Annotated in this window: 104 protein-coding genes, 1 rRNA gene and 1 other RNA gene; 69 read left to right on the top strand and 37 right to left on the bottom strand. The window is 72.3% G+C overall.

All coding sequences use genetic code 11. The annotated features are described in order from the left end of the window. Positions 1-91 precede the first annotated feature (91 nt). Genes ABZ215_RS09375 through ABZ215_RS09365 form a run of 3 tightly spaced genes read right to left on the bottom strand, consistent with a single transcriptional unit; the run spans position 92 to position 3938 of the window. Positions 92-922 (bottom strand): alpha/beta hydrolase, encoded by an 831-nt coding sequence (locus tag ABZ215_RS09375; protein ID WP_354948987.1) that lies wholly within the window; start codon positions 920-922, stop codon positions 92-94. Further along, positions 919-2274, bottom strand: a complete 1356-nt coding sequence (locus tag ABZ215_RS09370) for a hypothetical protein (protein ID WP_020419787.1) — start codon at positions 2272-2274, stop codon at positions 919-921. Before ABZ215_RS09370 ends, ABZ215_RS09375 begins: the two co-directional genes overlap by 4 nt. Positions 2275-2321: 47 nt before the next feature. After that, positions 2322-3938 (bottom strand): DEAD/DEAH box helicase, encoded by a 1617-nt coding sequence (locus ABZ215_RS09365; protein WP_354948985.1) that lies wholly within the window; start codon positions 3936-3938, stop codon positions 2322-2324. A 338-nt stretch (positions 3939-4276) separates the two neighbouring features. Between ABZ215_RS09365 and ABZ215_RS09360 the strand changes: the two genes are divergently transcribed. The 3 genes from ABZ215_RS09360 (at position 4277) to ABZ215_RS09350 (ending at position 5720) form a co-directional block, all read left to right on the top strand. Next, positions 4277-4924, top strand: a complete 648-nt coding sequence (locus ABZ215_RS09360; protein WP_354948983.1) for a ferritin-like fold-containing protein — start codon at positions 4277-4279, stop codon at positions 4922-4924. A 43-nt stretch (positions 4925-4967) separates the two neighbouring features. Continuing rightward, on the top strand, positions 4968-5198 hold the full coding sequence (locus ABZ215_RS09355; protein WP_017986956.1) for a DUF3107 domain-containing protein: 231 nt from the start codon (positions 4968-4970) through the stop codon (positions 5196-5198). 237 nt (positions 5199-5435) lie between these two features. Further along, positions 5436-5720, top strand: coding sequence for a hypothetical protein (locus tag ABZ215_RS09350; protein WP_354948981.1), 285 nt, complete (start codon positions 5436-5438; stop codon positions 5718-5720). A 4-nt stretch (positions 5721-5724) separates the two neighbouring features. Here the strand turns inward: ABZ215_RS09350 and ABZ215_RS09345 are convergent, their stop codons facing one another. Both ABZ215_RS09345 and ABZ215_RS09340 read right to left on the bottom strand, forming a co-directional pair. Continuing rightward, the gene (locus tag ABZ215_RS09345) at positions 5725-6042 is read right to left on the bottom strand and encodes a DUF4873 domain-containing protein (RefSeq protein WP_020419785.1); all 318 of its coding nucleotides are present in this window, start codon (positions 6040-6042) and stop codon (positions 5725-5727) included. Then, positions 6032-6799 (bottom strand): TetR/AcrR family transcriptional regulator, encoded by a 768-nt coding sequence (locus tag ABZ215_RS09340; RefSeq protein WP_027936129.1) that lies wholly within the window; start codon positions 6797-6799, stop codon positions 6032-6034. Before ABZ215_RS09340 ends, ABZ215_RS09345 begins: the two co-directional genes overlap by 11 nt. Before the next feature lie 50 nt (positions 6800-6849). On the opposite strand from ABZ215_RS09340, the gene ABZ215_RS09335 reads away from it, so the two are divergent. Both ABZ215_RS09335 and ABZ215_RS09330 read left to right on the top strand, forming a co-directional pair. Beyond that, on the top strand, positions 6850-7755 hold the full coding sequence (locus ABZ215_RS09335) for a diiron oxygenase (protein WP_237337692.1): 906 nt from the start codon (positions 6850-6852) through the stop codon (positions 7753-7755). Continuing rightward, on the top strand, positions 7752-8645 hold the full coding sequence (locus ABZ215_RS09330; protein ID WP_354948979.1) for an alpha/beta fold hydrolase: 894 nt from the start codon (positions 7752-7754) through the stop codon (positions 8643-8645). Before ABZ215_RS09335 ends, ABZ215_RS09330 begins: the two co-directional genes overlap by 4 nt. A 274-nt stretch (positions 8646-8919) precedes the next feature. On the opposite strand, the gene ABZ215_RS09325 is transcribed toward ABZ215_RS09330, so the two are convergent. Beyond that, entirely contained in the window at positions 8920-9558 is a 639-nt protein-coding gene (locus ABZ215_RS09325) for a TetR/AcrR family transcriptional regulator (protein ID WP_027932365.1), read from the bottom strand. A gap of 84 nt (positions 9559-9642) precedes the next feature. Between ABZ215_RS09325 and ABZ215_RS09320 the strand changes: the two genes are divergently transcribed. From ABZ215_RS09320 to moeZ, 3 genes are all read left to right on the top strand, one after another. Next, complete coding sequence (locus ABZ215_RS09320) at positions 9643-10653, top strand: alpha/beta fold hydrolase (protein WP_354948977.1); 1011 nt, start codon at positions 9643-9645, stop codon at positions 10651-10653. Positions 10654-10735: 82 nt separating this feature from the next. Further along, complete coding sequence (locus tag ABZ215_RS09315) at positions 10736-11854, top strand: DUF3152 domain-containing protein (protein WP_157358642.1); 1119 nt, start codon at positions 10736-10738, stop codon at positions 11852-11854. A 100-nt stretch (positions 11855-11954) separates the two neighbouring features. Further along, positions 11955-13133 carry an adenylyltransferase/sulfurtransferase MoeZ gene (moeZ, locus tag ABZ215_RS09310; protein WP_017986964.1) on the top strand — a complete coding sequence of 393 codons (1179 nt, stop codon included), beginning with the start codon at positions 11955-11957 and terminating at the stop codon, positions 13131-13133. A gap of 51 nt (positions 13134-13184) precedes the next feature. On the opposite strand, the gene ABZ215_RS09305 is transcribed toward moeZ, so the two are convergent. Continuing rightward, positions 13185-13415 (bottom strand): hypothetical protein, encoded by a 231-nt coding sequence (locus tag ABZ215_RS09305; RefSeq protein ID WP_354948975.1) that lies wholly within the window; start codon positions 13413-13415, stop codon positions 13185-13187. Between the two features lie 402 nt (positions 13416-13817). Here ABZ215_RS09305 and ABZ215_RS09300 point away from each other — a divergent pair, with 402 nt between their 5' ends. The 10 genes from ABZ215_RS09300 to fabG all read left to right on the top strand — a co-directional run bounded on the left by ABZ215_RS09300 (position 13818) and on the right by fabG (position 25423). Next, positions 13818-14060, top strand: a complete 243-nt coding sequence (locus ABZ215_RS09300) for a hypothetical protein (protein WP_354948973.1) — start codon at positions 13818-13820, stop codon at positions 14058-14060. A gap of 39 nt (positions 14061-14099) precedes the next feature. Next, positions 14100-14903 carry a TIGR02569 family protein gene (locus ABZ215_RS09295; RefSeq protein WP_255346857.1) on the top strand — a complete coding sequence of 268 codons (804 nt, stop codon included), beginning with the start codon at positions 14100-14102 and terminating at the stop codon, positions 14901-14903. A gap of 195 nt (positions 14904-15098) precedes the next feature. Further along, positions 15099-17111, top strand: a complete 2013-nt coding sequence (locus ABZ215_RS09290) for a molybdopterin-dependent oxidoreductase (RefSeq protein WP_354948993.1) — start codon at positions 15099-15101, stop codon at positions 17109-17111. Beyond that, positions 17108-18550 (top strand): FAD-dependent oxidoreductase, encoded by a 1443-nt coding sequence (locus tag ABZ215_RS09285; RefSeq protein ID WP_354948971.1) that lies wholly within the window; start codon positions 17108-17110, stop codon positions 18548-18550. Before ABZ215_RS09290 ends, ABZ215_RS09285 begins: the two co-directional genes overlap by 4 nt. Positions 18551-18558: 8 nt before the next feature. Further along, positions 18559-19932 carry a nitrate/nitrite transporter gene (locus ABZ215_RS09280; RefSeq protein ID WP_237337688.1) on the top strand — a complete coding sequence of 458 codons (1374 nt, stop codon included), beginning with the start codon at positions 18559-18561 and terminating at the stop codon, positions 19930-19932. Positions 19933-19959: 27 nt separating this feature from the next. Beyond that, positions 19960-22503: a nitrite reductase large subunit NirB gene (gene nirB / locus ABZ215_RS09275; protein ID WP_354948969.1), complete on the top strand. Its 2544-nt coding sequence runs from the start codon at positions 19960-19962 to the stop codon at positions 22501-22503. Further along, the gene (gene nirD, locus ABZ215_RS09270) at positions 22500-22850 is read left to right on the top strand and encodes a nitrite reductase small subunit NirD (protein WP_354948967.1); all 351 of its coding nucleotides are present in this window, start codon (positions 22500-22502) and stop codon (positions 22848-22850) included. The genes nirB and nirD overlap by 4 nt, the downstream gene beginning before the upstream one ends. Further along, entirely contained in the window at positions 22847-23959 is a 1113-nt protein-coding gene (locus tag ABZ215_RS09265; protein ID WP_354948965.1) for a uroporphyrinogen-III synthase, read from the top strand. The genes nirD and ABZ215_RS09265 overlap by 4 nt, the downstream gene beginning before the upstream one ends. After that, positions 23956-24639 carry a sirohydrochlorin chelatase gene (locus ABZ215_RS09260; RefSeq protein WP_354948963.1) on the top strand — a complete coding sequence of 228 codons (684 nt, stop codon included), beginning with the start codon at positions 23956-23958 and terminating at the stop codon, positions 24637-24639. Before ABZ215_RS09265 ends, ABZ215_RS09260 begins: the two co-directional genes overlap by 4 nt. Before the next feature lie 43 nt (positions 24640-24682). Then, positions 24683-25423: a 3-oxoacyl-ACP reductase FabG gene (gene fabG / locus ABZ215_RS09255; protein WP_237337684.1), complete on the top strand. Its 741-nt coding sequence runs from the start codon at positions 24683-24685 to the stop codon at positions 25421-25423. Between the two features lie 240 nt (positions 25424-25663). Here the strand turns inward: fabG and ABZ215_RS09250 are convergent, their stop codons facing one another. Then, positions 25664-26785 (bottom strand): crosslink repair DNA glycosylase YcaQ family protein, encoded by a 1122-nt coding sequence (locus tag ABZ215_RS09250; RefSeq protein WP_354948961.1) that lies wholly within the window; start codon positions 26783-26785, stop codon positions 25664-25666. Continuing rightward, entirely contained in the window at positions 26785-27177 is a 393-nt protein-coding gene (locus ABZ215_RS09245; RefSeq protein ID WP_354712485.1) for a DUF3224 domain-containing protein, read from the bottom strand. The genes ABZ215_RS09250 and ABZ215_RS09245 overlap by 1 nt, the downstream gene beginning before the upstream one ends. A 62-nt stretch (positions 27178-27239) precedes the next feature. Here ABZ215_RS09245 and ABZ215_RS09240 point away from each other — a divergent pair, with 62 nt between their 5' ends. The 3 genes from ABZ215_RS09240 to ABZ215_RS09230 all read left to right on the top strand — a co-directional run bounded on the left by ABZ215_RS09240 (position 27240) and on the right by ABZ215_RS09230 (position 30195). Continuing rightward, positions 27240-28205, top strand: coding sequence for a WYL domain-containing protein (locus ABZ215_RS09240; protein WP_020419766.1), 966 nt, complete (start codon positions 27240-27242; stop codon positions 28203-28205). After that, on the top strand, positions 28198-29004 hold the full coding sequence (locus ABZ215_RS09235) for a uroporphyrinogen-III synthase (protein ID WP_020419765.1): 807 nt from the start codon (positions 28198-28200) through the stop codon (positions 29002-29004). Before ABZ215_RS09240 ends, ABZ215_RS09235 begins: the two co-directional genes overlap by 8 nt. 72 nt (positions 29005-29076) lie before the next feature. Beyond that, positions 29077-30195 carry a lipase gene (locus ABZ215_RS09230; protein WP_354948959.1) on the top strand — a complete coding sequence of 373 codons (1119 nt, stop codon included), beginning with the start codon at positions 29077-29079 and terminating at the stop codon, positions 30193-30195. On the opposite strand, the gene ABZ215_RS09225 is transcribed toward ABZ215_RS09230, so the two are convergent. Then, positions 30177-30464 carry an MGMT family protein gene (locus tag ABZ215_RS09225; RefSeq protein WP_020419763.1) on the bottom strand — a complete coding sequence of 96 codons (288 nt, stop codon included), beginning with the start codon at positions 30462-30464 and terminating at the stop codon, positions 30177-30179. The genes ABZ215_RS09230 and ABZ215_RS09225 overlap by 19 nt on opposite strands. 59 nt (positions 30465-30523) lie before the next feature. Between ABZ215_RS09225 and ABZ215_RS09220 the strand changes: the two genes are divergently transcribed. The 4 genes from ABZ215_RS09220 to ABZ215_RS09205 all read left to right on the top strand — a co-directional run bounded on the left by ABZ215_RS09220 (position 30524) and on the right by ABZ215_RS09205 (position 39092). Further along, positions 30524-33733, top strand: a complete 3210-nt coding sequence (locus ABZ215_RS09220; RefSeq protein ID WP_354948957.1) for an ATP-dependent DNA helicase — start codon at positions 30524-30526, stop codon at positions 33731-33733. A gap of 562 nt (positions 33734-34295) precedes the next feature. Continuing rightward, the gene (locus tag ABZ215_RS09215; protein WP_354948954.1) at positions 34296-37514 is read left to right on the top strand and encodes a UvrD-helicase domain-containing protein; all 3219 of its coding nucleotides are present in this window, start codon (positions 34296-34298) and stop codon (positions 37512-37514) included. A gap of 11 nt (positions 37515-37525) precedes the next feature. Then, on the top strand, positions 37526-38596 hold the full coding sequence (locus ABZ215_RS09210; RefSeq protein ID WP_354712482.1) for a potassium channel family protein: 1071 nt from the start codon (positions 37526-37528) through the stop codon (positions 38594-38596). Positions 38597-38648: 52 nt separating this feature from the next. Continuing rightward, positions 38649-39092 carry a hypothetical protein gene (locus ABZ215_RS09205; protein ID WP_354948952.1) on the top strand — a complete coding sequence of 148 codons (444 nt, stop codon included), beginning with the start codon at positions 38649-38651 and terminating at the stop codon, positions 39090-39092. A 316-nt stretch (positions 39093-39408) separates the two neighbouring features. On the opposite strand, the gene ABZ215_RS09200 is transcribed toward ABZ215_RS09205, so the two are convergent. Further along, positions 39409-40284 (bottom strand): neutral zinc metallopeptidase, encoded by an 876-nt coding sequence (locus ABZ215_RS09200; protein ID WP_020419757.1) that lies wholly within the window; start codon positions 40282-40284, stop codon positions 39409-39411. Positions 40285-40526: 242 nt separating this feature from the next. Here ABZ215_RS09200 and ABZ215_RS09195 point away from each other — a divergent pair, with 242 nt between their 5' ends. From ABZ215_RS09195 to ABZ215_RS09175, 5 genes are read left to right on the top strand one after another with little or no spacing between them, the layout of a single operon-like run. Then, positions 40527-41534 carry a hypothetical protein gene (locus ABZ215_RS09195; protein ID WP_354948950.1) on the top strand — a complete coding sequence of 336 codons (1008 nt, stop codon included), beginning with the start codon at positions 40527-40529 and terminating at the stop codon, positions 41532-41534. Next, a complete protein-coding gene (locus ABZ215_RS09190) occupies positions 41531-42160 on the top strand; it encodes a DUF4129 domain-containing protein (RefSeq protein ID WP_354948948.1) in 630 nt (209 codons plus the stop codon). The genes ABZ215_RS09195 and ABZ215_RS09190 overlap by 4 nt, the downstream gene beginning before the upstream one ends. Next, the gene (locus tag ABZ215_RS09185; protein ID WP_354948946.1) at positions 42157-43275 is read left to right on the top strand and encodes a DUF4350 domain-containing protein; all 1119 of its coding nucleotides are present in this window, start codon (positions 42157-42159) and stop codon (positions 43273-43275) included. Before ABZ215_RS09190 ends, ABZ215_RS09185 begins: the two co-directional genes overlap by 4 nt. Then, positions 43272-44240 carry a MoxR family ATPase gene (locus tag ABZ215_RS09180; RefSeq protein ID WP_027936125.1) on the top strand — a complete coding sequence of 323 codons (969 nt, stop codon included), beginning with the start codon at positions 43272-43274 and terminating at the stop codon, positions 44238-44240. Before ABZ215_RS09185 ends, ABZ215_RS09180 begins: the two co-directional genes overlap by 4 nt. Before the next feature lies 1 nt (position 44241). Beyond that, the gene (locus ABZ215_RS09175; protein WP_354948944.1) at positions 44242-45537 is read left to right on the top strand and encodes a DUF58 domain-containing protein; all 1296 of its coding nucleotides are present in this window, start codon (positions 44242-44244) and stop codon (positions 45535-45537) included. Between the two features lie 264 nt (positions 45538-45801). Here the strand turns inward: ABZ215_RS09175 and ABZ215_RS09170 are convergent, their stop codons facing one another. The 3 genes from ABZ215_RS09170 to ABZ215_RS09160 are packed head-to-tail and all read right to left on the bottom strand — an operon-like array spanning position 45802 to position 47340. After that, positions 45802-46101, bottom strand: coding sequence for a hypothetical protein (locus ABZ215_RS09170; RefSeq protein WP_228684924.1), 300 nt, complete (start codon positions 46099-46101; stop codon positions 45802-45804). Continuing rightward, a complete protein-coding gene (locus tag ABZ215_RS09165; protein WP_157360654.1) occupies positions 46076-46288 on the bottom strand; it encodes a ribbon-helix-helix protein, CopG family in 213 nt (70 codons plus the stop codon). The genes ABZ215_RS09170 and ABZ215_RS09165 overlap by 26 nt, the downstream gene beginning before the upstream one ends. A gap of 47 nt (positions 46289-46335) precedes the next feature. Continuing rightward, positions 46336-47340, bottom strand: a complete 1005-nt coding sequence (locus ABZ215_RS09160; protein WP_237337674.1) for a stage II sporulation protein M — start codon at positions 47338-47340, stop codon at positions 46336-46338. Positions 47341-47362: 22 nt separating this feature from the next. On the opposite strand from ABZ215_RS09160, the gene ABZ215_RS09155 reads away from it, so the two are divergent. Further along, a complete protein-coding gene (locus ABZ215_RS09155; protein WP_354948942.1) occupies positions 47363-48379 on the top strand; it encodes an RDD family protein in 1017 nt (338 codons plus the stop codon). Positions 48380-48567: 188 nt separating this feature from the next. Here the strand turns inward: ABZ215_RS09155 and ABZ215_RS09150 are convergent, their stop codons facing one another. Next, positions 48568-49278: an SDR family oxidoreductase gene (locus tag ABZ215_RS09150; protein WP_354948940.1), complete on the bottom strand. Its 711-nt coding sequence runs from the start codon at positions 49276-49278 to the stop codon at positions 48568-48570. Between the two features lie 74 nt (positions 49279-49352). Between ABZ215_RS09150 and ABZ215_RS09145 the strand changes: the two genes are divergently transcribed. The 6 genes from ABZ215_RS09145 (at position 49353) to ABZ215_RS09120 (ending at position 55783) form a co-directional block, all read left to right on the top strand. Next, positions 49353-49922 (top strand): TetR/AcrR family transcriptional regulator, encoded by a 570-nt coding sequence (locus ABZ215_RS09145; RefSeq protein ID WP_020419747.1) that lies wholly within the window; start codon positions 49353-49355, stop codon positions 49920-49922. 9 nt (positions 49923-49931) lie between these two features. Next, positions 49932-51203, top strand: coding sequence for a DUF2207 domain-containing protein (locus ABZ215_RS09140; protein ID WP_354948938.1), 1272 nt, complete (start codon positions 49932-49934; stop codon positions 51201-51203). Positions 51204-51222: 19 nt separating this feature from the next. Then, a complete protein-coding gene (locus ABZ215_RS09135) occupies positions 51223-52500 on the top strand; it encodes a pitrilysin family protein (protein WP_354948936.1) in 1278 nt (425 codons plus the stop codon). Then, positions 52497-53879, top strand: a complete 1383-nt coding sequence (locus ABZ215_RS09130) for a pitrilysin family protein (protein ID WP_354948934.1) — start codon at positions 52497-52499, stop codon at positions 53877-53879. The genes ABZ215_RS09135 and ABZ215_RS09130 overlap by 4 nt, the downstream gene beginning before the upstream one ends. Beyond that, positions 53876-54883 carry an NAD(+) diphosphatase gene (gene nudC / locus ABZ215_RS09125; RefSeq protein ID WP_354948932.1) on the top strand — a complete coding sequence of 336 codons (1008 nt, stop codon included), beginning with the start codon at positions 53876-53878 and terminating at the stop codon, positions 54881-54883. Before ABZ215_RS09130 ends, nudC begins: the two co-directional genes overlap by 4 nt. Before the next feature lie 147 nt (positions 54884-55030). After that, positions 55031-55783 carry a maleylpyruvate isomerase family mycothiol-dependent enzyme gene (locus tag ABZ215_RS09120; RefSeq protein ID WP_020419742.1) on the top strand — a complete coding sequence of 251 codons (753 nt, stop codon included), beginning with the start codon at positions 55031-55033 and terminating at the stop codon, positions 55781-55783. Here the strand turns inward: ABZ215_RS09120 and ABZ215_RS09115 are convergent. The 3 genes from ABZ215_RS09115 to ABZ215_RS09105 form a co-directional block, all read right to left on the bottom strand. Continuing rightward, the gene (locus tag ABZ215_RS09115; RefSeq protein WP_354711456.1) at positions 55742-56362 is read right to left on the bottom strand and encodes a hypothetical protein; all 621 of its coding nucleotides are present in this window, start codon (positions 56360-56362) and stop codon (positions 55742-55744) included. The genes ABZ215_RS09120 and ABZ215_RS09115 overlap by 42 nt on opposite strands. A gap of 70 nt (positions 56363-56432) precedes the next feature. Beyond that, the gene (locus ABZ215_RS09110; RefSeq protein ID WP_237337668.1) at positions 56433-57806 is read right to left on the bottom strand and encodes a gluconate:H+ symporter; all 1374 of its coding nucleotides are present in this window, start codon (positions 57804-57806) and stop codon (positions 56433-56435) included. Next, positions 57803-58300: a gluconokinase gene (locus ABZ215_RS09105; protein WP_020419739.1), complete on the bottom strand. Its 498-nt coding sequence runs from the start codon at positions 58298-58300 to the stop codon at positions 57803-57805. The genes ABZ215_RS09110 and ABZ215_RS09105 overlap by 4 nt, the downstream gene beginning before the upstream one ends. A gap of 133 nt (positions 58301-58433) precedes the next feature. Between ABZ215_RS09105 and ABZ215_RS09100 the strand changes: the two genes are divergently transcribed. After that, positions 58434-59102, top strand: coding sequence for an FCD domain-containing protein (locus ABZ215_RS09100; protein ID WP_020419738.1), 669 nt, complete (start codon positions 58434-58436; stop codon positions 59100-59102). Positions 59103-59138: 36 nt separating this feature from the next. Then, the gene (locus tag ABZ215_RS09095; protein ID WP_020419737.1) at positions 59139-60074 is read left to right on the top strand and encodes a cobalamin biosynthesis protein; all 936 of its coding nucleotides are present in this window, start codon (positions 59139-59141) and stop codon (positions 60072-60074) included. Here the strand turns inward: ABZ215_RS09095 and ABZ215_RS09090 are convergent. The 3 genes from ABZ215_RS09090 to ABZ215_RS09080 all read right to left on the bottom strand — a co-directional run bounded on the left by ABZ215_RS09090 (position 60022) and on the right by ABZ215_RS09080 (position 62608). After that, positions 60022-60885: an SURF1 family protein gene (locus ABZ215_RS09090; protein WP_354948930.1), complete on the bottom strand. Its 864-nt coding sequence runs from the start codon at positions 60883-60885 to the stop codon at positions 60022-60024. The genes ABZ215_RS09095 and ABZ215_RS09090 overlap by 53 nt on opposite strands. A gap of 276 nt (positions 60886-61161) precedes the next feature. Continuing rightward, positions 61162-62025: a fructosamine kinase family protein gene (locus ABZ215_RS09085; protein WP_354948928.1), complete on the bottom strand. Its 864-nt coding sequence runs from the start codon at positions 62023-62025 to the stop codon at positions 61162-61164. Between the two features lie 67 nt (positions 62026-62092). Beyond that, positions 62093-62608 carry a low molecular weight protein-tyrosine-phosphatase gene (locus ABZ215_RS09080; protein WP_354948926.1) on the bottom strand — a complete coding sequence of 172 codons (516 nt, stop codon included), beginning with the start codon at positions 62606-62608 and terminating at the stop codon, positions 62093-62095. Here ABZ215_RS09080 and ABZ215_RS09075 point away from each other — a divergent pair. The 3 genes from ABZ215_RS09075 to ABZ215_RS09065 are packed head-to-tail and all read left to right on the top strand — an operon-like array spanning position 62607 to position 65242. Further along, positions 62607-63413, top strand: a complete 807-nt coding sequence (locus ABZ215_RS09075; protein WP_020419733.1) for a Nif3-like dinuclear metal center hexameric protein — start codon at positions 62607-62609, stop codon at positions 63411-63413. The genes ABZ215_RS09080 and ABZ215_RS09075 overlap by 2 nt on opposite strands. Before the next feature lie 15 nt (positions 63414-63428). After that, on the top strand, positions 63429-64166 hold the full coding sequence (locus tag ABZ215_RS09070; RefSeq protein ID WP_020419732.1) for a C4-type zinc ribbon domain-containing protein: 738 nt from the start codon (positions 63429-63431) through the stop codon (positions 64164-64166). 2 nt (positions 64167-64168) lie between these two features. Further along, positions 64169-65242: a bifunctional RNase H/acid phosphatase gene (locus ABZ215_RS09065; protein WP_237337699.1), complete on the top strand. Its 1074-nt coding sequence runs from the start codon at positions 64169-64171 to the stop codon at positions 65240-65242. A 3-nt stretch (positions 65243-65245) separates the two neighbouring features. Here the strand turns inward: ABZ215_RS09065 and ABZ215_RS09060 are convergent, their stop codons facing one another. Beyond that, positions 65246-66106, bottom strand: coding sequence for an AraC family transcriptional regulator (locus ABZ215_RS09060; protein WP_237337647.1), 861 nt, complete (start codon positions 66104-66106; stop codon positions 65246-65248). 156 nt (positions 66107-66262) lie between these two features. Between ABZ215_RS09060 and ABZ215_RS09055 the strand changes: the two genes are divergently transcribed. Continuing rightward, the gene (locus tag ABZ215_RS09055) at positions 66263-67333 is read left to right on the top strand and encodes an aldo/keto reductase (protein WP_354948924.1); all 1071 of its coding nucleotides are present in this window, start codon (positions 66263-66265) and stop codon (positions 67331-67333) included. A 29-nt stretch (positions 67334-67362) separates the two neighbouring features. Here ABZ215_RS09055 and ABZ215_RS09050 read toward each other — a convergent pair whose 3' ends face one another. The 3 genes from ABZ215_RS09050 to sfnG all read right to left on the bottom strand — a co-directional run bounded on the left by ABZ215_RS09050 (position 67363) and on the right by sfnG (position 70964). After that, complete coding sequence (locus ABZ215_RS09050) at positions 67363-68532, bottom strand: SLC13 family permease (protein WP_354948991.1); 1170 nt, start codon at positions 68530-68532, stop codon at positions 67363-67365. Positions 68533-68670: 138 nt separating this feature from the next. Next, positions 68671-69846 carry an acyl-CoA dehydrogenase family protein gene (locus ABZ215_RS09045; protein ID WP_354948922.1) on the bottom strand — a complete coding sequence of 392 codons (1176 nt, stop codon included), beginning with the start codon at positions 69844-69846 and terminating at the stop codon, positions 68671-68673. Beyond that, positions 69843-70964 (bottom strand): dimethylsulfone monooxygenase SfnG, encoded by a 1122-nt coding sequence (gene sfnG, locus ABZ215_RS09040; RefSeq protein ID WP_354948920.1) that lies wholly within the window; start codon positions 70962-70964, stop codon positions 69843-69845. Before sfnG ends, ABZ215_RS09045 begins: the two co-directional genes overlap by 4 nt. A gap of 131 nt (positions 70965-71095) precedes the next feature. On the opposite strand from sfnG, the gene rnpB reads away from it, so the two are divergent. The 10 genes from rnpB (at position 71096) to ABZ215_RS08990 (ending at position 82021) form a co-directional block, all read left to right on the top strand. Then, an RNA gene (rnpB, locus tag ABZ215_RS09035) (RNase P RNA component class A) lies at positions 71096-71480 on the top strand. A gap of 41 nt (positions 71481-71521) precedes the next feature. Next, a complete protein-coding gene (locus tag ABZ215_RS09030) occupies positions 71522-72394 on the top strand; it encodes a hypothetical protein (protein ID WP_354948918.1) in 873 nt (290 codons plus the stop codon). 922 nt (positions 72395-73316) lie between these two features. Continuing rightward, on the top strand, positions 73317-73583 hold the full coding sequence (locus ABZ215_RS09025; RefSeq protein ID WP_017987022.1) for a hypothetical protein: 267 nt from the start codon (positions 73317-73319) through the stop codon (positions 73581-73583). Between the two features lie 18 nt (positions 73584-73601). Then, positions 73602-74057: a hypothetical protein gene (locus tag ABZ215_RS09020; protein WP_020419723.1), complete on the top strand. Its 456-nt coding sequence runs from the start codon at positions 73602-73604 to the stop codon at positions 74055-74057. Between the two features lie 10 nt (positions 74058-74067). Next, positions 74068-77007 carry an ATP-binding protein gene (locus ABZ215_RS09015; RefSeq protein WP_354948916.1) on the top strand — a complete coding sequence of 980 codons (2940 nt, stop codon included), beginning with the start codon at positions 74068-74070 and terminating at the stop codon, positions 77005-77007. Then, positions 77004-79064, top strand: a complete 2061-nt coding sequence (locus ABZ215_RS09010) for a magnesium transporter (RefSeq protein ID WP_354948914.1) — start codon at positions 77004-77006, stop codon at positions 79062-79064. The genes ABZ215_RS09015 and ABZ215_RS09010 overlap by 4 nt, the downstream gene beginning before the upstream one ends. Before the next feature lie 5 nt (positions 79065-79069). Further along, positions 79070-79666: a hypothetical protein gene (locus ABZ215_RS09005; RefSeq protein ID WP_354948912.1), complete on the top strand. Its 597-nt coding sequence runs from the start codon at positions 79070-79072 to the stop codon at positions 79664-79666. A 3-nt stretch (positions 79667-79669) separates the two neighbouring features. Then, positions 79670-80668 (top strand): C40 family peptidase, encoded by a 999-nt coding sequence (locus ABZ215_RS09000; RefSeq protein ID WP_237337642.1) that lies wholly within the window; start codon positions 79670-79672, stop codon positions 80666-80668. Positions 80669-80681: 13 nt separating this feature from the next. After that, positions 80682-81773 (top strand): hypothetical protein, encoded by a 1092-nt coding sequence (locus ABZ215_RS08995; RefSeq protein ID WP_354948910.1) that lies wholly within the window; start codon positions 80682-80684, stop codon positions 81771-81773. A 50-nt stretch (positions 81774-81823) separates the two neighbouring features. After that, positions 81824-82021: a hypothetical protein gene (locus tag ABZ215_RS08990; protein ID WP_017987029.1), complete on the top strand. Its 198-nt coding sequence runs from the start codon at positions 81824-81826 to the stop codon at positions 82019-82021. Positions 82022-82072: 51 nt separating this feature from the next. Here ABZ215_RS08990 and ABZ215_RS08985 read toward each other — a convergent pair whose 3' ends face one another. Both ABZ215_RS08985 and ABZ215_RS08980 read right to left on the bottom strand, forming a co-directional pair. Then, positions 82073-82465, bottom strand: a complete 393-nt coding sequence (locus ABZ215_RS08985) for an SCO5389 family protein (protein WP_017987030.1) — start codon at positions 82463-82465, stop codon at positions 82073-82075. 21 nt (positions 82466-82486) lie between these two features. Beyond that, positions 82487-83449: an ATP-binding protein gene (locus tag ABZ215_RS08980; RefSeq protein WP_354948908.1), complete on the bottom strand. Its 963-nt coding sequence runs from the start codon at positions 83447-83449 to the stop codon at positions 82487-82489. 125 nt (positions 83450-83574) lie between these two features. On the opposite strand from ABZ215_RS08980, the gene ABZ215_RS08975 reads away from it, so the two are divergent. The 3 genes from ABZ215_RS08975 to ABZ215_RS08965 are packed head-to-tail and all read left to right on the top strand — an operon-like array spanning position 83575 to position 86116. Further along, positions 83575-84978 (top strand): RNB domain-containing ribonuclease, encoded by a 1404-nt coding sequence (locus ABZ215_RS08975; RefSeq protein ID WP_354948906.1) that lies wholly within the window; start codon positions 83575-83577, stop codon positions 84976-84978. Next, positions 84975-85349 carry a DUF4326 domain-containing protein gene (locus ABZ215_RS08970; protein WP_020419715.1) on the top strand — a complete coding sequence of 125 codons (375 nt, stop codon included), beginning with the start codon at positions 84975-84977 and terminating at the stop codon, positions 85347-85349. The genes ABZ215_RS08975 and ABZ215_RS08970 overlap by 4 nt, the downstream gene beginning before the upstream one ends. After that, entirely contained in the window at positions 85346-86116 is a 771-nt protein-coding gene (locus ABZ215_RS08965) for a helical backbone metal receptor (RefSeq protein ID WP_354948904.1), read from the top strand. The genes ABZ215_RS08970 and ABZ215_RS08965 overlap by 4 nt, the downstream gene beginning before the upstream one ends. Here the strand turns inward: ABZ215_RS08965 and ABZ215_RS08960 are convergent. Together ABZ215_RS08960 and ABZ215_RS08955 are read right to left on the bottom strand one after the other, a co-directional pair. Further along, positions 86103-86831, bottom strand: a complete 729-nt coding sequence (locus ABZ215_RS08960; protein WP_123683775.1) for a cache domain-containing protein — start codon at positions 86829-86831, stop codon at positions 86103-86105. The genes ABZ215_RS08965 and ABZ215_RS08960 overlap by 14 nt on opposite strands. 34 nt (positions 86832-86865) lie before the next feature. Beyond that, complete coding sequence (locus ABZ215_RS08955) at positions 86866-87609, bottom strand: FCD domain-containing protein (RefSeq protein ID WP_027932302.1); 744 nt, start codon at positions 87607-87609, stop codon at positions 86866-86868. Between the two features lie 132 nt (positions 87610-87741). On the opposite strand from ABZ215_RS08955, the gene ABZ215_RS08950 reads away from it, so the two are divergent. From ABZ215_RS08950 to ABZ215_RS08925, 6 genes are all read left to right on the top strand, one after another. Beyond that, positions 87742-89163, top strand: coding sequence for a gamma-aminobutyraldehyde dehydrogenase (locus ABZ215_RS08950; RefSeq protein ID WP_354948902.1), 1422 nt, complete (start codon positions 87742-87744; stop codon positions 89161-89163). Positions 89164-89168: 5 nt separating this feature from the next. Continuing rightward, entirely contained in the window at positions 89169-90239 is a 1071-nt protein-coding gene (locus ABZ215_RS08945) for an ABC transporter ATP-binding protein (RefSeq protein WP_354948899.1), read from the top strand. A gap of 245 nt (positions 90240-90484) precedes the next feature. After that, positions 90485-91696 (top strand): ABC transporter substrate-binding protein, encoded by a 1212-nt coding sequence (locus ABZ215_RS08940; RefSeq protein WP_020419709.1) that lies wholly within the window; start codon positions 90485-90487, stop codon positions 91694-91696. Between the two features lies 1 nt (position 91697). Then, positions 91698-92555: an ABC transporter permease gene (locus tag ABZ215_RS08935; RefSeq protein WP_027932298.1), complete on the top strand. Its 858-nt coding sequence runs from the start codon at positions 91698-91700 to the stop codon at positions 92553-92555. Positions 92556-92565: 10 nt separating this feature from the next. Further along, complete coding sequence (locus ABZ215_RS08930; RefSeq protein WP_017987041.1) at positions 92566-93372, top strand: ABC transporter permease; 807 nt, start codon at positions 92566-92568, stop codon at positions 93370-93372. Positions 93373-93425: 53 nt separating this feature from the next. Then, positions 93426-94379, top strand: a complete 954-nt coding sequence (locus tag ABZ215_RS08925) for an undecaprenyl-diphosphate phosphatase (protein WP_354948896.1) — start codon at positions 93426-93428, stop codon at positions 94377-94379. A gap of 36 nt (positions 94380-94415) precedes the next feature. Here the strand turns inward: ABZ215_RS08925 and panB are convergent, their stop codons facing one another. The 3 genes from panB to ABZ215_RS08910 all read right to left on the bottom strand — a co-directional run bounded on the left by panB (position 94416) and on the right by ABZ215_RS08910 (position 97555). Beyond that, complete coding sequence (panB, locus tag ABZ215_RS08920; RefSeq protein WP_017987043.1) at positions 94416-95276, bottom strand: 3-methyl-2-oxobutanoate hydroxymethyltransferase; 861 nt, start codon at positions 95274-95276, stop codon at positions 94416-94418. A gap of 110 nt (positions 95277-95386) precedes the next feature. Beyond that, the gene (locus tag ABZ215_RS08915) at positions 95387-96094 is read right to left on the bottom strand and encodes a helix-turn-helix domain-containing protein (protein ID WP_354948894.1); all 708 of its coding nucleotides are present in this window, start codon (positions 96092-96094) and stop codon (positions 95387-95389) included. A gap of 753 nt (positions 96095-96847) precedes the next feature. Beyond that, the gene (locus tag ABZ215_RS08910) at positions 96848-97555 is read right to left on the bottom strand and encodes an Asp/Glu racemase (RefSeq protein ID WP_354948892.1); all 708 of its coding nucleotides are present in this window, start codon (positions 97553-97555) and stop codon (positions 96848-96850) included. Positions 97556-97626: 71 nt separating this feature from the next. On the opposite strand from ABZ215_RS08910, the gene ABZ215_RS08905 reads away from it, so the two are divergent. Together ABZ215_RS08905 and ABZ215_RS08900 are read left to right on the top strand one after the other, a co-directional pair. Then, complete coding sequence (locus ABZ215_RS08905; protein WP_354948890.1) at positions 97627-98034, top strand: SRPBCC family protein; 408 nt, start codon at positions 97627-97629, stop codon at positions 98032-98034. Between the two features lie 9 nt (positions 98035-98043). Continuing rightward, positions 98044-98577: a methylated-DNA--[protein]-cysteine S-methyltransferase gene (locus tag ABZ215_RS08900; RefSeq protein WP_020419702.1), complete on the top strand. Its 534-nt coding sequence runs from the start codon at positions 98044-98046 to the stop codon at positions 98575-98577. 361 nt (positions 98578-98938) lie between these two features. Here the strand turns inward: ABZ215_RS08900 and ABZ215_RS08895 are convergent, their stop codons facing one another. The 3 genes from ABZ215_RS08895 to secA2 form a co-directional block, all read right to left on the bottom strand. Beyond that, positions 98939-99490 carry a DinB family protein gene (locus ABZ215_RS08895; RefSeq protein WP_354948887.1) on the bottom strand — a complete coding sequence of 184 codons (552 nt, stop codon included), beginning with the start codon at positions 99488-99490 and terminating at the stop codon, positions 98939-98941. 65 nt (positions 99491-99555) lie between these two features. After that, positions 99556-101265 (bottom strand): NAD+ synthase, encoded by a 1710-nt coding sequence (locus tag ABZ215_RS08890; RefSeq protein WP_354948885.1) that lies wholly within the window; start codon positions 101263-101265, stop codon positions 99556-99558. Between the two features lie 33 nt (positions 101266-101298). After that, positions 101299-103617 carry an accessory Sec system translocase SecA2 gene (gene secA2 / locus ABZ215_RS08885; RefSeq protein ID WP_027936118.1) on the bottom strand — a complete coding sequence of 773 codons (2319 nt, stop codon included), beginning with the start codon at positions 103615-103617 and terminating at the stop codon, positions 101299-101301. 156 nt (positions 103618-103773) lie between these two features. Here secA2 and ABZ215_RS08880 point away from each other — a divergent pair, with 156 nt between their 5' ends. Beyond that, positions 103774-105324 carry an alpha/beta hydrolase gene (locus ABZ215_RS08880; protein WP_354948989.1) on the top strand — a complete coding sequence of 517 codons (1551 nt, stop codon included), beginning with the start codon at positions 103774-103776 and terminating at the stop codon, positions 105322-105324. A gap of 22 nt (positions 105325-105346) precedes the next feature. After that, positions 105347-106900 carry an alpha/beta hydrolase gene (locus ABZ215_RS08875; protein ID WP_354948882.1) on the top strand — a complete coding sequence of 518 codons (1554 nt, stop codon included), beginning with the start codon at positions 105347-105349 and terminating at the stop codon, positions 106898-106900. Here ABZ215_RS08875 and ABZ215_RS08870 read toward each other — a convergent pair. Next, the gene (locus tag ABZ215_RS08870; RefSeq protein ID WP_020419696.1) at positions 106897-107589 is read right to left on the bottom strand and encodes an LppX_LprAFG lipoprotein; all 693 of its coding nucleotides are present in this window, start codon (positions 107587-107589) and stop codon (positions 106897-106899) included. The genes ABZ215_RS08875 and ABZ215_RS08870 overlap by 4 nt on opposite strands. A 16-nt stretch (positions 107590-107605) precedes the next feature. After that, positions 107606-108556 (bottom strand): helix-turn-helix domain-containing protein, encoded by a 951-nt coding sequence (locus ABZ215_RS08865; protein ID WP_354948880.1) that lies wholly within the window; start codon positions 108554-108556, stop codon positions 107606-107608. On the opposite strand from ABZ215_RS08865, the gene ABZ215_RS08860 reads away from it, so the two are divergent. The 3 genes from ABZ215_RS08860 to ABZ215_RS08850 all read left to right on the top strand — a co-directional run. After that, entirely contained in the window at positions 108555-109907 is a 1353-nt protein-coding gene (locus ABZ215_RS08860) for an MFS transporter (RefSeq protein WP_354948878.1), read from the top strand. The genes ABZ215_RS08865 and ABZ215_RS08860 overlap by 2 nt on opposite strands. Positions 109908-109916: 9 nt before the next feature. Then, positions 109917-111260: a type I glutamate--ammonia ligase gene (gene glnA, locus ABZ215_RS08855; protein ID WP_017987056.1), complete on the top strand. Its 1344-nt coding sequence runs from the start codon at positions 109917-109919 to the stop codon at positions 111258-111260. A 375-nt stretch (positions 111261-111635) separates the two neighbouring features. Continuing rightward, positions 111636-111707: ribosomal RNA gene (locus ABZ215_RS08850) — 16S ribosomal RNA — on the top strand; the annotation flags it as partial.

The raw sequence follows: 111707 nt of genomic DNA, 5'->3' as shown, positions 1-111707 counted from the left end.
CCACCCGCTACGACAAGTTGGCCACGCTCTACCGCGCCGCCATCCTCATCCACGACGTCATCACCTGGACAAAGACATTGTCAGACACGGCCTAGGCCACCCACTCCCGCCACTTGGTCAGCAGCACCTTCAACAACACAACCGGGTTTTCGGTGTTCGGTGAGTGTGCCGCGCCGGGGATGAGTTCGAAGGGCGCTCCCAGGCGGGCCGCCATTTCGCGCTGTGCCGGGACGCTCCAGGCGTCGTCGCGTTCGCCGGCTATCACCTGCGTTGGCACGCCCGTCGCAGCGAGTTCGGGCACCCGGTCCGGCTCCGTGCGCAGGCCACGCGCCATTCCGAGCAGCCCGGCCGGGTTCGAGGCCAGGAAACGCAGTCGCAGGAAGTCCTTCAGGTCCTCGGGCATCGCGGTCCACAACGGCGACCGCGCGCTCACCTGCTCCCGCACCCGGTACACCTCGTCCAAACCGGACTGCCGCAACACCGGCTCGCCCGCGCCCAACGCCTGCCGCCGGGCGCCTTCCGGCAACTCGCCGGGTCCGCTGTCCAGCAACGTCAACCCCGCGACCGGCGCGCCCGCCAGCACCGCCGCCCGCGCCACCAGCCCACCGTAGGAGTGGCCGAGCAGCACCACCGGCCCGTCGATGTCCGAGATCAGCCCGGCCACCACGGAGCCCAGCGCGGCAGGCAGGTAAGCCTCCTCGTCGGGCGGGCCCGGCGACTCGAACTGGCCCGGCAGGTCGATCGCGATCGCGCGGAAACCGCCGTCCGCCAAGCCGTCCAGCAGCGGCGCGAAGTCCTCTTTGGACCCGGTGTACCCGGGAACCAGCACCGCGGTCACCTTCGCCGGAGCGGGCGTGCGCAGCGCGGCCAGGCCCCGCAGGCGCACCTTCTCCGCCCCGTGCGGGGTCAGCTGTGCCGTCACGACAACGCGACCAGCGTGTTCCCACGCTGTTCGAGCAGCACCGGCCCCAGCGCGGCCAGGCGCACCGGCCCGGTGTAGCCGTGCCGGTCCACCGCGATCGTGCGGATCGTCGACCCGTCCGACTCGTTCAGCACCGCCAGCCCGCCCTGGATCGGCACGACCAGCTGGTGCGCGAAGGTGATCCCGGGGCCCAGTGCGCTGTTCAACGTCCACAGTGGAGTCAGGTTGTCCCGGGACAGCGCCATCATCTTCGACCCGGTGAACCAGTACACGTTCGCCGACGTCGTCGACGTGACCGGCGCCAGCCCGGCCGGGTCCTGCGCCAGGTCCGACGCGGGCAGGTCCAGCGGGTAGGCCGCGGTCTGCTCGCCGTCGGCGTCGTAGAGCACCAGCAGCCTCTGGTCCGGCAACGCGACCGCCGTGTGATCACCCGACATCGCGACCATCTTCGCGTTGTGCCCGGCCACGATGGCGCTGAACGACACCTGCGGCTCGTCCGACTCCTTGGGCACGGACTTCATCACCGTCAGCCGGTCGCCGGGGTCGCCGGGGCACCGCTCGATCACGCCGAGCCGGCCCGACGCCATCGCGACCGAGCCGTAGGTGCAGCCCGTGCGCGGCTGCTTGTTCGGGTTCACCAGGGCGGGGACCTTGCCGTACTCGTTGGTCTCGACGAGGTCGTCCCGCCAGGTCACGAGCAGTTCGGGCCCGGTCGCGGTGACCTGGCTGCCGTCGGTCACCAGCCGCGTGCCCAACGGCGCGCTGCCGGTGCGCTGCGCCTTGCGCAGGCCCGTGTCGATGCCGAGCCCGATCACTTCGGAACAGCCGGACTCGCCGTTCACGCCGTCCTTGCGGTACACCGCCAGCACCCGGCCCCAGGCCTCGGCGGCGGTGCACAGCGTCAGGTCGCGGGCGTAGCGCCAGCGCACCTCGCCGGTCAGCGGGTCGCGCCCGGCGATCTCGCCGCCGTTCGCGGTGGCCACGGCCGTGCCCTCGGCGATCGGGACCGGGGCCGAGTCGCTGGGCGCCTGCCACAGCTCGCGCAGCGTCGCCGGCACGGTCGCCGGCGCGGGCGGCAGGGGAGCGCCCGGCGCGGACGTCTCCTGGATCGTCGCCCGGCTCGCGCTGCCTGCCCAGATCACGACACCGGTGACGACCACGACGACGACGATCAGGACCGCGACCACCCGGTCACGAGGCCGGTTCCACGGGGACGGCCGCTCGCGTCGCGGCCGTTCCGGAGCCGGCGCCGGGGCGGGAGCGCCGGCCAGCACGTCCTCCGCGCCGATCGGCCCGGCGACCTCGCCCCCGTCGGGACGGCGGTGCCGTCCACCCGCCTCGGGCTCGCTCACGTTCCTGCTCCCGGTGTTCGCCGGCGCCCCCGCGGCGCCGGTCGGCCTCAGTCTGCCGAACCCGGTGTATCAGACGTGTTCGCCGTCGCGCTGGCCGAGCCCGAACGGCGACGGCGGCGGCGACGGGCGGGACGCTCCGCGGCCTCGCCGCCTTCACGCTCGGTCGGGCCCTTCTCCGCGGGGCCCGAGGTGTCGCCGACCGCTTTGCCACCGCGGGTGCGGCGGCGCGGACGGCGCTCCTCACCCGACGGCTCGCCGGTGGCCTCGGGCTGCTCGCCCTCGGCCTTCGCGGCACCGCGGGTGCGGCGACGGTTGCGGGTGGTCGCGCCGCCGCTCCGGCGACGGCCGCCCATCTGCTCCTCCGGCTCGGCGGCCAGGCCGGCGCGGGTGCGCTTGGACAGCGGCAGCCGCCCGGTGGCGTCCTCCGGGATGTCCAGGTCGCTGAACAGGTGCTTCGACGTCGAGTACGTCTCGACCGGCTCGGCCATGTCGAGCTTGAGCGCGTCGTTGATGGCCTGCCAGCGGTGCATGTCGTCCCAGTCGACCAGCGTGATCGCGACGCCGGTCTTGCCCGCGCGGCCGGTGCGGCCGATGCGGTGCACGTACGTGCTCTCGTCCTCGGGCGTCTGGTAGTTGATCACGTGTGTCACGTCGGTGACGTCGATGCCGCGGGCCGCCACGTCGGTGGCGACCAGCACGTCGACCTTGCCGGAGCGGAACGCGCGCAGCGCCTGCTCGCGAGCGCCCTGGCCGAGGTCGCCGTGCACCGCCGCGGCGGCGAACCCGCGCTCGGCGAGGTCGTCGGCCACCTTCTGCGCGGTGCGCTTGGTGCGGGTGAAGATCATCGTCAGGCCGCGGTCCTTGGCCTGCAGCACGCGGGCGATCAGCTCGGGCTTGTCGAGCGAGTGCGCCCGGTAGGCGAACTGGGTGGTGCGCTCGTGCACCGCGCTGGAGTCGTTCTCCTCGGCCCGCACGTGCGTCGGGCGGTTGAGGAAGGTGCGGGCCAGCTTGATGATCGGATCCGGCATCGTGGCCGAGAACAGCATGGTCTGCCGCTGGTCGGGCACCATGCCGAGGATGCGCTCGATGTCGGGCAGGAAGCCCAGGTCGAGCATCTCGTCGGCCTCGTCCAGCACCAGCGCGCGGACCTTGCCGAGGACCAGCGCCTTCTGCTCGGCCAGGTCCAGCAGGCGGCCCGGGGTGCCGACGACCACGTCGACGCCCTTGCGCAGGGCGCTGATCTGCTGCTCGTACGGGCGGCCGCCGTAGATCGCCAGCGTGCGCACGTTCAGGTGCTTGCCCGCGTCGGTGAGGTCGCGGGTGACCTGCAGGCACAGCTCGCGGGTCGGGACGACCACCAGGGCCTGCGGGGTGCCGTCGCCGGGGGAGACCACGCGCTGCAGCAGCGGGACGCCGAAGCCCAGCGTCTTGCCCATGCCGGTGCGGGCCTGGCCGATCAGGTCGTCGCCGGCCAGCGCGAGCGGCAGCGTGAGGGCCTGGATGGCGAAGGTGTGCTCGATGCCGGCCTCGGCGAGCGCGCGCACGATCTCGGGGCGGACGCCCAGCTCGGCGAAGGTGGGGGTGGCCGGTTCGATGTGGTCGGCCTGCAGCGGGTGGGAGGTGTCGGTGTCCGGGACGCCCGTCTCGCTGTGCTCGAGGGCCACCGGGTCGATCTCGTTGTTGTCGGGAATGTTCGCGGTCAGTGTGATCGCCTCTCTCTACCAGCGCGCACGGCCTGGTCGAGATTCGGCACTCAACCGGCGGGAAGGTCCACCGGGAATGCCTGGACGGCGTGCACGCGCATTACCTGCCGCTCACAGTGGCGCCCGGGGTCTGCTCGTCCTCCGGCGAGTCGAGGCGGGTGTGCCTCGGGTGGGGCGCGCTACTGCGGATGCGGTAGCTTTCCCGTCCAATTGTAACCGGTATGGCCCCGGCCTCGGCATTTCGGCCCGGTGTGTCCACGTTAGATTCGTCTCCCCGCGACGGCGGTACGCTCACGGCCGTGACACGAGAGATCAGCGAAGGCGTCGTCGACCTGCTCGGGGTCATCGCCTACGGCGAATTGTCCGCGTTCGACCGGATGGCGGAGGACGCGCGGAAGGCGCCCACCCTGTCCGGGCGCGCCGCGCTGTCGGCGATGGCGGCCGCCGAGATCGGGCACTACGAGATGCTGGCGAAGTTCCTCGCCGAGCACGGCAGGCGCGTCGAGGACGCGATGGCGCCGTTCGTGGCCCGGTTCGACGCCTGGCACGCGTCCACCGCGCCCAAGTCGTGGCTGGAATCGCTGGTCAAGGCCTACGTCGGGGACGGGCTGGCGGCGGACCTCTACCGCGAGGTGGGCAGCTGGCTGGACCCGGAGACCAAGGACCTCGTCGTCACGGTGCTCGCCGACACCGGGCACTCGGCGTTCGCCGAGCGGGAGGTCGCCGCCGGCATCGAGGCCGACCCCAAGACGCGGGACAAGCTGGCGTTGTGGGGACGGCGGCTGCTCGGCGAGGCGCTGACCCAGGCGCAGTACGTGGTGGCCGAGCGGGACCCGCTGGCCGAGCTGATCGTGTCCGGCTCGGGCGACCTGTCGGGAATCGCCGGGCTCTTCCGGCGGTTGCAGCAGGGGCACACCAAACGGATGCAGGCGCTCGGGCTGGGCTAGCCTGGGCGGTGGAGTACGTGGCAGAACCAGTCGGAGGTAGCAGGTGGAGGTCAAGATCGGCATCAAGGACACCCCGCGTGAGCTGGTGGTGTCCAGTGGCCAGTCCGCCGAGGAGGTCGAGAAGCTGGTCGCCGACGCGCTGAAGACCGAGGACGGCCTGTTCAGCCTCACCGACGAGAAGGGCCGCAAGTTCCTGGTCCCGTCGGACCGGATCGCCTACGTGGAGATCGCGCCCTCGGACGTGCGCCGGGTCGGGTTCGCGGTCGGTTCGTAAGTCTTCTCGCGGAGGGGGCGTTCACCACGAGGTGGTGGACGCCCCTTTCGTCGTTTCGTAGAGCGCGCGTTGATCCCGGTCGGCGAGCTGCTCGCAGGTTACGCGCCGCGTACCGGCAAGGCCGTCGAGCTTATTACTCCAGTGATGTTGCGGCTGCGCGCCCCGAGGAATGGCGGGAGCCGATCTGATGATCGGCTGGGCGCAGGTCGTGCGATGGCGTCCTGACCAGCTGCGGCCATGTGTGAGGCGCGAGTCCTCGCCGATGCGGAACTCGCCGACCGGGTGGGCGAGGTGCTGCGGCAGGCCGAGGACATCGACAGCGACTCGCACAACGGCTTCGACCGGATCAAGACCGAGCGCGCGGGCCCGGACACGGGGATCGAAATCCGGTTCAGCGACGCTTACGGCGGTGAGCTGGTCTTCGGTTCCGCCAAGCGAACCCTGCTCGGCGCGACCACCGGCTGCCACCTCTACGCCGCGGCCAAGGAGCGCGGCGCCCCGCGCCCCTCGACCACTCCGTGACGCGTCAGTCGGCCAGTTCGGCGAGCGTTTTCGGCACCGTGAACGGCGGCGTGCTCGTCCCCAGGATGCGGTAGCGGCCCCACGGGTCGGGGTCCGACAGCTCGCCCGTCGCGGAGCCGTCCGGCGTGCGGATCTCGCCCTTCTTCTTCCGGCCGCCGCACAGCTCGTCCAGCCGGGCGCTCGGCGCGATGCGGCCGTACCAGCGGTAGTAGCCGTCGATGGGCTGGAAGTGGCCCCTCAGCTCCACCTCGACCGGCACCTCGGCGCCGTCCACCACCACCGTCGCGGGACCGGTGTAGCCGTCTTCGTCGTCAGCCGACATCCGTCTCCTCCTTCGGGCGCACCCGTCCGAGCTGGACGATCTTGTTCTCCTCCAGCGGCTTGTTCGGGTCGATCGTGACCCCGTGCTGGCGGGCCAGCCCGTCGATCGCGGCCCAGATGATCTGCGTCAGGTACTCCACGACGCTGTCCCGGCTCATCGACCGGCGCTCCAGCCACCACTCACCGGTGTTCTGGACCATCCCGACGATCCCGTACGCCCACGGCTCGGCCGCGCCGGAGTCCATGTTGAACATCCGCATGTAGTCGCCGAGCAGGGCGGTCAGCGCGGTCGCGATCAGTTCCTTGTCCTCGGCCACCACGTCGGCGTCGGCCGGCTTGCCCGCGAACGAGCCGCGCACCAGCAGCCGGTACAGGTTCGGGTGCTCCTCGATGACGGTGAAGAACGCGTCCAGCGCCATGCGGATCCGCGGCACCGGCGCCAGCTCCGCGTTGATCGCCGGGACCAGCCGCGAGAACAGCAGCTCGGTGCCCCGCTGGCCGAGCGCGTCGTACAGGTCGGCCTTGTCCGCGAAGTGCCGGTACAGCACCGGTTTGGTGACCCCGGCGGCGACCGCCACGTCGTCCATCGCCAGGTCGGGACCGCGCTCGTCCAGCGCCTTCAGCGCCGCCTCGACGAACTCGGCCCGGCGCTCGACCCGGTGCTTGCGCCACCGGTCCCGGCGCGCGTCGCCGGTCGCCGGCTCGCCTGCCGAAGGGTGCTTGCCGCTGCGCTTGACACGATCCGTCACGCGCCTCATGCTACCAGAGGTAACTGTTACCACGGGTTACACAATGTGGGGAGCACGCGATGACGCGAACGCTGGACGACCACGGCCGCGAGAAGACCGCCGACCGGTTGCTGAAGTCCTCGGCCAACAAGTTCTACGACCCCGACGTCGACATCGACTGGTCCGCCCCGCTGGCCGAGGGCAAGCCCTTCCAGCTGGAGCGCCGCAGCTCGCTCTACGGCACCCACCTGTGGGACCGGCTCACCGAGGAACAGCGGCTCGAACTGGGCAAGCACGAGCTCGCCAGCATCGCCAGCAACGGCATCTTCTTCGAGGTGCTGCTGATGCAGCTGCTGCTCAAGGAGGTCTACAACTCCGACCCGACGACGCGGCACGTGCAGTACGCGCTCGCCGAGATCGCCGACGAGTGCCGCCACTCGACGATGTTCGCGCGCTCGGTCGAGGCCGTCGGCGCGCCGGCGTACGGCCCGGTGAAGATCGTGCACCGGCTGGGCAAACTGCTGCCGTTCATCGGCTACGGGCCCGCGCTGTACGGCTCGATCCTGGTCGCCGAGGAGATCCTCGACCGGATCCAGCGGGAGAGCATGGCCGACGAGGACATCCAGCCGCTCGTGCGCATGGTCAACCGCATCCACGTGCTCGAAGAAGCGCGGCACGTGACCTTCGCCCGCGAGGAGGTCACCCGCGGCATGGCGAAGCTGAACAAGGCCGAGCTGCTCTACCAGCGCTGGCTCATCGCCGTCGTCAGCTTCGCGATCACCCGCAGCCTGATCAACCCGCGCGTCTACAAGGCGGTCGGCCTCAACCCGCGCGAGGCGTGGGAGGCGGCCATGAACAACCCGCACTGGCACGAGACCCTGCGCTGGTCCGGCGAGCGCATCATGGCGTTCCTCGACGACGCCGGGCTCGTCGGCCAGCCGGGCACGTACTGGTGGCGCAAGTCCTTCCTGCTGGGGGCCCGATGACGGCGACGGTCCGTCGGAGGGGGACGGGCCGTCGCTTCACGACGAGCGACGGCACAGCCCTCCACGTCGAGCTGTCCGGACCGCGCGACGCCGCGGTCACCCTGGTGCTGGTGCACGCGTGGACGCAGGACCACCTGGAGTGGGACCCGGTCCTGCCGCTGCTGCCGACCGGGGTCCAGGTCTTGCGCTACGACCACCGCGGGCACGGCTGGTCGGAGCCGGCGAAGCCGGGGACGGCGACGGTCGCGCAGCTGGCCGACGACCTCGCCGAGCTGATCGCGGAGCTGGCGCCGGCGGGCAGGCTCGTCCTGGCCGGGCACTCGATGGGCGGGATGACCGTGATGGCGCTGGCCGAGCGGCACCCGGAGCTGGTCGAATCGCGGGTGGACGGGGTCGCGTTCATCGCCACCTCGTGCTGCGACATGGACCGGCTCACGCTCGGGCTGAACGGGCGGGCCGGACGGGTGGCGGCGCGCGTCGACAAGACGTTCGGGCGGCTGCTGAACCGGTGGGGCGCCGAGCACGTGCCGATCCCGGCGCCGCTGGCCCGGCCGTCGGTCAAGTGGCTGGCTTTCGGGAAGAAGGTGCGGCGGGCCGACGTGCGGGCGATGACGGAGCAGTTCCTGCGTGCGCACCCGCGCAGCGTCGGCGGCTTCCGCGACTCGATGTCCGACCACGACCGGCGCAAGGCGCTCGCGACCCTGCGCGGCACGCCGACGGTGGTGATGGTCGGCGACCGGGACCGGATCACGCCGGTGCACCACGCGCGCGTGATCGCCGAGGAGTTGCCGGAGGCGGAGTTCGTGCTCTTCCCCGGCGCCGGCCACGAGCTGACCTACGAGCGGACGCGCGAGGTCGCGAAGCGGCTGAGCCGCCTGCTGGCGAACTAGGACCGAGCGTTTTGAGGGCGGCGGAGCCGCTTCCGCCGCCCTCGCAGCCGGCACCGCCGCGGGTTCTGAGTCAGCTCAGCCGCGCGGAGCGCGTCGGTTGAGGGTGGTGGTGGGAGACGGGCGGGCGCCTCCTCGCGAGGACAGCGCCGACGTGGTGGTCGGCACTGCCGCGCGGAGCGCGTCCACCAGGGGTGGATGAGGGGTGGTGGTCGGGCCGGCGGGCGGGATTCTGAGGTTCCGCCACCCGCACCGCTACGCAGGCCGGCCCGACATTTCAGGAATCGCCTGGCGTGTGCTGGAGCGGGAAGCCGCCGCCGATGCCGCGCCAGGCGAGCGTCGCGGTCAGCGACACCGCCTCCTCGCGGCTCATCGTGCTGTGGTGGGCCAGCCAGAACCGGGCGCTGACCTGGCTCAACCCGACCAGGCCGACCGCCAGCAGGCGCGCCCGGCCCTCGTCCAGGCCCGCGTCGGCGGTGATCGTGTCCGTGATCGCGTTGACGCACTCGGTGGTGGCGCGGTCGACGGCCTCCTGCACGACGGGCTCGCCCCGCAGGTCGGACTCGAAGATCATCCGGAAGGCGCCGGTCTCGCTGGCGACGAAGTCGAAGAACGCGCCGACGGCGGCCCGCACGCGGAGCTTGTTGTCGGTGGTCGAGGCGAGCGCCTCGTTCACGCGCGCGACCAGCTCGTCGACGTGGTTCTCCAGCAGCGCGGTGTAGAGGTCCAGCTTGCCCGGGAAGTGCTGGTACAGCACCGGCTTGCTGACTCCCGCCTGCTCGGCGATCTCGTCCATGGCCGCCGCGTGGTACCCGTTTGCCGAGAAGACCCGCTGCGCCGCGGCCAGAAGCTGAGCGCGCCGCTCGGTCCGGGGTAGCCGGACTCCCCGCTGTTGCGCCGCCGCAGTCTCCGTCATGCTTTCCTCCCAAAGAACCCGTTCGAGATTACTCGCCGGTATCGCCGAGTCGCCAAGGGCCGGGTGGGTAGGCATCCTGGATTGATGACCGACACCGTCCCGGCTTCCCGGCCGTCCCCGGATCCCGGGGCGCCCAGGGTGCCCGTCACGCACGTACCGCTGTCCACTCGTGAGTTACCCGAACTCGACCCGAAACTCACGCCGTGGCCGGGGAAAACCGAGCAGGTCGGCGGCGTCTCGCTGCACGTCCGGCGCACGCCGGGCGCGGCGGAGGAGACCGTCCTCTACGTGCACGGCCTCGGCGGATCGTCGACGAACTGGACCGACCTGGCCGCCCTGCTGGCGCCGACGGCCGGGGGAGCGGCGATCGACCTGCCCGGCTTCGGGTTCTCCGAGCCGGAACGCGCCTTCGATTTCAGCCTCGACGCGCACGCCGAGGTGGTCGCCAGGTTCGCGGAGGGGCTCGGCGCGGGCCCGGTGCACCTCATCGGCAACTCGATGGGCGGCGCGGTCTCGCTGCTCGTCGCGGCGCGGCACCCCGAGCTGGTCAAGACGCTGACGTTGATCTCGCCCGCGATGCCGGACCGGCGGCCGGACCCGCGGCGGCTGTCCGACCCGCTGATGGCGCTGGCCTACCTGCCGTTCGTCGGCCGCCGCGCCCGGCGCAAGCTCGCCGCCTACACCGCGCACCAGCGCGCCAAGATGGTCATCAAGCTGTGCTTCGCCGACCCGGACTCCTTTCCCGAGCACCGGATGGCCGAGCTGGTCGAGGAGCACAGCGCGCGCGCCGAGCTGGCCTGGGCGAACGTGGCGATGTCCCGCAGCACGTTCGGGATCTTCCGCACCTGGTTCGCGCGGGGCGCGGCGTCGCTGTGGCGGGTGACGCCCAACGTGACGGTTCCCACGCTGGTCGTGTGGGGCACCGAGGACAAGGTGATCTCGGTCCGCCGGGCCGCGCGGACCGCGAAGTTGCTGCCGCGCGGGCGGCTCCTCCTGCTGCCGCGGACCGGTCACGTGGCGCAGATGGAACGCCCGGTTGCCGTAGCGAAGGCTGTTCTGGGTATGTGGGAGGCGGTCGCTGCCGGTTCGTGGTAGCCCATTCGAGTTAATCCGAGCTCGCTCCGTGACGGCTTGGTCGCGCGTTGCGTAACTCTGCGCATGTGGCAATCTGGGACCCGTGAAGCGGGCGAGCAGCGGCGAGCGTGGCGAAGGACGGCGAGCACAGTACGCGCCCCCGTCGGGCCGGTCGTCGGTGCGTCTGAGCGAGGACCGCTACCGGCCGCGCGCGCGCCGCGTGCAGGCCGAGCCGCTGGCCGCGTCGTGGAAGCCGCCGCAGGCGCAGCTCGAGCAGGACCCGGAGGAAGCCCGCCGGGCGCGGCGCCGCAAGGGCAAGGTCGGCCGTCTCGTCGGCGCCTACGGCTGGCGCGTGTACGCGTTGCCGGTCCTCGTCGTGATCACCGTCCTGGTGGTGTTCAACACCGCGACCGAGCCGGCCCCGCCGCAGACGAACTCCGCGGCGCAGACCCTCGACGGCGGCGCCGGGCAAGGCGGGGACAACGCGCTCTCCGAACAGCCGGCCGCGCCGCGCGACCTCAACATCCCCACCGCCGAGCTGCCGACCGGCGGTGATTTCACGCAGAGCGGCTCCATGGCCTACCACGTCGTCCCGGTGCCGAACGACGGCGTGAGCGGCAAGGAGGCCGGCAGCGGCGGGAAGCTTTACCACTACACGATCGAGGTCGAAAACGGCATCGACGCCGCCAGTTACGCCGGTGACGACGCCTTCGCCAGCGCCGTCGAGCGGACGCTGTCGGACGTGCGCAGCTGGATCGGCACCGGCAAGGTCAAGCTGCAGCGGGTCGGCGCGGACTACCCGGACATCGACTTCCGCGTGAGCCTCACCACGCCGGACACCGCCAAGCGGCCGGACGTGTGCGGGTTCAGCATCCCGTTCCCGACCTCCTGCTACTCGCGGGCGTTCGACCACCGCGTGGTGATCAACCTCGCCAGGTGGGTGCGCGGCGGGCTCGCGTTCACCGACCTCGGGATGTACCGGCAGTACGCGATCAACCACGAGGTCGGGCACGCGCTGGGGAAATCGCACGTGGGCTGCCAGGAGAACGGCGCGCTGGCGCCCGTGATGATGCAGCAGACCTTCGGCGTGTCGAACAACTACGTGGCCCAGCTGAACGCGGTCGACCAGTACAACTCGAAGGCCGTGCCGGCCGACGGCAAGACCTGTGTCCCGAACGCCTGGCCGGTGCTGCAGTTCGGCGATTCGGCCCCCGCGGGCTGACGCGTTCCACATCCTGGGACGGCGGGAAGAGTCCGGTCGCGCTCCGTGTTGTGGATACTTGGGGAAGCGACAACGACAGCCGCGCGAACTTGGAGGACCGATGGCAGGCACGCTGCCGCCGCTCGTGGAGCCGGCGGCCGAACTCACCAAGGAAGAGGTGGCCCGCTACAGTCGGCACCTGATCATCCCGGATGTCGGGATGGACGGGCAGAAGCGGCTGAAGAACGCGAAGGTCCTGGTCATCGGTGCGGGCGGCCTCGGCAGCCCCGCGCTGCTGTACCTCGCCGCCGCGGGCGTCGGGACGCTCGGCGTCATCGACTTCGACGTCGTCGACGAGTCGAACCTGCAGCGCCAGGTCATCCACGGCCAGTCCGACATCGGCAAGCCCAAGGCCGTCTCGGCCAAGGAGTCGATCGCCGAAATCAACCCGTTCGTCAACGTCATCCTGCACACCGAGCAGCTGACCACCGCGAACGCGCTGGACGTCTTCCGCGGCTACGACCTGATCCTGGACGGCACGGACAACTTCGCGACCCGCTACCTGGTCAACGACGCCGCCGTGCTGCTGGGCAAGCCGTACGTGTGGGGTTCGATCTTCCGGTTCGAGGGCCAGGTCAGCGTGTTCTGGGAGGACGCGCCGAACGGTCAGGGCCTGAACTACCGCGACCTCTACCCCGAGCCGCCGCCTCCGGGCATGGTCCCCTCGTGCGCCGAGGGTGGCGTGCTGGGCGTGCTGTGCGCCTCGATCGGCTCGATCATGGTGACCGAGGCGATCAAGCTGATCACCGGTATCGGTGAGCCGCTGCTCGGCCGCCTGATCAGCTACGACGCGCTGGAGATGAAGTACCGCGAGGTCAAGATCCGCAAGGACCCGGAGACGCCGAAGATCACCGAACTGATCGACTACGAGGCGTTCTGTGGTGTCGTTTCGGACGAGGCGCAGCAGGCCGCGTCGGGCAGCACCATCACCCCGGCGGAGCTGAAGGCCAAGTTCGACGCGGGCGAGAACTTCGAGCTCATCGACGTCCGCGAGCCGCACGAGTACGAGATCGTGAACATCAAGGGCGCCAAGCTGATCCCGAAGGACCGCATCCTGTCGGGCGAGGCGCTGGCGGAGCTGCCGCAGGACAAGCCGATCGTGCTGCACTGCAAGTCGGGCGCCCGGTCGGCGGAGGCGCTGGCGGCGCTGCACCGGGCCGGGTTCAAGGACGCCACGCACCTCGGCGGCGGTGTGCTCGCCTGGGCGCGGCAGATCGACCAGAGCCTGCCGACGTACTGACGTTTGCCGGAAGGGCCCGTCGCGGTGTTTGCCGCGGCGGGCTTTTTTTCGTTACTTCAACCACCCGGCGATGTCATCGATCACCGCCTCGTCCACGTGCTGCGGGTGCGCGTACTGCTCGGGCCGCGAGGGTGCCGTGCCGGGGAAGAACAGGTGGTCGCAGGCGTCGTGCACGCGGATGTCCACGTCCGCGCAGTGGGTGAGGCACGCGCGCCAGCGAGCCAGGTCGTCGTCCACGGTCACCTGGTAGTCGCGGCCGCCCTGGAGGATCAGCACCGGCACGTCCAGCGTGGGCGTCGGGCACGTACTCCTCAGTCATCGTCGGCGCGCCGGCACGCTTGTCGAACCGGACGACGGCCACGCCGCGGCTCGCCAGACCCCACGCCAGGTCCTTGACCGGCTTGTTCGGTCCGCTCGTCTCGTCACGGTCCTGCGGCCCGCCACCGGTGAACAGCGTCAGCCGCCGACGGCCGCGCCGACCGTGACGTCGTCGCTCGGCGGACGACGGAACGGCGTCGGCCGGGCGCAGTCGGACGGGTTATTCCGCGCGCCGCGGCTGCTACTCGACCTGGACCATGATTCCTTCACGCCGCGAGCGATCGCCGTGGAGTGGCGGGTGCGTGGCGTGGTCGAGGCTCCGCCGAGCACACCTCGAGCTCTGCCGACTACCGGCAGGTGTTCGCCTTGGCTGTGGCCGCGCTGGTCGCCGAGTTCGGGGCCTACCTCGACCGTGACGACGCGGACCCGGCCGCCGATCTGGTCGGGTTCCGGCAACACGCCCTCTGGCTCAGCCGCGACGAGCTGGAAGCGCTGATCGCCGACCTGCGTGCGGCGATCGTGCCGCGGCCGGCGAACGAGCTCACCGCGCAACGCGCGCGCTACCTGCTCAGCCCGATCCTCTTCCCGGCCGCGGAACCGCCTGCTTGAACGCGGGAAAACGTCGTCGCCACGCGGTAATCTCGGGCGGTGCCCGACGGTCCGAGAGCAGGTCAGCCACCGGCGACTGTCCTGATGGCGTTCGGCCTCCAGCACACCACCCCGGAAGCGCTGCCGGGTGGGCGGGCGCACCGCTGCGGCGACGTCGTCCTGACCCCCGTGCGGGACCGGCCGAAGGCGCTCTGGCTCGCCGGCACCATGCACGCCCTCGACGTCCCCGACCTGCGCATCGCCCGGCCGCAGCGCGCCCGGGACGGGCGGTGGATCGTCGCGGGTTGGGCGGCCCGCCGCTACCTCGACGGCGCGCCCGAGCACCGGCACGACGAGATCATGCTCGCCGCCCTCAAACTGGCCCACGCCCTCACCGGCCTGCCGCGCCCGCGACACCTCGCCGCCCGGACCGACCCCGACGCGATCGCCGACCGCGTCGCCTGGGGGGAGGCCGAGGTGCCGGTCGACGAGGCCAAGGGCGGCCGCTGGTTCGAGGTCCTCGCCGTGGCGCGAAGACCCGTGGGGCTGCCGGACCAGGTCGTGCCGGGTGACCTCTTCGGCGCCGTCCTCTTCGACGGCGACGCCCCGCCCGGCATCGTCGACTTCGACCCGTTCTACCGGCCCGCCGAATGGGGCGCCGCGGTCGCCGCCGTCGACGCGGTCGCCTGGGGTGACGCCGCCCCCGACTTCCTCCAGCGCTGGTCCCACCTGCCGGAATGGCCCCAGCTCCTGCTGCGCGCCGTGCTGTTCCGGCTGGCAGGCAACGCCCTCAGCCCGCGTGCCACGGCCGCTTCCCTGGACGGTTTGCGTGCCGCCGCGGCCGCGGTGAGTGAGATCCTGTAGCGCCCGTCACTTCTCACCGGGCATCGCCCGAAATGCCGTAGCAATGTCAAACGCCTGAAACATTCGGGAGTTTTCAGGTAACACGCCGTTCCTACCGTCTCTGGGCAGAGGCGGAAGGAGGTGCGCGTGACGCTCACCGCGGAACCCCAGGTCAAAGTGGCCACCCACTGTCCCTACTGCGCCCTGCAGTGCGGGATGAGCCTGTCCGGCACCGCCGTCGCACCCCGCGAGTTCCCCACCAACGGCGGCGGCCTGTGCCAGAAGGGCTGGACGTCGGGCAGCCTGCTCACCACCCCGGCGCGGCTGACCACGCCGCTGGTCCGGGTCGACGGCGAGCTGGTGCCCGCGACCTGGGACGACGCGCTCGACCTCGTCGCGCGCCGGATCGCCGAGGTCCAGGCCGAGCACGGCCGGGACGGCGTCGCCCTGTTCGGCGGCGGCGGCCTCACCAACGAAAAGAGCTACCTGCTCGGCAAGTTCGCCCGCGTCGCGCTGGGCACTTCGCAGGTCGACTACAACGGCCGGTTCTGCATGTCGTCCGCGGCGGCGGCCGGCAACAGGGCGTTCGGCCTCGACCGCGGCCTGCCGTTCCCGCTGACCGACGTCGGCGGCGCGGACGCGGTCCTGCTGATCGGCTCGAACCCGGCCGAGACCATGCCGCCCTTCATGCAGCACCTGCGCAGGGCCATCGACACCGGCGGGCTGGTCGTGGTCGACCCGCGCCGCACGCCGACCGCGGACCAGGCGAGCCTGCACCTCGCGCCCGCGCCGGGCACCGATCTCGCCTTGGCGCTGGGCATCCTGCACGCGCTGGTCGCCGAGGGCCTGTTCGACCGCGACTACGTCGAGCAGCGCACCCGCGGCTTCGACGCGGTGTGGCAGATCGCGGCCCGCTGGTGGCCCGAGCGCGTCGAGCGGATCACCGGTGTCGCCGCAGCCGACCAGCGCCGCGTCGCCACCCTGCTGGCCAACGCCCGCAACGCCTACATCCTCACCGCGCGCGGCACCGAGCAGCACGCCAGCGGTTCGGACACCGTGAGCGCCTGGATCAACCTGGCGCTGGCGCTCGGCCTGCCCGGCCGCGAAGGCTCCGGGTACGGCTGCCTCACCGGACAGGGCAACGGCCAGGGCGGGCGGGAGCACGGCCAGAAGGCCGACCAGCTGCCCGGCTACCGCAAGATCGACGACCCGGCCGCCCGCGAGCACGTCGCGCGCGTGTGGGGAGTCGACCCCGCCGAGCTGCCCGGACCCGGCCGCTCGGCCTACGAACTGCTCGACGCTCTGGGCACCGAGACCGGCCCCAAGGCGATGCTCGTGTTCGGCAGCAACGTCGTGGTGTCCGCGCCGCGCTCGGCGCACGTCGCGGACCGGTTGCGCAGCCTGGACCTCCTCGTCGTCGCGGACTTCGTGCTGTCCGAGACCGCCGCGATGGCCGACGTCGTACTCCCGGTCACGCAGTGGGCCGAGGAGAGCGGCACGATGACGAACCTGGAGGGCCGCATCCTGTTGCGGCAGAAGGCGATCGACCCGCCTGCCGGCGTCCGCAGCGACCTGGAGGTCCTCAATGGACTCGCGCAGCGCCTCGGGCAGCCGGCAGGACGTTTCCCGGTCGAGGCGAAGACCGTGTTCGCCGAACTGCGCGAGGCTTCGAGGGGCGGGCTCGCGGACTACTCCGGCGTGACCTACGAGCGCCTGCACGACGGCGAGGCCCTGTACTGGCCGGTGCCCGGCACCGAGCACGCCGGGACGCCGCGGATGTTCCTGGACTCCTTCGCCCACCCGGACGGCCGCGCCCGGTTCGTCCCGGTCGAGCACCGCGGCCCCGCCGAGCCGACCGACGACGAGTTCCCGCTGATCGCGACCACCGGCCGGGTGCTGCAGCACTACCAGTCCGGGGCGCAGACCCGGCTGGTCGGCGAGCTGAACGACGTGGTGCCCGAGGCCTACGTCGAGGTGCACCCGGACACCGCCGCCCGCGCCGGACTGGCCGACGGCGACTGGGCGGCGGTGGTCTCCCGGCGCGGGGAGACCACCGCGCGGGTGCGGTGCGTCGCCTCGATGCGGCCGGACACGGTGTTCCTGCCGTTCCACTTCCCCGGCGCGCAGCGGGCGAACCTGCTGACCAACCCCGCCCTGGACCCGACGAGCCGCATGCCCGAGTTCAAGGTGTGCGCGGTTCGCCTGACCACGAAGGACGGTGCGGAATGACCCGCAAGGTGGTGGTGCTGGGCTACGGCATGGCCGGGGCCCGGCTCGCCGACGAGATCCGGGCCCGCGATCCGGAAGGCACGCGCGTCACGCTGACCGTCATCGGCGAGGAGCCGCACGCCGCGTACAACCGCGTGCTGCTCTCCGCCGTCGTCGCAGGCACGATGCGCCCGGAGATGGTCCGCCTGCACGACGCCGGGTGGGCGGCCGCGCACAACGTCGACCTGCGCACGGACGTCAAGGCCGAGCACATCGACCGCGCCGCCCGGCGGATCCGGCTCAGCGACGGGTCCACTGTGGACTACGACGCGCTGGTGCTGGCCACCGGGAGCCGCCCGTGGCTGCCGCCGGTCGAGGGCCTGACCCTGGAGGACGGCACGCCCGCGCCGGGCGTGGTCACCTTCCGCACGCTGGACGACTGCGACCGCATCCTGGACGCCGCCAAGGCCGGCGCGCCGGTCGCGGTGCTCGGCGGCGGGCTGCTCGGCCTGGAGGCCGCCCGCGGCCTGGCCGGTCGCGGCAACCTCGTGACCGTCGTGCACCCGGTCGGGCACGTGATGGAACGCCAGCTCGACGCGGGCGCCGGTGGCGTGCTGGCCAAGGCGCTGGGCGAGCTGGGCATCGACTTCAAGCTCGGCGCGGGCGCGGCCCGGTACCTGCCTGGTGACGGGCTCAAGCTCGACGACGGCAGCAAGGTCCACGCCGACCTGGTCGTCGTCAGCACCGGCGTGCGGGCTGAAACCACGCTCGCGGTCGAGGCCGGCCTGGAGGTGGACCGCGGCATCGTGGTCGACGACGCGTTGCGCACCAGCGACGGCCGCATCCACGCGATCGGCGATTGCGCGCAGCACCCCGGCACGGTGTCCGGCCTGGTCGAGCCGGCCTGGCAGCAGGCCAAGGTGCTGGCCGACCTGCTGACCGGCGCCGACGTGTCCGCGCGGTACCGCGGCACGCAGGTGATCACGAAGCTGAAGGCGCGCGGCATCGACCTCACCGCGCTCGGCGACGTGCACACCGACGCCGCCGACCCGGACGCCGAGGTCGTGTGCCTGACCGACCCGACCCGTGGCCGCTACGCGAAGCTCGTCGTCCGCGGCGAGCGGGTGGCCGGGGCGATCCTGCTGGGTGCGCCGGACGCCGCCGCGAACATCACGCACCTGTTCGACCGGGGTGTCCCGGTTCCCGAAGACCGGCTCGCCGTCCTGCTCGGGCGCGCGCTGCCGGGCGGGGCGACCGTCGCGTCGAGCCCCGCCGACATCCCGGCGGCCGCCGTCGTCTGCCGGTGCAACTCGGTGACGAAGGGCCGGCTGGTCGAGGCGTTCCGCGCCGGTGCCACCGACGTCACCGAGCTCGCTTCCGTGACCCGAGCGACAACCGGATGTGGCAGCTGTCGCGACGCCGTCTGCGGCATCGCCGACTGGCTCGCCACCACCGCCTGAGGAGTGACATGACGACAACGACGAACGCGCCCGCGGGACGCAAGCACTGGATCGAGCACTGGGAGCCCGAGAACGAGTCGTTCTGGGAGTCCACCGGCAAGAAGATCGCCAACCGCAACCTGTGGTTCTCGATCTTCTCCGAGCACATCGGCTTCTCCATCTGGACACTGTGGTCGGTCATGGTCCTGTTCATGGGGCCGCAGTACGGGTTCTCGGCCGCCGACAAGTTCCTGCTGACCTCCACGCCGACGCTGGTCGGCGCGATCGCGCGGCTGCCCTACAGCTGGGCGGTGGCGAAGTTCGGCGGTCGCAACTGGACGATCGTCAGCGCGATGCTGCTGCTGATCCCGAGCGTCGGCGCGGCGATCGTGATGGAGCCCGGCACCCCGCTGTGGGGCTTCCTGATCGTGGCGGCGCTGGGTGGTGTCGGCGGCGGCAACTTCGCGTCGTCGATGACCAACATCAACGCGTTCTTCCCGGAGAAGGCCAAGGGCATGGCGCTCGGCCTGAACGCGGGCGGCGGCAACCTGGGCGTCGCCGTGATCCAGCTGCTCGGCCTGCTGATCATCGCCACGGCGGGCACCGGCGCGCCGCGGATCATCCTCTTCATCTACATCCCGCTGATCGTCGTCGCGGCGCTGTGCTCGGCGTTGTTCATGGACAACATCGCGTCCGTCAAGAACGACAAGAAGGCGATGCGCGAGATCATCGGCGACGCCCACACCTGGGTGATGTCGTTCCTCTACATCGGCACCTTCGGCTCGTTCATCGGCTACAGCTTCGCCTTCGGCCTGGTGCTGCAGAACCAGTTCGGCCGCACCCCGCTGCAGGCCGCCGCGGTCACGTTCCTCGGCCCGCTGCTCGGCTCGTTCTCCCGCCCGGCCGGTGGCTGGCTGGCGGACAAGCTCGGCGGCTCGCGGGTCACGTTCACCACGTTCGTCGGCATGGCGGTGATGACCGTCATCCTGATCATCGCGTCGAACACGCAGTCGCTGGCGTTGTTCACCACCGCGTTCATCGTGTTGTTCGTGCTGACCGGGGTCGGCAACGGCTCCACCTACAAGAGCATCCCGGCCATCTTCCGCACCAAGGCCAAGGCGGCGATCGCGGCCGGCGCGGACGAGGCGGCCGAGCTGCTCAAGGCCCGCAAGCGCTCCGGCGCACTCATCGGCCTCGCCGGTGCGGTCGGCGCGCTCGGCGGTCTGTTCATCAACCTGGCGTTCCGGCAGTCCTTCCTGGACACCAAGAGCGGCGTGCCGGCGTTCGTCGGGTTCCTCGTCTTCTACGGGATCTGCTTCGTCCTCACCTGGGCGGTGTACCTCCGCAAGTCGGACGCACCGGTGAGCGAGCGCGGGCTGGCTCTGGCCGGCGCCCGGGTCTGAAGCAAGAGAAAGCAGGAGGTTTCGGTAATGCGCACACTCGTCGTCGTCGGGAACGGCATGGTGAGCCATCGACTGGTGGAGGCACTGCGGGCCGAGGACACCGAGGGCGCCTGGCGGGTGGTCGTGCTCGCCGAGGAGCCGCGCCCGGCCTACGACCGGGTGGCCCTGACCTCCTACGTGGATGGCTGGGACGTCCAGGCGCTCACCCTGTCCGGTTCGGACTACGCGGGTGACGACCTCGTCGAGCTGCGGCTGGGCGACCCGGTCACCGCGATCGACCGCGCGGCCAGGAAGGTCACCACGGCGTCCGGCCACGTGCAGGCCTACGACGCGCTCGTGCTGGCCACCGGCTCGCGGCCGTTCGTGCCGCCGGTGCCGGGCCACGACCTGCCGGGCTGCTTCGTCTACCGCACGATCGAGGACCTGGACGCGATCCGCGCCGCGGTCGAACACGCGAAGGCGACCAAGCGCGGCCGCGCCGCGGCGATGGTCGTCGGCGGCGGCCTGCTCGGGCTGGAGGCGGCGAAGGCCCTGCGCGACATGGGCCTGTCGCCGCACGTGGTCGAGATGGCGCCGCGGCTCATGCCGATCCAGGTCGACGACGGCGGTGGCCGGCTGTTGCGCAAGCTGGTCACCGACCTCGACCTGACCGTCCACACGGGAACGTCGGCGGAGAAGATCGAGCAGGACGGCGACCGGCTGTTCACCAAGCTCACCAACGGCACCGAGCTGGACCTGGACCTGGTGGTGTTCTCCGCCGGTGTCCGCCCGCGCGACGACCTGGCCCGCTCGTCCGGGCTGGAGGTCGGCGAGCGCGGCGGGATCATCACGGACCTGTCCTGCCGCACCAGTGCCCCGGACATCTGGGCGGTCGGCGAGTGCGCCGCGGTCGAGGGCCGCTGCTACGGCCTGGTCGCGCCGGGCTACACGATGGCCGAGATCGTCGCCGCGCAGCTGCTCGGCAAGACCGGCGAGTTCCCAGGCGCGGACCTGTCCACCAAGCTCAAGCTGATGGGCGTGGACGTCGCCAGCTTCGGCGACGCGCACGCCACCACGGAGAACTCGGTCGAGGTCGTGCTCTCCGACGCCGTCGGCGGCTACTACAAGAAGCTCGTGGTGTCCGAAGAGGACAGCGACGGCAAGCGGCTGCTGCTGGGCGGTGTGCTGGTCGGCGACGCGAGCGCCTACAACCTGCTCCGCCCGCTGGTCGGCAGCCCCCTGCCGGCGGACCCCGCTGCCATGCTGGCTCCCGAGGGCGGTTCCAGCGCCGTGGGTGTGGACGCGCTGCCGGACGAGGCGCAGATCTGCTCGTGCAACGCGGTTAGCAAGGGCGCCATCACCAGCGCCATCCACGACGAGGGCTGCGACAGCGTCGCGAAGATCAAGGGCTGCACCAAGGCGGGCACCACCTGCGGCTCATGCGTGCCGATGCTGGCCAAGCTGCTGGACGCCTGCGGGGTCGAGCAGTCCAAGGCGCTGTGCGAGCACTTCGCCTACTCGCGCCAGGAGCTGTTCCAGATCCTCAGCGCCACCCGCATCACCACGTTCGGCGAGCTGATCGCCAAGCACGGCACCGGCGCCGGCTGCGAGATCTGCAAGCCGGCCGTGGCCTCGATCCTCGCCACGCTGGACACGACCGACCGCGACGGCGGGCACGTCCTGGCCGGCGAGCAGGCCACGCTGCAGGACACCAACGACCACTTCCTGGCGAACATGCAGCGCAACGGCACCTACTCGGTGGTGCCGCGGATCCCCGGCGGCGAGATCACCCCGGCGAAGCTCAAGGTCATCGCCGAGGTCGCCGAGGAGTTCGGGCTCTACACCAAGATCACCGGCGGGCAGCGGATCGACCTGTTCGGCGCGACCGTGGACCAGCTGCCGCACATCTGGAGGCGGCTGGTGGACGCGGGCATGGAGTCCGGCCACGCGTACGGCAAGTCGCTGCGCACGGTGAAGTCGTGCGTCGGATCGACGTGGTGCCGCTACGGCGTGCAGGACAGCGTCGGACTGGCCGTCGAGCTGGAGCTGCGCTACCGCGGCCTGCGGTCGCCGCACAAGCTCAAGGCCGGTGTCTCCGGGTGCGCCCGCGAGTGCGCGGAGGCCCGCGGCAAGGACTTCGGCGTGATCGCCACCGAGAAGGGCTGGAACCTCTATGTCGGCGGCAACGGCGGGGCCCTGCCGCGCCACGCCGAGCTGCTGGCGTCCGACCTGGACAAGGACACGCTGATCACCTACATCGACCGGTTCCTGATGTTCTACGTCCGCACCGCCGACCGCCTGCAGCGCACCGCGCCGTGGGTCGAGGAGATGGACGGCGGGCTGGACCACCTGCGTGCGGTGATCGTGGACGACAAGCTCGGCATCTGCGAGGAGCTGGACGCCGCGATGGCCAAGCACGTGGAGAACTACGCCGACGAGTGGCGCGGCGTGCTGGAGGACCCGGAGAAGCTGGCCCGGTTCACGTCGTTCGTCAACGCGCCGGGCACGCCCGACCCGACCATCTCGTTCCGCGCGGAGCGAGAGCAGAAAGTCCCCGTCCTGCTGGGTGTCCCGGAGGTGGTTTCGCGATGACCGCGGTGGAGGAGAAGCGCGCCACGGAGGTGGTCGAGATCTGCCGGTTCGACCGGTTGATCCCCGGTCGCGGAGTGGCCGGGCTGCTGCCGGACGGGCGGCAGGTGGCGATCTTCCGCACCGTGACCGACGACGTCTACGCGCTGTCCAATGTGGACCCGTTCACCAAGGCGGCCGTGCTGTCGCGGGGGATCATCGGCGACGTCAAGGGTGTGCCGCACGTCGCATCGCCCATGCTGAAACACCGTTTCGAGCTGGCCACGGGCTACTCTCTGGAGGACGAAACGGTGGCTGTGCGGACGTATCCCGTGCGGGTGATCGAGGACGTGGTGTACATCCAACCATGATCGATTCCTCCGGAATCCTCCCGCTCGCCGGTTTCGCGGTGGGCATCACGGCCGCGCGCCGCGCGGACGAGCTCGGCGCGCTGCTGGTGCGCAAGGGCGCGACCGTGCGGTACGGGCCGGCGATCCGGATCGTGCCGCTCGCCGACGACACCGAGCTGCACGCCGCGACCGTGCGGATGCTGGAGGAGCCGGTCGACGTGGTCGTGGCGACCACCGGCATCGGGTTCCGCGGGTGGGTCGAGGCGGCCGAGGGCTGGGGTCTCGGCGATGCGCTGGTCGACCAGCTCGGCATGGCGTCGCTGCTGGCTCGCGGCCCGAAGGCACGGGGTGCGATCCGCGCGGCCGGGTTGTCGGAGAGCTACTCGCCCGCTTCGGAGAGCAGCGCGGAGCTGCTCCAGCACCTGCTGGAGTCCGGTGTGGAGGGTCAGCGGATCGCGGTGCAGCTGCACGGCGAGCCGCTGCCGTACTTCGTGGAGTCGTTGCGGGAGGCCGGGGCCGAGGTCATCGAGGTGCCGGTGTACCGCTGGGTCGGGCCGTCCGACCCGGGGCCGCTGGACCGGCTGATCGACGCGGTGCTGGACGGCTCGGTGGACGCGTTGCCGTTCACCAGCGCGCCTGCCGCGGCGAGCACGCTGGCGATGGCCAAGCGCACCGGACGCCTCGCGGCGCTGGTCGACGCGCTGACGCACCGGGTGCTGGTCGCGTGCGTCGGGCCGATCACGGCCGCCCCGCTGGCCGCCGTCGGGATCCCCACGGTGCAGCCGGAGCGGGCGCGGATCGGCGCGCTCGCGCGGACGGTGGCGCAGGCGCTGGTCGAGCGGTCACCGAAGCTGTGCGCGGCCGGGCGGCTCATCGAGCTGCGCGGTCAGGCGGCCATTGTGGACGGTCAGCTGTGCGAGGTGGCGCCGGCGCCGATGGCGGTGCTGCGGGCGCTGGCCCGCGAGCCGGGCCGGGTGGTCTCGCGGCGTGAGCTGACGTCCGCGTTGCCCAGCGGCGGTGAGGAACACGCGGTGGAGACCGCGATCGGGCGGCTACGCACGTCGCTCGGCGAGGGGAAGCTCGTGCAGACCGTGGTGAAGCGCGGATACCGGTTGGCGGTGGAACGATGATCGTGCTGGCAGCGCATGGAACGCGGGACCCGCAGGGCGCGCGGGTGATCGAGGAACTGGCCGAGCGGGTGCGGGCCGAGACGCCGGTGCCGGTGCGGGTGGCCTACGCCGACGTGCGGCAGCCGGACGTCACGACGGTGCTCGACTCGGTGCGCGGCTACCAGGCGATCGTCGTGCCGGCGTTCCTGGCGGCCGGGTATCACGTGCGCACCGACATTCCGGCGCAGATCGCGGCGAGCGGGCACCGGAACGTCCTGCTGGCCGGCCCGTTCGGCCCGGCGCCGGAGCTGGTCGGCGTGATGCGCGACCGGCTGGAGTGGGCGGGCTACCGCGCGGGCGATGCGGTCGTGCTGGCCGCGGCGGGCTCCAGTGATCCGCGCGCGCTGGCCGAGGTGCGCGTCGCCGCGGATGCGCTCGGTGTCCTGCTGGGTGTGCCCGTGCAGGTGGGTTACGTCGCGACGGCGCGGCCCTCGATCGCGGACGCGGTCGCCCGCGCGCGGGGCCGCGGACGCCGGGTGGCAGTGGCGTCGTGGCTGCTCGCGCCGGGGCTGTTCCAGCGGAAGGTGCTGGAGGCGGGCGCCGAGGTGGTGGCGGACCCGCTCGGCGTGCACCCGGACGTGGTCGACCTGGTGCTGGCCAGGTACCAGCAGGCGCAGCGGCAGCTCGCGGTCGCCGCCTGACCCTTGTGGTTCGCTGGTTGAAACAGTAGTTTCTGTTTCTGTGATGCGTTACACGAACAGGGTCGTTCTGATCACCGGTGCCGGGCAGGGGCTCGGCCGGGCCATGGCGCACAGGTTCGCCGACGAGGGGGCGTCGCTGGCGTTGTGCGACGTCAACGAGGGTGCGCTGAAGGAAACGGCGGTCGACTGCATCGACGTGCGCACGTCGGTGGTCGACGTGTCCGATCCCGAGCAGGTCGACTCGTGGGTCGCGGAGGCGCTGTTCGAGTTCGGGCGCGTCGATGTGCTGGTCAACAACGCCGGCGTGATCCGCGACAACCGGCTGGAGCGGATGACCGACGACGAGTGGGACGCGGTGCTTAATGTCAGCCTGCGCGGGATGTTCAACTGCAGCCGCGCGGTGTTCCCGGTGATGAAGCGGCAGGGGTACGGGCGGGTGCTGTCGTTCTCGTCGATGTGTTGGCGCGGCAACTTCGGGCAGGCCAACTACGCCGCGGCGAAGGCCGGTGTGGTGGGGATGGCGCGCACGATCGCGCTCGAAGGAGCCCGCCACGGCGTGACGTCGAACGCGATCGCGCCCGGGCTGATCGCGACCCCGATGCTGGCGTCCATGGACGACAAGGCGCGGGCGAAGCTCGCCGCGCGGGTGCCCGCCGGGCACATCGGCGACCCGGCGGACATCGCGGAGGCCGCGGCGTACCTGTGCTCCGAGGCGGCCGGCTACGTGACGGGAGTCGTGCTCGACGTCGACGGCGGGATCAGCATCGGCAGCGCGTTGCGCTGATCTCACAGGTGGTTCGTAGCGTTGGGCCAGGCAGCGGCCTGTCCGCGCCGTGGCCAATCCGCCGCGTCGCGCCGTGCCAATCGGGCGTGCGCGCGGCCTGCTCGCGCCGCGCCAGCCGCGGCCTGTCCGCGCACTGGCCGACCCCGGCGTGGCCGGGCCTGCCCAACCCGCCGCGCCGCCCCGGCCAATCCGCCGCGCCGCGCTCGGCCCACTTACGCCGCGCCGCGCCCAACCCGGCGCTCAGCCCCAGCTCACCCGCAGATCCGCGAACCCCCGCGCTCGCGCAACCCGTTCGGCCTCCTCTTCCGCCGCCTTCCGTGCGGCGGGCGGCAGGGGATCGAAGGCGGTGATCGTGAAGTCCAGACGCTTCCGGCCGCTGCCCTTCGTCCGCCACACGCCTGCCACCTCGCCGCCCGCGAGGAGCGCTCCGGGGTTGCCCAGGATCTTCCACACCTCCTTCTGCCGCGCCCGGTCCGGCACCAGCACCGCCCGGTCCCGCGACTGCAGGAACGGGTCCCACGGCGGCAGCAGCCGCACGAGGTCGGGCTCCGGCGGGTTCTCCAGGGCGGCCACATCACCCGACGGCAACCACACCTCGCGGCCCGCGAAGCGCACCGGCGTCAGGTCGTCCGGCCACATCCGCTTCGCGATCGCCGTCTTCGTGCCGACGAAATCGGCCGCCTCCTTGGGGGTCGCCGGGCCGTGCAGGTGCAGGTAGTCCCGGACGACGGCCGTCGCGGCCACGGGATCCGGCGTGGTGCGCATCCGCGGCCGGCCCGCCAGTGGCGCGAGCGTCGCGGGCTGCGTACCGGCCTCCAGGCGCACCCCGCCGTGGATCGCCGCCAGCCGCATGACCTGCTCTAGGATGTGGGTGGCCTGGCAGCCGCGGCACCAGTACGACAACCCGTCCGGGATGATCTTCGTGACGGCCTCGCTCACCGCGCCCTTGGTCATCACCCGCGTCACGACCTTGCGGATCGCCCGCGCCGCCATGAACAACCCGTCCAGCGCTCCCATCCCGGCCGCCTCGACCTGCTTGCGCTGCCAGCCCATCCGCGCCATCGCGTCGTCCTCGTCCAACGGCACCAGCGCGGCGGTGACCCGGCCGATCTCGTCCGCGCGGTGGAAGTGCGGCGCGCCGCGGTGCGTCCACGCCAGCACGAACCGCGGGTCCTCCACAAAGGACTCCTCGGTGACCGGTCCGGGCAGCCGCGCCGCGAGGGCGATCGCCGCGGTGTCCCGCTGCGTGCTCTGCAGGCCGAGGTCGAAGACGGCCAGCCCGGCCGGGTCCGCGACGTCGCGGTGCAGCCCCTGCGCCGCGATCCGGTGGGCGAGCACCTGCTCGCGATCGACCTCGATCATCACAGCCGGTGGTCGAAGGTGTAGTTCACGGTCTCGCTCGCCCCTCCGATCGTGCCCGTCCCGGTCAGCCCGGTCAGCTCACCGGTGCCCGAGCCTTCGACGACGGTGAACGTGCCCCGGATGCCGTCCGCACCGTAGGCCACGTCGTGCCGGATCACGAAGCTGCCCTTCCGGCCGTCCACGCTGCCCTCGATCCGCTCGAACCCAGGCGCCGTCTGCGGGCTGCCGGTGTAGCCCTCTCCCGGGTAGTACAGCAGGTAGTCGCAAGCCGATTCGCCCTCGATCAGCCCGGAGTAGGTGAACGTGGCGTGCGCGTGGGCGTACCGGGGCCCGTCCTCGGGGCCGCTCACGACCTTCTCGTCCCAGGTCCGCATGGTGAAAGTGTTCGTCATGGGCCCTAGTCTGACGCCCTTGCCTGACACCTTCTGTCAGGTTTTCCGGCGATACTGGAGCCATGCGCGCGAGCAGGTTGCTGTCGGTGCTGCTGCTCCTGCAGAACCGGGGCCGGATGACCGCCGAGGAGCTGGCGGAGGAGCTCGAAGTGTCGGTGCGGACGGTGTACCGGGACATCGAGTCGCTGTCCGCCGCCGGGGTGCCGGTCTACGCCGAACGCGGCCGGTCCGGCGGCTACCGGCTGCTCGACGGCTACCGCACCCGCCTGACCGGGCTGACCGGGGAGGAGGCGCAGTCGCTCCCGCTGGCCGGGCTGCCGGACGCCGCCGCCGAGCTGGGCCTTGGCACCGTGCTGACCGCCGCGCAGCTCAAGCTGTACGCCGCGCTGCCGGACGAGCTGCGCGGCCGCGCGGGCAAGGTCGCCGAGCGGTTCGTGCTCGACGTGCCCGGCTGGTTCCGCGGCATCGAGAGCCTGCCGCACCTGGCCGAGGTGGCCCAGGCCGTGTGGGACTCGCGGCGTGTTTCGGTCCGGTACCGGCGGTGGGACAACAGCGAGACGAACCGGCTGCTGGAGCCGCTGGGCCTGATCCTCAAGGCCGGGAACTGGTACCTTGCTGCCCACTGCGACGGTGCGATCCGGACCTACCGGGTGTCGCGGATCCTCTCGCTCGAACCCGGCGCCGCGTTCGAGCGCCCTGCCGGGTTCGACCTCGCCGCCTACTGGCGGGAGTGGTCGGAGCAGTTCGAGCGGCGGATGTACCCGCGGGTCGCCGTCGTCCGGCTTTCCCCGCTGGGCCGCGAACTCGTACCGTTCTACCTGGGAGCGGTGGGCGCTCGCGCGCTGCGGGAGTGCCGTGCGGTTCCGGACGAAGACGGGTGGTTGCGCGTGGAGTTACCGGTGGAACCCGGCGCCCCGGCGCTCGGGGAGCTGTTGCGGTTCGGGCCCGAGCTGCAGGTGCTCGAGCCCGCGGACTTGCGTGACCGGGTGGCGGCCGCGGTGGGCCGGATGGGTGCGTTCTATGGGTGACCTGAGCGGAGTCACGATCGGGGTGACCGCCGAGCGGCGGGCCGAGGAGTTCATCGGCGCGCTGGAACGCAACGGCGCCACGGTGCGGCACGCGCCGTTGATCCACATCGTGCCGCTGCCCGACGACGCCCGGCTGCGTGCCGCGACCGAGGAGGTCCTCGCCGAGCCGCTGGACGTCCTCGCGGTCACCACCGGCGCCGGATTCCGCGGCTGGATCGAGGCCGCCGAGGGGTGGGGACTGCGCGACGACCTGCTCGCGTCGCTGACCAGGGCGCGCGTGTTCGTCCGCGGCCCGAAGGGCAAGGGCGCGGTGCGGGGTGTCGGGCTCACCGAGGAGTGGGCCGCGCCCGAGGAGAGCAACCGGCAGCTGTTCGGGCACCTGCTGGAGGCCGGTGTCGCCGGCGCGCGGCTGGCGGTCCAGTTGCACGGCTCGCCGCTGCCCGAGCACACCGCGCCGCTGCGCGAGGCCGGCGCGCGGGTGATCGAGGTGCAGCCGTACCGGTGGGAGTGGCCCGCCGACCTGCACCCGGCGCACGAGCTGCTCGACGGCGTGCTCGACGGCCGGGTCGACGCGCTCGCGTTCACCAGCGCCCCGGCGAGCGCGAACATGCTGAACCTGGCCCGGGAGCGCGGCGCCTACGACGACTTGGTGCGCGCCCTGCGGGGCGACGTCGTGTGCGCCTGCGTCGGCCCGGTGACGGCCGCGCCGTTCACCGACGCCGGGGTGCCGACCCTGCAGCCGGAGCGACAGCGGCTCGGCGCGCTGGTCAAGCTGCTGGTCGCGGAGCTGGGCACCTAGGGGGCCGACCTCCGGGCCGTTCCCGGTGATCATCCGGATGTGCCCGGCCGGGCCCGTTCCTAGGTTCGGTGCATGGTTGAACCAAGATCGCTAACCCGCCGTCTCGCGCTGCTCACCGCCGCCGCCTTCGCGCTCACCGTGGTCCCGGCGTCGGCCGAGACGGCACTCGCCCTGCCGGAACCGTCCGGCCCGTTCGCCGTCGGCGTCACCGAGTTGCACCTGGCCGACCAGGCCCGCGACCGCGAGCTGATGGCGACGGTGCGGTACCCCGCCGTCCACGACCGCGGTCCGCGAGCGCCGTTCCTGACACCGGGCGCCGCCGCCGTGATCGCCGAGGCCGACGCCGCCCGGCTCGGCATGGACCCGGCCCGGCTGGACTACGGCTTCACCACCAACGCGCGTTCCGGCGCGCCCGTCGCCGCGGGGCGGCTGCCCGTCGTGCTCTACACACCGGGCGCCGAGCAGCCCCGCGCGCTGGCGACCACCCAGCTGGAGGAGCTCGCGAGCCGGGGCTACGTCACCGTCGCGTTCGACCACCCCGGCGAGACGTCCGTGGTGGAGTTCCCGGACGGCCGCCTGGTGCACGGCTCCCTGCCACCGCAGAGCGTCGAGGTCGGCCGCCGGATGATCGCCACCCGCGTCGCGGACGCCCGGTTCGTCCTCGACCAGCTCGAAGTCCTCGCGCGGGGCGGCAACCCGGACGTCGCGCGGCGAGCGTTGCCCGCCCGGCTGGGCCGCTCGCTCGACCTGACCCGGATCGGCATGTTCGGGCATTCGGCAGGCGGGTTCACCACGGCCGAGACGATGCTGGCCGACCCGCGGATCGACGCGGGCGCCAACCTGGACGGCAGCATGGCCTACTCGCAGCGCGACCGGATCTTCGGGCAGGCCGTCGAGCAGGGCCTGGACCAGCCGTTCCTGCTGATGAGCGCCGGTGACCACAGCGCAGCCACGGACGGGTCCTGGCAGGAGTTCCTGAGCAACCAGCGCGGTCCCGTCGAGCAGCGGCACCTGGCGGGCGGGGAGCACTTCAGCTACACCGACTACCAGTTCCTGCTGCCCCGGCTCGGCGTCGATCCGGCGGTCACCGCGCCCTGGATCGGCGACGTGGACGCCGCCCACAGCCTGGACTTCCAGCGGACGGGCCTCGTCGAGTTCTTCGACCAGCGGCTCTACGGCTGCCAGCGGTAGGTCTTGAGGTTCACCTTCTGACCGTCCGCCAGCACGCCTTCGGCCCGGAGCAGCTCCAGCTGCCGGTGCACGAGGTGCGGCGCGGGCGTGCCGTTGGCGCGCAGGATCCGGTGCCACGGCAGGTCCGCGCCGTCTTCGGACAGGATCCGGCCGATCATCCGGGGTGACGGGGCGCCGGCGATCGCCGCGATGTCACCGTACGTGGCGACCTTCCCCGGCGGCACGGTCGCGACCACCTCGCGCACCCGCTCGTGCAGCTCCTCGTCCACGTGACCAAACTACCGCCAAGGTGTGCCGGTCCCCGGTTCTGTCGGGCGGTCGTGATTCCATGCCAGACGTGAGCGGAGAGGGGACCCGGTCCCGGGCGGGCGCGCGGCTGGTTCGGCTGCCCGTCCCCGAGCCGCGCCCGGAGCGCTGGGACGCCGACGCGCGGGCGGTGCTGGCAGCGCCCCGGGGGTTCGTCCGCGTCCTCGGTGGACCGGGCACCGGCAAGACCACCCTGATCACGAGCGCGGCGGCGGCCCGCATCTCCGGCGGCGCCGATCCGGAGAGCCTGCTGGTGCTCACCGCGTCCCGCCGCGCCGCCAACGCCCTGCGTGCCGAGATCACCCGCCGCGTCACCGCGGGTGACGGCGTGCCCCGCACGATCCGCGAGCCGATCGTGCGCACCGTTCACTCGTACGCGTTCTCCCTGCTGCGCCTGCAGGCCGGGCTGCAGGACGTGCCGGCGCCGCGGCTGCTGTCCAGTCCGGAGCAGGACGTGGTGGTCCGTGACCTGCTGGCAGGCGACCTCGCCGAGGGCGCACCGGACTGGCCCGAACAGCTGCGGCCCGCCCTGGCCGTGCCCGGTTTCGCCGAGGAGCTGCGAGACCTGCTGCTGCGCGCCGCCGAGCGGGGTCTGGGCCCGGAGGACCTGGTCAAGCTGGGGCGGCGCAAGGACCGTCCGGAGTGGGTCGCGGCCGGGGTGTTCTGGCGGCAGTACGAGGAGGTCACCGTCCTGCAGGGCGCGGGCGGCAACGCGCTCGGCGCGCCCGGTTCGCCCGCGCTGGACGCCGCCGAGCTGGTCGCGAGCGCGCTCGTCGAGCTGGAGGGCGACCCCGACCTGCTGGCACGCGAGCAGGCGCGCATTCGGCACGTGTTCGTCGACGACGCCCAGCACCTGGACCACCTGCAGTTCCGCCTGCTGCGGCTGCTCGGCACGGCGGCCGAGGACTTCGTCGTGACCGGCGACCCGGACCAGGCGATCTTCTCCTTCCGCGGCGCTGACCCGGGCCTGCTCACGCGGGCCGACGCCGACGGCGGCCGGACGGTGACCCTGACCAGGACCCACCGGCTGAGTCTCGCCGTGCACGAGGCGGTGACGAAGCTCGGTGCGACCCTGCCGGGCGCGCAGCGGCACCGCGCGATCGAGGTCGACCCGTCGTCCGAGGAGGGCGAGGTCAAGGTCCGGCTGCTGCCGACCCCGTCCGCCGAGGCGAGCTGGGTCGCCGACCAGCTGCGCCGCGCGCACCTCATCGACGGCGTGCCGTGGTCGGAGATGGCCGTGCTGGTGCGCTCGCCGGGACGGTCGTTCCCCGTGCTGCAGCGGGCGTTGCGCGCCGCGGGCGTGCCGATCGCGTCGGCGGCCGACGAGCTGCCGCTGGCCCGCCAGCCCGCGGTCCGGCCGCTGCTCGCCGTCCTGCGCGTCGCCGGTGATCCGGAGCTGCTCGACGTCGACACCGCCGAGATGCTGCTGGCGTCCCCGCTCGGCGGCGCCGACCCGCTGGCGCTGCGCCGGATGCGGCGCGGTCTGCGGCGGCTGGAGCTGGCAGGCGGCGGCGAGCGGTCGAGCGACGAGCTGCTCGTGGAAGTGTTGCGGGACAACGACAAGCTCGGCGGGCTGGCCGAGGCCGAGGCCGCGCCCATCCGCCGGGTCGGCGGGCTGATCGCGGTCGCGCGCGAGGCGATCGCCAGGGGCGCCGGTGTCGAGCAGGTCCTGTGGGACGTGTGGCGGGAGAGCGGCCTGCAGAAGCGGTGGGTGCGGTTGTCCGGCCGTGGCGGGACGCTGGGCGCGCAGGCCGACCGCGACCTGGACGCGGTGGTGGCGCTGTTCCACGCCGCGGGCAACTACGTCGACCGGTTGCCGAAGGCGAGCGTGGCGGCCTTCGCGGACTACCTGTCGTCGCAGAACATCGCGGGCGACAGCCTCGCCCCGGTGGCGATGCGCGGCGAGGGCGTGTCGATGCTGACCGCGCACGGCGCGGCCGGTCGCGAGTGGACGGTCGTCGCGGTGGCGAACGTGCAGGAGGGCAGCTGGCCGGACCTGCGGCTGCGTGGGTCGCTGCTCGGCGTCGAGCGGCTGGTGGACCTGCTGTCCGGGCTGGAGGAGGAGACGGTGTCCGCGACGGCGCCGATCCTCGCCGAGGAGCGGCGGCTGTTCTACCTGGCGCTCGGCCGCGCGAAGCGGACGCTGCTGGTGAGCGCGGTGATCGGGGAGGACGAGCAGCCGTCGCGGTTCGTCGACGACCTGCAGGCCAACAGCGCGGACGAGTCCGGGCTGGACTCGCGGGTCAAGCCGCCGGGCCGGTCGCTGGTGCTGGCCGAGCTGGTCGGCGACCTGCGGCGCGCGGTGTGCGACCCGGAGGTGCCGCCGGACCGGCGGGCGCGGGCGGCGCGGCAGCTGGCGCGGCTGGCGCGGGCCGGGGTGCCCGGCGCGCACCCGGATTCCTGGTACGGCCTGGTGGAGACGTCGACGGACACCCCGCTCTACGGCGAGGGCGACGTGATCCGGATTTCGCCGTCCACTGTGGACACGCTGAAGAAGTGCCCGTTGCGGTGGCTGATCGAACGGCACGGTGGCTCCGACCCGGCCCAGCTGGCGGCGATCACCGGGACGCTGGTGCACGAGCTGGCGCAGGCCGCCGCGGACGGCATGGACGACGAGGGGCTGCGCCGCGCGCTGGACGACGCGTGGGCGAAGGTCGACGCCGGCGCGCCGTGGTTCTCGCGGCGGGAGCGCAACCGGGTCGAGCAGATGGTGCGCAACTTCCTGGCGTGGCTGCACAATTCGCGGCACGAGCTGCAGCAGATGGGGATCGAGCAGGACATCGAGGTGGAGCTGCCGGTCGGTGGTGACGGTCTGCTGGTCAAGCTGCGGGGCCGGGTGGACCGCCTGGAGCACGACGCCGAGGGCCGGCCGGTGATCGTGGACCTGAAGACGGGGAAGACCGCGGTGAGCGCCGCGGACGCCGAGCTGAACCCGCAGCTGGCGGCATACCAGCTGTCGGTGCTGCTGGGCGCGTTCGGCGGCGGGAAGCGCCCGGGCGGCGCGAAGCTGGTGTACCTGGCGAAGGCGCACAACAAGACCGGCGCGACGGTGCGGGAGCAGCCCCCGCTGGACGACGAGAGCGGCCGCGAGTGGCTGGAGCTGGTGCGGAAGGTCGCGGCGTCGGCGACGGGCCCGGAGTACGACGCGACGGAAAACCCGGACTGCGACCGCTGCCCGGCGAAGGGATCGTGCCCGCTGCGCCCGGAGGGCAGGCAGGTGACGGGCCCATGAGGAGAATCGCCGGCGCCCACCAGCCCGGGAGCCGACCCATGACCGAACCCGCCGCCCGGGCCGGTCGGGCCGAGCTTGCCGGTCGGGGCGAGCTTGCTGGTCGGGGCGAGTTTGCCGCCCCGGGCGAGCTTGCTGGCCGGGGCGAGCCCGCTGGCCGGGCCGAGTTGGCTGGCCGGGCTGAGCTCGCTGGCCGGGCTGAGCTTGCCGCCCGGGCCGGCCGGGCCGAGCCTGCCGCCCGAGTCGAGCCCGCCACCCGAGTCGAGCCCGCCACCCGGGCCGAGCCCGCCAACCGAGCCGAGCCCGCCAACCGAGCCGAGCCCGCCAACCGAGCCGAGCCCGCCAACCGAGTCGAGCTCGCTGGCCGGGTCGAGTCTGCCGCCCGGGCCGAGCTTGTCGCCCGGGCTGAGCTTGCCGCCCGGGCCGAGTCTGCCGCCCGGGCCGAGTCTGCCGCCCGGGTCGAGCCCGCCACCCGAGTCGAGCCCGCCCACCGAGCTGAACCCGCCCACCGAGCTGAACCCGCCACACGAGCCGAACCCGCCACCCGAGCTGAACCCGCCAACCCATGACCGAGATCGCCTCCCCAGCTGAAGTCGCCCACGCGCTCGGCCTCCACCCGCCCACCCCGGAGCAAGCGGCGGTCATCGCGGCGCCCATCGAGCCCGCGCTGGTCGTCGCGGGGGCTGGGGCCGGCAAGACCGAGACCATGGCCGCCCGCGTCGTCTGGCTGGTCGCCAACGGGTTCGTCACCCCGGAGCGCGTCCTGGGCCTCACGTTCACCCGCAAGGCCGCCCGCCAGCTCGCCGACCGCGTCCGCGCGCGCCTGCGCCGCCTCGCCGGCTCGGGCCTCCTCGACCGCCTCGACCCGGGCGGCGCGCGCCGGGCCGCGGTCGTCGCCGGGGAGCCCACCGTCCTCACCTACCACGCCTACGCCGGCCGCCTCCTCGCCGAGCACGGCCTCCGCCTGCCCGTCCAGCCCGGCGTCCGCCTCCTCTCCGAGACCAGCTCCTGGCAGCTCGCCCACCGCGTGGTCTCCACCTGGGACGAGGACCTGGACACCGACCGCGTCCCGGCGTCGGTCACCGCGCAACTGCTCGCTCTCACCGGCGAACTCGGCGAACACCTGGTCACCGAAGAAAAACTCGCCGAGTACACGCGCTGGCTCTGCGATCTCATCGAACGGGCCCCGCGCGCCAAGGGCCAGCGCGCCGCCATGCCGAAGTCGCTCACCGACATCGTGGCCGCGCAGAAGTTCCGCCTCGCGCTCATCCCGCTGATCGAGGAGTACCAGCGCCGCAAGCGGGCCGAGGGCGCGCTCGACTTCGCCGACCAGATGTCACTGGCCGCGACGCTCGCCGACAACCACCCGGCCGTCGCCGAGGGCGAACGCGCCCGCTACGGCGCCGTCCTCCTCGACGAGTACCAGGACACCGGCCACGCGCAGCGCATCCTGCTGCGCGCCCTCTTCGGCGGCGTCGAGAACGAACCGCTGCCGGTCACCGCGGTCGGCGACCCCGCGCAGGCCATCTACGGCTGGCGCGGCGCCAGCGCGGCCAACCTGCCCCGCTTCACCACCGACTTCCCGCGCCCCGGCCTGGAACCCGCCCGCGAGTACGGCCTGCTCACCAGCTTCCGCAACCCGGCCGAAGTCCTCGTCCTCGCCAACGGCATCGCCGAACCACTGCGGCAGCGCGGCCTCGGCGTCGAACGGCTCCGCGCCCGCGACGGCGCGCCGCCCGCCGACATCGAAGTCGCCCTGCTGCCCGACATCCGGACCGAACGCGAGTGGGTCGCCGACGCCCTGGCGCACAGGTGGTTCGCCCACCAGGCCGAGCACGGCGCCCCGCCCACCGCCGCCGTCCTCGTCCGCCGCCGCGCCGACATGGCCCCGATCGCCGCCGAGCTGCGGGCCCGCGGACTGCCGGTCGAGGTCGTCGGACTCGGCGGGCTGCTCGACGAACCCGAGGTGGCCGACCTCGTCGCCACCCTGCGCGTCCTCGCCGACCCGCTGGCAGGCACCGCCGCCGCCCGCCTGCTCACCGGCGCCCGCTGGCGTCTGGCGGCCGCCGACCTGGCCGCGTTGTGGCGGCGCGCCAACGAAATCTCCGCGCCCCCGCCCACCGAAGAGTCCAAGGTGGACGATCTGTTCGCCGAACGCGCCGAGCAGACCGGGCTGATCGACGCCCTCGACGACCCGGGTGACCCCAAGCGCTACTCGCCGGAGGGCTACCGCCGGATCCGGGAACTGGGCCACGAACTCGCCGCGCTGCGCCGTCGGCTGGACCAGTCGCTGCCCGAACTGGTCGCCGACGTGGAGCGGACCATGCTGCTCGACGTGGAAGCGCAGGCCCGCCCCGGCAGCGCCCGGCGCGCGCACCTGGACGCGTTCGCGGACGTGGTCACCGACTTCGCGGAGACCTCGCCGACCGCCACGCTGATGTCCTTCGTGGACTACCTCGCCACCGCCGCGCACGCCGAGGACGGCCTCACCCCGGGCGAGGTCGAGGTGGTGCCGGACCGGGTGCAGGTGCTGACCGTCCACTCCGCGAAGGGCCTGGAGTGGGAGGTCGTCGCCGTGCCGCACCTGGCGCGCGAGGTCTTCCCGAACAAGCGCCGGTCCTCGTCGTGGCTGCGCACGGTCACCTCGCTGCCCGCGGCGCTGCGCGGTGACTCCGCGGACCTGCCGAAGCTGCGCGTGTCCGACGGCATGGACCGCAAGGAGGTCATCGAGGCCTTCGAGATCCACGAGCAGGACTTCGCCGAGCGCGAGGCCGACGAGGAACGCCGCCTCTGCTACGTGGCGCTGACCCGCTCCGAGCGCGCGCTCATCGTGTCCGGGCACTGGTGGAACGAGACCAGCACCCGCCCCAAGGGCCCGTCGGACTTCCTGCTGGAGGTCGGCGAACTGGCGAAGGAGGGCGTCGGCAAGGTCGCCGCCTGGGCCGAGGAACCGCCTGCCGACGAGGAGAATCCGCTGGTCAGCCAGGCCCGGTCGGCGCAGTGGCCGTCCGACCCGCTGACCGGCCGCCGCGACGCCGTGCACGAGGGCGCCGACCTGGTGCGCACCGCGCTGGCCGAGGGCGAGGTCGACGAAGAGGACGAGGACGACCCGGACGGCTGGATCGCCGACACCGACGTCCTGCTCGCCGAGTTCGCCCGGCGCAGCGGTACGGCCGAGCAGGTCGCGCTGCCCGACCACCTGTCGGTGAGCCAGCTCGTCGAGCTCGCCGCGGACCCCGCCGGCCTGGCCCGCCGCCTGCGCCGCCCGCTGCCGGTGCCGCCCAACACGTTCGCTCGCCGCGGCACCGCCTTCCACGGCTGGCTGGAGCGCCGCTTCGCCGGCGACCGCCTGTTCGACCTCGACGAGCTGCCCGGCGCCGCCGACCCCGACGAGGCCGGCGACGACGAACTCGAAGCGCTGCAGGAGGCCTTCGACCGCAGCGCGTGGGCCGCGCGCACCCCGCACGAGGTGGAGGTGCCGTTCTCCACCGAGGTCGACGGCGTGACCGTGCGCGGGCGGATGGACGCGGTGTTCGCCGACCCGGACGGCGGCTGGACGGTCGTGGACTGGAAGACCGGCGCCGTGCCAGAGGAGGGCCGGATGGCCTCGCTCGCCGTGCAGCTGGCGGCGTACCGTCTGGCTTGGGCGTCGCTGTCCGGAACGCCGTTGGAGAAGGTGCGGGCCGCCTTCCACTACGTGCGCGAAGACCACACGCTGCGCCCGGTGGACCTGCTCGACGCGGACGGTCTGCGTGATCTGCTCCGCAGCGTGCCACAGCCCTAGCGAGGCCTCACATGATCGCTTACGATCCGCGGGTGCGTGTCGCGGACGAACCGGACCACTCGCTCGTCGGCGTCGTCCGGATGCCGGAGCCGGCCCTCAGCCCGATCCGGTCGATCGGCAGACGGATCCTCGGTGCACTGCTGGCGCTGGTCGCCGCGGTGTTCATCGTCTACCTGGGGCGGGACGGCTACCGGGACGTCAACGAGGACGGCCTGTCGCTGCTCGACGCGTTCTACTACGCCACGGTGTCGCTGTCGACCACCGGCTACGGTGACATCACCCCGGTCACGAGCTCGGCACGGCTGATCAACGTGCTGGTGATCACGCCGCTGCGGGTGCTGTTCCTCATCGTCCTGGTCGGCACCACGCTCGAGGTGCTGACCGAGCGGTCGCGGCAGGCGTTCCGGATCCAGAAGTGGAGGACCAAGGTGCGGGACCACGTGGTGGTCGTCGGGTTCGGGACCAAGGGCCGGGCCGCGGTCAAGACCCTGCTCGGGGACGAGGCGATCGAGCCCAACAAGATCGTCGTGGTGGACACCGACCAGCAGGCGCTGGACGCGGCCGCCGCGCTCGGCCTGGTCACCGTGCACGGGTCGGCCACCCGGTCGGACGTGCTGCGGGTGGCGGCCGTGCAGCGGGCGCGCGCGGTCGTCGTCGCCGCGGACCGGGACGACTCGGCGGTGCTGGCCACGCTCACCGCGCGGGAGCTGGCCCCCAAGGCGCACATCGTGGTCTCGGTGCGGGAGGCGGAGAACGTCCACCTGCTCAAGCAGTCCGGCGCGAACCAGGTGGTGGTGTCGAGCGAGACCGCGGGACGGCTGCTCGGCATGGCGACGTCGACGCCGGTCGTCGTGGACATGTTCGAGGACCTGCTCACGCCCGAGTCGGGACTGGCGATCGCCGAGCGCCCCGCGGAGAAGTCCGAGGAGGGCGGTTCGCCGCGGCACCTGCCGGACATCGTGCTCGGCGTCGTGCGCGACGGGGAGCTGTACCGGGTGGACGCGGCCGCCGTGGACGCCATCGAACCCGGGGACCGGTTGCTCTACGTGAAGAAAGTGACCCCGGCCGACCGGGTTGAGTGATAGATCTCGGCAGCCCGTCGGCGGCTGTGCTTCACCCGGCGCTTCTGGAAGCATGGGGATCGTGCTGCGCTGGAACACCCTCGCCGTCGCCGTGCTGGTCGGCATCGCCATCGTGACCGCCGTGTGGTGGGCGGGGCCGGGGATGCTGGGCACCGCGGCCGCCGCGCAGGGCACGGTCGCGCAGGCCACGGTCACCAAGGGCGCCGAGTGCTCCGAGCCGAACCCGCAGGAGGCGGTGGAGATCACGGTCGGCGGGCAGGTGCGCACCGGGACCCTGGACGCGTGCGGGCACGACCAGAACGACCGCGTCGACGTCACCGTGCCGGCCTCGGTGGGGGACGGGGAGATCCAGGTGCACCTGGCCGACGTCGTCACCGGCCACGACGACCTGCGCCGCCCGATCGGGCTGGCGCTGCTGGCGCTCAGCTGCCTCGGCGGAGGCACGTACGCGTTCCTGGTCCACCGCGGCCCCCGGCGGGCAGCGACGGTCAGCTGATCCCGGGGGCGTCGGGCGAGATGGCTCGCGAGGGCTGAGTTCCGACCGGCTGCGCGGGGGCTGACTGCGGACCGGTCGCGCGGCCAAGCGCGTCAGCTCACCTTGGGCGCCGGTGCGATGTCGAGCGTCGACCGACCGCAGGGAGTTGGGCGGGAGTGCCAGAATCCGCGGGCGCGTGCAACAACGCGAACCGCCGCTTCCCAAGGCCCGGTCGACATCTCGTTTCGCGTCACCTTCCTCGGCCGCCGCGCTGGGCGACGCCTCTCGTCGAGGCGCCGTGCGGCGGAGCAGGCCCGAAGCGCGGCCGCCAGGCGAGTCAGCTGACCTCGGACGCCGGTGCGGCGAACGTGTTGCACTTCGCGATCCGGTTGAACTGCGCGCCCGTCCGCCACCACTGCGCGTAGTGCGCGTTGCTGCCGTGGTCGGAGCTGCCCGAGGTGTTGTCGCCGCGGGTGTCCTGGTCCCGCCAGGCCTTGGCGTACATGTCGCGCGTCACCGAGCCGCCCCGGTCGACCACGGCGCCCAGGAACATCCCGGAGAAGCACTGCGCCTGCAGCTCCTTGCGCCGCGACAGTTCCAGGCCCGCCGGGGTGTTCTGCCCGACGGCGTAGATCTGCTGCCACACCGCGTCCATGATCCCGGCGACCTCCTGCACGTGGTGGCCGTACTCGTGCGCGAACAGCGCCAGGTAAACCCCTGGGTTGTCGCCGTACTGGTCGGTCTGCAGCCCGCGGAACGGCACGTACAGGTTGTCGTCGCAGTAGTAGGCCGCGGTCGCCACGCTCACCGCGATCGTGCCGCACGCGGTGGTGAAGTGGGTGCCGGTCGGGAAGTGCAGGTTCGGCGGCGTGAACGGCAGGTTGTACCGCTCCAGGAACTGGCCCCACGCCTCGTTGAGGCACTGGTCGGCGGCGGTGAAGAAGGCCTCGGCGGACGCCTGGTCGCTGTGCCACTCGGGCAGGTCGCAGGCGAAGTTCTGCAGGCCGTCGTCCGGGTTGCGCAGGATCGGGTGGTTCGCCAGCTCCAGGATCTTCTCGCCGTCCACCGAGCCGGTCGCCGCGCCCGCCGCGTTGCCGCCGCTCACCGCGGTGGTCGTCGGCGCCGCCACGGTCGGCGACGACGGGTCCGTGCCGTTGCCGACCGCGATGAACACCACCAGCCCGGCCAGCAGCACCGCGACCGCGCTCAGCACGAACGCGGTGACCGGCCGCGAGGAACGACGCTGTGCCCGGTGCCGCGGCGCGGAGGAGGGCGGCGGCAACGGTTCCCGTGGGCGCTGCGGCGGAGGCGTCATCGGGCGCCAGCATAGTCAGCGCGCGTGCCGCGCGAGTGAGATCACGACTCGGCGGCGGCCGCGTGCCACCCGTGGCCGGTGCCGGACCGCTCTGCGAGAGTGGGCGGCGAAGCGACCCGCAGCGAGTTGGAGTACACCCGATGAGCGACACCGGAGGCTGGACCGGCCCCGATCCCAAGGACCGGCCCGAAGACCCGACGCCTCCCGCCGGCAACCCGATGCCGCCCGCGCCGCCCCCGCCGGGCGCGCCCTACCAGCAGCAGGGCTGGGGACCGCGCCCCGGCTACGGCAAGCCCGGTGTGATCCCGCTGCGCCCGCTGACGGTCGGCGAGATCCTGGACGGCGCCATCACGACCATGCGCCGCCACCCGGCGCTGGTGTTCGGCGCGTCGGCGGTCGTCGCGGTGATCGGCGCGGTGCTGCAGCTGCTGGCCAGCCGCTACCTGCTGCCGGACGTCCAGACGCTGCAGAACCTCGGCCCGGCCGCCACCGACCAGCAGATCCAGGACGCGGCGCTGGACGTGCTCGGCGACACGGCGCTGATCACCGGCGTCGCGGTGATCATCACCGTGCTCACCCAGACCTTCCTGTCCGGTTTCCTGACCGTCGTCATCGGCAAGGCGGTGCTGGGCAAGCCGGTGACCTTCGCGGAGGCGATGGCCGAGGCGAAGCCCCGGTTCCTGCCGCTGCTCGGCGCCACGATCGTCTACGTCCTGCTGGTCGCCGCCGGTTCGGTGCTGTGCCTGATCCCGGGCATCTGGCTCTACACACTGTTCGGCCTCACCACGCCCGCGCTCGTGCTGGAGCGCGCGAAGGTCGGGCAGGCGCTGTCCCGGTCCCGGCAGCTGGTGTCCGGCTCGTGGTGGCGGTGCTTCGGCATCCTGCTGCTGGCCGGCGTGATCGCGACCGTGCTGCAGTACCTCGTGGACATCCCGTTCAGCCTCGGCGCCGGCGGCACCGACGTGCTCACCGGTGAGGCCGTCCCGGCCGGCTGGGGCGCCCTGCTGCTCGTCGCGGTCGGACAGGTGATCGCCCAGACGATCGTGCAGCCGTTCGTCGCGAACACCACCGCCCTGCTCTACATCGACCAGCGCATGCGCAAGGAGGGCATGGACCTCCAGCTGGCGCGGGCGGCGGGCACCGCTTGATCCGGCTCGCCGACGTCCCGGTCGTCGTCGACGCCGACGACGCGCGCCGCGCCGCCGAGGCCGAGCTCTCCGACCCCGCCTACGCCCTGGCGCAGCCGAGCTGGTTCGACCGGGCGATCGGGTGGCTCGCCGAACGCATATCCGACCTGTTCACCAGCGCGTCGGGTCTGGTGCCCGGCGGCGGCTTCGGCGTGCTGGTGCTGATCGCGGTGCTGGTGCTGGTGATCGTGGTGGTGCGGCTGCGGGTCGGGCCGCTCGCCCGGTCCGCGCGACGGCCCGCCGTGGTCTTCGCGGACCAGTCGCGCACCGCGCAGGACTACCGCGACGCGGCCGAGCGGGCCTTCGCGGCGGGCGAGCTGGACGCGGCGGTCCGCGACCGGTTCCGCGCCGTGGTCCGGACGCTGGAAGAGCGCGGCGTGCTGGACGAACGCGCCGGGCGCACCGCGGACGAGGCGGCCCGCGAGGCGGCCGGTTCACTGCCGTCCGCCCGCGACGCGCTGCGGCAGGGCGCGGAGCTGTTCGACGCCGTGCACTACGGCGGCCGCCCGGCCACCGCCGAGGGCTACCGGCACCTGGCCGAGCTCGACGAGCTGGTCCGCCGGACCCGTCCCGAGGTGCCGGCGTGACCAGCGTGTCCCCCGACTCCCGCCGGATCTGGCGGGCGGCTCGCGCGCCCCTGGTGATCGCGGTGATCGTGCTCATCGGCGCGGTGATTGTGCTGCTGAGCTCGGCAGGCGAGCAGCGCGGCTCGCTCGACCCGGACTCGGCCGCCCCCGGCGGCTCGCGCGCGCTGGCGCGGCTGCTCGAACGGGAGGGTGTGCGGATCGTCCCCGCGCGGACCTACGCCGAGGCCGAAGCGGCGCTGCAGGGCGACGCCACCCTGCTCGTGACCGCCCCCGGCCGCGTCGCACCGGGCCGGCTCGCCGCGCTGCGGTCCCGCGCCACGGACGCGGTGCTGGTCGGCCCCGACGATCCGGTGCTCGACATCCTGGCGCCCGGCGTGGTCGTCAGCGGTGAGGTCGAGCCCGCCGCGCGCGAGCCGGGGTGCACGGTGGCCGGCGCGGTCGCCGCGGGCAACGCGGTGCTGGGCGGTTTCACCTACGAGGCGCACGGCCGGGCGCGCGGCTGCTACGACGGCACGCTGCTGCAGCTGCCCGGCGACCGCGGCACCACCACGATCCTGGGTGGCGGCGCGCCGATGACCAACGACCGGCTCGACGAGGCCGGCGACGCGGCGCTGACCATGCGCCTGCTCGGCCGACACGCGACGCTGGTCTGGTATGTGCCGACGCCGGGGGACGCGGGCGCCGGGATCGTGGCGCGGTCGTTCACCGACCTCATCCCGCGCCCGTGGCTGTTCGGCGCGGTCCAGCTTGGCGTGGCCGCGGTGCTGTTCGCGCTGTGGCGGGCCCGCCGGCTCGGGCCGGTCGTGGCGGAACGGCTGCCGGTCGTCGTCCGCGCCGCCGAAACCACCGAGGGCCGCGCCCGGCTCTACCGCCGCGCCGGTGCGGCCGGCCACGCCGCGTCTACGCTGCGGCAGGCGGCGATCGACCGCGTGCGCCCGCTGCTCGGCCTCGGCGCGGGCGCGGAACCGGCGGCCGTCGTCGCCGCGGTCGCGGCCCGCACCGGACGGCCCGCCGCGGCCGTCGGGGAGCTTCTGTACGGTCCGGCGCCGGGGGACGACGCCGGTCTGGTCCGCCTCGCCGACGAGCTGGACCGCATCGAGAGGGAGATCAGTTGACCAGCACGGACACCACTTCGGACGCCCGGAACGCGTTGGTCGCGTTGCGCGCCGAGGTCGGGAAGGCGGTGGTCGGCAACGACGCCGCGGTCACCGGGCTCATCATCGCGCTGCTGTGCCGCGGGCACGTGCTCGTCGAGGGCGTGCCGGGGGTGGCGAAGACGCTGCTGGTGCGGGCCCTGGCGACCGCGCTGGACCTGGACACCACGCGCATCCAGTTCACGCCCGACCTGATGCCCGGCGACGTCACCGGCTCCATCGTCTACGACTCGCGCTCGGCCGAGTTCTCCTTCCGCGAGGGGCCGGTGTTCACGAACCTGCTGCTCGCCGACGAGATCAACCGCACCCCGCCGAAGACCCAGTCCGCGCTGCTGGAGGCGATGGAGGAGCGGCAGGTGTCGGTCGACGGGCGGCCGCGACCGCTGCCGGACCCGTTCACCGTCATCGCCACCCAGAACCCGGTGGAGTACGAGGGCACCTACCCGCTGCCGGAGGCGCAGCTGGACCGGTTCCTGCTCAAGCTCACCGTGCCGCTGCCGACGCGCGAGGACGAGATCGGCGTGCTGGCCAGGCACGCGCAGGGGTTCGACCCGCGTGACCTGTCCGCCGCCGGGGTGCGGCCGGTCGCGGGTGCGGAGCAGCTCGCCGTCGCGCGCGCCGCGGTCGCCGGGGTGACGGTCGGGCCGGAGGTGCTCGGCTACATCGTCGACCTGTGCCGGGCGACGCGCGCGATGCCGTCGGTGCGGATCGGCGTGTCCCCGCGTGGCGCCACGGCGCTGCTCGCCGCGACGCGGGCGTGGGCCTGGCTGTCCGGCCGCGGGTTCGCGACGCCGGACGACGTGAAAGCGCTTGCGCGGCCCGCGCTGCGGCACCGGCTGGACCTGCGGCCGGAGGCCGAGCTGGAGGGCGCGACCGCGGACGGCGTGATCGAGCGCGTGCTGGCCACCGTCCCCGTCCCGCGCTGACATGGCGATCACCGGCCGGGCCGGCCTGCTGGCGCTCGTGGGCATCGTCGTGGTGGCGCTCGGGGTGCCGTCGTGGACCGGTGTGCTCGCGGTGCTCGGCGTGATCGCGTTGCTGGTGGCCGTGGACCTGCTGCTCGCGGCGTCCGTGCGGCGGCTGGTGTTCGCGCGGTCCGGGTCGACGTCGGTGCGGCTCGGCGAGCCGGTCGAGGTCGCGCTGTCGGTGACCAACCCCGGTTCCCGCGCGTTGCGTGGGTTGCTGCGGGACGCGTGGCCGCCGAGCGCTGGCGTGGAGCAGGACCGGTTCCGGATCGCGGTGCCGCCGGGGGAGCGGCGGTCGGTCGTGGTGCGGATGACGCCGGTGCGGCGCGGCGACCGGTCCTCGGCGCGGGTGACCGTGCGCGCGCTGGGACCGCTCGGGCTGGCCGGGCGGCAGGGTTCGCACCGGGTGCCGGGCAGTGTCCGGGTGCTGCCGCCGTTCCGCAGCCGCAGGCACCTGCCGTCGCGGCTGGCGCGGCTGCAGCAGCTCGACGGGCGGCAGGCGGCGCTGGTGCGCGGCGAGGGCACGGAGTTCGACTCGCTGCGGGAGTACGTGATCGGCGACGACGTGCGGTCGATCGACTGGCGCGCGTCGGCGCGGGCGGCGGACGTTATGGTGCGGACGTGGCGTCCCGAGCGGGACCGGCGGGTGCTGCTGGTGCTGGACACCGGGCGGACGTCGGCGGGCCGGGTCGGGGACGCGCCACGCCTCGACGCCGCGATGGACGCCGCGCTGTTGCTGGCGGTGCTGGCTTCGCGGGCGGGGGACCGGGTGGATTTCCTCGCCTACGACCGGCAGGTGCGGGCGGACGTGCGCGGGCTGGCGGCGGGGGAGTTGCTGCCGGGACTGGTGAACGCGATGGCGCCGCTTGAGGCGAGCCTGGTGGAGACCGACGCGCGCGGCATGGTGGCCGAGGTGCTGCGCCGCGTCCGGCGGCGGTCGCTGGTGGTGCTGCTGACCGGGCTGGACGCGGCGCCGCTGGAGGAGGGCCTGTTGCCGGTGCTGCCGTCCGTGGTGGGGCGGCACCAGTTGCTGGTGGCGGGCGTGGCGGACCCCCGGGTCGCGGCGATGGCCCGCGCCCGCGGCGACGCGGAAGCGGTCTACGAAGCGGCGGCCGCCGAACGGACGCTGGCGGAGCGTCGCCACGTGACTGGTTTGCTGGCGCAGCGCGGGGTCGAGGTGGTGGACGCGGTGCCGGACGAGCTGGCTCCCGCGCTCGCGGACCGGTACCTGGCGCTGAAGGCCGCGGGCCGGTTGTAGGGCCGCACCCCCGCCGATCCCGCCCGCGACCGCCGCCTCGCGGCCGCCGGCCTCGCACCCGCACTCGCCGGCCTCGCGCCGGTAAACGCGGGACTCGTCCGCGAGCGCAGAAAGCGCCCCCGGGATCGCAGACCTCGCATCCGCCGGCTTCGCGCCCGCGCCGGCGCCCACGGCCTCGCGTCCGCCGCATCGCGCTCACCGTGAGTCCCACGCTCGCTCAGCCGCGCAAGTTCCACCGCCAGGCGCGCGAGCCGGCCGGCGACGTCAGTCGGTCGCGATCACCATGAACAGGCGCGTGCTCAGCCGCTGCATCAGCTCCTCCGGCACCTCGCCGAGCTGCCGCGTCAGCGACTCCTTCGGCACGTGGTCCAGCCACGTGTACCGCACCCAGCCGCCCGCTCCGGTGGCCACGCTGAGCGGCACGGCGTGCTCGATGACCTCCATCGTCACCACGTGCTCGTCGTCGATGTCGTTCAGCATGTTGCCCGAGAAGACCAGCACCCGCCGCGAGCCGCCGGACACCGCCCAGATCTGTCCTCTACGCGGCCGAAGAGCCACGGGCACGCCAGTCGTCCGCGGCGGCGCGCACCTGCTCGGGGTGCTCGGCGTTCCACCGCGCCTGCTGCTCGCACAGCTGCCGGTACGCCTCGCGCTCCACGGCAGCCCGAACCCACTCGCCCACGGACTGCCCCGCCGCCTCGGCGAGGGCCGTCACCTGCGCGTACGTGTCATCGGAAAGCTCCAGCCGCATGCCCATCACCATAGAGCCGGCCACCGACAATCCCGGGCAGCGGCGTGTCAACCGGCCTCGGGCAGCAGGTCACCGCGATGCCGGGAGTCCACGTCCCCGGTGACCCCGGCCCGGACGGCGCGCCGCCCCAGCACGAACACGTACACCAGGAACAGCACCTCGGCGGCCACTCCGATCGCGATCCGCGCCCACGTCGGCAGCCCGGACGGCGTCACGAACGCCTCGATCACGCCCGACACCAGCAGCACGCACGCCAGCCCCAGCGCCATCCCCGCCGCCGCCCGGCCTTCCTGCGCGAGCGCTGCCGCGCGGGACCGCCGGCCGGGGTTGATGACCGTCCACCCGAGACGGAGCCCGGTGCCCGCCGCGACGAACACCGCGGTCAGCTCCAGCAGCCCGTGCGGGGTGATCAGGCCGAAGAAGACGTCCAGCCGCCCGGCCGCCGCCATGAACCCGGCCGACAGGCCGACGTTGAGCACGTTCTGCCACAACGCGACCAGCACCGGAATCCCCAGCAGCACCCCGAAGAACAGGCAGGTCGCCGCGACCCAGGCGTTGTTCGTCCACACCTGCGCGGCGAACGAGGCGGCCGGGTTGCTGGAGTAGTAGGTCTCGAACTGCCCGCCCGGTTCGGTGAGCGCCCGGATGTCCTCCGGCGCGGCGATGCTCGCCTGCACCTGCGGGTCGCCCGCGATCCACGCCCCGATCAGCCCGCCCACGAGTACCGACACCAGCGCGGCGGGCAGCCACCACCGGACCGTCGTGTAGACCGCGGCCGGGAAGCGTTGCGCGAAGAACAGCCCGACCTCGCGCCAGGCCGGGTTGTGCGACCCGGTGACGGCCGAGCGGGCACGCGTGACCAGCGACGACAGCCAGGACAGCAGCGCCGGGTCCGGCGCCGACGACCGCACCACGGACAGGTGCGTCGCGGCCCGCTGGTACAGGGTGACCAGCTCGTCGGCCTCCGGACCGGTCAGCCTGCGGGTGGCCAGCAGCTGGTCCAGCCGGGCCCATTCGGCGCGGTGGGCCGCGACGAACAGGTCCACGTCCATGGGGGCAGATTACAGTGGGGCGGTGACAGGCGAACCCGATCTGGTGACCGGCGAGGCCGTCGTGCTGGAGCTGCCGATAGCGCAGGTCGCCAGCCGGGCCGCGGCGTTCGCGATCGACGTTGCGGTCCAGGCCGGGGCGCTCCTGCTGTTCATGCTGGCGCTCACCGTGTCCGGGGTGACCGACGAGGCGTTGCTGGCCGCGCTGGCGCTCAGTTTCTTCGTGCTGGTGCGGGTCGGGTACTCGGTGCTGTTCGAGACGCTCGGCCGGGGGATCACGCTCGGCAAGATGGCGATGGGGCTGCGCGTGGTGCGCGACGACGGCGGCCCGGTCCGCTTCCGGCAGGCCCTGACGCGGGCGCTGGCCGGCGCGATCGTCGACTTCGGACCGGTGCTGGCGTGGAGCGCGGTCGCGTTGTTCGTGTCGCTGTTCTCGCCGCGGTCCAAGCGGGTCGGCGACTACCTGGCCGGCACGGTGGTGATCAGGGAGCGGGCGCCGCGGACGGTCGCGCCGCACATCACGATGCCGCCGGCGCTGGCGGGCTGGGCGGCGCAGCTCGACCTGACCGGGCTGAGCGACGAGCTGGCCCTGATGGCGCGGCAGTACCTGGCGCGGTACGCCGAGCTGAGCGACCGCGCGCGGGACCCGTTGGGCCACCAGCTGGTGCAGGACGTCGCGGCTCGCATCGGCGCGCCGCCCCCGTGGGGCGTGCCGCCGTGGGCGTACCTGCAAGCGGTACTGGCCGAGCGGCGGCGCCGGGCTGGGGGATACATGGGAACGCCGGTGGGGGCGCAGCAGATGGCGGCGCAGCAGGCGGGCGCGTCGCCGGTGGTGCCACCCTCGCCGCAGGTGGGGGCACAGCAAGTGGGGGCGCCGCCGGTCGTGGCACCCCCGCCGGAGGTGGGGGCGCCACAGGCGCCAGCGCGGCAGGTGGGCGCACCCCAGGTGGGTGCGCCGGTCGCCGCTGCGCCGGTGGCCCCGCCGCCGACAGCAGAGCCGGGGGAGCCGACGCCGCCGCGGGGGTTCGCTCCGCCGAGCTGATAGCCGGCCGGATCGGGCTGCCGGCACAGCTGCAGCTGCCAGGCGCTCCCGCCGCTGCCGCGGCGATTCGCGCGGTGATCCCGGATCAAGCCGGGTCGCGAGCTGCCGCCAACCCACAGGGGCAGCGGCAGTCCCGCCACCGCAGGCGCCAGGCGACCCACCGCCGCGGCGACCGTCGCGCTCCCGGATCAGGCCGCCGACGCCAGCCGTCCGCCGCCGTCGACCCGGAGCACCACGCCGGTCGTGTAGGTGTTGTCCGTCAGGAACGCGATCGCCGAGGCGATGTCGTCCGGCGTGCCCACCCGGCGCGCCGGCAGCCCGGCCGCGATGGCCGTGAAGGTCTCCGCCTTGGCGTCCGCGTCCAGGAAATCCCACCAGGCCGTGTCGATCACACCCGGCGACACCGCGTTGCCCCGTACCGGCGCCAGTTCCACCGCCAGCACCGGCACCATCGCTTCGATCCCGGCGTTCACCGCGGCCAGCGCGGCCGTCCCGGGCATCGCCGCTCCGGCCGACGCCGCCGTCACGAACGTCAGCGAACCCCGCAGCACCGGCAGCGCCGCTCGCGCCGCGGCGGTGTGCGGCACCAGCTTCCCCTCGACGCCCTCGCGCAGGCCGTCCATCGTCAGGTCGGGGAAGGCCGTCGTCCCCGGCGCCCCGGTCACTGTGACGACCAGGTGGTCCACCGGCCCGGTCGACGCGAAGAACGACTGTAGCGCCTCGTAGTCCCGCGCGTCGACAATCTCGCCCCGCGCGTCGCCCAGCTTCGCCAGCGCGGCGTCGAGCTTCCCGGCGTCGCGCCCGGTCACGATCACCTCTCGCCCGCCGTCGGCCATGCGGTGGGCGGTCGCCAGCCCGATGCCCGAGGTGCCACCCAGGATCACGACTCGTTCGGTCACGATCTCTCCTCCAATTTCGAGACACTGTGTACCGCAAACATATTCGAGTCACGGTGTCTTGTAAAGTGCCCCGCATGAGAGGACGCCCCCGCAGCGAAGAGGCCCGGCGCGCGATCCTGGACACCGCACTGCGCATCTGCCACCGCGACGGCTACCCGCAGGTCACGATCAAGGCGATCGCCGACGAGGCCGGTGTCGGGCGGCAGACCGTCTACCGCTGGTGGCCGGACAAGGCGCAGGTGCTGCTGGACGCCCTCATCGACCTCCGCGAACGCGAACCGCGGCTCGACGAGGACACCGGCGACGCCCTGCGCGACATCGAGCGGATCCTCGCCCGCACGTTCGCGCTCACCCACGAGTCGACCGGGCGTGCGCTGGTCGGCCTGATGGCCGACGCCCAGAACGACCCGGCGCTGTCGGACCGGTTGCAGGGCACGGTCATCGGCCCGCGGCGCGACGTCCTGCACCGGTTCCTGCGACAGGGCGTCGAGGCGGGACAGCTCGCCGAGAACGTCCCGCTCCCGCTCGTCGTCGACTTCGCGTTCGGCACCATGTGGTACCGCCTGCTCAGCAGGCACGCCCCGGTCGACGACCGCCTCGCCGCCGACATCACCGCCGCCATCGCGCGACTTCTCGCCCGCTAACCTGCGCGAGTGCGATGGCTGTGCGCCGCCCTGCTGCTGGTCACCCCGCCGCTTCCGGCGCTGCCGGCCAGCGCCGAGATCGAGATGCGGCTCCAGCCCGACGGCTCGCTCTCGGTCGTCGAAGCGGTCGACGTGCAGCAGCGCACCACCCGGACCATCGAGCTCCGCACGCCGGCCGGCGACCACCGCGACCGCGTGCACTCCCTCCGCGACCTCGGCATCGAGGGCTCCGGCACGGCCGAGCGGCGCGCGGACGCCGTCACCGTCACCCTCAACCCCGGCACCTCCGTCCTGCGGTACACAGTGGACGGTGCCGTGCGGGACGCCGGCGACCACCTCGAGGTGACCTGGACCCTGGAGGGCTGGGACACGGCCCGCACCCTCGTCCGCGCCAGTTTCGCCGCGCCGCGCATCGCGATCGGCGTCCGCTGCACCGGCTGCACGGCCGCGCAGAACGACCAGACCGGCCTCACCCGCTTCTCCGGCCAGCGCCTGGAACCGGGGCAGACGCTGGACATCGCGGTCGACCTGCCACCCGGCACCGTGCCCGCCAACGCCCGCGTCCAGCCGGCGAAGACCCTGGCCGGCGCGTTCGTCCTCACCGCACCCGTCGCGTGGGCATGGGCCGCCTTCGGGCTACTGCTCCTCGCCGGGGCCGTGTCACTCCTGCTCGCCCGCCGCCCACGCCCGCCCCTGCCCGCCGGGTTCACCGCCGAACCGTTCGCCACCCCGGACGGCGTCCTGCCCGGCCACATCGCGCTGCTCCGCGGCACGGACCCGGTGGTCGTCACCGCCGTCGACCTGGCCATCCGCGGCTACCTCGGGCCGGACGCCGGACCGGCCCACCCGCCCGACGACCGGCTCACCGGCTTCGAGCGCCGCGTCCTCGACGGCGACGACCCCCTCCAGGACCTGGAAGCCGACGCGATCCGCCGCGGCTGGCTCCGCCCACCCGGCCGCGCGCGCCGGGCCGGCATCCGGATCACCTGCTACGGCCTGTTCCTGACGATCGTCCTCGCGCTCACCACCGGCTACGCGCAGCTCGGCGTGATCCTCACGCTCACCGGGCTCGCACTGGCGCTCGCTGCCCGGTTCCTCCCGGATCGCACCCGCCGCGGCCGCACCCTCGGCCGGCGCCTGCGCGACCCGGCCGGACTGCCCGCCGGTGACCGCTTCGTGCCCTACGCGCTGGCCCTCGGACGGCCGGCGCCGGACACCGCGTTCGCTCTCGGTGAATTCCTCGTTGCCCTGCAGGACCGTCGCCGGACCCCGGCCTCGTGATGGCCGTATGGTGGGGCCCATGGCCGAGACCTCCCGCTTCACCCTGCACAACGGCCTGCGCGTAGTGCTCGCGCCGGACCCGACCGCTCCGGTTGTCGGCGTCGCCGTGCACTACGACGTGGGCTTCCGCTCCGAGCCGGAGGGGCGCACCGGGTTCGCGCACCTGTTCGAGCACCTGATGTTCCAGGGCAGCGAGAGCCTGGAGAAGCTCGCGCACTTCAAGATCGTGCAGTCCAGCGGCGGCACCTTCAACGGGTCGACCCACCCGGACTACACCGACTACTACGAGGTGCTGCCCTCCGCGGCACTGGAGCGCGCGCTGTTCCTCGAGGCCGACCGCATGCGCGCGCCGAAGCTGACGCGGGAGAACCTCGCCAACCAGATCGACGTGGTGAAGGAGGAGATCCGCCTCAACGTGCTGAACCGGCCCTACGGCGGGTTCCCGTGGATCCTCCTGCCGCCGGTGCTCTACTCGACGTTCCCCAACGCGCACAACGGCTACGGCGACTTCACCGATCTGGAGCAGGCCAGCCTGGACGACTGCGCGGCCTTCTTCGACACCTACTACTCGCCGGCCAACGCGGTGCTCACCGTCGCGGGCGACTTCGAGCCGGACCGGGCGCGCGAGCTGATCGAGAAGCACTTCGGCGACGTGCCGCACCGCCCCGCGCCGCCGAAGCGCTCGTTCGCCGAGCCGCCGCCCGCAGGCGAGGTCCGCGGCCACCACACCGATCCGCACGCGCCGCTGCCCGCGCTGGCGGTGGGCTACCGGATGCCGGACCCGGTCGGCGAGCTGGACGCCTACCTCGCGAACCTGGTGCTGGCCGGCGTGCTGACCGACGGCGACGGCTCCCGGCTGCAGCAGCGGCTGGTGCACCGCGAGCCGCTGGTCACCGACATCGGCGCGGGCGCCGGCCTGTTCGGCCCGTTCGAGGCGCGTGACCCGGACACGTTCTCGATCACCGCCATCCACTCGCCGGACGTCCCGGCCGACCGGGTGCTGGCCGCGGTCGACGAGGAGCTGGAGAAGCTCGCCGCCACGCCGCCGGACGCCCAGGAACTGGCCAAGGTCACCGCGCGCTGGAGCGCGAGCCTGCACGCCGAGCACGACCGGCTGATGTCCCGGACGCTGTCGCTCGGCGCGTTCGAACTGCTCTACGGGGACCCGTCCCTGGTGTCCCGGCTGCCGGACCGGATGGCGGCCGTCACCGGCGAGGACGTGGCCGCCGCCGCCAAGGCGCTGCGGCCCGACTCGCGCGCGGTCCTGCTCGTCGAGCCCGAAGGGGGAGCGAAGTGACGTCCGTCGACCACCGCAGCGCCGAGGAGATCGGCCGCACCGCCACCGGACCGCGCCCGGTCCCGGAGCTCGGCGCGCAGAAGGCCGCGGCGGATCTGTCCCACGTGGACACCGTGCTGTCCAACGGCCTGCGCCTGCTCGCGGTCCGCAAGCCGACCGTGCCGCTGGTGGAGCTGCGGCTGCGGATCCCGTTCGGCGGCACCGCGCCGCTGCACGCCGCCACCGCCGAGGTGCTCGCCGAGACCATGCTCACCGGCACCGCGCGGCGCGACCGGATCGAGATCGACACCGAGCTGGCGCTGATCGGCGGCGAGCTGGACACCGTGGTCGACCCGGAGCGGCTGACCATCTCCGGCAACGGCCTGGCCACCGGCCTGCCGACGCTGCTGGACGTGCTCGCCGACACGCTCACCGGAGCGTCCTATGTGGACGACGAGGTGGCGCGCGAGTCGGCGCGGCTGGTCGAGCGGCTGGCGGTGTCGCGCACGCAGCCGCGGGTGATCGCCCGCGAGGCGCTGCTCAAGCACGTCTACGGCGACCACCCGGCCACCCGCGAGGTGCCGCAGGCCGCCGATGTGGAACAGGTGACGCCGGAGGCCGTCCGCGCGCTGCACACCGCCGCGGTGCTGCCGCGTGGTTCGGTGCTGGTGATCGTCGGCGACATCGACCCGGAGCGGATCGCGGCCGACGTCGAGCGCGTGCTGGGCGGCTGGTCGTCCGACGCGTCGGCGGTCGTGATGCCCGGCCTGCCCGAGGTCACCGGCGGCGACCTGCTGCTGGTGCCGCGGGCCGGCGCGGTGCAGTCGCAGATCCGGCTCATCGCGCAGTCGCTGCCGCGCACGGACCCCCGGTACGCCGCGCTGCAGCTGGCGAACATGACCTACGGCGGCTACTTCTCCTCGCGGCTGGTGGAGAACATCCGCGAGGACAAGGGCTACACCTACAGCGCGCACTCCGGGTTCGAGTTCACCGGCACCACGGCGACCGTCGGGGTCGACGCGGACACGGCGAACGAGGTCACCGCGGCCGCGCTGCTGGAGACGCGCTACGAGCTGGGCAGGCTCGCGGTCGTGCCGCCGACGGCCGAGGAGGTCGAGTCGGTGCGCCAGTACGCCGTCGGCTCGCTGCTCACCGCGACGTCGTCGCAGGCCGGGCTGGCCAGCCAGCTCGCCGCGCTGACCGCGGCCGGCCTCGGTGTGGAGTGGCTGGCCGAGCACCCGCGGCGGGTCGCCGCGGTCACCGTGGAAGAGGTCGCGCAGGCCGCGCTCGACTTCTTCGCCCCGGCCCGGTTCACCGGTGTCGTGGTCGGCGACGCCGACACGCTCGCGCCGCAGCTGACCGCGCTCGGCGGGGTCACCGTGGGGGAGCCCGGCAAGTGACCGTCGCACCGTTCACGCTGGGCCGCCTCCCGACGCTCTCCCGGTCCACTGTGGACCGGCAGGAGACTTTGCGCACCAACCCGGAGCGCCTGCGCGCCCGGTGGCCGGACGCGCAGGTCATGCTGCTGGACAAGCAGCTGCGCACGCCGGTGCGCGAGGGCGAAGCCGTCCTGGCCACCCGCAAGGCGCTGACGTTCGGCGAGGAGCCGCCCGCGGACGCGGTTTTCCTCGGCGAGTGGCAGGGCGTCGACTACTGGTCGCTGCCGGGCGAGCCGGAAGGCGAACCGGAGATCGTCGAGATCCCGGGCAGCTGGGGCGTGCCCGAGGAGGCGCCGCGGGTCGACGGCGAGCTGTGGGTGACGCTGCGGGCGCACGGCGACCAGCTGGACGACACGGCGGCCGGGCTGTTCACCACCGCCCAGGCGCTGCGGGTGTGGCACCGGCAGGCGCGGTTCTGCGTGCGCGACGGCAGCCCGACGCACCTGGTGCAGTTCGGGTGGGCGTCGAAGTGCGAGGCGTGCGGCCGCGAGGAGTACCCGCGCACCGACCCGGCGATCATCTGCCTGGTGCACGACGAGGAGGGCGTCAACGGCTCGCACGTCCTGCTGGCACGGCAGCCGGTGTGGCCGCCGGGGCGGTACTCGGTGCTGGCCGGTTTCGTCGAGGCCGGCGAGTCGCTCGAGGGCTGCTGTGTGCGGGAGATCCGGGAGGAGGTCGGCGCGGACGTCCACGACGTGCGGTACCTGGGCAGCCAGCCGTGGCCGTTCCCGCGCTCGATCATGCTGGGCTTCACCGCGAAGGCGGACGCGTCGCGCCCACTGGTCCCGGCCGACGGCGAAATCGAGGCCGCGCTGTGGGTGCCCCGGGCCGAGGTGCGCGCGGCGTTCGAGGCGAAGGGCCGCCCGGTCCCCATCCTCGGCGGCACGAGCGAACTGATCCTGCCGGGTAATTCGTCGATCGCGCGCGTGATGCTGGAGGCGTGGGCCTACGCGGAACGGGGCTGAGGGTCGGCTTCCTCGTGGGTGTGCGGCGTGCGCGGTGCCCGGTCGGGGGCACGTCGGCGCGCCATCGGCCGGAAGCCAGTGCGGCCCGATGTCGAAAAGCCGGTCGCGGTTCCGACCTCCCCGTGTCAGACGACGAAAGGGGAAACCGTGGACTTCGACCGGCTCCGCGCCGAGATCGTCACCCAGACCGAGCTGCTCACGGCCGGCATCGCAGGCGCGGACCTGCGCGCGCCGGTGCCGTCGTGCCCCGGCTGGACGCTGGGCATGCTGCTGCGCCACATCGGCGGCGGGCACCGCTGGGCCGAGGAGATCGTCCGGACGCGCAGCCTCGAGTACCTGCCCGACGACCAGCTGCGCGAACTCCACGGTGACGACGCCGGCGAAGTGCCCACGCAGTGGTTGCTGGAGGGAGCGCGCCGGCTCTCGGAAACGCTGCGCGACGCCGGCCCCGACGCACCCACCTGGGGGCCGTTCGACTTCAACCGGTCGGAGTTCCTCGCGCGCCGCTTCGCGCACGAGACGGTCGTCCACCGTGCCGACGCCTGCCTCGCCGCCGGCGTGGAGTTCACCGTCGCCGAGGACGTCGCGGCAGCCTCCCTCGACGAGTGGATGGAGCTGGACGTCCTGCCCCAGCACTTCGAGATCGACCCGCGCAAGCGGGAACTGCTCGGGCCGGGCCGGACGATCGTGTTGCAGGCGCCGGAGGTGTCCTGGTTCGTCGACCTCACCGGCGACGTCATCCGCTGGCGCCGCGGCCCCGCCGACGCGGCGGTCACCGTGCGCGGCTCGCTCACCGACCTGCTGCTGCTCGTCTACCGCCGCAGGCCGGTGGAGGGGCTCGCCGTCACCGGGGACGCGTCACTGCTGGCCTTCTGGCTGGACCACGTCGCGTTCGGCTGACTCGGCGTTGCGCTTCGCCAGGCGCAGCCATCGCCGCATGATGAACCCGGCGAACGGTCCGACCACGGTCCAGTACCGGGCGAACCGGTTGCGCGACAACGCATCCGTCGTCGCCGTGCGGGTTTCGGTCGTCAGCAGCGACCGGCCCGGCCCGTACGGCTGGACGACGAAGTTCAGCGCAACCTTGCCGTAGCCGGGCTCCTCGAACCCGGTGAACTCGCCCGGCTCGAACCGCCGGAACTCCAGCTGCGTCGCCGTCATGAACTTGCCGATCATGCCGACCACGAACTCCGCGCCCGGCCGCTCGTCGAGCAGTACGAACGCCGCCTGGTACTCCTCGGCGGGCAGGGATTCCGGTGGCGGTTCGGTGTCGCCGCGGATCCGGTCGGCGATCGCGGCCGGAAGAGCGCGGACCCGGCCGAGCACCCGCAGCAGGGGAACGGCCTGTGCGACCTTGTCCGGGTCCAGGTCGCGGACCGCGCGATAGGCCGCGTCCGGCGGCGCCTCGACGACTACGGCGTCCAGCTGGTGCGCCTCGTATTCGGGCAGGTACTCGTCGATCAGGAGTTTTTCGGTCATGCCGCCAAGCGTTCTGCGGCGGCGCGCACGGCATAAGGGGCCTTCGGCACCAACCGAAGGCCCCTCGGCCTCAGGCGAGCAGCGCGCCCAGCGGCAGGATGATCGCGATCGCGACCACCGAGATCACCGTCTCCATGATCGACCAGCTCCGGATGGTCTGGCCGACGGACAACCCGAAGTACTCCTTGACCAGCCAGAACCCGGCGTCGTTGACGTGCGAGAAGAACAGCGAGCCCGCGCCGATCGCGAGCACCAGCAGCGCCGCCTCGGTGGGCGACATCGTCGCCGCCAGGCCGGACACCAGCCCGGCCGCGGACACCGTCGCCACGGTCGCCGAGCCCGTCGCGAGCCGGATCAGCACCGCGACCAGCCAGCCGAGCAGCAGCGCCGGGATGTTGGCGCCCTCGGCGAGCTGCGTGACGACGTTGCCGACGCCCGCGTCGACGAGGATCTGCTTGAACCCGCCGCCCGCGGCGACGATCAGGATGATCCCGGCGATCGGGCCGAGCGACTCGCCGACCGTCGAAGCCAGCCGGTCGCGGGTGAACCCGGCGGCGCGGCCGAGCGTGAACATGCCCAGCAGCACCGCGGCGAGCAGCGCGATCAGCGGGTCACCGACGAAGTCCAGCACCCGGCGGACCGGGTTGCCGCTGTCGGCGACGATGTCCGCGATCGCCTTGCCCAGCATCAGGACCACCGGCAGCAGCACGGTCACCAGCGTCGCGGTGAAGCTCGGCCGCCGCCGCTCGTCCTCGCTCCCGCCCGCGGACGGGATCAGGTGTTCCGGCGCCCGCGCCTCGGGCACCCAGCGCGCGGCGAGCTTGCCGAACAGCGGGCCCGCGATGATCACCGTCGGGATCGCGACCAGCAGGCCGAGGCCGAGCACGATGCCGACGCTCGCGTTCAGCGCGCCGGCCGCGGCGAGCGGGCCGGGGTGCGGCGGCACCAGGCCGTGCAGCACGGAAAGCCCGGCCAGCGCGGGGATCCCGACCAGCATCAGCGGTTTGCCGCTGCGCTTGGCGACCAGCAGCACGACCGGGATGAGCATGACCAGGCCGATCTCGAAGAACATCGGCAGCCCGATCAGGGCGGCGACCAGCGCCATCGCCCACGGCAGCGCCTTCGACGACGTGCGGGACAGGATCGTGTCGACGATCTGTTCCGCCCCACCGGAATCGGCCAGCAGCTTGCCGAGCATCGCGCCCAGCGCGATCAGCAGGCCGACCGACGCGACGGTCGAGCCCACCCCACTGGAAAAGCTCTTGATGACTTTGTCGACCGGCAGTCCGCCCAGCAGGCCGACGACCACCGATCCGATGATCAGCGACAGGAAGGCGTGCATGCGGGCCTTGCTGATCAGCACCACGATCACGGCGATGCCGATCAGGGTCGCGACGACCAGCCGGGTGTCGGTCCCGGTCCAGGCGGCGGCGAGAGTACTCACGGCTGCTCCTTTGCCAGCTCGGTGAGCGCGCGGTCCACGATCGCCGACGGGGGTTCGAGGATGTCGGCGATCAGGCCGCGCTCATCGGTTTCGAGGGGTTCGAGATCGGCGAGCTGGGAGTCCAGCAACGACACCGGCATGAAGTGCCCGGTGCGCCCCTGCATCCGCTCGGCAAGGACGTCCCGGGGGCCGTCGAGGTGCAGGAACCACACGTCCCCGCCGGTCCGCAGCACGTCGCGGTAGCGCCGCTTCAGCGCGGACGACGACACCACACCGCCTGTGGCCTGGTGCTCGGAGATCCACGCCGCGATGGCGTGCAGCCACGGCCACCGGTCTTCGTCGTCGAGCGGGTGGCCGGACGACATCTTCTCGATGTTCGCCGGCGGGTGGAAGGCGTCCGCTTCCGCGTATTCGACGCCGAGGCGCTCGGCCAACGCCGAACCCACCGTCGTCTTGCCCGAACCGGCGACACCCATCACGACGATGACCGTCATTGGCTTCGCTCCTCCGACCTCGCTGTCACTCGATCAGTGCAACGCAAAAGTACTACTTATTCAACCCACAAGTACTACTTAATCGAATCAGTGGTCTAGCGTCACCTGCGTGGCCGAGGGAATTCACGAGCGCATGCTCGACGCGGTGGGGACCGCGATCGCCTGCGGGAAGCTGCCGCCGGGCACGGTGCTGCGGCTGGAAGAGCTGCAGCAGAACCACGGCGCCTCGCGCACCGTGGCGCGTGAGGTCGTCCGCGCGCTCGAGGCGATGCGGCTGACCACGAGCAAGCGCCGCGTCGGCATCACGGTCCGGGACTGCGCCGACTGGAACCACTACGACCCCCGGTTGATCCGCTGGCAACTGGACGGCGAGCAGCGTCCCGTCGCCCTGCGCAACCTGATGGAGCTGCGGTGGGCGGTCGAGCCGAGCGCCGCGCGCTTCGCCGCGATCCGCGCGACCCCCGAGGAGCGCGGGCGGCTACGGGCACTGGGTGCCCGGCTGGAGGTCACCGCACACGCGCGGGACCTGCACACCTTCCTCGGGCACGACATCGCTTTTCACCACCTGGTGCTCGCCGCGTCGGGCAACCCGATGTTCACGCAGCTCTCGGCGGTCGTCGCGGAGGTGCTGACCGGGCGGACCGAGCACGGCCTGATGCCGCCGGAACCGCAGCCGGAGGCGGTCGCGCTGCACCTGGAGGTCGCCCGCGCCATCGACGAGGCAGACGCCGACCGGGCCGAGCGCGCGATGCGGGACATCATGGTCCAGGCGCGCGACGAGGTCGCCCAGCAGTTCGAGTAGCCTCACGGCGGATACCGACCTCGGGGGGAGCCACGAGTGAGTGCCGCACGGGCGATCGGACTGCTGCTGGGGGCGGCGGCGGACGGGGTGATCGGCGAGCCGAAGCGCGGACGGCCGGTCACCGTGTTCACCCGCGCCGTCCGGACCGTCGACGCGAGCCTGCCCCAGCACCGCCTGGCCGGCGTCGCCTTCGCCGGCGGGCTGGCCGGCTCGGCCGTGGTGGCCGGGGTGCTGGCGGAGCGGTCGCTGCGGCGCAGCCCGGTCCTGCAGGCGCTCGGCACGGCCGTCGCGACGTGGGCCGTGCTCGGCGGCGCCGGTCTCGCGGCCGACGGCACCGAACTGGCCCGCGACCTCGAAGAGGGCGAACTCGACGCGGCCCGCGAGACGTTGTCCGAACTGGACAGCAGGCAGACCGGCGGGCTGAACGTCGTCGGCCTGTCCCGTGCGGCGGTGGAGTCGGTCGCGCAACACACCGCGGACGCCGTCGTCGGCCCGCTGTTCTGGGGCGCGGTCGCCGGAATGCCCGGCCTGCTCGCCGCGCGGACCGTGTCGGTGCTGCGGACCGTTGGCGACCCGACCCGTCCGGCGGGGTGGTTCGCGCGGCGCCTGGACGACCTGGTCAACCTGCTGCCGACCCGGTTCGCGGCCGCGCTGACGGTGTCGAGCGCGCCGGTGGTCGGCGGCTCGGCGGCCGGGGCGTGGCGCGCGTGGCGGCGGGACACGGCGGCCCACCCGAGCCCGAACGCCGGCCGGATGGAGGCGGCGTTCGCGGGGGCGCTGGAGATCCGCCTCGGTGGCCGCACGGTCTACCCGCACGGCGTCGAGGAACTGCCGGTACTGGGCGACGGCCGGAACCCGGACGCCGGGCACGTGACGCGCGCGGTCGAGTTGTCGCGGGTGGTGGGGTGGCTGGCCGGGGTCAGTTCCGCTGTGCTGGCTGCTCTGTTCGGTCTTCGCCGCCGGTCTCGTTGACCTCGTCTTCGGCCAGGATTTCGGCGACCGACTTGCGCTTGCGCTTGTTCTTTTCGGCCATCTCGTTGAGCACACCGCCGGGCTTCAGCTCGCGGACCGTGAAGTACACCAGGCCCGCGATGGCCATGACCCCGAACGCGATCCACTGCAGCGCGTAGGAGAAGAACGGGCCCGCGTCGGTCTGGGGCAGCGGCAGCGCGTTGAGCACGCCCGGCTGGTCGGAGTCGAGCTGGAAGTAGCCGCTGCGGATGTCCAGGCCGCTCGACCGCGCCACCACGCGGGAGTCGACGCTGTAGCTCTGCAGCTTGCCGTGGGTGGAGGCGTCGGCGAAGGCGTCGCGGTTCTTCGGGTCGTTCTCGTCCTCCCGGATCCGCGCGACGATCGTCACGGTGCCCGCCGGGGGTGCGGCGTAGGGCGGGACCTCGGTGCGGGAGTCCGGCTGGAGGTAGCCCCGGTCGACGAGGACGACCTGGCCGTCGGCGGCGCGGAACGGGGTGAGCACCTCGAACGCGGGCTGCCCCTGAACGGTCCGCAGGCGGGCCACGACCTCGTGTTCCGGCAGGTAGGAGCCGGTGATCTCGACGCGGGTCCACTCGGTGTTCGCGTCGGGGACGGCGCCGGGCGGGAGAACGTCGTTCAACGGACGCGGGTCGGCGGTGAGGGAGGCCTCGATGGCCCTGTTCTGGGCTTCGCGCTCGTCGTTGCGGGAGAACTGCCACGGGGACAGCAGCGTGAAGCAGGCGAACGCGAACGCGAGCACACCCACCACGAGGGCGAGCCAGCTCGGCCGGAGGAGGAACTTCAGCCGCACACCCCTACGGTAGGCCGTCCCCGGTGGGGGCTGTGTGGGGAGGTCAGCGCAGCGTGTGGCAGGTGACATCGGTCGCGTCCCGCGTGGCTCGCCTTGCCCGCGCCAGCACGCGGCCTACGGTCCCTAGATCGGCACGCCGGGCGTGCCCCTTCTCAGTCGCGCCTCCGGCCTTGGTCCCTCACCGCCCGCGCGCGCACGTGCACGCCACTCCTCACACTGCGCTGCCGCGCTCCCGCGCGCACCTCACGCTCCCGCGCTCCGCGGCGCGCTCCCGCCTCAGCGCGCCAGCGCCGCCTCCGCCGCGCGCAGCGCCTGCCGCGCGTAGCCGGCCCCGAACACCGCCGCGTGCATGAGCAGCGGGAACAGCTGGTGCAGCTCCACGCGGTCCCGCCAGCCGTCGGCGAGTGGGGCGTCCAGGTCTTTCGCCGCTTCCTCGTACGCGCCCAGGATGTGCTCCAGCAGCGGCGTGCCGAACAGCCGCAGCATCGCCAGGTCCGTCTCGCGGTGCCCGCCGTGCGCCGCCGGGTCGATCAGCCACACCGCGCCTTTCCCCCAGTGCACGTTGCCGCTCCACGCGTCGCCGTGTACACGCGATGGGGGTTCGGCCGGGCCGCCCAGCTCGGGCAGCCGCGCGCACAACCGCTCGAACACCTCCGCCTGCCCCGCGTCGTACAGGCCCTGGTCCACGCACATCCGCACGTACGGCAGCACGCGGTGCGAACCGTAGAACGTCGCCCAGTCCGGGCACTCCTCGTTGCGCATCGGGGCGAGGCCCATCCACGCGTCGGCCGGTCCGCCGGGCGGCGGCGAACCGTACGCGGGCGCGCCCCGCAGGTGCAGCCGCGCCAGGCCGCGCCCGAACGCTTCCGCCGCGGCGGTCTCGGGGTACGTCGGCGGCACGTACTCCATGACGATCCACTCGTCGTCGTGCGCGTGGACCCGCGGCACCGGCACGTCCCCGTGCTCACCGAGCCACCGCAGCCCGGCGGCTTCGGCGTCGGTCGCGCCGGGGCCGCTGCCCTGCTTCGCGACCAGCACACCCCGCCCCTCGGCGGTCACCAGGCACACCGCGCCACCGCTGCGGCGCACCCCGGTGACCGGAACTCCCAGCAGCCGTTCGACGGCTTCGCGAACGCTCATGTCCAGCACCTTTTCGTCTGCCCGCCGCCACGGTAACCGCGTGCGGCCGCGACCGCATGAGCGCAGCTCAGAGCTGCGCCTTCGCCCAGTCCAGCAGCGCGGGAACGGTCCGTTCGACCATCGCGAGGACCTCGTCGAACCCGTCGTCGCCGCCGTAGTACGGGTCCGGCACCTCCGCACCCTCCGGCGCCTCCGGGTCGAACGACCGCAGCAACCGCACGCGCGAGGGGTCGTCCACCAGCCGCCGCAGTTCCCGCAGGTGGCCCCGGTCGGCGGCGAGCAGCAGGTCGGCGGACAGGTGGTCGCTGTCGACCTGCGCGGCCACGTGCTTGCCGGTGTAGCCGTGCTCGCGCAGTGTCTCGCGGGCACGCGGATCGGCCGGTTCGCCGACGTGCCACGGCCCGGTGCCGGCGCTGGTGACGCGCACCCGGTCGGCCAGCCCGGCGCGCTCCAGGTGCGCCCGGAAGACGATGGCCGCCATGGGGGAGCGGCAGATGTTGCCGGAACAGACGAAGCAGATGTGCAGGCTCGGCTCGGTCACACCCCGCAGTCTGCCCCACGCCGCATGCGAAGATCCCCCCATGCCCGCCCTCGCCGAAGTGATCGCCGCACTGGAGGACGCCTACCCGCCCGCGCTCGCGGAGAGCTGGGACGCGGTCGGCCTGGTCTGCGGCGACCCCGCCGAGCCGGTCACCGACGTCCTGATCTGCGTCGACCCGGTCGCGGCCACCATCGACGAGGCCATCGAGACCGGGGTCCAGCTGGTCGTCGCGCACCACCCGCTGCTGCTGCGCGGCGTGCACGGCGTGCCTGCCGACACCCCGAAGGGCGCGCTGGTGCACCGCCTCATCCGCGCCGGCATCGCCTTGTACTGCGCGCACACGAACGCCGACTCCGCGAACCCCGGCGTGTCCGACGCACTGGCCGAGGCCATCGGGCTGCGGGTGCTCCGACCGCTCGACCCGCACCCGGACGGCTCCACCGGCCTCGGCCGCATCGGCGAGCTGCCCGAGCCGGAGCCGTTCGCCGCGTTCGTGCGTCGGGTGGCCGGCGCCCTGCCCGCCACTGAGCCGGGCGTGCTCGGGGCGGGCGACCCGGACCGTCTGATTAGGACGGTGGCGGTGTCCGGCGGGGCCGGGGACAGCTTCCTCGGCGCCGCGACCGCGGCCGGCGTGGACGCCTACGTCACCGCCGACCTGCGGCACCACCCCGCCGGCGAGCACCTGGAAACCGGCGCGGACGCGCCCGCACTGGTCGGCCTGACCCACTGGGCCAGCGAGTGGCCGTGGTGCGGTCAAGCCTCGGCCGTCCTGCGGGACGCCTTTGCGGGTAACGTCAACGTTCACGTGTCCGCGCGCCGAACCGATCCGTGGACCATCCGTGCGTAATCCGAGGGAGTACCAGTGAAGGCAGAGCCAGCCGTCCAGCGTCAGCTGCTCGAGCTCGCGAAAGTGGATGCCGAGCTGTCCCGGGTCGAGCACCGCCGCCGGACCATGCCCGAGCTCGCCGAGATCGAGGGCATCCAGAAGACCCTGCGCGAGCTGCGCGACACGGCGATCCGGCACGAGACCGCCGCCTCCGACCTGGACCGCGAGATCGCCCGCCAGGAGAAGGAGATCGAGTCCGTCCGCGCCCGCGAGGACCGCGACCGCAAGCTGATCGACGGCGGCACCCTGCCCGCCAAGCAGGTCGCGGACCTGCAGCACGAGCTGGAGACCCTGGCCCGGCGCCAGAGCGCGCTCGAGGACGACCTGCTGGAGCTGATGGAGCGCCGCGAAGCGCTCGGCCTGGACGTGCAGCGCACCGGGGCCGAGGTCGACAAGACCGAGCAGGCGCTGGCCGACGTCGAGGGCCGCCGCGACGAGACGCTCAAGGACCTGGACACCACGAAGGCCCGCCGCGAGGAGGACCGCGCGAAGCTGGTGCCGCGGTTCCCGGAGGGGCTGCTGAAGCTGTACGAGCGGGTCCGCGCGCACAAGGGCATCGGCGCCGCGCTGGTGCGGGCGCGCAAGTGCCTGGCCTGCAACATGGAGTTCGACCGCAACACGGTGTCCGAGCTCAAGGCGGCGGCCGAGGACGAGGTCGTGCAGTGCGAGAACTGCGGCGCGATCCTGGTGCGGACGGTGGAGTCGGGCCTGTGAGGGTGGTCGTCGAGGCCGACGGCGGTTCGCGGGGCAACCCCGGGCCGGCCGGGTACGGGGCGGTCGTGCGCGACGCAGAGACGGGCGCGGTCCTGGCCGAGCGCCAGGAGGGGCTCGGGGTGGCGACGAACAACTTCGCCGAGTACTCGGGCCTGATCGCCGGGCTCCGGGCGGCGGCCGAGGCGGGCGCCACCGAGGTCGACGTCCGGATGGACTCGAAGCTGGTGGTCGAGCAGATGTCCGGCCGCTGGAAGATCAAGCACGAGGCGCTGAAGCCGCTCGCCGAGCAGGCGCGCGAGCTGGCCGCCGGCTTCGCGGCGGTGCGCTACGAGTGGATCCCGCGCGCCGAGAACGCGCACGCCGACCGGCTCGCCAACGAGGCGATGGACACCCAGGCGGGCAAGGGCGCGGGCCCGGAGCGCACGACGCCGCAGAAGTGGACCGGCGCGCAGGGCACACCGACGCGGATGATGCTGCTGCGGCACGGGCAGACCGCGATGTCGGTCGACCGCCGGTACTCGGGACGCGGCGACGTGCCGCTGACCGAGCACGGCCTGCAGCAGGCCGCCGCGGCCGCCAAGCGCCTCGCCGCGTTGTCCGACCTCGGCACGGACACCGCGATCGTGGCGTCCCCGCTGACCAGGGCGAAGCAGACGGCCCAGTCGGTCGCCGACGCGCTCGGCGCCCGGGTGGAGACCCACCCCGGCCTGCTGGAGACCGACTTCGGCGAGTGGGAGGGGCTGACCTTCACGGAGGCCGCCCAGCGCGATCCCGAGCTGCACGGCCGCTGGCTGCGCGACCCGTCGGTGCCCGCGCCGGGCGGGGAGAGCTTCGACGCGGTGCACCAGCGGGTCCGCCGCACGCGGGACGAGCTGGTCGAGAGCCACGCCGGCCGGACGATCATCGTGGTCAGCCACGTCACCCCGATCAAGTCCCTGCTGCGGCTCGGCCTGGACGCCGGCCCGTCGCTGCTGTTCCGGCTGCACCTGGACCTGGCGTCGCTGTCGATCGTGGAGTTCTACCCGGACGGCAACGCGTCGGTGCGCCTGGTCAACGACATCTCGCACCTGGCCTGAGCCTCATGGCAAGGCGGGCGCCGAGGCCCGCAGACGCGCGGCGTCCCGGCCGGGTGGCGCGCCGAACAGGCGGCGGTACTCCCGGCTGAACTGCGACGGGCTGTCGTAGCCGACGAGGTGCCCGACACCGGCGACGTCGTCCGGCCGGGCCAGCAGCAGTGACCGCGCCTCCTGCAGCCGGATCCGCTTCTGGAACTGCAGCGGGCTCATCGCGGTGACCGCGCGGAAGTGCCGGTGGAACGCCGATGCGCTCAGCCCGCACAGCCGCGCGAGCTCCGCGATCCTGATCGGCTCGGCGTAGTTCTCCCTGATCCGGGCGATGGCGCGGCCGACCAGGCTCAGGCTGCTGTCGGCAAGGCCGATCTGGCGCAGCGTCGCCCCGCACGGGCCGGTGAGCAGGCGCCAGAGGATCTCCCGCTCGATGAGCGGGGCGAGCACGGGCACGTCGGCGGGCCGGTCGAGCAGCCGCAGCAGCCGGGTCACGGCGTCGAGCAGGTCGGCGTCGGCGTCCCCGGTGGCGATGGCGGGGCCGGCCGGGGTGCGCGGGGCGGGCGCCTCCAGCAGCAGCGGCGCGATCGCGGACGGCCGCAGCACCAGTCCGGCACCCAGCGACGGCGCCGCCAGGAACCGGCCGGTGACCGGCAGCGCGGCGGTGACCAGGAGGAACTGGCCCGCCCGGTACTCGAACACCCGGTCGCCGAGCAGCAGCCGTTTGCCGCCCTGGGCCATCAACACCAGCAGCGGTTCGGTGAGCGAGTGCTCCGGCTCGGTGTCGTCCACCCGGGACAGCAGCAGGCCGTCGACCGGCGTCCGCAGGTCCGGGCGGGCGTGGGCCGCGATGAGGTCGCGGATCTCGTTGAGCACCTCTCGACGGAACCACCCGGGGCCGAGGAAGCACAAGCCCGATCCGGGCGGAGCCGAGAGGATCGTGCAAGAGGCAGCGCGGATCGGTCTACCTCGAAACACCTCGCGCGGGCTTCGATGGGAGGACCATCCGGACCGACACGAGGAGCACCTCCCATGCCGCTCGACCACTACGTCACCCTGGGCCGATCCGGCCTGCGGGTCAGCCCGTACGCCCTCGGCGCGATGACCTTCGGCGACGATCCCGGCGGCGCCGGGTGCGGCGTCGAGGAGTCGGAGAAGATCCTGGCGACCTACCTCGACCGCGGCGGGAACTTCGTGGACACCGCGAACTTCTACACGAACGGGCATTCCGAGAAGATCCTCGGCGACTGGTTCGCCGCCCACCCGGGACGCCGCGACCGCGTGGTGCTGGCGACCAAGTTCTTCACCAACATGCACCCAGGCGACCCGAACGGCGGCGGTGCCGGACGGCGGTCGGTCATCGCCCAGCTCGACGAGTCGCTGCGCCGCCTGCGCACCGATCACGTGGACCTGTACTGGCTGCACAACTGGGACCGCAGCACCCCGATCGAGGAGACGCTGCGGGCCCTCGACGACCTGGTCCGGGCCGGCAAGGTCCGCTACATCGGCTTCTCCAACACGCCCGCCTGGGTCACCGCGCAGGCGCAGACCGCGGCGCTGCTGCGCGGCTGGACGCCGTTGATCGCGTTGCAGGTCGAGTACTCGTTGCTGGCGCGCACGGTCGAGGGCGAGATCGCGCCGCTGGCCGCCGACCAGGGCCTCGGGCTGGTCGCGTGGAGCCCGCTGAAGAACGGTTTCCTGTCCGGCAAGTACCGCCGCGGCGCCGCACCGGCCGATTCCGCCCGGGCGGCGTTCGTCGGCGGTCCCGCCGAGTCCGACTACGCGGTGATCGAGGCGGTCGCCGCGATCGCCGAGGAACTGGGCACGACGTCCGCAGCGGTGTCGCTGGCATGGCTGCGGGCGCGGGGAGTGGTGCCGATCCTGGGCGCCCGGCGCCTCGGGCACCTGGAGGACAACCTCGACGAGGTCACCTTGCCGCCGGAGCACGTGCGCACCCTGGACGAGGTGTCGGCCCCGGAGCTGGACTACCCGGCCCCGATGCACGGCGAGCAGCGGGCGATGCTCCAGTTCGCCGGCACCACGGTCGACGGAGAGCCCTCGAGGGTGTACCCACCGCTGGCCGCCGGCACGGTGCGCTACTGACGATGGGGGCGGCGATTTCGCTCTCGTGCCTAGAGCACCAGCCACAGCGCGACGGTCGCCGCCGCGAGGCTCACTGGCACCGTTGCCAGCCCGAGTCGCGTGAACTCGCCGAGCGGTGGGGCGTCCCGGCCGAGGACGCGGCGCCACAGCAGCGTCGCGAGCGAGCCGAGGTACGTGGCGTTCGGCCCGATGTTCACGCCCAGCAGCACGGCGAGCAGCACCCCGGGCGCCGGGTGCGGGCCGAGCGCCGCCAGCAGGATCATCGTCGCCGGGAGGTTGTTCACCAGGTTGGCCAGCGCGGCCGCCACGAAGGCCGCCAGCAGCAACCCGGGCAGGCTGGCCGTGTCCGGTAGCAACGCCCGCAGCGGGCCACCGAGCAGGTGGTCCGACACCGCCTGCACGACGATCGCGAGCCCGAGCACGAACAGGCTGAGCAGCGGGTTCGCCGCCACCACCAGCTGCCGCGGGCTGGTCTCGCGCCGCGCGAGCGCCCGCACGGCCAGCACGGCGGCGGCGATCGCGGCCACCCACCCCGGCGCGAGCCCGATCAGCGGCCCCGCCCCGAACCCGGCGAGCGTCAGCCCGATGACGACCAGCGCGAAGACCGGCGCGGCCCGGTCGACGGCGGGCGGCTTCGCGAACCCGGCCAGGTCGCGCCGGAAGAACCACCCGAAGACCGCCAGCTCGACGGCCACGGTGACCAGCCACGGCAGGGCCATCAGCGCGGCGAACCCGGTGAAGGTCAGCCCGGACGCCGCGAAGGCCAGCAGGTTGGTGAGGTTCGAGACGGGCAGCAGCGTGGACGCCGAGTTGGCCAGGTGCGCGCACGCGTAGACGTGCGGCTTGGGCGGCAGGTCGAGCGTCCGCGTGGTGGCCAGGACGACCGGCGTCAGCAGGACGACGGTCGCGTCGAGGCTCAGCACCGCGGTCGTGCCCGCCGCCGCGGCGAAGGTCAACGCCATCAGCCGTCGCGGCCTGCCGTGGGAGGCAGTGGCCAGCCGGGCGCCGAGCCACCGGAACACGCCCTCGCGGTCGGCGAGGTCGGCCAGCACGAGGATCGCCGCGAGGAACCCGAGCGTCGGCGCCATCGCGGTGACCTGCGCCAGCGCTTCACCGGGCGAGACCAGCCCGACGGCGAGCACGACGAGCGCGGCAGGCACGGCGACCAGCGCCTCCGGCAAGCCGCGCGGGCGCGCCATGGCGAACCCGAGAACGGCGGCCAGCGCCCCGAGACTCCCGACCGCCGCGACCACGCCCCAACGCTAGCTGCCCCGCTCACGGGTGAAGGCCACCCCCGCGCCCGAGCGCTGCGGGGGTGGCCTTCCGGCAACAGGTGGCTACGTGTACCAGGTCGGCTCGGGGAGGCGGCCGTTCAGCGCGTAGTCGCCGACCTCCCGCCGCTTGTACGGCAGCGGGTCGTGCAGCGAGTGCGTGCGCAGGTTCCGCCAGAACCGGTCCAGCCCGTACTTCGTGGCGCTCGCCCGCGCGCCGGTCAGCTCGAAGATCTTCGTGCCGATCTCCAGCCCGGTGTCGACGATCCGCTGCTTGGCCGCGGCGATCAGCACCGCCACCTCGCCGCGCGCCTCGGGCGTCAGCTCCTCCCGCGGCGCGTGCAGGAGCGGCGAGATCGCCGCCCCGGCCCGGTCCACCAGTGCTTCCGCCGCCCACAGCTTGGCCTGCAGGTCGCCGTAGCCCTCCAGCACGTACCACTCCTCGGTGGCCGAGGCCTTGTCGTCCCCGCCGTAGGGCCAGGCGCGGGTCCGCTCCCGCGTGTAGGCCAGCGCCGACTCCAGCGCGCCCTGCGCGATGCCGAGGTAGAAATTGGTGAACACCAGCTGGATCGTCGGCACGTTCAGCGTGTTGTAGACGAGCGGCTGGAATTTCCGGTCCACGTATCCGGCGGCATCCGACCACGGCACGCGCACGTCGGAAATGGTCACGCTGCCCGATTCGGTGAGCCGCTGCCCGATGTTGTCCCAGTCGTCGTGGAACACGATTCCCGGCTGTTTCGACGGCACGATCGCGAAGACGTGCTCGTCGGTCCCTTCCAGGACGCCCTCCAGCACGGTCAGGTCCGACACCTTGCTGCCGGTGGAGAACGACTTGTGCCCGTGGTAGACGAGCTCGTCGCCATCCTGGGTGATCTTCAGGTCCGAGTCGCGCGGGTTGACCGCGCCGCCGAAGAAGAAGTTGTTCTTCGTGTACAGCTCCTCGACCGCGGCGATCTGCGCGTCGGTGCCGACCAGGCGCGCCGCCCACGCCCACAGGTAGTGGTAGCCGAGCAGCTGGCCGATCGAGCCGTCCGCCTTGGCGATCTCCCGGATCACGTGGTAGGCGGTCTCCCAGGTCTGCCCGCCGCCGCCGTGCTCGGCGGGCCCGAGCAGGGTGACCAGGCCGTTGTCCTTGAGCAGCCGGACCTCGGCGTCGGGCGTCTCGTTCGCGCGGTCGCGCTCGACGGCGTCGACCGCCAGCTGGGCGGCGACCTCACGGGCGCGGGCGATCCAGTCGGTCACGAGAAGCTCCCTACGGGCTCGGGGGTGGCGGCGGTGGCGTCGAGTTCCTTTTCGAGCTCGCGGATGATCGGCAGCACTTCGCGGCCGAAGTACTCGACGTCCTCGTGGTAGTGCAGGAAACCGAGCAGCAGCAGGTCCGCCCCGCGCCGCTTGTACTCCACCGCCCGGCGCGCGATCTGCTCCGGCGTGCCGATGAGCCCGGTGCGGAACCCGTCGTTGTACTGAACCAGGTCGGCGAACTCGGAGTCCGCCCACATGCCCTTCTTGTCCGATGTCGACCGCCCGGCCTGCTGGACCGCGGACCGGAAGCCCTCGACGGCCTGGACATCGGCGTTGTCCACGATCTCCCGCAGCACGTCGCGCGCCTCGGCCTCGGTGTCCCTGGCGATCACGAACCCGTTGAGCCCGAAGCGGACGTGGTGGTCGTGCTCCGCGGCGTACCCGCGGACCTCCGCGACCTGCTCGCTGAAGCCGTCGAAGTCCTTGCCGTTGCTGAAGTACCAGTCCGACACGCGGCCGGCCAGCTTGCGGGCCGCGGTCGAGTTGCCGCCCTGGAACACCTCCGGGTGCGGGCGGTCCGGTGTGGACAGCGGTTTGGGTTTGATGTCGAAGTCGTGGATGCGGTAGAAGTCGCCGCGGAACTCGGCCGAGTCGTTCGTCCACAGTTCCTTGAGGACGCGGATGAACTCCTCGGACCGCCGGTAGCGTTCGTCGTGCTCCAGCCACGGCTCGCCGAGGCCGGTGAACTCGTCCTTGAACCAGCCGCTGACCACGTTGACCGCGGCCCGGCCGCCGGACAGCACGTCCGCGCTGGCCACGAACTTCGCCAGCACGCCGGGGTGCCACAGTCCGGGGTGGACGGCCGCGATGACCTTGAGCCGCTGGGTCGCCAGCAGCAGCGCCAGGCTGAACCCGGTGGACTCGTGCTGGTAGGCGGCGCCATAGCTGGCGGTGTAGCGGACCTGGGTCAGCGCGTACTCGAATCCGTTGTTCTCGGCGAGCACGGCGAGTTCGCGGTTGTAGTCGTAACCCCAGTCGGTGCGTTGTTCGATGCGGCTGGTGACCAGTCCGCCACTGACGTTGGGCACCCAATAGGCGAATTTGAGTGGTGCGGGCATGAAGGCTCCACGGAAATGGTTTCGGGAATTGTGCGTCGACGGCCGCGCGATCTGATTCCGAGTAAAGCGGCGGGCACGGGGAGGGGCAACCGACGTCCACGGCGTGGGAACGGTTACCCTGAGTGGGCGGACGAGTTGGCCGGGCGGTCGCGAGGGGTCACTCCCTCGAGGAAAGTCCGGACTCCGCAGGGCAGGGTGGTTGCTAACCGCAACCCGGGGCGACCCGCGGGACAGTGCCACAGAAAACAGACCGCCCCGGCTTCACCGCCGGGGTAAGGGTGAAACGGTGGTGTAAGAGACCACCAGCACCCCGGGTGACCGGGGTGGCTAGGTAAACCCCACCCGGAGCAAGGCCAAGAGGGCGCCGCGAGGCGCCTGCGCAGGCGATCGAGGGCGGCCCGTCCGATGCCTGCGGGTAGGCCGCTCGAGCCTGCCGGCAACGGCAGGCCTAGATGGATGGCCGCCGCCGCGGTTCCGGCCGCGGAACAGGATCCGGCTTACAGGCCAACTCGTCCGCCCCTTTCCCACAGGCCCGCCGGTGGCCTACGGTCGGGCTCGTGGATCACGCAGAAGCCCGCGACGTCGCGTTCCGGTGCCACCGGGTGCTCGAACCGCTGCACTCGTTCGTCTACTTCGCCCCCGAGGCGGAGCAGGCGCTGACCGCGGCCGGGCTGCGGCCGGGCCGGATGTGCTACTTCGCGAGCCGGGCCGCGCCGATGGGCCCGGTCGGCCCGGGCGTCGTCGCGGCCACCTTCTACAACTTCAACCCGGAGCTGGTCGCCAGGCACATCCCGCGGGCGTGGACGCTCGCCGCGCCGGCGGAGATCCTGGCGGCGCGGCTCGCCGCGGCCGACGGCGGGTTGCGCCGCGTGCTGGGCGAGGACCTGATCACCTCGCCGCGGCTCGCGGAGGCGGCGGAGCTGGCGCGCTCGGCGGCGTCGGTGTTGAGCCCGGAGGGGCGCCCGTTGTACGCCGGGCACGCGGAGCTGGAGTGGCCGTCGTCGCCGCACCTGGTCCTCTGGCACGCGGCGACGCTGCTGCGGGAGTACCGCGGCGACGGGCACATCGCGGCGCTGGTCGGGCACGGGCTGAGCGGGCTGGCCGCGCTGATCACCTACACGGCGACGGGGAAGGGCTTCCTGGAGCCGGTGGCCAAGGCGACGCGCGGCTGGTCCGACGAGCAGTGGGCCGCGGGCGTCGAGGAACTGCGCGAGCAGGGCCTGCTGGACGCCGACGGCCGGCTCACCTCGGAGGGCACCGTGCTGCGGCAGAGCCTCGAAGAGCAGACGAACACCTCCGCGACGGCCCCGTGGCGCCACCTGGGCGCCGAGAAGGCCGCCCGGTTGCACGAGCTGGCCCGCGAACTCGCGCGGCACGCCGTCGCCCACGGAGCCTTCCCGGACGGAATCTTCGCGACGGCGCGGGCCTGACCCCGGTCTCGGCCGCGGCTGCCCGCGCTGAGGCCTGCCCAACGCGCGTCCACGTGACTCCGGGAGCCGGCGCTACGCCCGCACGACACCGTCCCGGGGTGCGCACAGTGGCCGGCCCCCTCGAACCCTGGAGACGGCCCCGGGTCCGCCCTGGGGCAATGCCCTGCCGCAGCAGGGCATTGCCCCAGCGCTGCCCGGATGGCATAGCACCTGACCCTGGTTCGAGCTACCGCTCGCCGACGATCCGCCGCCCTGAAATCTCACCTTCCGTGAGGAAGCAAGCGTTCGCGCTCGCCCTCCGTCACCACCACGCCGCCGGAAAGCGCTCCCCAACCGTCCGCCACCGCGGTTCAGATCCCGATCACCCGCTGTTCACCGCGCCCTCCGGACCACCGCGTCCCATCGCGGCGCCCCAGGCAGTGAGCGCTTACACCTGAGTCCACCCGAAAGTGCGTACCGATCACGGATCGTGAGGGCAAAACGGGTCCACCTGGGCGCTCCGTGAGCGCGATCGCCGGATCGGATGATCGACTCGCCCGGAGAAGTCGTCACGCCCGGGTACGTGCCATGCGGCCGATTGGGGCATGCCACACTGTTGTCCGCGCCATCGAGGAGCGATACCGCGCACCCAGAGTGAAGCGTGACTGCGCCTGTGGGTGAGTCCCTACCCACACTAGGAAATCCGGGTGCAGGGGGTTAACCCTGAGCGGTCTTGCCACGATGATGGAGGGCGACGAGTTTAGGAGAAGTGGCCGTACTGTGCCTGGTGTGGATGGACTGCCGTTCGACAGAGAGCGCTTTGACCGTCACAGCTTGTGACGCCATGATGGGCTAGACAGACCGGACCGGACTTTCCGACCTCGTGGGCCTGCCCCGCGCCGACCCACCCGACACCCACACTCCTCGCACCTGGGAGTACGCGATGACCATGATGACACTTGTGCAGCAGCTGGCGCAGGGCGAGATCAGGACCCGTGGAGTCCAGCAGTGGCTCCTCGACAACATCATCCCCCTGGTCCTGCTCGCCGTCGCGCTGCTGCTGCTCTGGCTCGGTGGCGGCAAAGGCGACAACGCCGGAGTCATGCGCCGCCTGGCCGGTGTGGTGATCGCGCTCGCGATCGTCGGCCTCGCCGTGAGCGGGCTCGGCGTCAACGTCGGCGAGTGGATCGCCGGCTTGTTCACCAGCTGACGGCGCGGGGTAGCGCGCGTGCGGATTCGAACCGATGACGAGGTCTACCGGGTCGACGCGGTATGGCTCGGCCCGCCGAAGGCGACGTTCCCGTGGCGGGCCCGCTACGTGGCCTGGGGCGTCGGCATCCCGGTGTTCCTCGTCGTACTGGCGGTGGAGCGGCAGCTCGGCTTCGGGTTCGGCTTCTTCTCCACCGCGTGGGCGTTCGTCATCACGATCTTGATCACCCGGATGATCACCGCCAAGATCAGTCACGAGCGTCCGCTCGGAGCCGTCATGACGATGTGGCTGCGCGAGCTGCAGACGCCCCGCGAGAAGACCTCCGGAGAGGGCGGTGCGGTCACGGCCACGAAGATCCGCGTGCGGAACCAGCGGCCGCTGCCCAAGCACAAACGGCACCTCGCTCCGGCGGGGTCGCATCCTCACCACCAGCCAGCACGACCGCGTGGCGCGCGCACTTCGGCGCCACGGTAGGAGGTAGGGGTTGTTCGGAAGCGGCGGACGCCGGAAGGCCGGGAAGTCCGACCCGAGCGGGGCTGCGCAGTGGCCGCCGCAGCCGGGTCGCGCCCCCGGCAAGCAGGGCCGCCGGCTCCCCGGTGAGCAGGCGATTCCCACCTATACCCCGTCGATCTCCCTGCGAACCATCGACGGGCACCTGGTGCGCACCGAGAACGAGGTCTACGCCTGGTACCGGCTGGCGCCGCAGCGGTGGTCGTTCCGGTCGGACTCGCAGCGGCGCGACCTGATCGCCGCGATCGCGGGCCAGTACGCCGAGCTGCAGGGCCGCTGGCTGCACCTGCGCGTCACCACCCGCCCGTACCCGATCCGGATGTGGGCCGAGGCGCACGTCCACAACGCCATCCGCCGGCCGCCGGACGTGCCCGGCGCGCTGTCGTTCGACGACTACCTGATCGGCGAGCAGCAGCAGCTCCTCGGCCGGTCGATGGCCGAAAAAGAGGTCTACATCGGGGTGCAGGTGCAGACCAGGCGGGTCGTCGACCGCGCGGTCGAGCGCGCCGCCCCGCTGCTGCGCCGCATCCTGCCCGAGGCCGTCGACGCCGAGCTGGCCGCGCTGGACTCCGAGGTCGAGCACCTGGACCAGGTGATCGGATCGTCCGGCCTGGAGGGCCGCCCGGTGCACGCCGAGGAGATGTCCTGGCTGATGCACCGCTCGTGTTCGCTCGGCCTGCCCGCGCCCCGGCACCTGCCCGCCGTGCCCGGCGCGGCGTGGGAGCCGGAGGACCTGGCCAGCTTCACCGACGCGGCGGACTTCCACGCCGAGCCGTACGCGCCGACGCTCACCGTGCGTGGCCGCACCGGGTCGAACGCCGGGGTGCAGCGGCACCTCGCGGTGCTGACCGTCGGCCAGATGCACGGCCTGCAGATCCCCGAGGTCGACGACCCGTGGGTGCAGCACGCGGACCGGCTGCCCGCCTCGGTGGAGTGGTCGGCCCGCATTTACGTGCGCCGCCCCGAGGAGGTGGCCGGCGAGCTGCAGCGCCAGATGAACAAGGTGCGCTCGCAGGTCAAGCACTACACCGACGAGCACGAGCTGGAGCCGCCGCAGTCGCTGGCGCGGCAGGCGACCCGCGTGCTGGAGATCGACGACGAGATGACGTCGGGCTTCACCGCGCTCGCCACGCGCGTGCGGTCGTGGTGGCGGCTGGCGGTGTCCGGCGACAGCGAGCGCGAGGCGCTGCGGCTGGCCCAGCAGCTGCTCGACCTGTACAAGCCGAAGATCGCGATCGAGCACCCGGAGGCGCAGTACGCGCTGGCGCGGGAGTTCATCCCGGGCGAGCCGCTGTCCTCGTCGGCGTACATGCGCCGCGGTTCGGTGGTGTGGGCCGCGGCGGCGGTGCCGACGGCGACGGCCGAGGTCGGCGACCGGCGCGGCATCCTGCTCGGCGAGACGGTCACCGCCACCCGGCGCCCGGTCGCCTGGGACCCGTGGATGGCGCAGGAGATCCGGGACGGCTCCGGTCTGACCGCGATGGTCGCCGGTCTCGGTGGCGGCAAGTCGTTCCTCGGCGGCGGCATCGTCTACAAGACGTTGCGGGCCGGGGCGCACTGGACGCTGCTGGACCCGTCCGGTCCGCTGTCCCGGTTGTGCGACCTGCCGGAGATCCGGCCGTACGCGCGGCCCATCAACTTGCTGAATGCACAACCCGGCATCCTGAACCCGTACCGGGTGGTGGCCGAGCCGCTGCTCGAGCACTTCATGGACGAGGAGGACCCGGAGCGGGCGTGGCGGCGCGAGCGGGCGCTGGCCGGCGCGACCCGGCGGCGGCTCGTGCTGGACGTGCTCACCGGTGTGCTGCCGTACGAGGTCGCGCGGATGCCGCAGAGCCGGATCGTGCTGCTGCGGGCGGTGCGGGCCGTCGGCGGCCGGTACGACGCCGACCCCGGCCAGGTGATCGACGCGCTGCGCCGGGACTCCAGCGAGCACCACGAGCACGCGGTCGTGGTGGCGGACTTCCTGGACGAGATGCGCGAGCGCATGTCGCTGCTGATCCCCGAGAACGACGCCGACCCGTACTCGGAGACGCGGGACGACCGGCTGACGGTCCTGACGATGGCCGGGCTGACGCTGCCCAAGGACGGCGTCGGCCGCGAGCACTGGACCGACGCCGAGGCGCTCGGTGTCGAGATGCTGAACCTGGCGGCGTGGCTGACGCAGCGGTCGGTGTACGAGAAGCCGAAGGACCTGCGCAAGGGCGTGTGGATCGACGAGGCGTTCTTCCTGTCCGAGGTGCCGACCGGTCGGGTGCTGATGAACCGGTTCGCGCGTGACTCGCGGAAGTGGAACGTCCGGGTGCTGCTGTCCTCGCAGATCCCGGCGGACTTCCTGAAGATCCAGGGTTTCGTCGCGCTGCTCGACTCGGTGTTCGTCGGGCGCCTCGACGACGACGAGGCGCAGGCCGACGCGCTGCGGTTGTTGAAGGTGCCGGTCGGGGTCGGGTACGAGCAGGTGGTCGCGTCGCTGGGCAGGCGGCCCGGCGCGCAGCGCGGCCTGGAGCGCGACCGCGAGCCGAGGCAGTTCATCTTCGGCGACGGCGCCGGTGGCGTGGAGCGGATCCGGGTGGACTTCTCCGGGCCGCACCTGGCCCACCTGCGCGCGTCGCTGGACACGACGCCGGGCTCGAAGGACGCCCTGCCCGCGGACACGCACGCCCGGGACGCGGAGCCCCCGCGCGAGCAGCAGCACGTGGCGGCCCCGCCACCGGACGACGAGCTCGAGCCGGACCTGGAGCTGGCCGCCGAGCGCGATCTGGGGCTGACGGAGGAGCAGATCCTGGCCGAGGACGTGCCGGGCTCCGGGAGTTCCGGCGGTTCGGCGGGCGCGGCGGGCTCCGGTGGCTCCGGTGGCTCCGCCGAGGGCGAACGAGCCGGTGCGGGCAAGCGCGGCGGCTGGGACGCCGCATGACGCTCGTGACGATCCTGAGCGTGCTAGCGCTGGCCGGTGGCTGGCACGCGCTGCGAAGGGGCTTGAAGAACCGGGGCAGCCGGCGAAAGAGACCGTCCCGCTGGGCGGCCGTCGTGGCGGTCGCACTGCTGATGGGCTTCCAGACGACGGTGATGGCACCATCCGCCTCAGCAGCGGCCTGTGGCGACGCACCGATCCCGGAGCGACCGGGCTCGGGCCTCGTCGGCGCGCTGGACCCGCCACGCAGTCATGGAGAAGCGGGAAGCGCGTACTACGACTACAGCTACGCGGGCCTGGTCTGGTACGTCTACCAGACCGACTGCGGTCCGTTGTCGGGAATCACGAGTCCCAACACCACGATCGACACGTGGGCGGGCAACCAGGCCTTCAACATCGGCAAGAACATCGTCGGGGCGACCAACTCCCTGCACTACACCGTGCTCGAAGGCGGTCTGCTGAACCCGATCTACGGCGCTGTGAAGTCCGGGGCCGAAAAGGTCTACAACAACATCTACGCCCAGTTGTTCGGTCTCGTGGCGCTCCTGCTGGCGATCGTCATGTTCCGCAACATCTGGCGTGGCGACCTCGCGGCGGTCGGCAAACGCGGGCTCTACGCCCTCGCCGCGGTCTGGCTCGCGGCATCGTCGATGGCGATGCTCAGATATCTCGAACCGTTGGACGACGCGATCGTCAAGACGTCGACGAACATCCAGGCGGGGTTCATCGACGACTCGGAGAACCGGGTCATCTGGGAGGTCCTGCCGACCGACCTGCACAACCAAGTCATCTACAACAACTGGCTGCGGGGCGAGTTCGGAGCGCCGGACTCCCCGCAGGCGCAGCAGTTCGGCCGGCCGCTGCTCGATGCCCAGGCCTTCACGTGGACCCAGGTCCGCAACGGGGACGACGCGAACCAGAGCGTCGTGGACGCCAAGAAGGCGGCCTACAAGAACATCTCGACTCAGCTCGGTCCGGCGACGCCCTACTTCACCGGTGAAGGCGGCAGCCGCACCGGCTCCGGGTTCCTGGCGCTCGGCCAGAGCCTGGTCTACGCCTTGTTCCAGTTGCTGGCGAAGGCGTCCGTGTTGCTGGCGCAGGTACTGATCCGGCTCTTCGTGCTCACCGCGCCGCTGATCGGACTCGTCGCGCTCCTGCACCACGACCTGCTGCGCCGGGTAGCCCGGGTCCTCGGGGCGGTCGGCTTCAACCTGCTCGTCCTCTCCGTGCTCGCCGGTGTGCACGCCCTTCTCCTGCAGGCGATCTTCGCCGCGGGGAGCTCGCTGTCGATCCTCACCCAGATGGTCATGGCGGGCCTCGTGACCGTCCTGCTGTTCCTCGTCGGCAGGCCGGTTCGCCGCCTCTGGCAGATGGTCGAGATGTCCGTCGGCATGGTCGGGTCCTCCATTCCGGCCCCGAGCGGCGGCCTGTTCAGCCGCTTCCGGAAGAAGCAGGGGCCGACGCCGCAGGACGAGTTCTGGGAGAGCGTCCGCGAGGGCGAGGAGAGCGAGGTCGCCAGCCCGACCGGGTCGGCGGGCCGTGGGCGTCCCGAGGCGACCGTCTTCGCCACGGCCCAGCGTCTCGACGGCGCCGGCGCCATGGCCGCCCGCCCCGCCGCCGCCTGGTCCGGCGCGCCCTGGCCCGGCGGTGGGCCGGCGTTGCCCGGGCACCCCAGGCCGGGCCTGCCCGCCGGCGGTGGCCACCAGCCCGCGTACGCCGGTTACGCCCCGGAAGGCGCGGACCCGGACGCGTTCGTCTACTCCGCCCCGCCCGGCACCACCCGCCGCGCGGACGGCTGGATGCCGCCCGTCGCGCAGCGGCCCAGCCGCCGCGTCGACACCTCGCCCGTCTACGACCGCGGCTGGGACGAACCCGACCCTGTGGTCGTCCCGTCGCGCATCTCGCGGCCGGGCATGAGCGCCACCCCCGCCCAGCGGCCGGAACCGCGCCGCGCCGGGCGGGAACTCGTCGGCGGCAAGCCGGTCCACGTGCTGTACCGGCCTTCGCGCGGGCTCGAGGTGCGCGACGACTCCCGTGACACCGACCGGATCGTGCGGTGATGTAGATGCCGATCCGGACCAACCGCGGCCGCGCCGCCGTCTACCGCCGCATCTGGGGTTTCCCGCTGCGCTCGCCCGCCCACCTCGTCGGCACCGCCGTCGCGGTGATCGCGCTGATCGTGGCCATCGGCATCGTCGTGCCGCAGCTCCTGGGCAACCCGAACCGCTCCGGGCCGACGCCGGTCCGCATCCAGGACCCCGGCGCCAGCAGCAGCCCGACCAGCGCGGGCTCCTCGCCCGCCCCGATGTCGACCCGGCTCACCGCGCCCCTGCTGCAGCCGACCTCCGCCGCGCCGGACCCGGCGGCCCTGCAGACCGCGAAGCAGTGGGCCACCGCGTGGGCCACCCACCCGGCAGGCATGACCAACGCGCAGTGGCTGGAGGGCCTCCGTCCACTCACGACGGAGGAGTACCTGCCGGAGATGTCCACTGTGGACCCCGCGAACATCCCGGCCACCAGGGTCACCGGCGAACCCACCGTCACGAGGTCCTACACCAGTTCCGTCGAGGTGCTCGTGCCGACCGACGGCCCGCAGCTGTCGATCACCGTCGCGAAGACCCCGTCCGGCTGGCTCGTCACCGGCTACGACCAGGCGAGCTGACCCATGCGGCTGGGTGTCCTCGTCGGCGTTCTCGTCGCCGTTCTCTTCGCCGGGGTCGCGACCGTCGGTGTCGTGACGAAGGTCGTCAGCGACCAGCAGCAGGCCCAGATGCAGGCCGCCTACACCAACGTCAGCTGCGACGCGGCGATCGGCCCGAGCGTGCCGGGCACCGACCACGGCGCCGCGCAGGCCGCGAAGCTCAACGACGAGCAGCGCTACATCATCAGCCAGATCATCGAGATCGGCAAGCAGCGCGGCCTTTCCCCGCGCGCGTGGCAGATCGCGATCCAGGCCGGCATGACCGAGTCCGGCATGCGGAACCTGAACTACGGCGACCGCGACTCGCTGGGCATCTTCCAGATGCGCCCGTCGATGGGCTGGGGCACGCCAGCGCAGCTGCAGGACATCCCGTACCAGATCAACAAGTTCTACAACGTCCTGCTCACCGTGCCGGACTGGGACAAGCAGCGTCCCGGCGCGTCGGCGCAGGACGTGGAGCGGTCGGCGTTCCCCGAGCGCTACCACAAGTGGGAGCAGATGGCGGCCCACCTGGTGGAGAACCTGGGCCAGGTCGCGGACATGGTCGGCTGCGGTCAGAGCGCGGGCCTGGTGCTGCCGCCCAACAACGCCGCGGCCGCCGCGATCCAGTTCGCGCTGGGGGAGCAGGGCAAGCCGTACGTGTGGGGCGCGACCGGGCCGAACTCCTACGACTGCTCCGGACTGATGCTGCGCGCCTACGAGGCGGCGGGCATCACGCTCAGCCGGGTGTCGCGGGACCAGTACAAGAACGGCGCGATGCTTCCGGTGCGTGACGCCCAGCCCGGTGACCTGCTCTTCTGGGCGTACGACCCGTCGAACCCGGCGACCATCCACCACGTCGCGATGTACCTTGGCGACGGGAAGATCGTGGAGGCCCAGCAGACCGGCGTGCCGGTGCACACCCGGAAGGTCTCCTGGAACGAAGACGAGCTTGTGCCGCAGGCAGTCCGGCCCGGCGTGTAGAAGGTGGTGCCCCGTGGCGAAGAAGTTCGGTAAGCGCAACAAGAAGCCGGCGCAACTCAACGACCTGTTCGGCGCCCCGCCGCCCCCGCCGCGGCCGGGCCCGCCCGCGTCGAGCACGCCCCTGGCGGACTACCTGTCGCAGGGGTTGCCGGGTGTGGACGAGGGTTACGTCGTGCTGCCGCGTTCGCTGGCGGAGTCGATGTCGCTGCCATGGCAGCAGCAGATGGCCGGGTTGCTGTCGCAGTTCCACCAGACGCACCGGTCGCTGTCGTGGCCGGTTTACCGCACCGTGCCGTCGCGCTACGAGAAGCTCGTCGACCTGGACGAGGAGCAGCTCGCCGAGGTCGGCTACCTGGTCGAGATCGACGCCGACGGCGACATGGTCTACCGCGAGCGCAGCGGGCGGAAGGTGGAGGAGCCGGAGAACACGACCGTCCTGGTGCCCTGCCTCGACCCGATCCCGCCGCGCGGACAGGCCCGCCGGGAGGCGGCGGCGCCCGCCCCGGATGCGGACGTCCCCCGCGCCGCCCCGATGATCATCCCGCCCGCGCCGGTGTGGCGGACCACGCCGACCACGCCGTCGCCGGAGGTGCCGCCGCTGCCGGAGCCGCCGAAGAAGCTCGCCGCGCCACGCACACCACCCGGAACGGGCCCGGCCGCGCCCGATGCCGGTTCGCCCGCCGCGCCGGCTGGAGTCGCGATGCCGGGTCAGGGCACGTCGCCTGGAACCGGCCCGGCCGCTCCGGCTGGAGCTGCGATGCCGGGCCAGCCCGGCCCCGCCGCGCACGAGACCGGTTCTGCCGCTCCGGCTGGAGCCGCGATGCCGGGCACGCCGCCCGAGCAGCCGCAGCGCGTGACGAACCCGCAGGCCTGGCGCACGATGGAGCCCCCGGAGGAGCCGCCCCGGTTCACCGAGCCGCTGCCCCCGCAACCCCAGCCGACCCCGGCGGCCGGCATCCCGCTCACCCGGCCCACCGACCCGGAGCCGACGCCGCCGCGGGGCACGCCGCAGGCGAACCGCGACTGGTTCGAGCCGGACAACCCGGAGCACGAGTTCGGCCCGACCGGCCAGCCGACGGAGCTGCCGTACCGCTACCGCCCCTGACCGGCGCGGTGCCGCTGGCGCCGCCCGCCGCCGGGTGCGAAGCTCGCTCTATGGCGAAGAGCAAGGACCCGAACCCGGACCAGGGCTGGTACTACAACACCCGCACCGGCGAGGTCGAGCACCTCGAGCGGTCGCGGTCCATCGACCTCCTCGGCCCCTACCCCGACGAGGCCACGGCCAAGCGCGCGCTCGAGATCGCCCGTGAGCGCACCAAGAAGGCCGACGAGGAAGACGCCAAGTGGCGCTGACGTGACAGGGCCCCGGACCGCAACCGGTCCGGGGCCCTTCTCGAAAAAGCCTCAGCAGTCGCGCAGCGCGGGGCTCTGGTTGCGCAGCTGGCCGGCCGGCGAGATGAACTCCCGGTACGCGTCGCTGTCCACGGCGGCCGGGCGGAAGGCCGCGACGCGGTGGCAGTTCTGGAACGCCAGCTTCATGCCGAAGTGCCGCTCCAGCCCGCCGCGGATCGCGTCCGAAGCCAGCGCCCGCAGCAGCTGGCCCCGCTCCTTCTCGCTCGGCGGCGGGGTCGCGTGGTCGGCGAAGTCGGCGGCGCCGCCCTCGAGGTCCGCGGCCACTTCGCTGATCACCTGCCACGCGTAGGGCAGCGAGTCGCGCACGCAGGCGACGAACTCGGCGTCGCTCACCTCACCGGATTCGGCGCGGGCGAGCAGGTCGGCGGGTACATCGAGGGACATCGTGCTCCTTTCGATTTCTTCCTACGCCCCGGCCAGCGCTGGCGGGCCGGGCACGAACTCGGGGTCCACCTGCTCGGCCAGGTCCTGTCCCGCGCGCTCGTTGCCCCACGACCGGGCGTTGCGCAGGTGGAACTCGACGGCCTGGCGGTGGAACTTCGCCCAGTCCCGCGGTGTGGCATCCACAGTGGACTGGATGGTGGCGAGGGCGTCCAGGTTGTGCGGCTCCAGCGCGGTGATCGGCCGCGCCCGGCCGCGTTCGGCGGCGCGCACGTGCGACGACCCGGACAGCCAGCACAGCAGGTCCGAGCCCAGCTGGTCGCGCAGGAACTCGACGTCCTCGTCGTCGGTGACCTTGTTGCCGACCACCGCGAGCCGCACGCCGAAGTCACGCGCGTACTCGGCGTACTGCCGGTACACGCCGACGCTGCGCAGCGTCGGCTCGCACACCAGGAACGTCACGTCGAAGCGGGTGAACAGGCCGGAGGCGAACGCGTCGGCGCCCGCGGTCATGTCCATCACGACGTACTCGCCCGCGTCGTCGACCAGGTGGTTCAGCAGCAGCTCCGCCGCGCCGACCTTCGAGTGGTAGCAGGCCACGCCCAGGTCGTCCTCGGTGAACTGCCCGGTCACGCCCAGCCGCACCCCGGCGACGTCGCGGAAGCACGCCGCGAAGACCGGGTTGTCCTCGAACGGCCGCACCAGCCGCGACCCGCGCCCCGGCGGCGTCGTCTTGATCATCGCCTCGGCGCTGGTGATCCGCGGGTTGTCGCCGCGCAGCCAGTCCTTGATCAGGGGGAGGTGCTCGCCGAGCGTCGGCAGCGCGGCCGCCTCCTCCGCGGACGCGCCCAGCGCGACGGCGAGGTGCTGGTTGATGTCGGCGTCGATGGCCAGTACGGGGTGGCCGGAACCGGAGAGATAAGCGGCGAACAGCGAGGTCAGCGTCGTCTTCCCGCTTCCGCCCTTGCCGACAAAGGCGACTTTCACAGTGTGCGCACCCTTCATATAGATGAAAACGATATCGCTTTTCGACGGTGTGCGGGCAAGATACACCCGTCCGGCTCAACCCCGAACGGGCGACCGGAACGGCCATACCGGGTTAGGGTCTAGGTGTGCCCCACGTCGTGACCAGCACGAACTCGGCGGACGGCGGCTTCGCCCGGCTGCGCGCCGAGTTCGAGCTGCCGGAGGACTTCGACCCGGCCGTACTGGCCGAGGCCGAGGGCGTCGTGATGGACCCGTCCGAGTTCGCGGCCGACCGCGCCGACGCCACCGACCTGCCCCTGGTCACGCTCGATCCGCCGGGCGCGAAGGACCTCGACCAGGCCGTCCTCATCGAGCGGCGGTCCGGCGGCTTCCGCGTGCACTACGCGATCGCCGACCTCGCCGCGTTCGTCGCGCCGGGCGGCCTGATCGACCGGGAGGCCCGCCGCCGCGGCCAGACCCTCTACCTGCCCGACGGCACCGTGCCGCTGCACCCGCCGGTGCTGTCCGAGGGCGCGGCGAGCCTGCTGCCGCGCGAGGTCCGGCCCGCCGTGCTGTGGACCCTCGACCTCGACCGCGACGGCGAACTCACGCACGCCACCGTGCGCCGCGCGCTCGTCCGCTCCACCGACCAACTCGACTACGCGACCGAGGACCCGGCCGCGCCGCACCCGTCGATCGCCGCCCTGCCCGAGCTGGGCACGCTCCGCCGTGAACTGGCGGTGCGCCGCGGCGCGGTCGAACCGCAGCTGCCGGACCGGATCATCGGCGCGAACGGCGGCGACTGGGTGCTCGGCATGCGGCCGCGCACGAGACTCGAGGCCTGGAACGCCGAGATCTCCCTGCTCACCGGAATGGCCGCGGCGCGGATGATGATCGACGCGAAGATCGGCCTGCTGCGCACCCTGCCCGAGCCGGACGCCGAGACGCTCCAGTGGCTGCGCGGCGCGGCCCGCGCGCTGGGCATCGACTGGCCGGCCGGGGCGAGCGTGGCCGAGCTGCTCGCCGGGCTCGACCCCGCCCAGCCGGAGTCGATGGCCTTCTACACCGACACCACCCGCCTGCTGCGCGGCGCCGGCTACACCACCTTCGACGGCGAACTGCCCGAGGTCGTCACGCACGCCGGCATCGGCGCCCCGTACGCGCACGTCACCGCGCCCATCCGGCGACTGGCCGACCGCTTCGCCACCGAGGTCTGCCTGGCCGTCAACGCCGGCGAGCCGGTTCCCGCGTGGGCCCGCGCCGCGCTGACCGAGCTGCCCGGTCTGATGAACGCGTCGGACCTGCTCGCCGCACGGGTCGAGAAGGCCTGCCTGGACCAGGTCGAGGCGTGGATGCTGGCCGACCGCGTCGGCGAGACCTTCGAGGCGGTCGTCCTGCGGGCGGAGGAGAACCGCGCGGAGATCCTGCTGGCCGATCCGCCGGTGATGGCGCGGTGCGCGGGGGAGAACCTGCCGGAGGGCCGCCGCATCAGCGTCCGGCTGACCGCGGTGGACGTCGACAAGCGGAAGGTGTCGTTCGAGCGGGCATGAGCGACTGGACCGACGAGGAACGCGAGCTGGCGCAGCGCGTGCGCGACGGCCACGCGGTGGTCGTCAACGTGCGGAAATCGGGGCCGCACAAGCACCTCGTGCCGTGGCTCGTGGAGAACGACCTGATCACCTACATCGGGCACCGGGGCAACCGGCACTCCTGGCCGGAGTCCGACTTCGCGAACCCGTTCGTCAAGGAGGGCAAGACCGACCGCGCCGCCATGGTGCGGCACTACCGCGAGTACCTGGACGGGCGGCCGGACCTGCTGGACCGGCTCGGCGAGCTGTCCGGCCGGGCGCTGGGCTGCTGGTGCGCGCCGGAACCCTGCCACGGCGACGTCCTGCTGGAACACCTCGAAGGAGACCGATGACGCTGTTCGACGACCTCGGCGAGGACGTGCCGCTGCGTGGCGCGCCCCAGCGCGTGGTCTCGCTGGTCCCGGCGCTGACGGAAGCGGTCGAGGCGACCGTGCCGGGCCGCATCTCCGGCGCCACCGACTACTGCACCCACCCGGACAGCCTCCAGGTGTCGCGGGTGGGCGGCTCGAAGTACCCGAAGGTCGACGACGTCCTCGCGCTGCGCCCGGACCTGGTGCTCGCCAACTCCGAGGAAAACCGCCCGGAGGACGTGGAACGCCTGCGCGCCAACGGAGTTCCGGTGTGGGTGATGGAGGCGCCGGCGACCGTTCCGCACGCGCTGGCGTCGCTGCGCCGCCTGCTGACCCAGGCCTTCGAGGTGTCCGAACCGGACTGGCTGGTGACCGCCGAGGAGCTGTGGCGGGAGGCGGCTCCCGAGCGCGTGCGTGCCGTGATTCCGGTGTGGCGCAAGCCGTGGATCGTGCTCGGCCGGGACACGTTCGGCGGCGACGTGCTGCACCGCCTCGGAGTCGCCAACGTCTACGCCGACCACGAAGACCGGTACCCGCGCCCGAAGATCGACGAGCTGCGGGCGCGGTTCGCCGACGGCGCCGACCTGCTGGTGCTGCCCGACGAGCCGTACCTGTTCACCGACATCGACGGCCCCGAGGCGTTCCCGGACGTGCCGTACGTGCTGGTCTCCGGCCGCTACCTGACCTGGTACGGACCGTCCCTCGTGGACGCCCACCGCGAGCTGTCGGCGGCGTTCAGCGCCTGGTGACCAGCAGCGCGATCGGCGCGTCCCCACAGCGCAGCAGCACCGTGTCCGCGTCGTGCACCGGCTGCGCGCCGCCGTTCCACCAGGACGCGATGTCCGGATCCCGCACCAGCGAACCGGTCGCCTGACGGGCGGTGTTGGCGGCGATCACGCGGCCCTGCGCGTTGATCACCGCCGCCCGTCCGTCGACGCGCCGCAGCTTCGGCAGCAGCAGCCGCTCGAACTCGTGCACGAACACGTCCGCGCCGACGACCCCGGCGAACGCGCCGTCGCGCAGCACCGGGACGGTGAAGGTCAGCGTGTACTCGTCGGTGCACAGGTAGTCGACGTACGGCCCGGTGATGTGGCGGCGGCCGGAATCGCGCGGCACGGTGAACCACGACTGCCGCGTGTAGTCCAGGAAGTGGTCACTGGCCGGGTCGAGGCTGATGAACAGCTGCGCGGGCGGCCCGCCCGGCGTGCAGGTCCACCACTCGAAGCCGAAGCGCTGGTCGGCGAGCGCGTCCGGGGCGGCGATGAAACCGGCGCCCACCACCCGTTCGCCGAGCGCCGCGAGCACGTCCGGGCGCAGCGCGTCCAGGTCGGCGGCGCGGACCGGGCCCGGTCTGCCGAGGATCGCGGTGGCCGCGGCGACCGCGGGCGCGAGCCGCCCGAAGACGCCCTCGACGATGCCGGACACCTCTTCGGCGATGTCCTCGCCGGCCAGCGTGTCGTTCACGTTGCCGCCCCTGGTGTAGTCGAGGTGTCGAAGCTTAGGACCCGAGTAGGTCAAGATGCACCTCACCCAATCGGTCGATGGTGTCCAGGATGTGCTGCTCGGTCAGCTTGCGGGCGAGTTCGCCGTCGGCCTGGGCGATCGCGGCGGCGATGGCCCGGTGCTCAGTGCACGCCGTCACCGGATCGTGGTGCCCGAGCGGCAGCCACAGCAGCGCGCCCTGTTCGCTCTGCAACCGGATCTCCTGGTGCGTGAGGCGCGGGGACTGGGACGCGGCGGCGACCTCCAGGTGGAACTGCCGCTCGGCGCGGGCGGCCGCGGTGCCGGCCGCGCCGTCCATGTCCTCGGCGGCGAGCTGGAGGCGCGCGATGTCCTCGGTGGAGCTGCGCTCGGCCGCCAGCCGAGCCGCGGCGCCCGCGATCGCCACGTAGTCGTCGCCGATGTCCCGCAGCTCGCTGAGCGAGACCTCGCGCAGGCGCGCCCGCCACGTCTCGTCGTTCTCCTCCGGCGGCGCGCAGACGAAGCTGCCGCCGCCGCGGCCTCTCTTCGTCTGCACCAGACCCTGCTGGCGCAGGGCCACCAGCGCCTCCCGCACGGTCACGGTCGACACCCCGAACTGCTCGGCGAGCTCGGCCTCGCTCGGCAGTTGCTCCTGGTCAGCGAGGACACCCAGCGTGATCGCGTCCACCAGCCGCCGGGCGACGAGCTCGGCCCGCCCGGTCTGGTCCAGGGGCGCGAACAGGACTGATCGCGCGCTGGGGGACGTCAACGGCCTTCGCATCGGGCTCCTTCTTTCGGGTACCGCCGCGAACAATCCTGCCTCAAAGACTTGTCCTATGAAATATGGTCTTATATGTTTTCCGGCCATCGGGGTACCGACCCGCACCGTCCCCGCTGAGCCAGGAGCCTGCCCGTGCACCAGCTGAAGCACTTCATCGACGGCGAACCCGCGGATTCCGCGGACGGCGCCGTCGCCGAGATCATCGATCCGGTCACCGGACGGCCGTACTGCACCGCGCCGGTCGGCGGCGCGCAGGACGTGGACCGCGCCCTGCGTGCGGCGGCCCGGGCCTTCGAGCAGTGGCGCGAGACCACGCCGGGCGACCGCCAGGCCGCGTTGCTGAAGATCGCCGACGCCGTCGAGCGCCGCGCCGAGGAGATCGTCCGCGTGGAGTCGGCGAACACGGGCAAGCCGCTGGCCGTGACCACGGCCGAGGAGATCCCGGTGCTCGTCGACCAGTTGCGGTTCTTCGCCGGGGCCGCCCGCGCGCTGGAGGGCCGCGCCGCCGGCGAGTACCTCACCGGGCACACCTCCTACGTCCGGCGCGAGCCGATCGGGGTGTGCGCCCAGGTGACGCCGTGGAACTACCCGCTGATGATGGCGATCTGGAAGATCGCGCCGGCGCTGGCGGCCGGGAACACGGTGGTGCTCAAGCCGTCCGACACGACGCCGGCGTCCACTGTGCTCCTCGCCGAGATCGCCGCGGAGTTCCTGCCGCCGGGCGTGCTCAACGTCGTCTGCGGTGACCGGGCGACCGGCCGGGCGCTGGTCGAGCACGACATCCCGGCGATGGTGTCGATCACCGGTTCGGTCCGGGCAGGCATCGAGGTCGCCGGCTCCGCGGCCGCCGACCTCAAGCGCGTCCACCTGGAACTCGGGGGCAAGGCGCCGGTGATCGTCTTCCCGGACGCCGACATCGACGACGCGGCCGAGACCATCGCGGGCGCCGGGTTCTTCAACGCCGGCCAGGACTGCACGGCCGCCACCCGCGTGCTGGTCCACGACGACGTGCACGACGAGTTCGTGGCCGCGCTGACCCGGCACGCCGAGGCGACGAAGACCGGACTGCCGGACGACCCGGACGTGCTCTACGGGCCGCTCAACAGCGCCGCGCACCTCGCGAAGGTCGCCGGGTTCATCGAGCGGCTGCCCGCGCACGCGACCGTCCACACGGGCGGTAAGCGCGCCCGCGACGAGGGTTTCTTCTTCGAACCCACCGTGGTGTCCGGGGTCCGGCAGGACGACGAGATCTCGCAGAACGAGGTGTTCGGTCCGGTCATCACGGTGCAGCGGTTCAGCGGCGACGACGAGGCGCTGGCGGCCGCCAACGGCGTCGAGTACGGGCTCGCGTCGTCGATCTGGACCGCCGACCACCGCCGCGCGATGCGCCTGTCCGCGAAGCTCGACTTCGGCTGCGTGTGGATCAACACGCACATCCCGCTGGTGGCCGAGATGCCGCACGGCGGGTTCAAGAAGTCCGGCTACGGCAAGGACCTCTCGCTGTACGGGCTCGAGGACTACACCCGCGTCAAGCACGTCATGACGGCCTGGTGATCGACATGTCGCCCAACCAAGCTCCCGCACTGGCCGAGAAGACCGCCCCGGCGGAGACCACGAGCGCGATCCGGCTGCGTGGCCTGCGCAAGGAGTTCGGCTCCGTGGTCGCCGTCGAGGGCGTCGACCTGGACATCGCGCAGGGCGAGTTCTTCTCGATGCTCGGCCCGTCCGGCTCGGGCAAGACGACCGTGCTGCGCATGATCGCCGGGTTCGAGCTGCCCACGTCCGGGACGGTCGAACTGGCCGGCCGCGACGTCACCCGGCTGGCGCCGTTCGAGCGGGACGTCAACACCGTGTTCCAGGACTACGCGCTCTTCCCGCACATGACGGTGCAGCAGAACGTCGAGTACGGGTTGCGGGTCAAGAAGGTGCCCCGCGCGCAACGCCGCGAACGCGCCCGCGAGGCGCTGCGGACCGTCCACTTGGAAGGGTTCGAGGGCCGCAAACTGACGCAGCTCTCCGGCGGTCAGCGGCAACGCGTCGCACTGGCCCGCGCGCTCGTCAACCGACCCAAGGTGCTGCTGCTCGACGAGCCACTCGGCGCGCTGGACCTGAAACTGCGGCACGCCATGCAGACCGAGCTGAAGCAGATCCAGCGCGACGTCGGCATCACGTTCATCTTCGTGACGCACGACCAGGACGAGGCGCTGACGATGAGCGACCGGATCGCCGTGTTCAACACCGGCGGGATCGAACAGGTCGGCACGCCGAGCGAGGTGTACGAGGAGCCGGCGACCGCGTTCGTCGCCGGGTTCGTCGGCACGTCGAACCTGCTGTCCGGCGACAGCGCCGAGGCGGTGCTCGGCACGCGCGGCGTGTTCAGCATCCGGCCGGAAAAGATCCGCATCGATCCGGACCTGTCACAGCCGGCCGCGGTCGGCGAGATCTCCGCGACGGGCACGGTGACCAGCACCTCCTACGCCGGCGCCACAGTTCGCTACGTGGTGGCGCTGGACGTCGGCGGGCAGCTCTCGGTGGTCCGGCAGAACGCCGGAGCACCCCTCGAACTTGCCGACAACCGAGTCCGCCTGTGTTGGCGGCAAGAGCACAACTTCCGCATCAAAGACACATGAGCAGCGGCCTATGTGGGATCGCCTCCTCATGAATCCCCGCCCGCCGGCCCGACCACCACCCCTGGCGGACGCGCTCCGCGCGGCAGCGCCCTTCACCACGTCGGCGCTGTCCTCGCGAGAGGCCGCCCGCCCGTCACCCGCCACCACCCTCAACGGACGCGCTTCGCGCGGCAGATCCGACTCGAAACCCGCGGCGGCGCAAGTTGCCTGCGCTGCCGTAAGAACCAACCGAAGGAGCCATCCAGATGCGCAACAGCCGGACCCTGCGCTTGATCGCGGGGCTGATGTGTGCGGGGACCGCGGTCGCGGCCTGCGGCACGTCGAGCACTTCGTCCAGCTCGTCCAGCGCGGGCGGGCAGGGCTTCACCCCGCCCAAGCTCGAAGCCCTCTCCCAGCTCGGTCAGCCCGAGGGCGCGCTGAACATCCTGGCCTGGCCCGGTTACGCGGAGAACGGGTCCAACGACCCCAACGTCGACTGGGTGACCCCGTTCGAGCAGGCCACCGGGTGCAAGGTCAACGTCAAGACCTTCGGCACCTCCGATGAGGCCGTCAGCCTCATGAAGACCGGCCAGTACGACGTCATCTCCGCCTCGGGTGACGCCTCGCTGCGGCTCATCGCCGCCGGCGACACCGAACCGGTCAACACCAGCCTCATCCCGAACTACGCCGACGTCTTCGACTTCCTCAAGAACAAGCCGTGGAACAGCGTGAACAACGTCTCCTACGGCGTGCCCCACGGCTGGGGCGCCAACGTCCTGACCTACCGCACCGACAAGGTCAGCCCCGCGCCCACCTCGTGGTCCGTGGTGTTCGACGCGAACTCCCCGTACAAGGGCAAGGTCACCGCGTACGACTCGCCGATCTACATCGCCGACGCCGCGCTGTACCTGATGAAGACCAAGCCGGAACTGGGCATCAAGAACCCCTACGCGCTGGACGACAAGCAGTTCCAGGCCGCGGTCGACCTGCTCAAGCAGCAGCGCCCGCTGGTGTCGGAGTACTGGTCGGACTACCTCAAGGAAAGCCAGGCGCTGAAGAACGGCGACGCCGTCATCGGCACCGCGTGGCAGGTGACGGTCAACCTGACCAAGTCCGAGGGCGCGCCGCTGGAGTCGACCCTGCCCGTCGAGGGCGCCACCGGCTGGTCGGACACCTGGATGGTGGCCACCAAGTCGCCGCACAAGACCTGCGCCTACAAGTGGCTCGACCACATCGTCAGCCCCCAGGCCAACGCGAAGGTCGCCGAGTACTTCGGCGAGGCCCCGGCCAACCCGAAGGCCTGCTCGCTGACCGCGGACGCCAAGCACTGCGAGACCTACCACGCCGGTGACGCCGCCTACGCCGGCCAGATCTGGTACTGGACCACGCCGATCGCCCAGTGCGTCGACGGCCGCACCGACGTCAAGTGCAAGGACTACGGCGAGTGGACTCGCGCGTGGACGGAGATCAAGGGCTGACATGAGCATCGCCGCCAGTGTGTCGGGATTCCTCTACCGCAAACCCAGGTTGCGGCTGGGCATGCTGCTCAGCGCGCCACTGCTCTGGCTGGGCCTGGCCTACCTCGGCGCACTGGCGGCGTTGTTCGTCACCGCCTTCTGGCACACCGACACGTTCACCGGCCAGGTCGTCACCGAGTGGTCGCTGGACAACTTCGCCACCCTGTTCACCGACGAGGTCTACCGCACGATCACGTTCCGCACCCTCGGGATCGCGGTGGCCGTCACGGTGATCGACGCGGTCATCGCCTTCCCGATGGCCTTCTACATGGCCAAGTTCGCCTCGCCGCGGGCGCAGCGGATCCTGGTGATCGCCGTGATGACGCCGCTGTGGGCCAGCTACCTCGTCAAGGCGTACTCGTGGCGGGTCATGCTGTCGGGCAACGGGCTGGTCGGGTGGCTCTTCGGCGCCACCCCCGGCTACGGCCTGACCGCAACCATCCTGACGCTGTCCTACCTGTGGTTGCCGTACATGATCCTGCCGATCTACGCGGGCCTGGACCGGCTGCCGAACTCGCTGGTCGAGGCGTCGAGCGACCTGGGCGGCCGGTCGTGGCGGACGTTCCGCTCGGTGGTGCTGCCGCTGACGTTCCCCGCGATCGTGGCCGGGTCGATCTTCACGTTCTCGCTGACGCTGGGCGACTACATCACCGTCAAGATCGTCGGCGGCGCCGGCCAGATGCTCGGCAACGTCGTCTACGACAACATCGGCGCGGCGAACAACCTCCCGTTCGCGGCGACGGTCGCGACGGTGCCGGTCGTGATCATGCTCGTCTACCTCGCCGCGGTGCGCCGGACCGGTGCGCTGGACAACCTCTAGGCGGTTTCCGATGATGCTGTCCAAGAAGACCAAGTACGTCCTGCTCGCCGCGCTGGTGCTCGGGCTCGCAGTGATCTACGTGCCGCTGCTGGTGGTGCTGCTGAACTCGGTCAACAGCGACACCACCTTCGGCTGGCCGCCGTCCGGGTTCACGCTCGAATGGTGGGGCCGCGCTGCGCAGAACGAGGGTGTGCTGCGGGCGTTGTGGACCAGCCTGCAGGCGGGGCTGGCGGCTACCGCGATCGCGCTGGTGCTCGGCATGATGGCGGCGTTCGCCCTGCAGCGGTACCGGTTCTTCGGCAAGGACACGGTGTCGCTGCTGATCATCCTGCCGATCGCGCTGCCCGGGATCGTCACCGGAATCGCGCTGAACAACGCGTTCCGCACCATCCTGGGCGTCGACCTCGGCCTGTTCACCGCGATCGTCGCGCACGCCACGTTCTGCATCGTCGTGGTGTTCAACAACGTCGTCGCGCGGCTGCGGCGCATGGGCGGGAACCTCGAAGAGGCGTCGATGGACCTCGGCGCGGACGGGATCACCACGTTCCGGCTGGTCACGTTCCCGATGTTGCGGTCGGCGCTGCTCGCGGGCGGGCTGCTGGCGTTCGCGTTGTCGTTCGACGAGATCATCGTGACCACGTTCACCCTCGGTGCCGGCTTGCAGACGCTGCCGATCTGGATCCTGGACAACCTGTTCCGGCCCAACCAGGCGCCGGTGGTCAACGTGGTCGCCGCGGTGCTGATCGTCGTGTCGACAGTCCCGGTGTACCTCGCGCAGCGGCTGTCCGGTGACACGGCCAGCGGCGGGCGGCTGTAGCGCCTCAGGTATTTTCGGCGGACGGTTTCCGGCGGTCGGAAAAGAGGTCCGCGATGTCCGCTGTGACATATTTCGAGGCGATTGTCGTCGGCGCTTTGCAAGGCGTGTCGGAATTGTTTCCGGTGTCCAGCCTTGGGCACAGCATCCTCATCCCGGCGTTGCTGGGCGGTTCCTGGGCGCGGGACCTGAGCATGGGCGGCGAGTCGCCGTACCTGGCGGTGCTGGTCGCGATGCACGTCGCGACCGCGCTGGCGCTGGTGGTCTTCTACCGGCGGGACTGGGCGCGCATCGTGCGCGGGTTGTGGACTTCGGTGCGTGACCGCCGCGTGTCCGATCCCGACCAGCGGCTGGCGTGGTTGCTGGTGCTGGCGACGATCCCGGTCGGGCTGGCCGGGTTGCTGCTGGAAGGCGTGTTGCGGGACTTCCTCGGCAAGCCGGTGCCGACCGCGGTGTTCCTGGCGCTCAACGGGCTCGTGCTGCTGGCCGTGGAGCGGTCCGCGCGTGCTTCCCGCCGGCCGGTCCCGGTCACGCCGGTGCCCGAGCCGTCCGAGGTGACGCGGGACTTCTCGGCGGAGATCACGATGCCCATCCGGATCATCCGCGCCGAGGAGGCCGCCGACCGCCGCCTGGCGCGGCTCGGCGTCGGTGAGGCGGTGCTGATCGGGGCGGCGCAGATCCTCGCGTTGTTCCCCGGGATCAGCCGGTCCGGCATCACGATGGTGGCCGGCCTGCGGCGGGGTCTGTCGCACGAGGACGCCGCGCGGTTCGCGTTCCTGCTGGCCACGCCGGTGATCCTGGCCGCGGGGGTGCTGAAGCTGCCGTCGCTGTTCACGCCGGCGAACCAGGCCTCCCTCGGTCCGGCACTGGTGGGCAGCGTGGTGGCCGGGGTCGCTGCGTACCTGGCGCTGCGATTCCTGACGCGTTATTTCGAGACCCGCACGTTGACGCCGTTCGCGATTTATTGCGTGGTCGCCGGATTGGGGAGTCTCGCGTATTTCCTGGCGTGACTGCCGCCCGCCGCGGACGGCGGGCGGCAGGGGCCGTCAGTGGAAGGCGTGCTCGGGCGCGGGGAACTCGCCGCGGCGCACCTCGTCGGCGAAGGCGGCCGCGGCGCCGGACAGTGCACCGGCGAGGTCGGCGTACCGCTTGACGAAGCGGGGAGCCTTGCCGCGGCGCAGGCCGGCCATGTCCTGCCACACCAGCACCTGGGCGTCGCAGTCCGGGCCGGCCCCGATGCCGACCGTCGGGATCTTCAGCTCGTGCGTGACCTGCTTCGCGACTTCGGCCGGCACCATCTCCATGACGACGGCGAACGCGCCGGCTTCCTGGAGCGCGAGCGCGTCGGCGATCAGGTCGGCGCCCGCCTCGCCGCGGCCCTGGACCCGGTAGCCGCCGAGGTTGTGCTCGCTCTGCGGGGTGAAGCCGATGTGGCCCATGACGGGCACGCCCGCGCCGGTGAGGGCCTCGACGTGCGGCGCGAACCGGCGGCCGCCTTCGAGTTTGACCGCGTGCGCGCGGCCTTCCTTCATGAAGCGGACGGCGGTGGCGAGGGCCTGTTCGGGGGAGAGCTGGTAGGAGCCGAACGGCAGGTCCGCGACGACGAGCGCGCGTTTCGCGGCGCGGGTGACGGCGCGGACGAGGGGGAGCAGTTCGTCGACGGTCACCGGGAGCGAGGTCTCGTAGCCGAAGACGTTGTTGGCGGCCGAGTCGCCGACGAGGAGCACCGGGATGCCGGCCTCGTCGAACAGTTCGGCCGTGTACATGTCGTAGGTGGTGAGCATGGGCCACGGCTCGCCGCGGCGCTTGAGTTCCTGCAGGTGGGGGATGCGGACCTTCTTGGCCGGGGCGCCGGAAGCCGGGCCGGAGCCGTACGGGGCCGCGGTCTCGCCGCTGGTGGTGGACATCTTCGTCGACCGTCCTTCCCTCGAGGCCCTCGTCGGGTCCCCGGGTCGTGGATCTGGGAAACCCAGCGTGACACCAGGACGTGAGGCAGCCCAAGGAGCTGCGATGAGCTTCACACGCCGGTGGTCCCGAGCAGGCGCCGTAGGGCGGCCGGCGGGTGGCCGACGTGTTCCTTGACGGTGCGGGTGAGGTGGGCCTGGTCGGCGAAGCCGAGGTCGGCCGCGAGTCCGGCCAGGTCCGTGTCGCCGGCTTCGAGGCGTTCCAGCACCAGGCCGACGCGGACCCGGTTGCGGTAGCGGGTGAGGGGCACGCCCACCTCGCGGGTGAAGGCGCGGCTGAGCCGGAACGGTGAGACGTGGAGCAGTTCGGCGAGGGAGAGGAGGGTGCCGGCGGCCGGGTGCCGTTCGACGATGGCGATGCGCGCCCTGACGACGATGTCCCGGTCGGTGAGTCGGATGCCGGGGTGGGGCGCGGCCTGGGTGCCGACCTGGGGTGCGGGCCCGATGGCGGCCCGGGTGAGGGCGAGCAGGCTTTCCGGCAGCGCGTAGTCGGGGTCGGCCTGCCGGGTCGACGCGATGAGCCGCCGATGGGCGAACTCGAGCGCGGCGTCGACGTAGACCGCCGGGGTAGCCGGCCGGTGTTCCCCGAAGAGCGAGGCCCACAGCGAGGGCGCGAACTGGATGGCGGTGCACACGTCACCACCGCCGGGATGCGCGAAGGTCTCTTCTTCATCCGGCAGCGAGAGGTAACCGACGGCCGGATCGGCCTCGAAGACCCCGGCACGCGTCCGGCGCCGGAACCAGCCCCGCCGAACGAGCACCAGTTCCGGCGAGGAGCGCCCCTCAGGAGCCGACCACCCGCGATGCCCGCCCCCACAACGCACAAGCCGCACCACGACACCCGCGCGCGAGGCAATCGAGAGAACGGCCACCATGCGCGCGACGGTACCCCGCAGGTACGACAATTCCGGGCGCCTTGGTGCGGGCGTTCTTCTCCCGGCGCCCTTGCCGCCGCGCCGCTGAGGCTCGACGCCCGGACGCTGTGCCGCTCCGGTGCACATGTCCGGCGCCCTTGGCGCCGCGTCGCGCGAGGCGCGACGCCCGGACACTTTGTGGCCCGCGCTCGACGGCCCCGGCGCTCTGCCGAGCTGGCGCTCTGCCGAGCTGGCGTTCTGCCGGGCTGGCGTTCTGCCGGGCTGGCGTTCTGCCGGGCTGGCGTTCTGCCGAGCTGGCACTGTGACGACCGGGCCTGCCCGCACCCCAACGCGCTGGTGGCCTGCCGCCCAGAAATCCCGCGCCCTGGCAGCCTGCCTCCCCGGCACCCAGTGCCCCAGCGTCTTGCATCCCCGCCGCCCCGGCACCTGGCGCTGCGCGCCAAGCGCGGAGCTCTGCCATGCGGCGCCACTGCGGAACCGCTGGCCTACCGACGCCGAGCGCCTGCACAGCACCGCAGTGCCGTCCCGTGAAGGTGCCCTGCAGGGGCAGCGAGCTTGCCGCTGCTCCTGCTGTCGCATCCCACTGTTGTCGGCGCTGCTACCGCCGCCGATGCCCGCCCCGCGGCGCTGTTCGCCGGGTCAGCTCGCCAGCAGGTGTTGTCCCGGGCCGAGGGCCTTTTCGCCCACGGTGTGGAGCAGCGCCCACATCGTGGCTTGGTTCGCGGTGACCACGGGCTTGCCCAGCTCCCGCTCCAGTGGCGCGATCACATCGTAGGTGGGCAGGCCGGTGCAGCTCACGAACACCGCGTCGGCCGTGGGGGTGTCGCCCTCGCGGATCAGGTCCGTCACCTCCTCGGGCTGGACGTCAGGGACCTCGTCGACCGCCAGGGCGAAACCGGTGATCCTGGTGATCTCGAACCCGTGCGCCGTCAGGTACTTGTGCAGGCGCCGGCCCACCGCGGGCGCGTACGGGTGCACCACGGCCAACCGCCGCGCGTCGACGCTCCGCAGTGCGTCGACGACCGCGCCGGACGTGGTCAGCGCCCGAGGTGCGCCAGCGGCCTCCATGGCTTGCCGCAGGGCGCGTTCGCCTGCCTCACCGCCCACGAAACTGCAGGCCGTGCAGGCGTAGGCGATCGCCGCGGCGCCCGTGTTGCACAGCGCGCGGACCGGGGCCGTCAGGTACGCGGGATCGGCCAGCGCGGACACCATCGTCAGGTTGTCGTCGGCCGGGGCCTCGGCCGTCCGGCGCACCTCCAGCTCGGCTCCGTCGGGCAGCCAGCGGCGGATCTCGTCGTCCCTGGTGAAGTCGAACGACGCGACCACGCCGACCCGCAGTGAGCCCATGACGCCGGATACCCGCCGGACAGCGCAAGAATCTTCAAGACCCCGGGCCGGCCGCGCGGCACGCTGACCGCATGGCTTCGATACGTACGGAAACCCTGATCGACACCCCTCTCGACGTGGTCTGGGCGGCTCTCCGGGATTGGGGCGCGCTGCACGAACGCCTCGCCCCCGGCTTCGTCACCGACACGCGCCTGGACGGCACGGACCGGATCGTCACCTTCTTCGACGGCACCGTCGTGCGCGAGGTGCTGGTCGACCTCGACGACGACGCGCACCGGCTCGTCTGGTCCGTCGTCGGCGGGCCCTACACCCACCACAACGGCGTCGCGCGGGTGTTCCCCGACGGGCCGGACCGGACCCGGTTCGTCTGGGTCGCCGACCTCCTCCCCGGAACCCTCGCGGCCCGCACCGGTGCTTTGATGGAGCAAGGCACCGCGGTCATCAAGAAGACGCTGGAGGCACAGGCCCTCCCGGCCTGAGGGGACACCATGACAGCACTGGGTTACGCGCTCTTCGACACCGCGATCGGTCACTGCGGCATCGCCTGGGGCGAGCACGGTGTGACCGGCGTCCGTCTGCCCGACGGCGCCCCCGCCACCACGCGGGCACGCCTCCGGGCCGCCTTCCCCGAGGCCGCCGAGTCGACGCCGCCGGACGAGGTCCAGGCCGCGATCGACGAGATCACCGCACTCCTGCGCGGCGAGCGCCGGGACCTGCTCGGGATCGTTCTCGACTACCAGGGCGTGCCGGAGTTCAACCGCCGCGTGTACGAGATCGCGCGGAACATCCCGCCCGGACGGACCCTCACCTACGGCGACATCGCCCACCGGCTGGGCATGCCGGGTTCGGCGCAGGCCGTCGGCCAGGCGCTGGGGCACAACCCCTTCCCGATCGTCGTGCCGTGTCACCGGGTGCTGGCCGCCGGGCGCCGCATGGGTGGGTTCTCCGCACGCGGTGGGGTGGAGACCAAGCGGCAGATGCTCATCATCGAAGGCGCGGACGTCCAGCCGACCCTCTTCTGACGCGGGCGCGCCCGGCTCGGGGGAGCGCGTCCGGTGGGGTGGCTGGCGTGTGGGTTGTTGTTCAAGGGGTCTCCTTTGGCGTTGGTTCAGGGCCGGCTTGCGAAGCGCGGGACTGGGCGCGGTGGTGGGAAGGCGAGTTCTTGCGTGGCCGTCTCGTGTGGGACGGCGGCCTTCTGTGGGAGGGCGTCGTGTCGGGTCACGGTCCGACGGGTTATCCGTGCCGCGGTCGCGGGCGGAAGGGGGTATTCGGCGCGCACGGGGCGCGCATCCGTCGGGGCGTGTGACCGAAGCGGCGGAAGCAGGCACCGTCAACGGCTCGGCTGCGAGCGCATCGCCAGCGAGCGCAACCGCAGCAGCGTCGTCAGCCGCTGGGGGTGCGGGGCGTCAGCCACGGTCTGACCGGCCACCCCTCCGCCGCGGCCATCAGTGGCACCGCGGTCGCGCCGTCGATGTGTTCGCGCAGGATGTCCGCGTGCCCGGCGTGCCGCGCGGTTTCCTCGATCAGGTGCAGCAGCACCCACCGCACCGTCCACGCGTCCACTTCGTCCGGGAGCCACGGCACCCGCACCGGCTGCCCGACATCCGGGATCCCGGCGACGATCTCCTCGGTGTCCCTTGCCGCCGAGTCGTACGCGGTCAGCACATCGGACAGCGTTTCCCCTTCACCCACAACGAAATCCGCCACGCCATCGATGTCCACAGGGGAACCCCGCACCGCCGCCATCCACCGTCGCTCGGTGCTCGTCACGTGTTTGATCAGCCCGCCGATGCTCAGCGTGCTCCGCGTGGGCGTCAGCCGCGCCTGCGCGTCGGTCAGACCACGGGCCGCGAGACGCAGGACATACCGCTGCTGCGCGAGAAAAGCGAGCAGGCCGTCGCGCTCGTCGGCCACCGGACGGACATTCCCAGCCATGACAACAGTTCCTTCCAGGAGGGGCACGGAGGGAATGATGGCACCCGGGTCCGACAGTTTCCGGCTCAGAACTCCCCTTCGCGCCAGCAATTCGTGATGGGCAGCCGTCGATCTCGCCCGAAAGCCTTAAAAGTTATCTTCGTACCGATCGGGTACTGGCGGCGTTTGTACTCCGCACGGTCGACCATCCGGATCACCCGATCGATCGTTTCCGGCGCGAACCCGGCCTCGACCAACTCCGCGTAACCCCGGTCGCCTTCGACGTAGTCGTCCAGGATGTCGTCCAGCAACCCGTAGTCCGGCAGCGAATCCGTGTCCAGCTGCCCCGGCCGCAGCTCCGCCGACGGCGGTTTCGCGATCGAGTTCTCCGGGATCGGCGGCACCTCACCGCGTTTCTCGGCCGCGGCGTTGCGCCACCGGGCCAGCGCCCACACCTGCGTCTTGAACACGTCCTTGATCGGCGCGAACCCGCCGACCGCGTCCCCGTACATCGTCGAGTACCCGACCGCCAGCTCGGTCTTGTTCCCGGTCGCCAGCACCAGATGTCCCTCCAGATTGGACAGTGACATCAGGAGCATGCCGCGCACCCGCGCCTGGATGTTCTCCTCCGCCAGGCCGGACAGTCCGAGCTGATCCACGTAGACCCGCACCATGTCCTCGACCGGCTCCACCCGGAAGTGGCATCCCAGCCGCCGCGCCAGTTCCGCCGCGTCGTCCCGCGAATGCGCCGACGAGTACCGCGACGGCATCGACACGCCGTGCACCGAGTCGGCCCCCAGCGCGTCCACCGCCAGCGCCGCCGTCACCGCAGAGTCGATCCCGCCGGAGAACCCGAAGATCACCGAGCGGAACCCGTTCTTGTGCACGTAGTCCCGCAACCCGACGACCAGCGCCGACCACACCTCCGCCTCGTCGGACAACGGCTCGCGCACCGCAGCGGGCAAGGGTTCGTACGCCGGCGCCGGATCCGCCGACAGCACCCGCCGCCGCACCTCGAGCCCCTCGTACATCCCCGGCACGCACTCCACCGCGTCCACGGACACATCCGCCACCAGCAGGTGCTCCACGAACTGCGGCGCCCGCGAGAGCAGCGAGCCGTCCGCGCCGACCACGAACGAGTCGCCGTCGAACACGAGGTCGTCCTGCCCGCCGACCTGGTTCGCGTAGACCAAGGGAGCGCCGGCCTCCGCCGCCCGCCGCGCGACCAGCGGCAACCGGATGTCGTCCTTGGACCGTTCGTACGGCGAGGCGTTCGGCGACACCACCACGCCGACCCCGGCCGCCCCGAGCGCGGACACCGGCCCGCCGTCCTGCCAGAGGTCCTCGCAGATCACCATGCCGATGTCGCAGCCGTGGAACCGCAGCACGTCCAGCGTCCGCCCCGCCTTGAACCACCTCTGCTCGTCGAACACGCCGTAGTTCGGCAGGTGGTGCTTGAACTGCCGCGCGACCACCTCGCCGCGCCACAGGGCGGCTGCCGCGTCGCGGGGACCGACGTCGTCCAGGTCGAGATAGCCCACGTACACGAGCAGCTCACCGCAACCCGCGTCCGCCAGCGAAGCAGCCAACGCCCGCAACGCAGAGCGCGACGCCTCCGCGAACGTGCCGCGCAACGCGAGGTCCTCGACCGGGTACCCGGTCAGCGACATCTCGGGGAACACGACGACGTGCGCCCCGGCCTCGGCGGCCTTGCGGGCCCACGTCACGGTTTGCGCCGCGTTGGCCGTCAGGTCGCCGACGGTCGGGTTCACCTGGGCCAGCGCGATCCGGAGCATGACCTCATTGTCGGCCACGCCCCGGATGCCCGCTCAGTTCTTCTTGCGCCGCAAGAGGCTGCGCACCTGCCGCAGCGTCTCCTCGAAGCCCGCGTCGAACGGCGCGTCGTGCACCAGGTACGTCCACGTCGAGCTGGCCCGCCGCACGCCGGAGGCCGCCAGGTCTATCCCGTCGTCGCCGATCTCCGCGTCGGCGAGCGTCTCGGCGGACCGCTCCTTGATCGCGGGCACGATCTTGCGGAACTCCGGGATCGCGATGCGGTGGAACTCGTCCAGCGGCGTCTCCCGCGCCAGCGCGCGCAGGTGGATGCTCTCCCGCACGTCGGTGAGGAACGCGAGGTGGTCCGACCACATCTGGTCCAGGTGGTACAGCATGATCTCGCGGCAGACCTGCTTCGCCTTCTCCTCGCCGACCTTCTCGGTCAGCTCGTCGTAGCGCTTCTCACCGGACAGCGCCTCCGCGGCCGCGTCGGTCCGGAGCAGCTCGTCGCGGTACTCCAGCAGCTCGCGCCGCTGGTGCTCGATCAGCCGCGTGTAGCGCCAGGTGTTGCGGTGGATCTCCAGGTCGACGCCCTCGGCGACGCGCTGCGCGTGGTCGATGTGGCGCTTGGCCGCCGGATCGGTGATCTCGCCCGAGTCGTCCGCGTCGATGCCATCGGGCACGTCCGGCGCGTTCGAGGTGACCAGCTCGTCGTTCAGGCTCGCGAAGAACACCGCGCTGCCCGGGTCGCCCTGGCGGCCGGACCGGCCGCGCAACTGGCCGTCCAGACGGCTCGACGGGTACCGCGCGGTGCCGATGACGTGCAGACCGCCCAGCTCGGCGACGCGTTCGCGGTCCTTGCCGTCCGCGCCGCCCAGCCGGATGTCGGTGCCACGGCCCGCCATCTGGGTGGACACGGTGATCGCGCCGAACTTGCCCGCCTCGGCGATGATCGCGGCTTCCTCGGCGTCGTTGCGCGCGTTGAGGACGACACACGGCAGGTCGGCCTTCGCCAGCTTCTCGGCGAGCTCCTCGGATTCCGCGACGTCCTGCGTGCCGACGAGGATCGGCCGCCCGGTCTCGTGCACCTCGCGGATCTCCTTGACGATCGCGCGCAGCTTGTGCGACGGCGAGGCGAAGATCCGGTCGTCGAGGTCCTCGCGGACGTTCGGCTTGTTCGGCGGGATGACCGCCACTTCGAGCTGGTAGAACTCGCGCAGCTGCTCGGCGACCGCGACCGCGGTGCCGGTCATGCCCGCGACCTGCGGGTACCGGGCGATCAGGGCCTGCACGGTGATCGAGTCCAGGATCTCGCCGCGGTCGGTGGGCGCGACCTGCTCCTTCGCCTCGACCGCGGCCTGCAGCCCGTCCGGCCAGCGCTGCAGCTCGGCGACCCGGCCGCGGGAGGCGTTGATCAGCTCGACCTTGCCGTCGCGCACCAGGTAGTCGACGTCGCGGGTGAGCAGCGCGTGCGCGTGCAGGGCGACGTTGACGGCCGCGAGCCGCTCGGAGCCGGACTCGCTGTACAGGTCGACCCCGCCGAGCGCCTTCTCCACGACGGACGCGCCTGCCGTGGTCAGCCACGCGTTGCGGCCGTCGGTGTCGGTCTCGTAGTGCAGGCCCAGCCGCAGCCGCCGGACCACGTTGGCGACCTCGGTGTCGGCGACCGCCTGGTCCACCGAACCGGCCATGACCAGCGGCACCCGCGCCTCGTCGACGAGCACCGAGTCGGCCTCGTCGATGATCGCGACCTCCGGGGCGGGCTGGACGACGTCCTCGGCGCGGGTGACGAGCCGGTCGCGCAGCATGTCGAACCCGATCTCGCTGACCGCGCCGTAGGTGACCTCGGCGTCGTAGGCCGCGCGCCGCTCCTCGCGGGTGAGGCTGCCGTCGACCCAGCCGACGGTGACGCCGAGCAGGTCGTACACCGGCTTCATCCACTCGCCGTCGCGGCGGGCCAGGTAGTCGTTGACGGAGATGACGTGCACGCGCTTGCCCTGCAGCGCGTACCCCGCGGCGGCCAGCGCGCCCGCCAGCGTCTTGCCCTCACCGGTCTGCATCTGCACGACGTGCCCGGACAGCAGGCCCATCGTGCCGAGCAGCTGCACGTCGAACGCGCGCTCGTCCAGCGCCCGCCGCGCGGCTTCGCGGCCGAGCGCGCACAGCTCCACCAGCTGCGAGTCGCCGAGCTCGGCCTCCAGGCGGAGCTTGCCCGCGCGCTCGGTCAGCTCCGCGTCGCTCAGGGCCTCCAGCTCGGGTTCGAGCGCCTCGATGTCCGGCAGCAGCGCCTCGTACTTGGTCAGCTCGACGCTGCCCGGCCGCTCGATGAGCTTGCGCAGCCGCTTGCCCATCCGGCTGATCAGTGCTGGCACCCGTGGTCTCCTGTCCTTCTCGCGCGCAACCCACCAGCCAACGAGGTGGCGGTGCACCTGTGTTCCCACTCAGGATGGCACGATCACGACGTGCGCTTCCTTCAGCGAGCCAGGTCCCGGTCCATACGAGCCGCCGTCCTCGGCGCCTGCCTGCTGGTGCCGGTCGCGGCCTGCACCTCGCCGGAGCCCGCGCCGGCTCCCGCGCCGACGGCGACCACCGAGTCGGCCGGCCCGGCCGGGGTGGTGCCCGCCGGGCTGGAGCGGTTCTACGCACAGCCGTTGACCTGGGGCGACTGTGCACCTTACGCGACTTCGGACGACATCAGGTCCGCCTTCCGCGCTGATGCTCTCCAGTGCGCCCGGCTGACCGTGCCGCTGGACTACACGAAGCCGCAGGGCGACACGATCACGATCGGCGTGCTCCGGCAGAAGGCGACGGGCGACCGGCTCGGGGCGCTCGTGCTCAACCCGGGCGGCCCCGGCGCCTCCGGCATGTACGCCGCCGCCGGCCTCGCGCCGCGGGTCGCGAACACCGACCTCGGCAAGCGCTTCGACATCGTCGGCTTCGACCCGCGCGGAATCGGCGCCAGCGAACCCGACGTGACCTGCCTGACCGACGCCGAGCGGGACGAGCAGCGCGCCGAGGACCTCGAGGCCGACGGCAGCCCGGCAGGCGTGGCCAGGCAGGACGCCGAGTCCAAGGAATTCGCCGACAAGTGCGCCGAGCGGACCCAGTTCGGCACCGCGATGCTCGCGAACCTCGGCACCCGCGACGTCGTCAAGGACATGGACGTCCTGCGGTCGGCGCTGGGCGAGGAGAAGCTGACCTACCTCGGCTACTCCTACGGCACGCGGATCGGCTACACCTACGCCGAAGCGTTCCCACAGAACGTGCGCGCCATGGTCCTCGACGGCGCGCTGGACCCGAGCCAGGACGAGGTCGAGTCGCTGGTCGCGCAGGGGCAGGGCTTCGGCGTCGCGTTCAACGACTTCGCCAGGTGGTGCGCCGCCCGCCGCGACTGCGTGCTCGGCACCGACCCGGCCGGCGCGACCCGGGCCTTCCAGAACCTGGTGCGGCCGCTGATCGAGAACCCGGTCCGCCTCCGCGACGGCCGGGTCCTCAGCTACGACGACGCCACGCTCGGCGCGATCCAGGCGTTGTACTCGCAGCAGTTGTGGGCGCCGCTGAACGCCGGGCTCAACGAGCTGAAGAGCGGCCAGGGCACCACGTTGATGGCGCTGGCCGACCAGTACAACGAGCGCGACGCCAGCGGCAACTACGCCAACACGCAGGACGCCTTCACCGCGATCCGCTGCGTCGACGACCCGCCGGTGACCGACCGCGCCGAGATCCTCGAGGCGGAGAACCGCTACGACCAGGTGGCGCCCTTCCTCGACGACGGCAGGCCCAACGGTGCCGCGCTCGACCCGTGCGCGTTCTGGCCGGTGCCCAACACCTCGGAGCCGCACGAGCCGAACGTCGCCGGCGTGCCGCCGGTCCTGGTGATCTCGACCACGAACGATCCGGCCACCCCGTACCAGGCGGGGGTGAACCTCGCGAAGGCGATGAAGGGCGCGCTGCTGACGTTCGAGGGCACCCAGCACACCGTCTTCCTGCAGGGAGTCGACTGCGTGGACGACATCGGCACCGCCTACCTGATCGACGGGACCCTGCCGGCGGAAGGCGCACGCTGTACCTCTCGGTGACCGGACTGGCACGATGTGACAGATGCGTTTTCCCCGCCGCCGGAGGCTGCTCGCCGCGGGCCTGCTGGCCGCCACGCTGACCGCGTGCACCACGCAGGCCACCGCGCCGCCGCCGTCACCCTCGCCGGTGGCGGACGTCCACGCGCTCGACCGCTTCTACGACCAGCAGCTCGCGTGGGGTGACTGCGCGGCGTACGCGACGGGGCAGCAGAGCGCGGAGGCGTTCCGCACGCCCGGCGTGGAGTGCGCCCGGCTGACCGTTCCGCTGGACTACGCGAACCCGCGCGGCGAGACGATCACCGTCGGCGTGCTGCGGCACAAGGCGCTCGACCCGGCCCACCGCATCGGCTCGCTGGTCATGAACCCGGGCGGCCCTGGCGGTTCCGGCATGGAAGCGGCCGCCCGGCTGGTGCCGACGGTGTCGAACAACGCGATCGGCCTGCGGTTCGACTTCGTCGGCTTCGATCCGCGCGGGGTCGGCGCGAGCCAGCCGCGCGTGCAGTGCCTGACCGACGCCGAACGGGACGCCGAACGGGCAGGCAACCCGGGCGCCTCGGACGCCGCGTGGACCGGGGAGGCGAAGGACTTCGCGGCGAAGTGCGCCCAGCGCACCGAGCACGGCGACGCGATGCTGGCGAACATGGGCACGCGGGACGTGGTCAAGGACCTCGACGTCCTGCGGGCCGCGCTGGGCGAGGCGAAGCTGAGCTACCTCGGCTACTCCTACGGCACCCAGATCGGCTACAGCTACGCCGAGGCGTTCCCGGAGCGGGTCCGCGCGTTGCTGCTGGACGGCGCCATCGACCCGGCGGCGACCGATCCGGATTCGCTGGTCGCGCAGGGCGCCGGGTTCTCCCGCGCGTTCGGCGAGTTCGCCGCCGAGTGCGCGCGCCACGACGGCTGCGCGCTGGGCCGCGACCCGGCGAAGGCGGCGGCCGAGTTCCAGAACCTGGTCCAGCCGCTGGTCGGCGCTCCGGCGAAGACCGGCGACGGCAGGCGGCTGTCCTACCGGGACGCCATCACCGGCGTGGTCGAGGCGATGTACTCGAGCCAGTCCTGGCCGTTCCTCAACACCGGACTCGGCCTGCTGCGTGGCGGTGACGGCTCGGTCCTGCTCCGGCTCGCCGACGGCTACTACGAGCGCGACGCGGACGGGCGGTACTCGTCGCTGCAGGACGCCTACTACGCCGTGCGCTGCGTGGACAACCCGCGTGCGGTCGATCCGGCGGTGTCCCGGCAGCGGATGGTCGACGCCGCGCCGTTCCTCGGCTGGGGCCGCCCCGACCAGGGCGAACTCGACGTGTGCGCGAGCTGGCCGGTGCCCAGCACGTCCCAGCCGCACCGGCCGACGGTCACCTCCGCCGCGCCACCACTGGTCATCTCGACGACCGGCGACCCGGTCACCCCGTACCAGGCCGGCGTCACCCTCGCGAACCTCTTCCACGGCGGCCTGCTCACCGTCGATGGCACCCAGCACACCGCGTTCCTGCACGGCAACATGTGCGTCGACGTCGCCGGACTGGACTTCCTGGTGGACGGCTCCCAGCCGGCCCCGGGCACCCGCTGCCAGGCCTAACCGCCGGTGGACGTCCCGACGGGCACGTTCTGGTCGGACAGCGCCAGCTCCAGCTGGATGGCGCCCTCGTTCGGCTGCCGCGGCGGCACCTGGATCCACACGCGCACCAGGTTGCGCGGCTCGGCCTTGGTGACCCAGAACTTGATGTCCACGTCGGCCTGGATGCCGGGGATGACGCTGGAGATGACGTCCTTCGCCAGCTCGCCGGTGACCCGGTAGGCCTCGACGCCGAGGACGTCCTCCTTCGTCTCCGTCTTCAGCGCGGTCGCCTCCGACATCAGCTTGGGCAGGCCGCGCTCGGAGTCGAGCAGCGTCATCGGGTTGTAGTCGGCGGGCACGGGGGCCTGCCGCTGCTGGCCCTTGGTGTCGGTGAGGAACAGCGTCTCGCCGACGAGCACGTAGTCCAGCTCGAACCGGTCCGCCGAGGCCTGCACGTCGGCCTGCCCGATCGCGGTGCCGTGCGGCCCGCCGTCCTTGCTGGCCTGCCCCTTGACCTCGCGGATGTCCAGGCCGGGGATGGTCGAGCTGACGCTGAAGTCGAACCGCACGCTGCGGATCCCGTTCAGGCTCGTCTCGGCGGCGTCCACGAGCGCGCGCCCGTCGGGGAGCGGTTCCTCTGGCGCGGCCGAACAGGCGGTGGACAGCGCCAGGACCAGGGCGAGGACACCGGCGGTGCGTCGGCGGAGCATGCGTCCAAGGTAGCGATCAGCGGCGGGCGAAGGTCCGGCGGTATGCCAGCGGAGCGACGCCGATCGCCGCGTTGAGGTGCTGTCGCAGCGAAGCCGCGGTGCCCAGCCCCGACTCGGCCGCGACCCGGTCGACGGGCAGATCCGTGGTCTCCAGCAGGTGGCGGGCGTGCAGCACCCGCTGCTGGTTCAGCCATGCCCGCGGCGACTGCCCGGTCTCCGCGCGGAAGCGGCGGCTGAAGGTGCGCACGCTCATGCCCGCGTGCTTCGCGAGCGCGGCCAGGTCGAGCGGTTCGCCGAGCCGTTCCAGCACCCACGCGCGCGTCGCGGCGGTGCTGCCGTCGGCCTCGGGCAGTGGCTGCTCGATGAACTGCGACTGCCCGCCGTCGCGCCACGGCGGCACCACGCAGTAGCGGGCGACGTGGTTGGCGACCGCGCTGCCGTGGTCGGACCGCACGAGGTGCAGGCACAGGTCCACGCCGGCGGCCAGCCCCGCGGAGGTCAGGACGTCGCCGTCGTCCACGAACAACACGTTCTCGTCCAGGTCGACCTGCGGGTAGAGGCGCCGGAAGGCGGGCGCGTGCGCCCAGTGGGTGGTCGCGCGGCGGCCGTCGAGCACGCCGGCGGCGGCCAGCACGAAGGCGCCGGTGCAGATCGACACGAGCCGCGCCGATGACGGGATCCGGGCCAGCGCCGCGGCCAGGTCGGGCGGCAGCACGCCCTCACGCCGCGGCCCGTGCACGCGGGTGCCGGGGATGACGACGGTGTCGGCGTCCTCCAGTGCTTCCGGGCCGTGGCCGAGGTGCGCGTCGTAGCCGTGGCTGACCCGCACCGGCCGGTCGTCGACCCCGCAGACCCGCACGTCGTAGAGCGGTTCGCCGTCCTGTGCCGCGGTGCCGAACACGAGCGGCGCGATGTTCAGGTCGTACCCGACCACTTCGGAGACCGCGAGGACCACAACCCGGTGCATGGCCGGATTCTTGCACATATTGGCGCTCCGGCCACTCGTCCGGGTGATCGCGGTCGGCGAGCATGTAGCGGTGACAAGAACGAAGTCGCGCATCCACCCGGCCTGGTTCGTCGCCTTCGCGGCCTTCGTCGCGCTGGTCGGCGCCGCCGGGTTCCGCGCCACCCCCGGCGTGCTGATCGACCCGTTGCACGAGGAGTTCGGCTGGTCGACGGCCACGATCTCGGCCGCCGTGTCGATCAACCTCCTGCTCTACGGCCTGACCGCGCCGTTCGCCGCGGCGTTGATGGAGCGGCTCGGCATGCGCAAGGTCGTGACCGGCGCGCTGGTCCTGGTCGCGGCGGGCAGTGGTTTTACGGTGTTCATGACCGCGAGCTGGCAGTTGCTGTTGTGCTGGGGCGTGCTGGTCGGGCTGGGGACCGGCTCGATGGCGCTGGCGTTCGTCGCGACCGTGACCGCGCGCTGGTTCGTCCGCCACCGCGGCCTGGTCAGCGGCATCCTGACCGCCGCGGGCGCGGCCGGGCAGCTGGTGTTCCTGCCCCTGCTCGCCGCGATCGCCACGAACGACGGCTGGCGGACCGCGTCGCTGGTGGTGTCCTTCGCCGCGCTCGCGGTCGTGCCGATCACCCTGATCTTCCTGCGCGACCACCCGAGCGAGATCGGCCTGACCGCGTACGGCGCGACCGAGGCCGAGGAGTTGCCGCCGTCGACTGGAGCGGCCCGGCGCGCGCTGCAGGTGCTGGGGCAGGCCGCGAAGACGCGGGCGTTCTGGCTGCTCGCCGGCGGGTTCGCGATCTGCGGGGCCTCCACCAACGGCCTGATCCAGACCCACTTCGTGCCCGCGGCGCACGAGCACGGGATGCCGCCGACAACCGCGGCCTCGCTGCTCGCGCTGGTCGGCGTCTTCGACGTGGCAGGCACGATCGCCTCGGGCTGGCTCACCGACCGCGTCAACCCGAGGATCCTGCTCGGCGTGTACTACTTCCTGCGCGGCGCGTCGCTCATCGTGCTGCCGCACCTGTTCGCGCCCACCACCGAACCGCCGATGTGGGCTTTCATCATCTTCTACGGACTGGACTGGGTCGCCACGGTGCCGCCGACGGTCGCGCTGGCCCGTGAGCACTTCGGCCTGAGCGGTCCCATCGTGTTCGGCTGGGTCTTCGCGTCCCACCAGGTCGGCGCGTCGATCGCCGCGGTGGGCGCCGGCCTGATCCACGACCACGCCGGGAGTTACGACCTCGCGTGGTACATCTCGGGCGGATTGTGCGCGCTGGCTGCGGTGATGTCGCTGGTCATTCCCTCCGTCAGGGCAACACCGGAACCACGAAACATGCCGTTAACACGCCATGCGTAGGGTGCGGCCATGGATCGCCAGCAGGAGTTCGTGCTGCGCACGCTGGAAGAACGTGACATCCGGTTCGTCCGTCTGTGGTTCACCGACGTACTCGGTTTCCTGAAGTCGGTGGCGGTGGCCCCCGCCGAGCTGGAGGGCGCCTTCAGCGACGGGATCGGGTTCGACGGATCGGCCATCGAAGGCTTCGCGCGCGTCTACGAATCGGACATGGTCGCGAAGCCCGACCCGTCGACGTTCCAGGTGCTGCCCTGGGAGACCCCGGAGGGCGGGCACTACTCCGCGCGGATGTTCTGCGACATCGCGATGCCCGACGGGTCGCCGTCCTGGGCCGACCCGCGGCACGTGCTGCGGCGCCAGCTGTCGAAGGCGGGGGAGGCCGGGTTCACCTGCTACGTGCACCCGGAGATCGAGTTCTTCCTGCTCTCGTCGTTGCCGTCGGACGGCAGCGAGCCGGAGCCCGCGGACAACGGCGGGTACTTCGACCAGGCCAGTCACGCCACGGCGACGCACTTCCGCCGCCACGCCATCGAGGCGCTGGAGGCGATGGGCATCTCGGTCGAGTTCAGCCACCACGAGGGCGCGCCGGGGCAGCAGGAGATCGACCTGCGCTACGCCGACGCGCTGACCATGGCCGACAACGTCATGACGTTCCGGTACGTGGTCAAGGAGGTCGCGCTGACCCAGGGGGTGCGTGCGACCTTCATGCCGAAACCGTTCACCGAGCAGCCCGGCTCGGGGATGCACACGCACGTGTCGTTGTTCGAGGGCGACCGCAACGCCTTCCACAACCCGGAAGACCCGTACGAGTTGTCCGAGACGGGCAAGGCCTTCGTCGCCGGCCTGCTCCACCACGCGCGGGAGATCTCCGCCGTCACCAACCAGTGGGTGAACTCGTACAAGCGGCTGATCAGCGGGGGAGAGGCGCCGACCACGGTGTCGTGGGGCCGGGCGAACCGGTCCGCGCTGGTGCGGGTGCCGAACTACTCGCCGGGCAAGGCGTCGTCGCGACGGGTCGAGATCCGCACGATCGACTCCGCCTGCAACCCCTATCTGGCGTACTCGGTCGTGATCGCCGCCGGGTTGAAGGGGATCGAGAAGGGCTACGAGCTGCCGCCGGCGGCCGAGGACAACATCTGGTCGATGAGCGACGCCGAGCGCCGCGCGGCCGGGTACGACCAGCTGCCGCAGAACCTCGGCGAGGCTCTCGCCGAGATGGAGAAGTCCGAGCTGCTGCCCGACGCGCTCGGCGAGCACGTCTACGACTTCTTCCTCCGGAACAAGCGCGCCGAGTGGGACGCCTACCGGCGCTCGGTCACGCCGTACGAGCTCAAGACGCTCCTACCGGTGCTCTGACCAGGGGAAATGCCGTTAAGGGACCCCCCTGTTTCAGGGGGGTTCCGGGGCATGTAATCTTCTCTTCGTCGCCAGGGAGACCGGGACGACGGGGCCGAAAGCCCCGGCGGACGGACCAGGGTCGGGCGGTGTTGACACCGCGAACCGAACCGGGTAAAGTTCTTGGTCGGCCCGCGGGTGGGTCGCCAACCACTACTACTAAACCAGTAGGGTTGCTGACGCCCTCCGCGAGAACACAAAAGCTTTATAGAAGCAGCAGCTTCGTGTTGTTTGAGAACTCAACAGTGTATTGATGAGCTAAAGCCAGTTGATTAGCTAGAACCCTTTGTGGGTTCCTTTGAGGCTATCATGTATAGCCGGATCGATTTTCTAGCATTGTTGGAGAGTTTGATCCTGGCTCAGGACGAACGCTGGCGGCGTGCTTAACACATGCAAGTCGAACGCTGA

It is taken from the genome of Amycolatopsis sp. NPDC006131, assembly GCF_040614175.1.
GTDB lineage: Bacteria > Actinomycetota > Actinomycetes > Mycobacteriales > Pseudonocardiaceae > Amycolatopsis_E > Amycolatopsis_E tucumanensis.
Note: the sequence above shows the minus strand (reverse complement) of the source record. Positions and strands in the feature narration are given on the sequence as shown.

Bases quoted from the DNA above. Each gene is read 5' to 3' on its own strand.
- ABZ215_RS08870 (WP_020419696.1), bottom strand. From the start codon at position 107,589: ATGCTCCGCCGACGCACCGCCGGTGTCCTCGCCCTGGTCCTGGCGCTG.
- ABZ215_RS09320 (WP_354948977.1), top strand. From the start codon at position 9,643: ATGACCGACACCGTCCCGGCTTCCCGGCCGTCCCCGGATCCCGGGGCG.
- ABZ215_RS08945 (WP_354948899.1), top strand. From the start codon at position 89,169: ATGTCGCCCAACCAAGCTCCCGCACTGGCCGAGAAGACCGCCCCGGCG.
- ABZ215_RS08970 (WP_020419715.1), top strand. From the start codon at position 84,975: ATGAGCGACTGGACCGACGAGGAACGCGAGCTGGCGCAGCGCGTGCGC.
- ABZ215_RS09105 (WP_020419739.1), bottom strand. From the start codon at position 58,300: ATGACGGTCATCGTCGTGATGGGTGTCGCCGGTTCGGGCAAGACGACG.
- ABZ215_RS09080 (WP_354948926.1), bottom strand. From the start codon at position 62,608: ATGGGGGGATCTTCGCATGCGGCGTGGGGCAGACTGCGGGGTGTGACC.
- ABZ215_RS09160 (WP_237337674.1), bottom strand. From the start codon at position 47,340: ATGGACGTGGACCTGTTCGTCGCGGCCCACCGCGCCGAATGGGCCCGG.
- ABZ215_RS09165 (WP_157360654.1), bottom strand. From the start codon at position 46,288: ATGCGGCTGGAGCTTTCCGATGACACGTACGCGCAGGTGACGGCCCTC.
- ABZ215_RS08940 (WP_020419709.1), top strand. From the start codon at position 90,485: ATGCGCAACAGCCGGACCCTGCGCTTGATCGCGGGGCTGATGTGTGCG.
- ABZ215_RS09145 (WP_020419747.1), top strand. From the start codon at position 49,353: ATGAGAGGACGCCCCCGCAGCGAAGAGGCCCGGCGCGCGATCCTGGAC.
- ABZ215_RS09335 (WP_237337692.1), top strand. From the start codon at position 6,850: ATGACGCGAACGCTGGACGACCACGGCCGCGAGAAGACCGCCGACCGG.
- ABZ215_RS09000 (WP_237337642.1), top strand. From the start codon at position 79,670: ATGCGGCTGGGTGTCCTCGTCGGCGTTCTCGTCGCCGTTCTCTTCGCC.
- nirD (WP_354948967.1), top strand. From the start codon at position 22,500: ATGACCGCGGTGGAGGAGAAGCGCGCCACGGAGGTGGTCGAGATCTGC.
- ABZ215_RS09350 (WP_354948981.1), top strand. From the start codon at position 5,436: ATGTGTGAGGCGCGAGTCCTCGCCGATGCGGAACTCGCCGACCGGGTG.
- ABZ215_RS08865 (WP_354948880.1), bottom strand. From the start codon at position 108,556: ATGCACCGGGTTGTGGTCCTCGCGGTCTCCGAAGTGGTCGGGTACGAC.
- ABZ215_RS09075 (WP_020419733.1), top strand. From the start codon at position 62,607: ATGCCCGCCCTCGCCGAAGTGATCGCCGCACTGGAGGACGCCTACCCG.
- ABZ215_RS09005 (WP_354948912.1), top strand. From the start codon at position 79,070: ATGCCGATCCGGACCAACCGCGGCCGCGCCGCCGTCTACCGCCGCATC.
- ABZ215_RS08905 (WP_354948890.1), top strand. From the start codon at position 97,627: ATGGCTTCGATACGTACGGAAACCCTGATCGACACCCCTCTCGACGTG.
- ABZ215_RS08990 (WP_017987029.1), top strand. From the start codon at position 81,824: ATGGCGAAGAGCAAGGACCCGAACCCGGACCAGGGCTGGTACTACAAC.
- ABZ215_RS09230 (WP_354948959.1), top strand. From the start codon at position 29,077: ATGGTTGAACCAAGATCGCTAACCCGCCGTCTCGCGCTGCTCACCGCC.
- ABZ215_RS09260 (WP_354948963.1), top strand. From the start codon at position 23,956: ATGATCGTGCTGGCAGCGCATGGAACGCGGGACCCGCAGGGCGCGCGG.
- nirB (WP_354948969.1), top strand. From the start codon at position 19,960: ATGCGCACACTCGTCGTCGTCGGGAACGGCATGGTGAGCCATCGACTG.
- ABZ215_RS09100 (WP_020419738.1), top strand. From the start codon at position 58,434: ATGCTCGACGCGGTGGGGACCGCGATCGCCTGCGGGAAGCTGCCGCCG.
- ABZ215_RS08925 (WP_354948896.1), top strand. From the start codon at position 93,426: ATGTCCGCTGTGACATATTTCGAGGCGATTGTCGTCGGCGCTTTGCAA.
- moeZ (WP_017986964.1), top strand. From the start codon at position 11,955: ATGGCAGGCACGCTGCCGCCGCTCGTGGAGCCGGCGGCCGAACTCACC.
- ABZ215_RS09265 (WP_354948965.1), top strand. From the start codon at position 22,847: ATGATCGATTCCTCCGGAATCCTCCCGCTCGCCGGTTTCGCGGTGGGC.
- ABZ215_RS08900 (WP_020419702.1), top strand. From the start codon at position 98,044: ATGACAGCACTGGGTTACGCGCTCTTCGACACCGCGATCGGTCACTGC.
- ABZ215_RS09220 (WP_354948957.1), top strand. From the start codon at position 30,524: ATGCCAGACGTGAGCGGAGAGGGGACCCGGTCCCGGGCGGGCGCGCGG.
- ABZ215_RS09285 (WP_354948971.1), top strand. From the start codon at position 17,108: ATGACCCGCAAGGTGGTGGTGCTGGGCTACGGCATGGCCGGGGCCCGG.
- ABZ215_RS08890 (WP_354948885.1), bottom strand. From the start codon at position 101,265: ATGCTCCGGATCGCGCTGGCCCAGGTGAACCCGACCGTCGGCGACCTG.
- panB (WP_017987043.1), bottom strand. From the start codon at position 95,276: ATGTCCACCACCAGCGGCGAGACCGCGGCCCCGTACGGCTCCGGCCCG.
- ABZ215_RS08935 (WP_027932298.1), top strand. From the start codon at position 91,698: ATGAGCATCGCCGCCAGTGTGTCGGGATTCCTCTACCGCAAACCCAGG.
- ABZ215_RS08895 (WP_354948887.1), bottom strand. From the start codon at position 99,490: ATGGCTGGGAATGTCCGTCCGGTGGCCGACGAGCGCGACGGCCTGCTC.
- ABZ215_RS08875 (WP_354948882.1), top strand. From the start codon at position 105,347: ATGCGTTTTCCCCGCCGCCGGAGGCTGCTCGCCGCGGGCCTGCTGGCC.
- ABZ215_RS09325 (WP_027932365.1), bottom strand. From the start codon at position 9,558: ATGACGGAGACTGCGGCGGCGCAACAGCGGGGAGTCCGGCTACCCCGG.
- sfnG (WP_354948920.1), bottom strand. From the start codon at position 70,964: ATGCCCGCACCACTCAAATTCGCCTATTGGGTGCCCAACGTCAGTGGC.
- ABZ215_RS09290 (WP_354948993.1), top strand. From the start codon at position 15,099: ATGAGCCTGTCCGGCACCGCCGTCGCACCCCGCGAGTTCCCCACCAAC.
- ABZ215_RS09280 (WP_237337688.1), top strand. From the start codon at position 18,559: ATGACGACAACGACGAACGCGCCCGCGGGACGCAAGCACTGGATCGAG.
- ABZ215_RS08985 (WP_017987030.1), bottom strand. From the start codon at position 82,465: ATGTCCCTCGATGTACCCGCCGACCTGCTCGCCCGCGCCGAATCCGGT.
- ABZ215_RS09250 (WP_354948961.1), bottom strand. From the start codon at position 26,785: ATGATCGAGGTCGATCGCGAGCAGGTGCTCGCCCACCGGATCGCGGCG.
- ABZ215_RS09135 (WP_354948936.1), top strand. From the start codon at position 51,223: ATGGCCGAGACCTCCCGCTTCACCCTGCACAACGGCCTGCGCGTAGTG.
- ABZ215_RS09205 (WP_354948952.1), top strand. From the start codon at position 38,649: ATGGGGATCGTGCTGCGCTGGAACACCCTCGCCGTCGCCGTGCTGGTC.
- ABZ215_RS09340 (WP_027936129.1), bottom strand. From the start codon at position 6,799: ATGAGGCGCGTGACGGATCGTGTCAAGCGCAGCGGCAAGCACCCTTCG.
- ABZ215_RS09235 (WP_020419765.1), top strand. From the start codon at position 28,198: ATGGGTGACCTGAGCGGAGTCACGATCGGGGTGACCGCCGAGCGGCGG.
- ABZ215_RS09330 (WP_354948979.1), top strand. From the start codon at position 7,752: ATGACGGCGACGGTCCGTCGGAGGGGGACGGGCCGTCGCTTCACGACG.
- ABZ215_RS09215 (WP_354948954.1), top strand. From the start codon at position 34,296: ATGACCGAGATCGCCTCCCCAGCTGAAGTCGCCCACGCGCTCGGCCTC.
- ABZ215_RS09025 (WP_017987022.1), top strand. From the start codon at position 73,317: ATGACCATGATGACACTTGTGCAGCAGCTGGCGCAGGGCGAGATCAGG.
- ABZ215_RS09010 (WP_354948914.1), top strand. From the start codon at position 77,004: ATGACGCTCGTGACGATCCTGAGCGTGCTAGCGCTGGCCGGTGGCTGG.
- ABZ215_RS09195 (WP_354948950.1), top strand. From the start codon at position 40,527: ATGAGCGACACCGGAGGCTGGACCGGCCCCGATCCCAAGGACCGGCCC.
- ABZ215_RS08860 (WP_354948878.1), top strand. From the start codon at position 108,555: ATGGCCGGATTCTTGCACATATTGGCGCTCCGGCCACTCGTCCGGGTG.
- ABZ215_RS09050 (WP_354948991.1), bottom strand. From the start codon at position 68,532: ATGGCGCGCCCGCGCGGCTTGCCGGAGGCGCTGGTCGCCGTGCCTGCC.
- ABZ215_RS08930 (WP_017987041.1), top strand. From the start codon at position 92,566: ATGATGCTGTCCAAGAAGACCAAGTACGTCCTGCTCGCCGCGCTGGTG.
- ABZ215_RS09240 (WP_020419766.1), top strand. From the start codon at position 27,240: ATGCGCGCGAGCAGGTTGCTGTCGGTGCTGCTGCTCCTGCAGAACCGG.
- ABZ215_RS08955 (WP_027932302.1), bottom strand. From the start codon at position 87,609: ATGCGAAGGCCGTTGACGTCCCCCAGCGCGCGATCAGTCCTGTTCGCG.
- ABZ215_RS09085 (WP_354948928.1), bottom strand. From the start codon at position 62,025: ATGAGCGTTCGCGAAGCCGTCGAACGGCTGCTGGGAGTTCCGGTCACC.
- ABZ215_RS08965 (WP_354948904.1), top strand. From the start codon at position 85,346: ATGACGCTGTTCGACGACCTCGGCGAGGACGTGCCGCTGCGTGGCGCG.
- glnA (WP_017987056.1), top strand. From the start codon at position 109,917: ATGGATCGCCAGCAGGAGTTCGTGCTGCGCACGCTGGAAGAACGTGAC.
- fabG (WP_237337684.1), top strand. From the start codon at position 24,683: ATGCGTTACACGAACAGGGTCGTTCTGATCACCGGTGCCGGGCAGGGG.
- ABZ215_RS09210 (WP_354712482.1), top strand. From the start codon at position 37,526: ATGATCGCTTACGATCCGCGGGTGCGTGTCGCGGACGAACCGGACCAC.
- ABZ215_RS09055 (WP_354948924.1), top strand. From the start codon at position 66,263: ATGCCGCTCGACCACTACGTCACCCTGGGCCGATCCGGCCTGCGGGTC.
- ABZ215_RS09245 (WP_354712485.1), bottom strand. From the start codon at position 27,177: ATGACGAACACTTTCACCATGCGGACCTGGGACGAGAAGGTCGTGAGC.
- ABZ215_RS08910 (WP_354948892.1), bottom strand. From the start codon at position 97,555: ATGGGCTCACTGCGGGTCGGCGTGGTCGCGTCGTTCGACTTCACCAGG.
- ABZ215_RS09115 (WP_354711456.1), bottom strand. From the start codon at position 56,362: ATGACCGAAAAACTCCTGATCGACGAGTACCTGCCCGAATACGAGGCG.
- ABZ215_RS09175 (WP_354948944.1), top strand. From the start codon at position 44,242: ATGGCGATCACCGGCCGGGCCGGCCTGCTGGCGCTCGTGGGCATCGTC.
- ABZ215_RS09345 (WP_020419785.1), bottom strand. From the start codon at position 6,042: ATGTCGGCTGACGACGAAGACGGCTACACCGGTCCCGCGACGGTGGTG.